The sequence below is a fragment of the Thalassobaculum salexigens DSM 19539 genome (genome assembly GCF_000423805.1).
In the GTDB taxonomy this organism is placed as follows: domain Bacteria; phylum Pseudomonadota; class Alphaproteobacteria; order Thalassobaculales; family Thalassobaculaceae; genus Thalassobaculum; species Thalassobaculum litoreum.
In genome coordinates this window covers 973,052-1,086,258 of the sequence record NZ_KE384093.1, presented here as the reverse complement: position 1 = coordinate 1,086,258, position 113,207 = coordinate 973,052, and the positions used below count along the sequence as shown (strand labels likewise).

106 protein-coding genes, 1 tRNA gene, 1 other RNA gene and 1 pseudogene (1 of these 109 cut by a window edge) are annotated in these 113,207 nt (G+C 68.1%); 53 read left to right on the top strand and 56 right to left on the bottom strand.

What is annotated here, in order from left to right; genetic code table 11:
- Positions 1-65 precede the first annotated feature (65 nt).
- Entirely contained in the window at positions 66-293 is a 228-nt protein-coding gene (locus G578_RS0109410) for a hypothetical protein (protein WP_028794018.1), read from the top strand.
- Positions 294-370: 77 nt separating this feature from the next.
- On the opposite strand, the gene G578_RS0109405 is transcribed toward G578_RS0109410, so the two are convergent.
- The 6 genes from G578_RS0109405 to G578_RS0109380 all read right to left on the bottom strand — a co-directional run bounded on the left by G578_RS0109405 (position 371) and on the right by G578_RS0109380 (position 5,022).
- On the bottom strand, positions 371-748 hold the full coding sequence (locus G578_RS0109405; protein ID WP_156907247.1) for a hypothetical protein: 378 nt from the start codon (positions 746-748) through the stop codon (positions 371-373).
- A 431-nt stretch (positions 749-1,179) separates the two neighbouring features.
- Positions 1,180-1,256 (bottom strand) — tRNA-Met (locus G578_RS0109400).
- Positions 1,247-2,506, bottom strand: coding sequence for a tRNA 2-thiouridine(34) synthase MnmA (gene mnmA / locus G578_RS28315; RefSeq protein WP_051244867.1), 1,260 nt, complete (start codon positions 2,504-2,506; stop codon positions 1,247-1,249). The genes G578_RS0109400 and mnmA overlap by 10 nt, the downstream gene beginning before the upstream one ends.
- Positions 2,507-2,567: 61 nt before the next feature.
- A complete protein-coding gene (gene tenA, locus G578_RS0109390; RefSeq protein ID WP_028794016.1) occupies positions 2,568-3,254 on the bottom strand; it encodes a thiaminase II in 687 nt (228 codons plus the stop codon).
- A gap of 64 nt (positions 3,255-3,318) precedes the next feature.
- Positions 3,319-4,422, bottom strand: a complete 1,104-nt coding sequence (locus tag G578_RS0109385; protein ID WP_028794015.1) for a cysteine desulfurase family protein — start codon at positions 4,420-4,422, stop codon at positions 3,319-3,321.
- 138 nt (positions 4,423-4,560) lie between these two features.
- The gene (locus G578_RS0109380) at positions 4,561-5,022 is read right to left on the bottom strand and encodes an Rrf2 family transcriptional regulator (RefSeq protein WP_028794014.1); all 462 of its coding nucleotides are present in this window, start codon (positions 5,020-5,022) and stop codon (positions 4,561-4,563) included.
- Between the two features lie 362 nt (positions 5,023-5,384).
- Here G578_RS0109380 and G578_RS0109375 point away from each other — a divergent pair, with 362 nt between their 5' ends.
- Positions 5,385-6,044: an alpha/beta hydrolase gene (locus tag G578_RS0109375; RefSeq protein WP_028794013.1), complete on the top strand. Its 660-nt coding sequence runs from the start codon at positions 5,385-5,387 to the stop codon at positions 6,042-6,044.
- On the opposite strand, the gene G578_RS25585 is transcribed toward G578_RS0109375, so the two are convergent.
- Positions 5,999-7,120: an anhydro-N-acetylmuramic acid kinase gene (locus tag G578_RS25585; RefSeq protein ID WP_038013952.1), complete on the bottom strand. Its 1,122-nt coding sequence runs from the start codon at positions 7,118-7,120 to the stop codon at positions 5,999-6,001. The two genes, G578_RS0109375 and G578_RS25585, sit on opposite strands and share 46 nt — an antisense overlap.
- A 121-nt stretch (positions 7,121-7,241) precedes the next feature.
- On the opposite strand from G578_RS25585, the gene tyrS reads away from it, so the two are divergent.
- Positions 7,242-8,495, top strand: a complete 1,254-nt coding sequence (tyrS, locus tag G578_RS0109365; RefSeq protein ID WP_028794012.1) for a tyrosine--tRNA ligase — start codon at positions 7,242-7,244, stop codon at positions 8,493-8,495.
- 21 nt (positions 8,496-8,516) lie between these two features.
- Here the strand turns inward: tyrS and G578_RS0109360 are convergent, their stop codons facing one another.
- Positions 8,517-11,663, bottom strand: coding sequence for a YhdP family protein (locus tag G578_RS0109360; protein WP_156907246.1), 3,147 nt, complete (start codon positions 11,661-11,663; stop codon positions 8,517-8,519).
- 135 nt (positions 11,664-11,798) lie between these two features.
- Between G578_RS0109360 and G578_RS0109355 the strand changes: the two genes are divergently transcribed.
- Positions 11,799-14,753 (top strand): bifunctional [glutamine synthetase] adenylyltransferase/[glutamine synthetase]-adenylyl-L-tyrosine phosphorylase, encoded by a 2,955-nt coding sequence (locus G578_RS0109355; protein WP_038013950.1) that lies wholly within the window; start codon positions 11,799-11,801, stop codon positions 14,751-14,753.
- 37 nt (positions 14,754-14,790) lie between these two features.
- Here G578_RS0109355 and G578_RS0109350 read toward each other — a convergent pair whose 3' ends face one another.
- Positions 14,791-14,991: a hypothetical protein gene (locus tag G578_RS0109350; protein ID WP_028794009.1), complete on the bottom strand. Its 201-nt coding sequence runs from the start codon at positions 14,989-14,991 to the stop codon at positions 14,791-14,793.
- Between the two features lie 230 nt (positions 14,992-15,221).
- Here G578_RS0109350 and G578_RS0109345 point away from each other — a divergent pair, with 230 nt between their 5' ends.
- Entirely contained in the window at positions 15,222-16,286 is a 1,065-nt protein-coding gene (locus tag G578_RS0109345; protein WP_028794008.1) for a TauD/TfdA family dioxygenase, read from the top strand.
- A 167-nt stretch (positions 16,287-16,453) separates the two neighbouring features.
- Here the strand turns inward: G578_RS0109345 and G578_RS0109340 are convergent, their stop codons facing one another.
- The gene (locus G578_RS0109340) at positions 16,454-16,840 is read right to left on the bottom strand and encodes a DUF427 domain-containing protein (RefSeq protein WP_051244449.1); all 387 of its coding nucleotides are present in this window, start codon (positions 16,838-16,840) and stop codon (positions 16,454-16,456) included.
- 164 nt (positions 16,841-17,004) lie between these two features.
- On the opposite strand from G578_RS0109340, the gene G578_RS0109335 reads away from it, so the two are divergent.
- Complete coding sequence (locus tag G578_RS0109335) at positions 17,005-17,928, top strand: dihydrodipicolinate synthase family protein (RefSeq protein WP_028794006.1); 924 nt, start codon at positions 17,005-17,007, stop codon at positions 17,926-17,928.
- On the top strand, positions 17,925-18,629 hold the full coding sequence (locus G578_RS0109330; RefSeq protein WP_028794005.1) for an alpha/beta fold hydrolase: 705 nt from the start codon (positions 17,925-17,927) through the stop codon (positions 18,627-18,629). The genes G578_RS0109335 and G578_RS0109330 overlap by 4 nt, the downstream gene beginning before the upstream one ends.
- A 182-nt stretch (positions 18,630-18,811) precedes the next feature.
- Here the strand turns inward: G578_RS0109330 and bcp are convergent, their stop codons facing one another.
- Complete coding sequence (bcp, locus tag G578_RS0109325; protein WP_028794004.1) at positions 18,812-19,279, bottom strand: thioredoxin-dependent thiol peroxidase; 468 nt, start codon at positions 19,277-19,279, stop codon at positions 18,812-18,814.
- Between the two features lie 135 nt (positions 19,280-19,414).
- Here bcp and G578_RS0109320 point away from each other — a divergent pair, with 135 nt between their 5' ends.
- The 3 genes from G578_RS0109320 to G578_RS0109310 all read left to right on the top strand — a co-directional run bounded on the left by G578_RS0109320 (position 19,415) and on the right by G578_RS0109310 (position 23,573).
- The gene (locus G578_RS0109320) at positions 19,415-21,886 is read left to right on the top strand and encodes a ligase-associated DNA damage response DEXH box helicase (protein WP_028794003.1); all 2,472 of its coding nucleotides are present in this window, start codon (positions 19,415-19,417) and stop codon (positions 21,884-21,886) included.
- Between the two features lie 95 nt (positions 21,887-21,981).
- Positions 21,982-22,431, top strand: coding sequence for a GNAT family N-acetyltransferase (locus tag G578_RS25580; protein WP_038013948.1), 450 nt, complete (start codon positions 21,982-21,984; stop codon positions 22,429-22,431).
- A 98-nt stretch (positions 22,432-22,529) separates the two neighbouring features.
- Positions 22,530-23,573 (top strand): alcohol dehydrogenase family protein, encoded by a 1,044-nt coding sequence (locus tag G578_RS0109310; protein WP_028794002.1) that lies wholly within the window; start codon positions 22,530-22,532, stop codon positions 23,571-23,573.
- Here the strand turns inward: G578_RS0109310 and sugE are convergent.
- From sugE to G578_RS0109285, 5 genes are all read right to left on the bottom strand, one after another.
- Complete coding sequence (gene sugE, locus G578_RS0109305; RefSeq protein WP_028794001.1) at positions 23,570-23,890, bottom strand: quaternary ammonium compound efflux SMR transporter SugE; 321 nt, start codon at positions 23,888-23,890, stop codon at positions 23,570-23,572. The two genes, G578_RS0109310 and sugE, sit on opposite strands and share 4 nt — an antisense overlap.
- A gap of 349 nt (positions 23,891-24,239) precedes the next feature.
- Positions 24,240-25,001, bottom strand: a complete 762-nt coding sequence (locus tag G578_RS0109300; protein WP_028794000.1) for a fumarylacetoacetate hydrolase family protein — start codon at positions 24,999-25,001, stop codon at positions 24,240-24,242.
- Positions 24,998-26,230: a CCA tRNA nucleotidyltransferase gene (locus tag G578_RS0109295; RefSeq protein ID WP_028793999.1), complete on the bottom strand. Its 1,233-nt coding sequence runs from the start codon at positions 26,228-26,230 to the stop codon at positions 24,998-25,000. The genes G578_RS0109300 and G578_RS0109295 overlap by 4 nt, the downstream gene beginning before the upstream one ends.
- Positions 26,231-26,254: 24 nt before the next feature.
- Positions 26,255-26,929: a CoA pyrophosphatase gene (locus tag G578_RS25575; protein ID WP_245565583.1), complete on the bottom strand. Its 675-nt coding sequence runs from the start codon at positions 26,927-26,929 to the stop codon at positions 26,255-26,257.
- Positions 26,926-27,393, bottom strand: coding sequence for a DUF1285 domain-containing protein (locus tag G578_RS0109285; protein WP_281169159.1), 468 nt, complete (start codon positions 27,391-27,393; stop codon positions 26,926-26,928). The genes G578_RS25575 and G578_RS0109285 overlap by 4 nt, the downstream gene beginning before the upstream one ends.
- Before the next feature lie 284 nt (positions 27,394-27,677).
- Between G578_RS0109285 and G578_RS0109280 the strand changes: the two genes are divergently transcribed.
- The 5 genes from G578_RS0109280 (at position 27,678) to G578_RS0109260 (ending at position 34,936) form a co-directional block, all read left to right on the top strand.
- Positions 27,678-28,706 carry an AAA family ATPase gene (locus tag G578_RS0109280; RefSeq protein ID WP_028793996.1) on the top strand — a complete coding sequence of 343 codons (1,029 nt, stop codon included), beginning with the start codon at positions 27,678-27,680 and terminating at the stop codon, positions 28,704-28,706.
- Positions 28,707-28,716: 10 nt separating this feature from the next.
- Positions 28,717-29,574 (top strand): DUF58 domain-containing protein, encoded by an 858-nt coding sequence (locus G578_RS0109275; protein WP_038013945.1) that lies wholly within the window; start codon positions 28,717-28,719, stop codon positions 29,572-29,574.
- 13 nt (positions 29,575-29,587) lie between these two features.
- Positions 29,588-32,362, top strand: coding sequence for a DUF4159 domain-containing protein (locus tag G578_RS0109270; protein ID WP_028793994.1), 2,775 nt, complete (start codon positions 29,588-29,590; stop codon positions 32,360-32,362).
- Positions 32,363-32,372: 10 nt separating this feature from the next.
- On the top strand, positions 32,373-34,451 hold the full coding sequence (locus G578_RS0109265) for a membrane protein (RefSeq protein WP_028793993.1): 2,079 nt from the start codon (positions 32,373-32,375) through the stop codon (positions 34,449-34,451).
- Positions 34,452-34,600: 149 nt separating this feature from the next.
- Entirely contained in the window at positions 34,601-34,936 is a 336-nt protein-coding gene (locus G578_RS0109260) for a hypothetical protein (RefSeq protein ID WP_028793992.1), read from the top strand.
- A 15-nt stretch (positions 34,937-34,951) separates the two neighbouring features.
- On the opposite strand, the gene G578_RS0109255 is transcribed toward G578_RS0109260, so the two are convergent.
- Complete coding sequence (locus G578_RS0109255; protein WP_051244446.1) at positions 34,952-35,863, bottom strand: LysR family transcriptional regulator; 912 nt, start codon at positions 35,861-35,863, stop codon at positions 34,952-34,954.
- A gap of 145 nt (positions 35,864-36,008) precedes the next feature.
- Between G578_RS0109255 and wrbA the strand changes: the two genes are divergently transcribed.
- Together wrbA and G578_RS0109245 are read left to right on the top strand one after the other, a co-directional pair.
- Entirely contained in the window at positions 36,009-36,620 is a 612-nt protein-coding gene (gene wrbA / locus G578_RS0109250; protein ID WP_028793990.1) for an NAD(P)H:quinone oxidoreductase, read from the top strand.
- 196 nt (positions 36,621-36,816) lie between these two features.
- On the top strand, positions 36,817-37,521 hold the full coding sequence (locus G578_RS0109245) for a pirin family protein (protein ID WP_028793989.1): 705 nt from the start codon (positions 36,817-36,819) through the stop codon (positions 37,519-37,521).
- A 63-nt stretch (positions 37,522-37,584) separates the two neighbouring features.
- Here G578_RS0109245 and G578_RS29050 read toward each other — a convergent pair whose 3' ends face one another.
- Positions 37,585-37,950, bottom strand: coding sequence for a PilZ domain-containing protein (locus G578_RS29050; RefSeq protein WP_169400843.1), 366 nt, complete (start codon positions 37,948-37,950; stop codon positions 37,585-37,587).
- A 162-nt stretch (positions 37,951-38,112) separates the two neighbouring features.
- On the opposite strand from G578_RS29050, the gene G578_RS25570 reads away from it, so the two are divergent.
- Genes G578_RS25570 through G578_RS25565 form a run of 3 tightly spaced genes read left to right on the top strand, consistent with a single transcriptional unit; the run spans position 38,113 to position 40,591 of the window.
- Positions 38,113-39,153, top strand: coding sequence for a hypothetical protein (locus G578_RS25570; RefSeq protein WP_051244442.1), 1,041 nt, complete (start codon positions 38,113-38,115; stop codon positions 39,151-39,153).
- Between the two features lie 26 nt (positions 39,154-39,179).
- The gene (locus G578_RS0109230; protein WP_028793987.1) at positions 39,180-39,761 is read left to right on the top strand and encodes a glutathione S-transferase family protein; all 582 of its coding nucleotides are present in this window, start codon (positions 39,180-39,182) and stop codon (positions 39,759-39,761) included.
- Between the two features lie 14 nt (positions 39,762-39,775).
- On the top strand, positions 39,776-40,591 hold the full coding sequence (locus G578_RS25565) for an ABC transporter ATP-binding protein (RefSeq protein ID WP_084618782.1): 816 nt from the start codon (positions 39,776-39,778) through the stop codon (positions 40,589-40,591).
- Here G578_RS25565 and hutI read toward each other — a convergent pair.
- Positions 40,557-41,780: an imidazolonepropionase gene (gene hutI, locus G578_RS0109220; RefSeq protein WP_028793986.1), complete on the bottom strand. Its 1,224-nt coding sequence runs from the start codon at positions 41,778-41,780 to the stop codon at positions 40,557-40,559. The two genes, G578_RS25565 and hutI, sit on opposite strands and share 35 nt — an antisense overlap.
- A 125-nt stretch (positions 41,781-41,905) precedes the next feature.
- On the opposite strand from hutI, the gene G578_RS0109215 reads away from it, so the two are divergent.
- The 6 genes from G578_RS0109215 to G578_RS0109190 all read left to right on the top strand — a co-directional run bounded on the left by G578_RS0109215 (position 41,906) and on the right by G578_RS0109190 (position 48,626).
- On the top strand, positions 41,906-42,232 hold the full coding sequence (locus G578_RS0109215) for a rhodanese-like domain-containing protein (protein ID WP_028793985.1): 327 nt from the start codon (positions 41,906-41,908) through the stop codon (positions 42,230-42,232).
- A gap of 304 nt (positions 42,233-42,536) precedes the next feature.
- Complete coding sequence (locus tag G578_RS0109210; RefSeq protein WP_028793984.1) at positions 42,537-43,289, top strand: TIGR02186 family protein; 753 nt, start codon at positions 42,537-42,539, stop codon at positions 43,287-43,289.
- Between the two features lie 34 nt (positions 43,290-43,323).
- The gene (locus tag G578_RS0109205) at positions 43,324-43,806 is read left to right on the top strand and encodes a universal stress protein (protein WP_028793983.1); all 483 of its coding nucleotides are present in this window, start codon (positions 43,324-43,326) and stop codon (positions 43,804-43,806) included.
- Between the two features lie 166 nt (positions 43,807-43,972).
- Complete coding sequence (locus G578_RS0109200) at positions 43,973-46,867, top strand: molybdopterin oxidoreductase family protein (RefSeq protein WP_028793982.1); 2,895 nt, start codon at positions 43,973-43,975, stop codon at positions 46,865-46,867.
- The gene (locus tag G578_RS0109195) at positions 46,864-47,664 is read left to right on the top strand and encodes a 4Fe-4S dicluster domain-containing protein (protein WP_028793981.1); all 801 of its coding nucleotides are present in this window, start codon (positions 46,864-46,866) and stop codon (positions 47,662-47,664) included. The genes G578_RS0109200 and G578_RS0109195 overlap by 4 nt, the downstream gene beginning before the upstream one ends.
- Positions 47,665-47,678: 14 nt before the next feature.
- Positions 47,679-48,626: a dimethyl sulfoxide reductase anchor subunit family protein gene (locus G578_RS0109190; RefSeq protein ID WP_028793980.1), complete on the top strand. Its 948-nt coding sequence runs from the start codon at positions 47,679-47,681 to the stop codon at positions 48,624-48,626.
- Positions 48,627-48,791: 165 nt separating this feature from the next.
- Here G578_RS0109190 and G578_RS0109185 read toward each other — a convergent pair whose 3' ends face one another.
- Entirely contained in the window at positions 48,792-50,069 is a 1,278-nt protein-coding gene (locus tag G578_RS0109185) for an MFS transporter (RefSeq protein ID WP_028793979.1), read from the bottom strand.
- A gap of 279 nt (positions 50,070-50,348) precedes the next feature.
- Here G578_RS0109185 and G578_RS0109180 point away from each other — a divergent pair, with 279 nt between their 5' ends.
- Together G578_RS0109180 and G578_RS28310 are read left to right on the top strand one after the other, a co-directional pair.
- A complete protein-coding gene (locus G578_RS0109180; RefSeq protein WP_028793978.1) occupies positions 50,349-50,555 on the top strand; it encodes a DUF2842 domain-containing protein in 207 nt (68 codons plus the stop codon).
- Between the two features lie 99 nt (positions 50,556-50,654).
- A complete protein-coding gene (locus tag G578_RS28310; RefSeq protein ID WP_051244436.1) occupies positions 50,655-51,626 on the top strand; it encodes an alpha/beta hydrolase family protein in 972 nt (323 codons plus the stop codon).
- A gap of 86 nt (positions 51,627-51,712) precedes the next feature.
- Here G578_RS28310 and pseB read toward each other — a convergent pair whose 3' ends face one another.
- The 5 genes from pseB to G578_RS0109150 form a co-directional block, all read right to left on the bottom strand.
- Positions 51,713-52,729, bottom strand: coding sequence for a UDP-N-acetylglucosamine 4,6-dehydratase (inverting) (pseB, locus tag G578_RS0109170; protein WP_028793977.1), 1,017 nt, complete (start codon positions 52,727-52,729; stop codon positions 51,713-51,715).
- A 98-nt stretch (positions 52,730-52,827) separates the two neighbouring features.
- Positions 52,828-54,048: a UDP-4-amino-4,6-dideoxy-N-acetyl-beta-L-altrosamine transaminase gene (gene pseC, locus G578_RS0109165; protein WP_028793976.1), complete on the bottom strand. Its 1,221-nt coding sequence runs from the start codon at positions 54,046-54,048 to the stop codon at positions 52,828-52,830.
- A gap of 41 nt (positions 54,049-54,089) precedes the next feature.
- On the bottom strand, positions 54,090-55,448 hold the full coding sequence (locus G578_RS0109160) for an HlyD family type I secretion periplasmic adaptor subunit (RefSeq protein WP_051244434.1): 1,359 nt from the start codon (positions 55,446-55,448) through the stop codon (positions 54,090-54,092).
- Between the two features lie 15 nt (positions 55,449-55,463).
- Entirely contained in the window at positions 55,464-57,491 is a 2,028-nt protein-coding gene (locus G578_RS25555) for a type I secretion system permease/ATPase (protein ID WP_051244431.1), read from the bottom strand.
- Positions 57,492-57,585: 94 nt separating this feature from the next.
- Complete coding sequence (locus G578_RS0109150) at positions 57,586-57,879, bottom strand: hypothetical protein (RefSeq protein WP_038013942.1); 294 nt, start codon at positions 57,877-57,879, stop codon at positions 57,586-57,588.
- 198 nt (positions 57,880-58,077) lie between these two features.
- Between G578_RS0109150 and G578_RS29445 the strand changes: the two genes are divergently transcribed.
- Entirely contained in the window at positions 58,078-61,638 is a 3,561-nt protein-coding gene (locus G578_RS29445) for a glycosyltransferase (protein ID WP_156907245.1), read from the top strand.
- Positions 61,639-61,647: 9 nt separating this feature from the next.
- Here the strand turns inward: G578_RS29445 and gghA are convergent, their stop codons facing one another.
- Entirely contained in the window at positions 61,648-64,026 is a 2,379-nt protein-coding gene (gene gghA / locus G578_RS0109140) for a glucosylglycerol hydrolase (protein WP_028793972.1), read from the bottom strand.
- Positions 64,027-64,231: 205 nt separating this feature from the next.
- Between gghA and G578_RS0109135 the strand changes: the two genes are divergently transcribed.
- Genes G578_RS0109135 through ggpS form a run of 3 tightly spaced genes read left to right on the top strand, consistent with a single transcriptional unit; the run spans position 64,232 to position 67,628 of the window.
- A complete protein-coding gene (locus tag G578_RS0109135; RefSeq protein ID WP_169400842.1) occupies positions 64,232-65,353 on the top strand; it encodes an NAD(P)H-dependent glycerol-3-phosphate dehydrogenase in 1,122 nt (373 codons plus the stop codon).
- Complete coding sequence (locus tag G578_RS0109130) at positions 65,350-66,105, top strand: HAD-IIB family hydrolase (RefSeq protein ID WP_028793970.1); 756 nt, start codon at positions 65,350-65,352, stop codon at positions 66,103-66,105. The genes G578_RS0109135 and G578_RS0109130 overlap by 4 nt, the downstream gene beginning before the upstream one ends.
- On the top strand, positions 66,102-67,628 hold the full coding sequence (gene ggpS / locus G578_RS25550) for a glucosylglycerol-phosphate synthase (RefSeq protein WP_051244429.1): 1,527 nt from the start codon (positions 66,102-66,104) through the stop codon (positions 67,626-67,628). The genes G578_RS0109130 and ggpS overlap by 4 nt, the downstream gene beginning before the upstream one ends.
- Before the next feature lie 28 nt (positions 67,629-67,656).
- Here the strand turns inward: ggpS and thiD are convergent, their stop codons facing one another.
- From thiD to G578_RS0109025, 21 genes and pseudogenes are all read right to left on the bottom strand, one after another.
- Positions 67,657-68,469, bottom strand: a complete 813-nt coding sequence (thiD, locus tag G578_RS0109120) for a bifunctional hydroxymethylpyrimidine kinase/phosphomethylpyrimidine kinase (RefSeq protein ID WP_028793969.1) — start codon at positions 68,467-68,469, stop codon at positions 67,657-67,659.
- A gap of 8 nt (positions 68,470-68,477) precedes the next feature.
- A complete protein-coding gene (glmM, locus tag G578_RS0109115; RefSeq protein WP_028793968.1) occupies positions 68,478-69,839 on the bottom strand; it encodes a phosphoglucosamine mutase in 1,362 nt (453 codons plus the stop codon).
- Between the two features lie 75 nt (positions 69,840-69,914).
- On the bottom strand, positions 69,915-71,018 hold the full coding sequence (folP, locus tag G578_RS0109110; RefSeq protein WP_028793967.1) for a dihydropteroate synthase: 1,104 nt from the start codon (positions 71,016-71,018) through the stop codon (positions 69,915-69,917).
- A 41-nt stretch (positions 71,019-71,059) separates the two neighbouring features.
- Positions 71,060-72,985, bottom strand: a complete 1,926-nt coding sequence (ftsH, locus tag G578_RS0109105; protein WP_028793966.1) for an ATP-dependent zinc metalloprotease FtsH — start codon at positions 72,983-72,985, stop codon at positions 71,060-71,062.
- Positions 72,982-74,475 carry a tRNA lysidine(34) synthetase TilS gene (tilS, locus tag G578_RS25545; RefSeq protein ID WP_084618781.1) on the bottom strand — a complete coding sequence of 498 codons (1,494 nt, stop codon included), beginning with the start codon at positions 74,473-74,475 and terminating at the stop codon, positions 72,982-72,984. The genes ftsH and tilS overlap by 4 nt, the downstream gene beginning before the upstream one ends.
- Entirely contained in the window at positions 74,373-75,365 is a 993-nt protein-coding gene (gene ybgF, locus G578_RS25540) for a tol-pal system protein YbgF (RefSeq protein ID WP_051244420.1), read from the bottom strand. The genes tilS and ybgF overlap by 103 nt, the downstream gene beginning before the upstream one ends.
- Before the next feature lie 144 nt (positions 75,366-75,509).
- Positions 75,510-76,013, bottom strand: a complete 504-nt coding sequence (gene pal / locus G578_RS0109090; RefSeq protein ID WP_028793965.1) for a peptidoglycan-associated lipoprotein Pal — start codon at positions 76,011-76,013, stop codon at positions 75,510-75,512.
- A gap of 157 nt (positions 76,014-76,170) precedes the next feature.
- Positions 76,171-77,514 carry a Tol-Pal system beta propeller repeat protein TolB gene (gene tolB, locus G578_RS0109085; RefSeq protein ID WP_028793964.1) on the bottom strand — a complete coding sequence of 448 codons (1,344 nt, stop codon included), beginning with the start codon at positions 77,512-77,514 and terminating at the stop codon, positions 76,171-76,173.
- Between the two features lie 92 nt (positions 77,515-77,606).
- On the bottom strand, positions 77,607-78,704 hold the full coding sequence (locus G578_RS0109080; RefSeq protein ID WP_028793963.1) for an energy transducer TonB: 1,098 nt from the start codon (positions 78,702-78,704) through the stop codon (positions 77,607-77,609).
- Between the two features lie 79 nt (positions 78,705-78,783).
- Positions 78,784-79,239 (bottom strand): protein TolR, encoded by a 456-nt coding sequence (tolR, locus tag G578_RS0109075; RefSeq protein ID WP_028793962.1) that lies wholly within the window; start codon positions 79,237-79,239, stop codon positions 78,784-78,786.
- Positions 79,240-79,242: 3 nt separating this feature from the next.
- On the bottom strand, positions 79,243-79,914 hold the full coding sequence (gene tolQ, locus G578_RS0109070; protein ID WP_038014659.1) for a protein TolQ: 672 nt from the start codon (positions 79,912-79,914) through the stop codon (positions 79,243-79,245).
- A gap of 156 nt (positions 79,915-80,070) precedes the next feature.
- Positions 80,071-80,487, bottom strand: a complete 417-nt coding sequence (gene ybgC, locus G578_RS25535) for a tol-pal system-associated acyl-CoA thioesterase (RefSeq protein ID WP_038013939.1) — start codon at positions 80,485-80,487, stop codon at positions 80,071-80,073.
- Complete coding sequence (gene ruvB, locus G578_RS0109060) at positions 80,480-81,568, bottom strand: Holliday junction branch migration DNA helicase RuvB (RefSeq protein ID WP_051244416.1); 1,089 nt, start codon at positions 81,566-81,568, stop codon at positions 80,480-80,482. The genes ybgC and ruvB overlap by 8 nt, the downstream gene beginning before the upstream one ends.
- Complete coding sequence (gene ruvA, locus G578_RS0109055) at positions 81,565-82,188, bottom strand: Holliday junction branch migration protein RuvA (RefSeq protein WP_028793959.1); 624 nt, start codon at positions 82,186-82,188, stop codon at positions 81,565-81,567. The genes ruvB and ruvA overlap by 4 nt, the downstream gene beginning before the upstream one ends.
- Before the next feature lie 152 nt (positions 82,189-82,340).
- Positions 82,341-82,799, bottom strand: a pseudogene (ruvC, locus tag G578_RS25530) (crossover junction endodeoxyribonuclease RuvC); the annotation flags it as partial.
- Between the two features lie 42 nt (positions 82,800-82,841).
- Positions 82,842-83,591: a YebC/PmpR family DNA-binding transcriptional regulator gene (locus G578_RS0109045; protein ID WP_028793958.1), complete on the bottom strand. Its 750-nt coding sequence runs from the start codon at positions 83,589-83,591 to the stop codon at positions 82,842-82,844.
- A 314-nt stretch (positions 83,592-83,905) separates the two neighbouring features.
- Entirely contained in the window at positions 83,906-84,721 is an 816-nt protein-coding gene (locus G578_RS0109040; RefSeq protein ID WP_028793957.1) for a TIGR00282 family metallophosphoesterase, read from the bottom strand.
- Between the two features lie 3 nt (positions 84,722-84,724).
- Positions 84,725-85,324: a 5-formyltetrahydrofolate cyclo-ligase gene (locus G578_RS0109035; protein ID WP_028793956.1), complete on the bottom strand. Its 600-nt coding sequence runs from the start codon at positions 85,322-85,324 to the stop codon at positions 84,725-84,727.
- A gap of 94 nt (positions 85,325-85,418) precedes the next feature.
- A non-coding RNA gene (ssrS, locus tag G578_RS29045) (6S RNA) lies at positions 85,419-85,577 on the bottom strand.
- A gap of 106 nt (positions 85,578-85,683) precedes the next feature.
- Positions 85,684-86,013 carry a cell division protein ZapA gene (locus tag G578_RS0109030; protein WP_028793955.1) on the bottom strand — a complete coding sequence of 110 codons (330 nt, stop codon included), beginning with the start codon at positions 86,011-86,013 and terminating at the stop codon, positions 85,684-85,686.
- Positions 86,014-86,016: 3 nt separating this feature from the next.
- Positions 86,017-86,238 (bottom strand): ATP-binding protein, encoded by a 222-nt coding sequence (locus G578_RS0109025; protein ID WP_028793954.1) that lies wholly within the window; start codon positions 86,236-86,238, stop codon positions 86,017-86,019.
- Positions 86,239-86,526: 288 nt separating this feature from the next.
- On the opposite strand from G578_RS0109025, the gene tkt reads away from it, so the two are divergent.
- The 4 genes from tkt to thiE all read left to right on the top strand — a co-directional run bounded on the left by tkt (position 86,527) and on the right by thiE (position 91,204).
- Positions 86,527-88,530 (top strand): transketolase, encoded by a 2,004-nt coding sequence (gene tkt / locus G578_RS0109020; protein WP_028793953.1) that lies wholly within the window; start codon positions 86,527-86,529, stop codon positions 88,528-88,530.
- 77 nt (positions 88,531-88,607) lie between these two features.
- On the top strand, positions 88,608-89,615 hold the full coding sequence (gene gap, locus G578_RS0109015; RefSeq protein ID WP_028793952.1) for a type I glyceraldehyde-3-phosphate dehydrogenase: 1,008 nt from the start codon (positions 88,608-88,610) through the stop codon (positions 89,613-89,615).
- 27 nt (positions 89,616-89,642) lie between these two features.
- On the top strand, positions 89,643-90,569 hold the full coding sequence (locus G578_RS0109010) for a class I fructose-bisphosphate aldolase (protein WP_028793951.1): 927 nt from the start codon (positions 89,643-89,645) through the stop codon (positions 90,567-90,569).
- Between the two features lie 11 nt (positions 90,570-90,580).
- Positions 90,581-91,204 (top strand): thiamine phosphate synthase, encoded by a 624-nt coding sequence (gene thiE, locus G578_RS0109005; protein ID WP_038013938.1) that lies wholly within the window; start codon positions 90,581-90,583, stop codon positions 91,202-91,204.
- 4 nt (positions 91,205-91,208) lie between these two features.
- On the opposite strand, the gene G578_RS0109000 is transcribed toward thiE, so the two are convergent.
- Positions 91,209-91,577, bottom strand: a complete 369-nt coding sequence (locus G578_RS0109000; RefSeq protein WP_028793949.1) for a hypothetical protein — start codon at positions 91,575-91,577, stop codon at positions 91,209-91,211.
- 265 nt (positions 91,578-91,842) lie between these two features.
- Between G578_RS0109000 and efp the strand changes: the two genes are divergently transcribed.
- Both efp and G578_RS0108990 read left to right on the top strand, forming a co-directional pair.
- The gene (efp, locus tag G578_RS0108995; protein WP_028793948.1) at positions 91,843-92,409 is read left to right on the top strand and encodes an elongation factor P; all 567 of its coding nucleotides are present in this window, start codon (positions 91,843-91,845) and stop codon (positions 92,407-92,409) included.
- A gap of 54 nt (positions 92,410-92,463) precedes the next feature.
- Positions 92,464-93,270: an inositol monophosphatase family protein gene (locus tag G578_RS0108990; protein WP_028793947.1), complete on the top strand. Its 807-nt coding sequence runs from the start codon at positions 92,464-92,466 to the stop codon at positions 93,268-93,270.
- A 402-nt stretch (positions 93,271-93,672) separates the two neighbouring features.
- On the opposite strand, the gene G578_RS29440 is transcribed toward G578_RS0108990, so the two are convergent.
- Positions 93,673-94,089: a hypothetical protein gene (locus G578_RS29440; RefSeq protein ID WP_169400840.1), complete on the bottom strand. Its 417-nt coding sequence runs from the start codon at positions 94,087-94,089 to the stop codon at positions 93,673-93,675.
- Here G578_RS29440 and G578_RS29435 point away from each other — a divergent pair.
- The 4 genes from G578_RS29435 to rpmE all read left to right on the top strand — a co-directional run bounded on the left by G578_RS29435 (position 94,082) and on the right by rpmE (position 97,665).
- Positions 94,082-94,444: an OmpA family protein gene (locus G578_RS29435; protein WP_038013937.1), complete on the top strand. Its 363-nt coding sequence runs from the start codon at positions 94,082-94,084 to the stop codon at positions 94,442-94,444. The two genes, G578_RS29440 and G578_RS29435, sit on opposite strands and share 8 nt — an antisense overlap.
- A 64-nt stretch (positions 94,445-94,508) precedes the next feature.
- On the top strand, positions 94,509-95,645 hold the full coding sequence (locus G578_RS0108975; protein WP_028793945.1) for a hypothetical protein: 1,137 nt from the start codon (positions 94,509-94,511) through the stop codon (positions 95,643-95,645).
- Between the two features lie 3 nt (positions 95,646-95,648).
- Positions 95,649-97,334: a peptidoglycan -binding protein gene (locus G578_RS0108970; RefSeq protein WP_028793944.1), complete on the top strand. Its 1,686-nt coding sequence runs from the start codon at positions 95,649-95,651 to the stop codon at positions 97,332-97,334.
- A 112-nt stretch (positions 97,335-97,446) separates the two neighbouring features.
- The gene (gene rpmE / locus G578_RS0108965) at positions 97,447-97,665 is read left to right on the top strand and encodes a 50S ribosomal protein L31 (protein ID WP_028793943.1); all 219 of its coding nucleotides are present in this window, start codon (positions 97,447-97,449) and stop codon (positions 97,663-97,665) included.
- A gap of 65 nt (positions 97,666-97,730) precedes the next feature.
- Here rpmE and G578_RS0108960 read toward each other — a convergent pair whose 3' ends face one another.
- Positions 97,731-98,168 carry a DUF1465 family protein gene (locus G578_RS0108960; protein ID WP_051244412.1) on the bottom strand — a complete coding sequence of 146 codons (438 nt, stop codon included), beginning with the start codon at positions 98,166-98,168 and terminating at the stop codon, positions 97,731-97,733.
- Between the two features lie 182 nt (positions 98,169-98,350).
- On the opposite strand from G578_RS0108960, the gene G578_RS0108955 reads away from it, so the two are divergent.
- Positions 98,351-98,824 carry an Hsp20 family protein gene (locus G578_RS0108955; protein ID WP_028793941.1) on the top strand — a complete coding sequence of 158 codons (474 nt, stop codon included), beginning with the start codon at positions 98,351-98,353 and terminating at the stop codon, positions 98,822-98,824.
- An 88-nt stretch (positions 98,825-98,912) separates the two neighbouring features.
- Here the strand turns inward: G578_RS0108955 and G578_RS25520 are convergent, their stop codons facing one another.
- From G578_RS25520 to G578_RS0108935, 4 genes are read right to left on the bottom strand one after another with little or no spacing between them, the layout of a single operon-like run.
- Positions 98,913-99,512 (bottom strand): hypothetical protein, encoded by a 600-nt coding sequence (locus tag G578_RS25520; RefSeq protein ID WP_051244402.1) that lies wholly within the window; start codon positions 99,510-99,512, stop codon positions 98,913-98,915.
- A 32-nt stretch (positions 99,513-99,544) separates the two neighbouring features.
- A complete protein-coding gene (hslO, locus tag G578_RS0108945) occupies positions 99,545-100,501 on the bottom strand; it encodes an Hsp33 family molecular chaperone HslO (protein WP_051244401.1) in 957 nt (318 codons plus the stop codon).
- Positions 100,498-101,412, bottom strand: a complete 915-nt coding sequence (gene argF, locus G578_RS0108940) for an ornithine carbamoyltransferase (RefSeq protein WP_028793939.1) — start codon at positions 101,410-101,412, stop codon at positions 100,498-100,500. The genes hslO and argF overlap by 4 nt, the downstream gene beginning before the upstream one ends.
- A gap of 16 nt (positions 101,413-101,428) precedes the next feature.
- A complete protein-coding gene (locus G578_RS0108935; protein WP_028793938.1) occupies positions 101,429-102,598 on the bottom strand; it encodes an aspartate aminotransferase family protein in 1,170 nt (389 codons plus the stop codon).
- Positions 102,599-102,968: 370 nt separating this feature from the next.
- Between G578_RS0108935 and G578_RS0108930 the strand changes: the two genes are divergently transcribed.
- From G578_RS0108930 to G578_RS0108910, 5 genes are all read left to right on the top strand, one after another.
- The gene (locus tag G578_RS0108930) at positions 102,969-103,547 is read left to right on the top strand and encodes a regulatory protein RecX (protein WP_028793937.1); all 579 of its coding nucleotides are present in this window, start codon (positions 102,969-102,971) and stop codon (positions 103,545-103,547) included.
- Between the two features lie 181 nt (positions 103,548-103,728).
- On the top strand, positions 103,729-105,669 hold the full coding sequence (gene acs / locus G578_RS0108925) for an acetate--CoA ligase (protein ID WP_028793936.1): 1,941 nt from the start codon (positions 103,729-103,731) through the stop codon (positions 105,667-105,669).
- 39 nt (positions 105,670-105,708) lie between these two features.
- Entirely contained in the window at positions 105,709-106,269 is a 561-nt protein-coding gene (locus tag G578_RS0108920) for a PAS domain-containing protein (RefSeq protein WP_028793935.1), read from the top strand.
- A 52-nt stretch (positions 106,270-106,321) separates the two neighbouring features.
- Positions 106,322-106,852, top strand: a complete 531-nt coding sequence (locus G578_RS0108915) for a PAS domain-containing protein (RefSeq protein ID WP_028793934.1) — start codon at positions 106,322-106,324, stop codon at positions 106,850-106,852.
- A 126-nt stretch (positions 106,853-106,978) separates the two neighbouring features.
- Positions 106,979-107,914 (top strand): sulfite exporter TauE/SafE family protein, encoded by a 936-nt coding sequence (locus G578_RS0108910; RefSeq protein WP_028793933.1) that lies wholly within the window; start codon positions 106,979-106,981, stop codon positions 107,912-107,914.
- Positions 107,915-107,926: 12 nt separating this feature from the next.
- On the opposite strand, the gene G578_RS28305 is transcribed toward G578_RS0108910, so the two are convergent.
- A complete protein-coding gene (locus G578_RS28305) occupies positions 107,927-108,625 on the bottom strand; it encodes a putative 2OG-Fe(II) oxygenase (RefSeq protein ID WP_028793932.1) in 699 nt (232 codons plus the stop codon).
- Between the two features lie 132 nt (positions 108,626-108,757).
- Here G578_RS28305 and G578_RS25510 point away from each other — a divergent pair, with 132 nt between their 5' ends.
- Together G578_RS25510 and G578_RS0108895 are read left to right on the top strand one after the other, a co-directional pair.
- On the top strand, positions 108,758-109,405 hold the full coding sequence (locus tag G578_RS25510) for a TetR/AcrR family transcriptional regulator (RefSeq protein ID WP_038013936.1): 648 nt from the start codon (positions 108,758-108,760) through the stop codon (positions 109,403-109,405).
- A 112-nt stretch (positions 109,406-109,517) separates the two neighbouring features.
- Positions 109,518-109,892 carry a DUF2852 domain-containing protein gene (locus G578_RS0108895; protein WP_028793931.1) on the top strand — a complete coding sequence of 125 codons (375 nt, stop codon included), beginning with the start codon at positions 109,518-109,520 and terminating at the stop codon, positions 109,890-109,892.
- A gap of 548 nt (positions 109,893-110,440) precedes the next feature.
- On the opposite strand, the gene G578_RS0108890 is transcribed toward G578_RS0108895, so the two are convergent.
- A complete protein-coding gene (locus G578_RS0108890) occupies positions 110,441-110,845 on the bottom strand; it encodes a nuclear transport factor 2 family protein (RefSeq protein WP_028793930.1) in 405 nt (134 codons plus the stop codon).
- 217 nt (positions 110,846-111,062) lie between these two features.
- Here G578_RS0108890 and G578_RS0108885 point away from each other — a divergent pair, with 217 nt between their 5' ends.
- The 3 genes from G578_RS0108885 to pdeM all read left to right on the top strand — a co-directional run.
- Positions 111,063-111,851: a class I SAM-dependent methyltransferase gene (locus G578_RS0108885; protein WP_028793929.1), complete on the top strand. Its 789-nt coding sequence runs from the start codon at positions 111,063-111,065 to the stop codon at positions 111,849-111,851.
- Positions 111,852-111,932: 81 nt separating this feature from the next.
- Positions 111,933-112,781: an oxygen-dependent coproporphyrinogen oxidase gene (hemF, locus tag G578_RS0108880; RefSeq protein WP_028793928.1), complete on the top strand. Its 849-nt coding sequence runs from the start codon at positions 111,933-111,935 to the stop codon at positions 112,779-112,781.
- Between the two features lie 64 nt (positions 112,782-112,845).
- On the top strand, positions 112,846-113,207 hold the start of the coding sequence (gene pdeM / locus G578_RS25505) for a ligase-associated DNA damage response endonuclease PdeM (RefSeq protein ID WP_051244397.1). It continues 370 nt past the right edge of the window; only the first 362 of its 732 coding nucleotides appear in the window; it begins with the start codon at positions 112,846-112,848; the stop codon falls past the right edge of the window.

The following is a 113,207-nucleotide window of genomic DNA, read 5'->3' as shown; positions in this document are numbered from 1 at the left end:
CTGTGGCCGCGCCGCGTCCATTCGCGTCACCTGACACCCACAGACAGCCGGAGAGAGGCAGCCCGATGGCGCGCACCAAGTCCCGGAAGGCCGCGGCCTTCACGACCTTCGCCGTCACCTACGAGGACGATTCGATCTCCTCGAACCGGCGCGTCGACAATGACCGTCTCGACCAGTCCTTCGGCGACTCCCTGCTCGACCTGGCGCGCATAGCGCTGGAGGAGCAGGATGCCGAGATCGCCCGGCGCTCCAACCGGCCTCGCCCGAAGATCAAGACCGTCAGCGTGACATAGCCGCCGGGACAATGTCGGGCACGGAACGCCGAGGCCGACTGCCCGCCGTCCGACGCACCCCTACCCGCAAGCCGATCCTATTCGGTGTCTCTGTCGCCAAGGCCCTTGAAGAATTCGTCCGAGAGGCTCTGATTGATGTCGGCTCGGTCCTGTCGCGACGGCACCGGCTCCGGTTCCGCGGGCGTGCTGGCCTGGCCCGGGCTCTCCGGCGTGCCCCGACGCTTGGCGGTCGCCGCGGAAGCGCCGGAGGTATGTTTCCCCGCATCCGTCATCGCGGCTTCGCCGATCACCCCCCGGTCCTTCGCCGCCGCGCCGAATTCCTGAAGCTCGATCAGCAGTTCAAGCAGATCCGCTCGGGTTTCCGTGCTGGAGATCGCCTTGCGCGCCTGGCGTGCCATGCCGACGAACGTCGTGGGTTTGATCTGGTATCGGAGCAGGAGCTCGCGGAGATCCATCTGGATCTCGAACAGACGCGCCAGGAGAACGTCGTCGTCGAGATCCGCGGCCGACTGGAGTTGGCCGGCATGCTGCTTCGGTCTGTCGATCATGAGTCCCATATGGCGATCACTTGGCGACTGTGCGCCGACTGACGGCAACTGTTACAGGATTGTTCTCGCACCCGATACCTGCTGCGCGTCTCGCACCGGCGGTCGGCGACGGAAATGGACCACCGACTGGCGACCCCCGATCCCGGTCGGCGGGTCGATGGCAGGCCCCCGCCCCCAAGCGCATTCGGCGGCAAAGCAATGCGCTCCGACAGCGGTTTGGAACGCCGCGTCGGGCACGGAACACGCAGCGTCAAAGACACCGTCACACGAGCGAACGAGCGCGGTACGCCCTTTACGCGGCACAACGTTTCGCAACGCATCGAAATGGTAGGGGAAGTTGGTAGCGGAGGAGGGACTTGAACCCCCGACACGTGGATTATGATTCCACTGCTCTAACCAGCTGAGCTACTCCGCCACGGAGACCGGCGATATACGGGGGGGCATCGCCGGTGTCAAGCGCGGGGACGTTGTGTTTTTTCCGGCGTCGCCCGTTCGGTCTCCCGTCCCCAGGATCCAGCCGCCGCCGAGCACGCGGGTACCGGCCTCCGGGTCGTAGAAAACCGCGGCCTGGCCGGCGGAAATACCGAACTGCGGGTCGTCGAGGACCAGCCGGGCCGCCGCGCCGTCCCGATACAGCGTACCGGTCGCCGGGGCCTGGGCCGAACGCAGCTTCGCCGCCACGCGGATGCCGTCGCCGCCGCTGCCCCCCGCCGGAGTCGCATCGCCGAGCCAGTTGAGCCGGCCGACGCGCACCTCGTAGGCCCCCAGCGCCTCGCGGGGGCCTACGACGACACGGCGGGTCTCCGGCTCCAGGCGGATCACGTAGAGCGGATCGGTGTCCGGCGCGCCGTCCTCGCCCTTGCGTCCGCCGATGCCGAGGCCGCGGCGCTGGCCGATGGTGTAGTGCACGATGCCGTCATGCCGTCCCATCACCGTGCCGTCCATGTGCACGATCTCGCCGGGATCGGCCGCGCCAGGGCGCAGCTTCTTGACGATCTCGGCGTAGTTGCCGTTGGGCACGAAACAGATGTCCTGGCTGTCCGGCTTGTCCTGGACCTCCAGGCCGAGACGCCGCGCCTGGTCGCGGGTCTGCTCCTTGGTAAGCCCGCCCAGCGGGAAGCGCAGGAAATCGAGCTGCTCGGCCGTGGTGGCGAACAGGAAATAGCTCTGGTCCTTGCCCGGATCGACCGCCCGGTGCAGCTCCGGGCCGGCCTCCCCGACCACCCGGCGCACATAGTGTCCGGTCGCCAGCGCGTCGGCGCCCAGATCGCGGGCCGTCGCCAGCAGGTCGCGGAACTTGACGGTCTGATTGCAGCGCACGCACGGGATCGGCGTCTCGCCGCGCAGATAGCTGTCGGCGAAATCGTCGATCACGCTCTCGCGGAACCGGCTTTCGTAGTCGAGGACGTAATGCGGGATGCCAGCCCGCTCGGCGACCACGCTGGCGTCGTAGATGTCTTGGCCGGCGCAGCAGGCGCCCTTGCGGCCGACGGCGCTGCCATGGTCGTAGAGCTGCAGGGTGATGCCGACCACATCGTAGCCGGCTTCCTTCAGCAGGGCCGCCGTCACCGAGCTGTCGACGCCGCCGGACATGGCGACGACGACGCGCCGCGCGCTGCGCGGGCCGGGCAGGCCGAGATCCAGATCGGGGAAAGCGTCGCTCATGGGGCAGAGATATGCAGGCGAGCGGCCCGAATCGCAAGCCCGGCGGCCGCTCGGGCGGCCGTCAGACCGCGTTCAGTCCCATCTGCCAGAAATCGACCTCCAGCTCGGTGGCGGCGGTGAAGGTCCGGGCCAGCGACGCGAACCGGGCGGCGGCGCCCCGCTTTTCCGCCAGCCGGTCGATGTGGGCGACCGAGGCGCGGACAATGTCCAGATAGTCCTCGCCGGAATACATGGCGATCCAGGCCTCGTAGGGATTGGACTCTCCGCGCAGTGTCGCCGGATCGGCCGCCAGCCGGGCGCCGATCACGCCGTAGCCGACCACGCAGGGCGCCAGCGCGGCCTGCAGGTCGAGCAGGTCTCCCGCCATGCCCCGGTCCAGCACGTAGCGGGTATAGGCCACGCAGGCCGGATCCTCGGGGATGGCGGCCATCTCCGCCTCGGTCAGCCCCCAGCCGGCGCAGTACTGGACATGCAGGCTCATCTCGGTGTCCAGCAGGCCGTTGACCGTGGCCGCCGCCGCCCGCATGTCGGCCAGGTCGTCCGCCTTGTACACCGCCAGGGCGTAGGCCCGGGCGAAGTGGATGAGGAAGAGATAATCCTGGGCGAGATAATGACGGAACGCCGCCTCGGGCAGGGTGCCGTCGGCCATGCCGCGCACGAAGGGGTGGTCGGTGTAGCGCGACCAGGCATCGGGGCAGGCGTCGATCAGGCGGCCAAGGAAGCTGCCGGCGGGCACGATCTCGGTCATCGGGCGGGTCTTTCGTCAGGTGTCATCGGGCGTCGGGTGTCATCGGACGTCGGGTGGTCGGGTGTCAGCGGACCGCGGGAGACAGACGGTCGCGCATCGCCCCCCAGGCATGCAAGAAGCGATCGGCATCCTCGTCCGTGCTGGCCCAGCCGAGGCTGACGCGGATCGCCTGGCCGGCGATCGGATCGTCCGGGAACATGGCATCCAGGACGTGGGAGCGCTTCACCTTGCCGGAGGAACAGGCCGAGCCGGCACTGACGGCGACGCCGGCGAGGTCGAGGGCCATGACCTGGGTCTCCGCCGCGACACCGGGCAGCGCAAGCGAAAGCGTGTTGCACAGCCGCTCGGCCGCCCCAGCCATGATGCGGGCCTCCGACGCGCGCGCGCGTGCGCCCTGCACGATCCGGTCGCGCAGGGCACGGAGGCGCGTCGCCTCGGCGTCCCGTTCCTCGGCGGCGGCTGCAGCGGCCACGGCGAAGCCGGCGATGCCGACATCGTTCTCGGTGCCCGAGCGCCGGCCCCGCTCCTGACCGCCCCCGGCGATCATCGGGGTCACCGCGAGCCCCTCGCGGATCAGCAGGGCACCCACGCCCGGCGGGCCGCCGATCTTATGGGCCGACAGGGCGATGGAATCGGCCTCGGCCAGATCCGCCGGGTCGAGCCGCCCCGCCCCCTGGACGGCATCCACATGCAGCAGCCAGCCCGCGGCATGGGCAAGCCGCGCGATCTCGGCGACCGGCTGTACCGCCCCGGTCTCGTTGTTGGCCCACATGACACAGAGCAGGCCGGACTGCGTGTCCTCGAGCATGTCCTGAAGGGCGTGGAGATCGACGATTCCGTCACCGGTGACCGGCACGCGGGCGGCCGACGGCGCGGCGGCGAGCACGGCGTCATGCTCGATGGCGGAGACCAGGATCGTCTCGCGCCCGAGCCCGCGGACCGCCAGGGCATCGGCTTCCGTCCCGCCGGAGGTGAAGATGACGTCGACGTCTTCGCGGCCGACCAGGGCGGCAACGGCGCGCCGCGCGGCCTCGATGCGGTGACGGGCGGCCCGGCCCATGGCATGGACCGAGGACGGGTTGCCGTGGCAGCGCGCCGCCTCCGTCATCGCCTCGATCACCGGCGGCCGGATCGGCGCGGTGGCATTGTAATCGAGATAGGTCGTCATCTCGCCATCGCTGTTCAGCGGCAAGCGAGAGGCTTAAGCGTCCCGGCCGGCGCGGTCAACGCAGGCCGTAAGCGCTGGACGGTCGGTTCGGCCGGTCGGGATCGGGTCAGCCGGCGACCCGAACGACCGGCGTCCGCCTCAATCCGCCGCGGCCTGAGCCTTGGGATCTTTCGTCGTGGTGGCGCCGGGCACCCGACCGGCCAGCACGTCCTCGACGGTGACCCGGTTCAGGAACCACAGCATCTGCTTGCCAAGCTGTTCCCACAGATCGTGGGTCTGGCAGGTGGCGCCTTTGCCGGAACAGCAATGGGGCGCGCCCGGGGTGCAACTGCCCCGTGGCGTATCGATGTCGACGGCCTGGACGATCTCGGCGATCCGCATGTCGCCCAGGGACTTGCCCGGGAGATACCCGCCGCCGGGGCCGCGCACGCTGCTGACCAGACCGGCGCGACGCAGGCGCGCAAAGAGTTGCTCCAGATAAGACAGGGAAATGTCCTGGCGCAGGGCGATTTCGGCGAGCGAGATGGGCCGGCCCTGGGCACTGGACGCCAAATCACACATCGCCATCACGGCGTACCGGCTCTTCGTGCTGAGTTTCACGATCAGACCTCTCCACTTGGCAACCGCAAATACTCGCGGTTGTCACCCCAAGATTGATATTGGCGAGAGGAGGTCCCGTTCCTGTCGCCTTACCGAGCCGAGAAAAAACTAATTTGGTTAGTACGGGTATTCAAGGATAAATCAGACATGCTGGACGATTTCACAATGATATCGTGCGAAATCGCAAAGATCCCTCGTCGCGTCACCGCACTCGTTCGAAGCGGATAGCAATGGCCCGGGCTTGATCCGGAGCGGGGGCGATCCGATCTCGGCTTGAGGCGAGACGCAGCAGCGCATTAGACAAGCAGCGCTGGCCGCGCTATTTGGTCTGGTTCAATGCCGATCCGGAGGACTCCACCAGAATGCCCGAGGTCATGATCAACGGCCCCGAAGGCCGCATCGAAGCGCGTTACCTACACGCCCAGGACCCCGGCGCGCCGATCGCCCTGATGCTGCACCCCCATCCGCAGCACGGCGGCACCATGAACAACAAGGTGGTGTACTCGCTGTATCAGACGTTCGTCGCCCGCGGCTTCTCGACCCTGCGGTTCAACTTCCGCGGCGTCGGGCGCTCCCAGGGCGTCTATTCCGGCGGCGAGGGCGAGTTGTCCGACGCCGCCTCCGCCCTGGACTGGGTGCAGACCTACAACCCCAACGCCCGGTTCTGCTGGATCGCCGGCTTCTCCTTCGGCGCCTGGATCGGCATGCAGCTGCTGATGCGCCGCCCGGAGATCAGCGGCTTCGTGTCCATCGCCCCGCCGGCCAACCTGTTCGACTTCACCTTCCTCGCCCCCTGCCCGGCTTCCGGGCTGGTGATCAACGGCGACAAGGACGAGATCGTCCCGGCCGATTCCGTGAAGAAGCTGGTCGACAAGCTGTCGACCCAGAAGGGCATCACGATCACCCACAACGTGATCAAGGGCGCCAACCACTTCTTCGGCCCGCAGATCGACGATCTGAGCCGGATGGTCGGCGGCTATCTCGACGCCAACGTCCCGGCGGCCGAGACCGAAGAGAAATAGCGTTTGCCGCCGGTCCGGGGTTCGGCCACGCCGGTCGTCCCCGGGAAGGTGATGTCGAGCCCCAGGATCGAGCGGACGGCGAGATAGGCGAAGGCCTGCGCCTCCAGCGCGTCGCCGTCCCAGCCCAGAGCGTCGGCATCGACGACCTCGCCCTGCACCGCCTCGGCGATCGCCGCCATCAGCGCCGGATTGTGCCGGCCGCCGCCGGTGGCGATCCAGCGGATCGGCGGTGCCGGAAACCAGCGGGCCGAGCCGGCGATGGTCTCCGCACTGAACGCCACCAGCGTGGCCGCGCCATCCTCCGGCGACAGCCCGTCGACCGCCTCTGCGACCCGTTCATGGAAGGCATCGCGGTCCAGGGATTTCGGCGGCTTTCGGTCGAAATACGGATCCGCCAGCATTCGGGCCAGCCGAGCCTGATCCACCGTTCCCGCCTTGGCCAGTGCGCCGTCGGCGTCATACATCCGCCCAACCATGCGCCAGCACCAGTCGTCGATCGGTGCGTTGCCGGGCCCGGTGTCGAAGCCGAGCAGGTCTGCCTCGCCGGGGCCGAGCCAGGTGACGTTGGCCACCCCGCCCATGTTCAGCACGACGACCGGCCGCCCCTCCGGCCCCGCCAGAGCGCGGTGGAACACCGGGGCGACCGGGGCACCCTGCCCGCCGGCGGCCATGTCGGCCAGCCGCAGGTCGCCGACCACGTCGATACCGAGATGATCGGCCAGCCGCTGGCTCAGCCCGATCTGCCGGGTGCGGCCGACCTCCGGCTCGTGCAGGACGGTATGGCCGTGGAAGCCGACGATATCGACCTGATCCGCCGACAGACCGGCCCGCTCCATCAGGACCCGGACGGCATCGCGGTGCAGGTCGGTGATCTCCACCTCGACCGCATCCATGTCGCCGGTCCCGGCGATTGCAGCGCGCAGCCGGGCGCGGAAGGCGTCGTCATAGGGGATGGTCAGCGCCGGCCCCTGCTCCACCCGGTCGCGCCCGTCGGTGACTAGGACCGCGGCATCGACGCCGTCCATGGAGGTGCCGCTCATCAGGCCGATGGCGGTGTAGGTGTCATTCGTGTCCATGGCGGCAGTTTTGGGTGAGTCGGGGCGAGATGTCACCCGGCCCGTGCCCACACCCTTCATCCCTCCCCCCCGCTGTGCTACATCGCCTCGCCCGCAACCCACGCAATCGGCGGATCCAGCCATGTCGACGCCCAAATCGGATTTCCTGAACGCGCTCATCGAGCGCGGCTTCTTCCACCAGTGCACCGACCTGGAAGCGCTGGACCGCGATCTGACCGAGGGCATGGTCACCGCCTATATCGGCTTCGACTGCACCGCCGACAGCCTGCATGTGGGGTCGCTGCTGCAGATCATGATGCTGCGCTGGCTGCAGAAGACCGGCCAAAAGCCGATCGTGCTGATGGGCGGCGGCACCTCCAAGGTCGGCGATCCGTCGTTCAAGGACGAGGCGCGCAAGCTGCTGAGCGAAGAGGACATCGCCCGCAACAAGGCCGGCATCCAGACCATCTTCGACAAGTACCTGAGCTTCGGCGACGGCCCCACCGACGCGGTGATGGTCGACAACGCCGACTGGCTCGACAAGCTCGAGTACATCAAGTTCCTGCGCGACTACGGCGCCCATTTCTCCGTGAACCGGATGCTCAGCTTCGACTCGGTCAAGCTGCGGCTGGACCGCGAGCAGTCGCTGAGCTTCCTCGAGTTCAACTACATGATCCTGCAGGCTTACGATTTCCTGGAGCTGCGCCGGCGCTACGGCTGCCTGCTGCAGATGGGCGGCTCGGACCAGTGGGGCAACATCGTCAACGGTGTGGAGCTGACCCGCCGGGTCGACCAGCAGACGATCTACGGCCTGACCTCACCGCTGATCACCACCGCGTCGGGCGCGAAGATGGGCAAGACCGCCCAGGGAGCCATCTGGCTGAACGCCGACCGGCTCAGCGTCTATGATTTCTGGCAGTACTGGCGCAACACCGAGGACGGCGATGTCGGCCGGTTCCTGAAGCTGTTCACCGAGCTGCCGCTGGACGAGATCGCCCGGCTGGAGGCGCTGGGCGGGGCCGAGATCAACGAGGCCAAGAAGATCCTGGCCACCGAGATCACCAAACTGTGCCACGGCGCCGAGGCGGCCGAGACGGCGGCGCAGACCGCCCAGCAGACTTTCGAGGCCGGCGCGGCCAGCGAGGGACTGCCGACGGTGGAAATCGCCCGCGGCGAGATCGAGGCCGGTCTCGCCATGGTGGACGCGCTGGTCCAGGCCGGGCTGGCGGCGTCGAAGGGCGAGGCCCGGCGGCTGATCCGCGGCGGCGGTGCCCGGGTGAACGACGCGGCGGTGTCCGACGAGGCGGCCACGATCGGCGGCGACGCGCTCAGCGATGACGGTGTGATCAAGCTCTCCGCCGGCAAGAAGCGCCACGCCCTGCTGCGGGCCGTCTGACCGACAGTCGACGGTCCGAGCCTACCGGGTTCGGCTCTCGTCCACCTCGGTGCCGGGCGGCGGCGTCCAGGTGGCCGGGCCGTCGGACGGATGCCTGGCCGAGTCGAGGATGTCGCGCAGGAAGCCCGGCGCCAGCGCCGTGAGCGGATTGACCCTGATCTCCGGGTTCTCGAGCGAGCCGGAGACGGCGAAGGAGGTCGCCAGCAACCCCTCGCCCTCGCCGCCGGTCAGCAGTTCGCCGATCACCGGCACCACGTCGATCAGCCGGGACAGGGAATAGGCCGGCGCGATCAGGCCCTCGACGTCGACCACCTCGGACTTGCGCCCCAGGGTGCCGTTGATCTTCAACCCGAGGCCGGGCCCGTAGGCGACGCCGTTGTCGATGCGGATGGTCTCCCGCGTCAGGGCGATATGGGCCGTCGCCCGGGCGAACCGGATACCGTCGCCGGACAGGGTGTCGAACAGGCCGGTGAAGGACGCGACCGACAGCAGCTGGGCGAAGACCGGGGCGTCCGCGATGCGGAAGTCGTCGATCCGCACGGCCAGATCCATGGCGTCGTCGAGTCCGTCGCCGATCAGTTCCCCGTCCACCCGCAGCCGACCGCCCTGGATGGAGTCGGCGATGCCGAAGGCCCGCAGGAAACTGCCCGCGTTGTTGGTGGCGACGGTGACGAGACGGCGGTTCTGGGCCGGCTGAACCATCAGGCGCATCGGCTCGCCGTTCAGAGTGCCGGTCACGCTGAGGTCCTCGATCCGCGCTCCGGTCTGACGCACCGCGAGGGTGCCGGATGTCAGGCTGATATCTTCCAGCAGGTGCAGCTCGTTTGCGACGAAACGCGCCTCCACCTTCCGGGCGTCGCCCGACGGCCCGCCCGTGCCGCCCTCCTCTTCGGCGTCGAGAAGGGGCACGAGGTCGATGACCGGTCCCTCCATGGCGATCCGCAGGCTCCCATCCGCTTCGCTCTCGACCCGGCCGGCGGCTTCCGTGCGGCCCAGGCGGAAGGTGGAGAGCGAGGTGATCGACCCGCCACCGACGGGGAAATCCACCGCCCCGGCGGCGTAGAGGGTTCCGGCGCGAAACTCGAAGCCGGGGATGGCCAGCACGTCCTCGTTGCTGCGGGTCACCTCAAGCCGGGCGACCCCGGCGGTATTGGCCGGCTTGGACCAGGCGAGATCGGGCACCGTCACCGAGGTTGCCTGCAGATCGCCTTCGATGACCGCCGTCAGATTGCCGGAGACGTCCGTGGTCACCGACGCCACCAGCGCCACCGGGCCGGCCGCGTAGGCACTGAGATCGAGACCGAAGGTGGCGAATCTCGAGACATCGGCGGTCGCCGTCAGGTTCGAGCGGGACTGGAACGGCCCGTCCGGTCGGAACCGCTCCTCATGGGTCAGCTGCACCGGCACGCCGCCGAGCTGCGCGTTGCCGGAGAGCGACATGCCGGCGGCGGTGAGATCGAGCTCCAGATCCCCGTCGGTCAGCGGCTCGCCCCGCAGGACGTCGGGTATCACCGCCTTCTTCAGGTTGGCGGAGACGGTGATGCCGATATCCTCCACATCCAGGGTCCGCAGCAGCGGGATCTCCAGCTTGAGCCGGGCGCCGAACGTACCGGCGGTCTTCTTCGCCTCCAGGCCGATCTCGCTGGGATAGCCGAGCGGCTTGCGGTCGATCAGCTCCAGCGCCTCGCGTGCCGGCCCCCGCACCATGACCTCGACATGCGCCGTCTCGCCGGTGTCCTGGTCCAGATTGACCAGGGCGATGTCCGACGGTTGAACCTGGAGATTGCCGAGATGCCCGCCCTGCACGGTGATTTGCATGCTCGTCGCGTCGAAGGTGGCGGTGCCGTGGGTATCCAGAACCGGCGGCAACGGCCGAAAGTAGTGGGTTTCCACACCTTCGAAGTCGATCGAACCGGTCAGGGTGTCCAGTTCGTGGATGCTCGGATCGGTGCTGTCGACCCAGCCCTCGGCCCGCAAGGTGGCACTGGTGACCTGGCCCTCCAGGAGGTTTTCAGTCACCCATTCGCGGGCTCCGTCGGAGATGTCGGCCGGCCAGAAGTCGCCGATCGAGTTGACGGCGAAGTTGGTCACCGCCGCATCGACGATCAGCGCATAGCCGGCACGGTCGCGGCTCGCCCGCGCCTTCAGTGCCAGCAGCGCCTTCTCGATCTCCAGCGAGCCGTCCATGGAGATCCATTCCGCGTCCGGCGCCACGTTCACCGTGAGGCTGCCGCCGGCGACCGTCAGCGGCTCGGGATTGACCTCGGGAACGCGCACCCGACCGGCACCGAGCGTGAGCCTGGCCTTGCCCCCCAGCCCACTGCCGTCCAGGGCCGAGTCCAGCTCCACCGTGCCGGACAGCGGCAGATCGAGGCCGGACAGCCGGCCGAGCCGGGGCTCCAGCGCCGCCACCGCCGCCGGCTGCAAGGCCTCGAAGCGGATCTCCGCGCTCACACGGTCGGTCTCCGGCCGGTAGTCGCCGGACAGGGAAATCGGCGTCGGCTCCGCGTCGGGCCATTCCGCTCGGCCGCTCATGCGGAAGCTCATCCCGCTGGAGACCAGTTCGATCCCGCCGGACACGTTTGTCAGGGTCTGGGTCCGGGCGCGTGCGTCGTCGACCAGCCGGACCCGGGCGCCGCGCACCTCCGCAGCCCGCAGGTACCGAAGCGTCCCGGCCCCCGACCGATCGTCCAGCATGGCACGCAGCACCGCTCCCAGATCGACCGGATCGCGCGCCTCGCCGGTATCCGGGTCGTTCGGCGTCAGCGTCCAGTTGCCGTCCGCCCCCTTGACCACGGTCACGGTCGGGTTGAGCAGGTCGATCCGCTTGGGCGCGAGGCGGCCCGCCAGCAGCGCTTCCGGGCTCAGGGCCACGGAGATGGCACCGATCCGCGCCCGCACCGCCCCGTCTCGGCCGAGCACGACCACATCCTCGGCCACCACATCGAAGGCCCGGTCCCAGGTGCTCACCTGCAGACTGGCGCTGCCGATGCGGGTCGTGATGCCGGACGCGGGGTCGCTCAACGCCTCCGACAGGTGCGGGCGCGCCCAGTCGATCTCGATCGGGCCCTCGGACAGCCGCCAGGCGAACGCACCGATCCCTACGACCGCCACGATCACCAGGGCGATGAGTACTTCCAGGAAAAGGACCGTCGTGCGTCTTATCAAAAGCCGGCCGTCCGGATCGCGTGAACCAATGAATTTCCTATCATGAACGCTGGAACTGTTCGACCGGGCGACTTGACCGCAGGCGCGTGATCTCCGCACTCTCACGATGTTTCCATGATTTGACCAGAGTCCGGTGTGTCGTATTCCCTCATTCCTCGGATCGTCCCGATCGCCATTGATTCCGAGGCCGCCGGCATCGGGCTCGAGCGCTGCCACGAACGGCTTGCCGACCTGACCGACAGCGCCGAGGCCGACAGGGCCGCGGGCATGCTGGACGATGCCGGCTGCCGATCCCTGATCGAGGGGATCGCCGTCCATTCCCCCTATCTGACCCGCGAGATCGTCCGCGAGCTCGCCTTCACCGGCGCGATCTTCGCCGACGGGGTCGACGCGGCGATGGCGCGGATCTGGAGCGACCTGGACGCCGTCGACCCGCGCGGCGATACCGCGCAGATCATGAAGTCCCTGCGGGTGGCCAAGCGCCGCGCCGCCCTGACCATCGCGCTGGCCGACATCGCCGGGCTGTGGAACCTGATCGAGGTGACCGGCGCGATCTCCGAGGTCGCGGAACGCACCCTGGCCGTCTCCTGGCGCCACGCCCTCGCCGAGGCGATCCGGCGCAAGAAGCTGCCGCTCATCGACGAGGGAGATCTGATCGAGGGCTCCGGTCTGGTCTGTCTCGCCATGGGCAAGCTCGGCGCGCGGGAGCTGAATTACTCCAGCGACATCGACCTGATCGTGCTGTTCGACGACACGCTGCCGGTCTATGCCGACCACTGGGAGCTGCGCCACGCCTTCGTGCAGGCGACCCAGACCATGGTCAAGCTGATGGAGGAGCGCACCGCCGACGGCTACGTGTTCCGCACCGACCTGCGCCTGCGCCCCGATCCGTCCTCCACGCCCCCGGCGATCTCACTGACGGCGGCGGAGACCTATTACGAGAGCATGGGCCAGAACTGGGAGCGCGCCGCCATGATAAAGGCGCGGGCCGTAGCCTCGGACGGGCCGTCGGCCGCGGACTTCGCGTCGGCCATGACGCCGTTCATCTGGCGCCGCCATCTCGATTTCGCGGCGATCCAGGACGTGCATTCGATCAAGCGGCAGATCGCCGTCCATCGCAAGGCGGCGGTGGTGAAGGCGGAAGGGCAGAACGTGAAGCTCGGCCGCGGCGGCATTCGGGAGATCGAGTTTTTCGCCCAGACCCAGCAGCTGATCTGGGGCGGCCGCGACGCCCGGCTACGGGTGCGCGGCACCGAGGACGCGCTGAAGGCCCTGGTCGAGGCAGGCCGGGTCCGCGAGGAGGTCGCCAGCGACCTGAAGCTGTCCTACCGCTTCCTGCGCAAGGTCGAGCACCGCCTGCAGATGATCGAGGACAAGCAGACCCAGGAACTGCCGCAGGATCCCGCCGCCCTGGACCGGTTTGCCGCCTTTCTCGGCTACGAGAACCCCAAGGGGTTCCGCGGCGACCTCGCCCACCATCTCCACACCGTGGCCTATCATTACGGCCGCCTGTTCGAGGAGGCCCCGGCCTTGTCCGTTCCGACCCGCGAGGCGGGCAGCCTCGTCTTCACCGGGAGCGAGGACGACCCCGATACCCTGAAGACCCTGAAACAGCTCGGCTTCACCGATCCCTCGGCGGTGGCCGAGACGGTGCGCGGCTGGCACCGTGGCCGCACCCGGGCCACCCGCAGCGAACGGGCGCGACAGATCCTGACCGAAATCACCCCTTCCCTGCTGGAGGCCGTCGGCCGCATGCCGCAGCCGGATCAGGCGTTCCGCCGGCTCGACCGGTTCCTCGACGCCCTGCCGTCCGGCGTGCAGATCTTCAGCCTGTTCCACGCCAACCCGAACCTGATCCAGGTGGTCGCCGAGATCCTGGGCATGGCGCCGTCGCTCGCCGGCCAGCTCGGCCGCGAGCCCGCCCTGTTCGAGGGCATCCTGACCCATGACGTGCTGCAGCCGCTGCCCGATGCGGCGACGATGACCAAGGAGCTGGTGCGGCACCTGGAGGCGACCGACGATTACGAGCTGGCGCTGGACGTCACCCGCCGCTGGACCGGCGACCGGCGGTTCCAGGTCGGCGTGCAGATCATCCGTTCGCACCTGGACGCCGACCGGGCCGGCACGACCTATTCCGATGTCGCCGACGCGACCATCAACGCGCTTCTGCCCTGGGTGGAAAAGGATTTCGCCCGCCGCCACGGCCGGCTGCCCGATGTCGAGACGCCGGCCCTGGCCGTGATCGCACTCGGCAAGTACGGCGGGCGGGAGTTGAGCTACGGCTCGGACCTCGATCTGGTGTTTCTGTACGACGCCCCGCTGGATACCGAGTCGGACGGCGACAAGCCGCTCTACACCTCGGCCTACATGATCCGCCTCGGCCAGCGGTTGATCTCCGCACTGAGCGCCAAGACGGCGGAAGGCGCGCTGTACGAGGTCGACATGCGGCTGCGCCCGACCGGGAACAAGGGCCCGGTCGCCATCAGCATGGAGGCCTTCCAGAAATATCACGACGAGGATGCCTGGACCTGGGAGCGCATGGCCCTGACTCGCGCCCGGGTCGTCGCCGCGCCCGAGGGCTTCAAGGGCCGGATCGAGGACTGCATCCGCCACATCCTCACCCAGAAGCGCGACCCGAAGACGCTGGCCGGCGAGGTCGCCGACATGCGCGAGCGCACCGCCAAGGAGCACAAGGCCGACAGTCCCTGGACCGTGAAGCACTGGCGCGGCGGGCTGCTGGACCTGGAGTTCATCGCCCAGTTCCTGCAGCTACGGCATGCCCACGAGCATCCCAACGTGCTCGACGGCAATACCGCCAACGCCTTCCTCAAGCTGGGCGCGGCCGGGATCCTGCCCGAGGACGAGGCCGCCTTCCTGTCGAACTCCGTGCATATCTGGCGCAACATCCAGGGCCTGCTGCGCCTGACCGTCGGCAACGAGTTCGACCCTGAGACCGCGCCGGAAGCGCTGAAGGCCCGGCTCGCCAAGACCAGCCGGGCGATCGATTTCAACACCCTGGAACGGGTGATCGAGAAGATGAGCGCGGTGGTGATGCGGACCTACGACCGCTACGTGGTATCGCGCCGCTGACCCTTACCGCGCCGGGCCCGACCGCACCGCGGCCGGATCAGTCGCCGTTATGGGTGCGCTTGGCCGCGAGGTTCTTGCGTTCCAGCAGGGTCGCGTAATCCTCGGGCTCGGCCGGGTCGGCCGACGCCTTCTTGGAGCCGCCCGGAAACAGCCCGGAGATCCCCCAGGAGGCAAGACCGGCGGCAAGAACGGCCGCGACCAGGAACACGACGGCCAAGGTGATTTGCAGACTGGACACGCGGACTCCTGGGATGACGGTTCCGGACGGACTTGCGCGACCGGCGGGGGCATTTTCTGAATCTCCAGCTTCAGTATCCCGCAAGACGATTAAGAAAAGATTTTCCCATACCGCGACGATCGTCCCCTCCCACGGCGACCGGCAGGCGGCACCGTCATTCGACCGCAGAACCTGCGGTGACCTGGGCGCCGATTGCTCCTAAAGTTCGCCGATATTCGAAGGAGGACATCATGCAGGCTGAACCGATCAAAGGCCGGTGCGTATGGACCGGCCCCGAACTGGAAGCCACCGGCGACTGGCTGCGGACCTGGCCGCAGGACGCGTTTCCCGCCATCGACGCCGCCCTGGCCCGGGCCAAGGCGAGCGGCAAAGGACTGACCGAGGTAACCGCCGGCGACTTCCCGTTGCCGGGACTGAAGGGTTTCTTCGCCGACGTGCTCGACGAGTTGGAGGACGGGCGCGGTGCGGTGCGCATCACCGGCTTCCCGGTCGAGCGTTACGAGGAGGACGAGCTGCGGCTGATCTTCTGGGGCATCGGCCAGCATCTGGGCACGCCGGTGAACCAGACGGCGTTCGGCGAGATTCTGGGTGAGGTGCGCGACGAGTCGCATGACGACGGGCGCGTCACCCAGCAGCTCGCCGAGCACCGCACCGGCTCCGACAAGGTGCTCGCCTCGCGCGCCCGGGCCCGTTCCACCGGCCCGCTGCGCTTCCACACCGATCGCTGCGACGTGATCACCCTGTTCTGCATCGCCAACGGCATCGACGGCGGGGTGAGCAAGCTCGCCAGCATCCCGCATATCCACAACACGATCCTGGCCCGCCGTCCGGATCTGCACGCGCTGCTGATGCAGGACTACTGGCGCTCGCGCCCGGCCGACGAGGATGGCGAGACCGAGGACAACGTCTTCGCCCTGCCGGTCTTCGGCGTGCGCGACGGCAAGATCACCAGCCAGTATTCCCGCACCTATGTGGAGCAGGCCCAGGAGACCCCGTCGGTGCCGCGCCTGACCGAGGCCCAGAACGAGGCCTTGGACATGCTGGCCGAGGTGGCGGAGGAGAGCTGCCTGCACTCGGCCTTCGCGCCGGGCGATATCCAGCTCCTGAACAACCACGTGGTCTATCACGGCCGCACGGCCTATGCGGACGACCGGACCTCGGGCCAGGTGCGCTGCCTGCTGCGGCTCTGGCTCAGCGTGGCCAACAGCCGGGCGCTGCCGGAGGGTTTCGACGTGCTCTGGGGCTCGACCCGGCCGGGCGCGCTGCGCGGCGGGGTGGGTCAGGCGGCTGGGTAGGCCCGCGACCGCCCCGTCCCCCTCCCGTCTTCCCGGCCTCGCCCCGGGATCCAGGAAAGGAGCCGCCGGAACGCCGGAAACCTCGCCCGAACGCTCCGGCAAGCGTCACCCTCGGTCCCGGCGCGGGGCCGGGAAGGCGACCTAAGGGAGACGGGAACGGGGCGCGGTCACGCCTCCCGCACCTCCACCTTGTCGCCGTAGAACGCCACGTGCTTGGCCAGGGCGGCGCATTCGTCATAGGGCAGGTCGTAGGACCAGGCCGCGTTCTCCGCCTTCGTTCCGCCGGCGCCGATCGACCAGTAGCTCGCCGTGCCCTTGTACGGGCAGTAGGTCGAGCGCGAGGTCGGCGTAAAGGCGTCGGCCCGGGTGTCGACCATCGGCACATAGTAGACCGGGTCGTGCCCGGTCTCCTCGCACAGCAGCGCGGCGGTGCTGTCGGCCACGGTCTCGCCGCCCAGGATCACCATCACCCGCTTGTCCGCCGGGGTCAGGCGCACCTGATGCTCGGGCTTCTTCACGAACCCCGGGGCGGGGTTGGTTCCGGCGTCGGGCATGGGTTCCTCCTCAACTGATCCCAGCAAGGTTGGCCATCGGAAGCCCTCCGGCAAGGGCCAAGCGCCGCCATTGCCAGCACAGGCCGGCCCCGTGCATCCTGCATCGCAAGGCGCCCGCCGCAGGCGAAGAGCGCCGCCCGCAAGGAAAATGCAGGAGGAGACCCATGGCCGACCCGCAAGGACAGGGCCCGTTCCGCGGCATCTATCCCATGCTCTATGCCCTGTTCGCCGCCGACGGTTCGCTCGACCGGGGCGCCAACGACGCCCAGGTGGAGGCCTGCATCGCCGGCGGCGTCCATGGGCTCGCGGTCGGCGGTCTCGCCAGCGAGTGCAACAAGCTCACGGAGGAGGAACGGCGGGACCACGCGCGCTGGACCCTGGAGGCGGCGGCAAAGGTGGCTTCCGGCCGGGTGCCGGTCAGCGTCACCGTCTCCGACAACACGGTCGGCGGCCAGATCGAGAGCGTCAAACGCGCCGCCGAGGCCGGGGCCGCCTGGGCGGTGCTGCAGCCGCCGCCGGTGAAATCGGCGAGCGAGGAGGAGCTGATCCGCTTCTTCGGCGCGGTCGCCGACGCCTCGCCGATCCCGATCGGCATCCAGAACGCGCCGGAGTATATCGGCATCGGCCTGTCCAATGCCGGGCTGATCGAACTGAACCGCCGACACCCTACAATCTCCATCCTCAAGGCCGAGGGCACCGGCCTGTATATCGGCCGGCTGGCGGAGGAGTCCGGCGGCGCCTTCACCCTGTTCAACGGCCGCAACGGCATCGAGCTGCTGGACAGCCTGCGCCACGGCTGCGCCGGGCTGATCCCCGGGGTGGAGGCCTGCGACGTGGAGAGCCGGATCTACGATCTCCACATGGCCGGCCGCGCCGACGATGCCGACCGGGCGTTCCGCGAGATTCTGCCGCTGCTGCATTTCCTGATGCATACGATCGACCATCTGCTGTGCTACGGAAAGCGCCTGGCCGCGCGGCGCATCGGGCTCTCCGAGGTGCATGACCGCGGCCCGGCCCAGGCCCCGCACCCGGTGGGGATGGCCATTCTGGATCACTGGTCCCGCGACCTCGGGAGGCTTGGACAATGACCACCTTCGTTCTCGTTCACGGCGCATGGCATGGCGGCTGGTGCTGGGTCCGCGTCGCCGAGCGGCTGCGCGCCGCCGGCCACACGGTGTTCACGCCGACGCTGACCGGCCTCGCCGACCGCTCCCACCTGATGAGCCCGACGCTCAGCCTGATGACCCACATCAAGGACGTGGTCGGGCTGCTGGAGTGGGAGGAGCTATCCGACGTGGTGCTGGTCGGCCATTCCTATGGCGGGGTGGTGATCACCGGCGCCGCCGACCGGGCCGTCGGCCGGGTGAAGTCCCTGATCTATCTCGACGCCCTGGTGCCGGCCCACGGCCAGAACGCGATGGACGTCCGCCGCCCCGAGCAGGTCGAGGCCGCCTATGCCGCCGCCAAGGCCAAGGGCAACGGCTGGCGCATCCCGCCGACCACGGCCGCGACCTTCATGGTGAACGAGGCGGACCAGGCCTGGGTCGACAGCAAGTGCACCGACCTGCCGCTCGCCTGCTTCACCGAGCCGCTCTACCTGTCCGGCGCGATCGACGCGATCACGACCCGGGTCTACATCCGCGCGGCGGGATATCCGGCGCCGCAGTTCGACGCGACGCTGGAGGCGTTCCGCGACGACGACTACGACACCTATGCGGTCGATTGCGGCCACGACGTCATGGTCGACGCGCCGGAGGAACTGACCGAGATTCTTGTTAAATATGCGTAACGCCGGGAGCCCTTTGGCGTAACGTTTTCGTATCTAAATCTCCGCTCGTCATCCCGGCCGGTCCAGGACTTGATCCGGGGACGGGCCGGGACCGAGAGACGGTGAGATGCTGGGTCCCGGGCCACCACCGGATCAAGTCCGGTGCTGCCCGGGATGACGGGTGAAAGCGATGAAATGAGCGGCTAGAGGTCCTTCGCCGCCGCCAGCACCTCGTCCACATGGCCCGGCACCTTGACCTTGCGCCAGATGCCGCGGATCACGCCGTCGCCGTCGATCAGGAAGGTCGCGCGCTCGATCCCCATGGATTTCCGGCCGTACATGGACTTCTCGACCCAGACCCCATAGGCCTCGGTGACCGCCCCGGTCTCGTCGGCGCCCAGGGTGAAGGGTAGGTCGTACTTGGCCTTGAACTTGTCGTGCTTGGCCACCGTGTCGCGGCTGACGCCGATGATCTCGACCCCGCCGGCACCGGAGAAGTCGGGCAGCGCATCGCGGAAGCCGCAGGCCTCCTTGGTGCAGCCCGGCGTGTCGTCGCGCGGGTAGAAATAAAGCACCACCGGCTTGCCCTTCAGCTTGGCCAGCGACACCTCGCCGCCGCCATCGGTGGGCATGGTGAAGTCCGGGGCCTTGTCGCCGACTTCGAGGCTCATGATCGGGTCTCCTGCTGGTTAAGCGGTCACAGATGTCGGTCGGTGGGGGCATCGTGTCAATTGTCGTGAGGTCGGCCCCGGCGGAGGCGCTATCCCTGTTTGCCCCCACGTCACCCCGCCCCACATACTCCTGCCATGAACCACACCCCACCCCTGCCAACCCTGCCGCCCGCCTTCCAGGCGTGGTTCGCGGCCAAGGGATGGGCGCCCCATCCGCATCAGCTTGAGATGCTCGCAGCCGCCCGGGCCGGGCGGTCGGCGTTGCTGATCGCGCCGACCGGCGGCGGCAAGACGCTGGCGGGGTTTCTCGCCTCGCTGGTCGAGCTGGCGGAGGATCCGCGGGCGGGGCTGCACACGCTGTACATCTCGCCGCTGAAGGCGCTGGCGGTCGATATCCACCGCAACCTCACCGCCCCGATCGAGGAGATGGGCCTCGCCGTCACCGCGGAGACCCGCACCGGCGACACCCCCGCCTCCAAACGCCAGCGCCAGCGCCGCAAGCCGCCGCATATCCTGCTCACCACGCCGGAGAGCCTCGCCCTGCTGCTGTCCTATCCGGATGCGGGGGAGATCTTCGCCGGCCTGCGCTGCGTCGTGGTGGACGAGCTGCACGCGCTGGCCGGCACCAAGCGGGGCGAGCTGCTGGCCCTGGCCCTGGCCCGGCTCGGCACGCTGGCGCCCGAGGCCCGGCGGGTCGGGCTGTCGGCGACCGTCGCCCATCCGGCAGCATTGGAGGCGTATCTGTCGAAGACCGGCCGCGCCCCCGCTGAGGACGTCACCGTCGTGCGCGGCGGCGAAGCGGCTCAAGCCGAGGTCAAAATCCTGCTGCCGGGCGGCGAAAAGGACGAGGACCGCCTGCCCTGGTCCGGCCATATGGGGCTCTACGCCATCGACCGGATCTACGCCGCGATCCAGGCGCACAGGACCACCCTGGTCTTCGTGAACACCCGCGCCCAGGCGGAGCTGATCTTCCAGGCCCTGTGGCATGCCAACGAGGATCACCTGCCCATCGCCCTACACCACGGCAGCCTGGCCGCCGAGCAGCGGCGCAAGGTGGAGGCGGTTATGGCCAAAGGAGGCCTGCGCGCCGTGGTCGCCACCTCCTCGCTGGATCTCGGCATCGACTGGGCCGCGGTCGACCTGGTGCTGCAGGTGGGCGCCCCCAAGGGCACCTCGCGGCTGCTGCAGCGGATCGGCCGGGCCAACCACCGGCTGGACGAGCCCTCGCGCGCCCTGCTGGTCCCCGCCAACCGGTTCGAGGTGCTGGAATGCAAGGCCGCGCTCGACGCCATGCGGGCGGGCGAGTTGGACGGCGATCCGCCGCGTCCGGGCGGGCTCGACGTGCTGGCCCAGCACGTGCTCGGCACCGCCTGCGCGGCCCCGTTCGATCCGGCCGACCTCTATGCCGAGGTGATCACCGCCGCGCCTTACGCCGATCTCGACCGCGAGAGTTTCGATGCGGTGGTGGAGTTCGTGCGCACCGGCGGCTACGCGCTGAAGGTCTATGACCGGTTCCAGCGCATCCGCCCGAACGCCGACGGACGGCTGGAGGTGGCGGACAAGCGGGTCGCCCAGTCCTACCGCATGAACGTGGGCACCATCGTCGAGGCGGTGACCGTCAAGGTGCGGATGGGGCGCGGCCGCATCCTGGGGGAGATCGAGGAGTATTTCGTCCAGTGGCTTCGGCCGGGCGACACCTTCCTGTTCGCCGGCCGGCTGCTGACCTTCCAGGCGATGCGCGAGAACTTTGTCGACTGCACCCCCGGCGGCGAGGGCGAGCCCGCCGTGCCGGCCTATATGGGCGGCAAGCTGCCGCTGACCACGCAGCTCGCCCACCGGGTGCGGGGCATGCTGGAGGACAGCGCGTCCTGGCCGACCCTGCCGGGACCGGTAGAGGAATGGCTGGAACTGCAACGCTGGCGCTCGGTCCTGCCCAAGGCCGACAGCCTGCTGGTGGAGACCTTCCCGCGAGCCGACCGGGAGTACCTGGTCGCCTATACCTTCGCCGGGCGCAACGCCCACCAGACCCTGGGCATGCTGCTGACAAGGCGGATGGAGCGCATGGGGCTGGGGCCGCTCGGATTCGTCGCCACCGACTATGTCATCGCGGTGTGGTCGGTGAAGGCCTGCGAGGACGTGGACGCGCTGTTCGACCAGGACATGCTGGGCGACGACCTGGAGGAATGGATGGCGGAATCCTCCCTGCTGAAGCGCACCTTCCGCAACGTCGCGGTCATCGCCGGACTGATCGAGCGCAAGCTGCCGGGGCACGAGAAGACCGGGCGTCAGGTGACGTTCAATGCCGACCTGATTTACGATGTCCTGCGCAAGCACCAGCCGGATCACATCCTGCTGCAGGCGACCCGGGAGGATGCGGCGCGCGGGCTGACCGACATCCGTCGGCTGTCCGACCTGCTGGTCGGCGTGCAGGGCAAGATCGTCCACCGCCGGCTCGACCGGGTGTCGCCGCTGGCGGTGCCGATCCTGCTGGAGGTCGGCAAGGAACAGGTCGCCGGGGGGGCGATCGAGGCGCTGATGGACGACCTCGCGGAGACCCTCATCGAGGAGGCGATCGGCGGCGACATGCAGGGGAGCCTGCAGATCTAGAGCAAATCACGATCTGATGGAAACATCTGCTCGTGTGAATGTGCTCTATCTTTAATGGGTTAGAGCGCGATCGGGGGGAGTTGGACGTGTCCATCATGAAGCTGCGCCCGGCCGGCGAAGGCGACCTGCAGACGCTCGCCGTGCTCAACCGCCAGCTGCTCGACGACGAGGGCCACCCCTCCCCGGTCACCCTGCCGGACCTGGTCGACCGGCACCGGGACTGGCTCGGTACCGGCGAATGGACCCAGGACATCCTGGAGGTCGATGGCGTGGTGGTGGGTTACATCGTGCACGGCCTCAACCCCTACCCGCTGGATCCGCAGGTCCCCGAGCGGTTCATCCGCCAGTTCTGCATCGACCGCGCCTATCGCCGCCACGGTCTCGGCCGCGACGCCTTCGAGCTGTTCATGGAGATGCGGCTGGAGCCGGGCGGCCGGGTGACCCTGGACGTGCTGGAGAGCAACCCGGCCGGACAGGCGTTCTGGCAGGCCGTGGGGTGCCGGCCGTTCTTCCACCGGCTGGAGGCGTTCCGGCCTTTGGCATAGCCGGGCGCGGCACGCCCGCCCCTTCGGGAGGCCGTTTGACCCCGGGCCGGAACACCCTACCTGAAGATCCGCAATTGCCATCGACCGAGGCGAAGCCGATGCCCCTGCCCGACCAGATGAACGGCGTCGTCCTGACGGGGCATGGCGGTCCGGAGATGCTGCAGTGGCGCGAGGACCTGCCGGTCCCCGTCCCGGGCCCGGGCGACGTCGTCGTCGAGGTCGCCGCCGCCGGGGTCAACAACACCGACATCAACACCCGGGTCGGCTGGTACTCGAAGAGCGGCTCGCCGGAAGAGGACGCAGGCTGGAGCGGCTCGGCGATCGCCTTTCCGCTGATCCAGGGGATCGATGTCTGCGGCCGGATCGCCGCGGTCGGCGACGGCGTTGATGCGGCCCGAATCGGCGAACGCGTGCTGATCGAGCCCTGCCTGCGCGAAGCCGGGGGCCGGACCCTGGACATGCCGAAGTTTCTCGGCTCCGACTGCCCCGGCGGTTTCGCTCAATACACCCGCGTCGCCGCACGGCATGCCTATCCGGTGCGCAGCACGATGAGCGATGCCGAGCTGGCGTCCTTCCCCTGCTCCTATTCGACGGCCGAGAACATGCTGACCCGCGCCGGTGTGACCAGCGGCGAGACCGTGCTGGTCACCGGCGCCTCCGGCGGCGTGGGATCGGCCGCGGTGCAGCTCGCCAGAGCGCGCGGTGCCCGTGTCGTGGCGGTCACCAGCGCCGCGAAGGCCTCGTCCATCGCCGAACTGGGCGGCGAACGGATACTGAGCCGCGACGACGATTTCGTGAAAACCCTCGGCCGGAACAGCGTCGATGCGGTGGTCGACCTGGTTGGCGGTCCGAAATGGCCGTCCCTGCTCGACGTGCTGCGTCCGGGCGGCCGATTTGCCGTCTCCGGCGCGGTCGGCGGACCGCTGGTCGAGCTCGACCTGCGCACGCTGTATCTCAAGGATCTCAGCTTCTTCGGCTGTACGGCGCTGGAGCCGGAAGTCTTCGCCAACCTGGTCGGCCGGATCGAGCGGGGCGAGATCCGCCCGCTGGTGGCCGAAACCTATCCGCTGGCGGAGATCCAGGCGGCGCAGCGGGCGTTCGGTGAGAAGGGCTATATCGGTAAGATCGTGCTGACCCTCTAGGCCGGGCTCGACAGCTTCATCAGCACCAGGCCGCAGACGATCAGCAGGGCCGCGACCAGGCGCAGCGGGCTCACCGCCTCTCCCAGGAACACGATGCCGACGACGAAGGCGCCGACCGCGCCGATCCCGGTCCAGACCATGTAGGACGTCCCGAGCGGCAGCGACCGCATGGCCCAGGCCAGCAGGCCGAAGCTCACCAGCATGGCCGCCAGGGTGACGATCGACGGGCCGAGCCGGGTGAACCCGGCCGACTGCTTCATCGAAAAGGCCCAGACGATTTCGAACAGGCCGGCGACGGTGAGAATGATCCAGGGCATGGCAGCCTCCTCGCGGTGGACTGCCGGGCCGTCCCGGACTTCTACCCGTGCCCGGACTTCGACCCGAGGCGGGGGAGGACGTGGCCTCGCGACGGCGCGATATACCGCCGTCGTCGCGGAATTCAAGAGGGTTGGCGGCGGGGCAGTCGCGAACGGCGAGCCGTCGGAAGCTCTCCCCGCTCCTTAGTCTCCGTTTACACACTCCCCGGCCTTGTGCCGGGGTGATCCCGTCCGCGCGACGGGGCGTCGTCGGTCGCGCCTGTCCCTGCGGATTGCCCCGGCACAAGGCCGGGGAGTGTTTGAAAAGAGCGGTTGCGGGTGTCGGAGAGGAGGGGGCCGCGAGGAGATCCTACCCCGCCGCCACCTCCACGCTGACCGAGCCGATGCCGGGAACGGTGACCGTCGCGGTCTCGCCCGGCTCGGCCGGGATGACGCCGACCCAGGAGCCGGTGATGATCACGTCGCCCTTCTTCAGGCCGCGCGCCGCCATCTCCGGGCCCCAGCCGGCCATGTGGTTGACCAGCCAGGTCGGCAGCCGGTTCATGTCCTGCCCCGGATAGTTCTTGCCCGGCACCTCCACATGGACCGTGCCCATCTCGAAGATCACCTTGAGGTCTTCCACAGCGACCCCGGTCGCCGACCGGCCGACGGTGGAAACCACGGTGCCGCCATTCGCCTGGAAGTCGGCCATGGCGGCGAGCGGCGGGATGTTCGGCCATTCGATGATGCGCGGTTCGACGATCTCGATGGCGGCGGCCAGGCCTTCCATGGCGTCCAGCACCTCCTCCTGGGTGGTGCCGTGGTCGCAGGGCAGGTCTCGGCCGACCACCATGGCCACCTCCGCCTCCAGCCAGAGCGGACGGGTGCCGGTGGACACGATGCGGGTGTGGTCGCGGAACACCGTGTCGGTGGCCAGCGGAGCGGCCGTCGGCTCACCGGTGCGGCCGGAGGCGCCGACCTTGAAACCGGCGACGCCGAGACCCAGGCCACCCAGCGTCTCCACCTGGGCGGCGAAGGCGGCGGCACGGTCCGCCGGGACATCCTGCGGCAGGGTGATCCGCGACCCGGCACTGCGGGCCTCGATCATCGCGGCGGCGAACGGGCTGGTCATGTTCTCATTCCTCCCTCTGACGCCAGACGGCGCAATTCCGACCGGCAGGCCTCCGCGTCTGCGGCGAAGTCCCCCATGATCCACCATGCTTCCACACGGCGCAGCAAATCTCCGACAATCGGCCCCGGCGGGATGCCGAGCGCTGTCACGTCGCCGCCGCCGAGCGGGAAGACGGGACGCGTCCAGGTCCGGGCGGTGTCGAGATCGTCGGCGACATCCTCGCCGGTTTCGGCAGCGCGCAGCAATCGGGCATCGGTGAAGGCCTCCGCGCCGACGCGATAGACCGCGGCCCGGCGCGCCCGTGCATCCGCCGGCGCGTCGGGCGGCGTGGCCAGAGCGGCGGCCAGGCGCTTGGCCTCGGCATTCGACAGTTTCAGCCGCGCGGCCACCGTCTCCGCCCCGTCCGGCTCGGCCACCAGGGCGGCCAGGCGGCGCAGCGGATCGCCGGCCAGACCCAGGGCCCGCTCCAGATTCGTCAGCGCCACCGCCCGGCCGGCATCGACCGGTCCGTCCCACAGATGCCGCGCCACGCCGGCCTCGGTCATGGCGACCAGCACCTCCGCCGCCCGCTCGGCAACCAGCAGGCGGGACAGCTCCTTCCAGATCCGTTCTCCGGACAGCCGCGCCATGCTCGGCGCCAGGGCGGAACAGGCGGCCAGACCGGCGGTGTCCAGCCCGTCGCGGCCATAGGCGGCATGGAAACGGAAGAACCGCAGGATCCGCAGCACGTCTTCGCGGATCCGGGTCTCGGGCTCGCCGACGAAGCGGATCCGGCGGGCGCGGGCATCGGCAATCCCGGCCCCGGTCGGGTCGTACAGCGTGCCGTCGGCGTCGAGATACAGCGCGTTCAGGGTGAAGTCCCGGCGGGCCGCGTCCTCCGCCCAGTCGTCGGTGAAGGCGACCACGGCACGGCGGCCGTCGGTCTCCACGTCCCGGCGCAGGGTGGTGACCTCCACCGGCTCGCGGTCGACCACGACGGTGACGGTGCCGTGCTCGATGCCCGTGGGGATCGCCTTGAGCCCGGCCGCCGCGCAGAGGTCCAGCGTGCGTTCGGGCTTGGCGTCGGTGGCGATGTCGAAATCGGTGACCGGCAGGCCGAGCAGATGGTTGCGCACAGCACCGCCGACGAAGCGTCCGCGATGACCGCCCTGCGCCAGGACCGACAGAACGGCGGTCGCCGCCGGATGGCGCATCCACGCGGCGACGGCGATGGTCTCGGCCGGTTTCATGGACCCGTTATCATAGATTTGCGCTCAGCGCTGCGAGGCGGCGTGCATGACGTCGGACAGGTTCACCAGCATGCCCGCCGTGGCGCCCCAGATGTAGTAGTGCTCGTAGGGCAGCACGAAAAAGTGCCGTGTCGTCCCCTGCCAGGTGCGGCTGTGCCGCTCCTGATTGGCGGGATCGAGCAGGAAGGACAGCGGCACCTCGAAGATTTCCGCCACCTCCACCGGGCAGGGCGTGAGGGCCAGCGGCGGGCGCAGGAAGCCGACGATCGGCGTCACGGAATAGCCGGTGCGGGTCACGTAGGTGTCCAGCCGGCCGACGATCTCGACCTCGCGGCGGTCCAGGCCGATCTCCTCCTCGCTCTCGCGCAGGGCCGTGTCGATATGGCTGCCGTCCTCCTCCTCGACGCGGCCGCCGGGGAAGCTGATCTGGCCCTTGTGTACCGGCAGGTTGTCGGAGCGGCGGGTCAGCAGCACGGTCAGGTGTCCGTCGCGCTGCACGATCGGCACCAGCACCGCCGCCTGACGCGGATCGGCGGGCACCGCCATGCCCGGGTTCAGGTCATGGTCGCCGCGGTAATGGACGATGGGGGAGACCGCGTGGGGCAGTCCGTCGGTCAAGCGACCCTCGGCGGCGCCCAGGAACTGTCGGCGGAAGCCTTCGTGGCTGTCCGGAATGTCCAATTGTGCTGCGTCGCTCACTCGGCCCTGCCCAGAGGAAAGAACACCCCACCACTCCATACACCGAGAACACCCGAGCCGTCCGCGCTCTCGACCGCCATCTCGGCGAGCCGGTAGTAGGTCGCCCGGTTGATCAGCGCTTCCAGCCGGTCGCGCACCATCACGTACGGGGCGGGCTCGCCGGTTTCCCGGTCCACGTCGAGCCGAATCGGATGATCCGGACCGGCGACCACGGTTTCGTCAAGATTGGTCCGGAAAGTCAGGGTCGCGTCGGGTCCGGCGGCATCTTCCGGCGGATCGATATCCACGTCGACCGCCACGAAGGGCGCGTCGTCCACATGGATGATCCCGCGCTCCACCGGGGTGACGAGCCAGAACCGGCCCTCGTCGTCCCGGCGCAGGACCGTGGCGAACAGTTTGACGAGAGGCATGCGTTGGATCGGCGAATTCAGATAGTACCAGGTGCCGTCCCGGCCGATCCGCAATCCGAACTCTCGGGGCGCGTCGGAAACCGTGTCCGCCGCGCTACACGTTTCGTTGTGATCGTCGGATGGCCCCTTGTGCGAAGCCCCGGTCACGCTACGCTCAATGTCATGGATGGACCGAACGCTGTCTTGCCCCATGTCTCTCATGTCCGCTTCTGGCGTGCATCGACCCGGCCGCGTTCCTCGTTGATCGTTCCTGAAGGTGCGATCGTTCCAGACGCCGTCGGCCGGTTCGGGTCGGACGCGACCGGAAGCCGCGCCCCTGTAAAGGAAATATAGCCGCGATGAGCGATACCACCACCCTTGACCCCCGAGCGAACGGTATTCCGAAGGACGGTGCCGCCTTCATCAAGGAGATCGAGACGCTCGCCGACACGCTCACCACCGTGCGCAGCGGAGTGGGGAAGATCATCTTCGGCCAGCAGGAAGTGGTCGACCAGACCCTGGTCACAGTGCTGGCCGGCGGTCATGCCCTGCTGATCGGCGTTCCCGGTCTGGCCAAGACCCGGCTGGTCGAGACCCTGGGCATCGTCCTCGGCCTCGACGACAAGCGCATCCAGTGCACGCCCGACCTGATGCCGTCCGACATCCTGGGCTCGGAGATCCTGGACGAGGATGCCGAGGGCAGACGCAGCTTCCGCTTCGTCGAAGGCCCGGTCTTCGCCCAGTTGCTGATGGCGGACGAGATCAACCGCGCCAGCCCGCGCACCCAATCCGCGCTGCTGCAGGCAATGCAGGAGCACAGCATCTCCGTCGCCGGCCACACCCACGCGCTGCCCAGCCCGTTCCATGTGCTGGCCACCCAGAACCCGCTCGAGCAGGAGGGTACCTATCCTCTGCCCGAGGCCCAGCTCGACCGCTTCCTGCTGCAGGTCAGCGTCGGCTATCCCGACATGGACGCCGAGCGGGCGATGCTGCTGGCCACCACCGGGTCCGACGAGGCGAAGCCCAAACAGGTGCTGAGCGCTGCCGACCTGCTGTTTGCCCAGAAACTCCTGCGTTACCTGCCGGTGGGCGAGAGCCTGGTCGAGGCGATCCTCGGCATCGTGCGTTCGGGCCGTCCGGACAGCAGCGAGATCGAGGCGGTGCGCCGTCACGTCTCCTGGGGCCCTGGTCCCCGCGCCAGCCAGGCGCTGATGCTGGCGATCCGTGCCCGCGCCGTGCTGGACGGTAGGCTCGCGCCGTCGATCGACGACGTGCTGGAGCTGGCCTATCCGGTGCTGCGCCATCGCATGGCCCTGAATTTCGCCGCCCGGGCCGAGGGCGTGTCCCTGGACTCGGTCATCGACAGCCTCTGCGCCCCTTACCGCTGACGGAGCCTTGATGCGCCAACAGGCCCAGGACCTCGCTGCGACCCTGCCCCCGCTTCTGGTGGCGGCGCAGCGCGTGGCCCATACCGTGGCGCCCGGCGCCCATGGCCGCCGTCGGGCGGGGCTCGGCGACGATTTCTGGCAGTTCCGTCCCTATCAGTCGTTCGACTCCGTGCGCAGCATCGACTGGCGCCGCTCCGCCATGGGGCAGACCACCTTCGTGCGGGAACGCGAGCAGGCGACGGCGCAGACCGTCTACCTCTGGCGCGACGCCTCGCCGTCGATGCGCTGGCGCTCCGACCGCAACCTTCCGGAAAAGCGCGAGCGCGCGGCCCTGCTCACGATGGCGCTGGCCGTCCTGCTGATCGAGGCGGGCGAGCGGGTCGGGCTGGTGGGCGAGCAGATCTCGCCGCGTACCGGCCGGCCGGCACTGGAGCCCCTGGCCGCCCTGCTCACCATGACGTCCGACGCGGCCGGGTCTCTACCGGTCTACGAGCCGCTGCCCCGCCATGGCACCGCCGTGCTGATGGGCGACCTGTTCGATCCCCTGAGCGAGGTCGACGCCCTGGTGAAGCGTTGGTCCGCCGAAGGCATCCGCGGCCACATTCTGCAGGTGACGGACCCGGCGGAGGAGAGCTTCCCGTTCCACGGACGCGTGCGGTTCGAGGGGCTGGAGCACGAGCTGCCGCAACTGCTCGGCCGGGCCGAGCGGGTGGCCGACGACTATGCGAGCCGGTTCGCCGCCCACCGCGCCGGTCTGGAGGAGATCGCCCGGCGCGCCGGCTGGAGCTTCGCCCATCACACCACGGACCGGCCGGCCGAGGCGGCGCTGCTCGCGCTGTACACCGTGATCGCCCAACGGCCGGATTGAGGGGAGTGCCGCGATGCTGACCCTCGGTCCCCTCGCCTTCGCCGTTCCCTGGGCGCTCGCCGCCCTGGCCGTCCTGCCCGTCCTGTGGTGGCTGCTGCGGGTGATCCCGCCGGCGCCCAAGCGCATCAGCTTTCCGGCGATCCGGCTGCTGGAAGGGCTGCGGCCGGAGGAGGACACGCCCCATTCCACACCCTGGTGGCTGCTGCTGCTGCGGCTGCTTATCGCCGCCCTGGTGATCCTGGCGATCGCCCGGCCGCTGATCCCCTCGGGCACGGCGATCCCGGCCGGCGGCCCGATCCTGCTGGTGTTCGACGACGGCTGGTCCTCGGCCCGCGATTTCGAGGCCCGGCGCGACCGCGCCCTGCGCATCCTCGACCAGGCCGAGCGCGAGAACCGTGCCGTCGCCCTGCTGACCACCGCCGATCCGATGCCGGGCCAGCGCCGCGAGGTCGACCTGTCTCCGGCCGGCGCCCTGCGCTCGACCCTCGGCGCCCTGCAGCCCAAGCCCTGGGGCCGCAATCTGGCGGCGGTGGGCGAGGTGCTCGATGGCGCCACCCTTGCACCGGACACCACCGTGGTCTGGCTGCGCGAGGCGATCGAGGCGCCGGGTGCCGACGCCTTCGGCGACCGGCTTTCGCAGATCGGTCCGGTGGTGGTGATCGACAACACCGACAGCGGCCCGGTCTGGCTCGACGATCCGGATCCGGCCGAACTGGCCCTGACGGCGGAACTGCGGCGCGGCACCGGCGTCGGCGACCGGGTGGTCGGCGTGCGCGCCATCGCCGAGGACGGCCGCGTGCTGACCCGGCAGAGCGCCGCCTTCGAGGCCGACACGGATCGGCTCACCGTCGCCATCGACCTGCCGACCGAGCTGCGCAACGACGTCGCCCGGCTGGAAGTGGAGGACGAGAACACCGCGGCGTCCGTCTTCCTGATGGACGAGCGCTACAAGCGCCGGCCGGTCGGGTTGGTCTCGGCCCGGGATTTCGAGGGGTCGCAGCCGCTGCTGGACGATCTGTACTACCTCGACCGGGCGCTCGATCCGTTCACCGAGGTGCGGCGCGGCGACATCAATTCCCTGCTGGAGCGAGACCTCGCGGTGATCGTCCTGGCCGATGCCGGGGGCATCACCTTCGAGCAGCGCCAGACGCTGGAGGGCTTTCTGGAGGCCGGCGGCGTGGTGCTGCGTTTCGCCGGCGAGCGGCTGGCGGCCTCCGGGGCCGATGAGGGTACCGACACCCTGCTGCCGGTGCGCGTCCGCCGGGGCGACCGCACCCTGGGCGGGGCCCTGTCCTGGTCGCGGCCGGAGCCACTGGCGCCGTTCGACGCCGACAGCCCCTTCGCCGGGCTCGAGGTCCCGGACGACGTGACGGTGTCGCGCCAGGTGCTGGCCGAGCCGTCGATCGACCTAGGCGAGAAGACCTGGGCCCGGCTGCTCGACGGCACGCCGATCGTGACGGCGGAACGCCGGGGCGAGGGCTGGCTGGTGCTGGTCCACACCACCGCCAACGCGGACTGGAGCAACCTGCCGCTCTCCGGCCTGTTCGTGGCCATGCTGCGCCGGATCGTGGCGCTGAGCCAGGGCATCGGAGGGTCGAACGAGCGGGCGATGCCGCCCTACGCCCTGCTGGACGGATTCGGCACGCTCGGCGGCCCGGTCTCCGGCACCGAGCCCCTGCCCTCGGCGGCGGCCCGGGCGGAGCTTGGCATGCCGGCGATCGGCCCGCGCCATCCGCCGGGCTTCTACGGCGACGAGAGCGCACGCGAGGCGCTGAACCTGGGGCCGTCGCTGGACGGCGCGGCGCTCGCCTCGGGAACGCCGGACGGCGCGGCGCGCCAACCGCTGGAGGCCGGGCGCGACACCGAACTGCAGGGCTGGGCCCTGGCGCTCGCGCTGCTTCTGGCGATCATCGACACCCTGATCGGCCTCGCCCTGCGCGGATTGCTGACCAGGCGGTTCCTGACGGCCGGCGGCCGGGGGGCCGCCGCGATCCTGCTGGCCGCCGCCTTGCTGGCGCCGGGCAGCGGACAGGCCCAGCAGGCGCAGCAGCCGACCGATCCGGAGGCCTTCGCCCTGCAGGCCGCCGCGGAGATGCGCCTGGCCTATGTGCTGACCGGCGACACCTGGATCGACGGCATCAGCTATGACGGGCTGGCCGGTCTCAGCGATGAGCTGACCCGGCGCACGGCGGTGGAGCCCGCCCCGCCCTTCGGCGTCGATATCGAGAGCGACGAGCTCGCCTTCTTCCCGCTGCTGTACTGGCCGATCACCCGCGAACAGCCGGAACTGTCCGGAACCGCGGTGGCGCGGGTGAACGACTACATGCGGAACGGCGGGATCATCATCTTCGACACCCGCGACCAGTACGAGGTCACCGTGCCGGGCGCGGCCGGCGGCTCCGGCCTGCGCCGGCTGGCCCAGCTCAGCCAGAGCCTCGACATCCCGCCGCTCGCCCCCGCCTCGCCGGACCACGTGCTGACCCGCGCCTTCTATCTGCTCGACACGTTTCCCGGCCGCTATGTCGGTGGAACGGTGTGGCTGGAGGACGAACGGGTGCGCTCGTCCGACACCGAGGTCTCGCCGGTGATGGTCGGCAGCCACGACTGGGCCGGCGCCTGGGCCCGCGACCAGCAGGGACGCCCGCGTTTCCCGGTGGTGCCCGGCGGCGAGCTGCAGCGCGAGATGGCGACCCGGTTCGGCATCAACCTCGTGATGTACGCCCTGACCGGCAACTACAAGGCGGATCAGGTCCACGTGCCGTCCATCCTCGAACGGCTCGGTCAGTGAGGCGGATACGATGATCGCGGATTCCCTCTCCGTCAGTTTCGCCCCCCTGGTTCCCTGGGCCCTGGTGATCGGGCTCGGCATCCTGGCGCTGCTCGTGCTGGCGCTGGGCTGGATCCGGGGCGCCAACGGCATCGTCTGGCGCACCGCCGCGCTCGCCGTGCTGACCCTGGCCCTGGCCAACCCGACCCTGATCGCCGAACGCCGCGAGCCGCGCGAGGACGTGGTCGTGCTCGCCGTCGACCGCACCACCAGCCAGTCCATCGGCGAGCGCACCGAGCGCACCGACGCGGCGGTGAGCGCCCTGGAGGAACGGCTGGCCCGTCTTATGGGACTGCGGGTGAAGCAGGTCACCGTCCGCGACGGTGGCATCGGCGAGACGACGGAAGGTACCCGTCTGGGCGCCGCCGTCCGCGAGGCGCTGAGCGACGTGCCGGAGGCGCGGGTCGCCGGCGTGATCGCCGTCACCGACGGCCAGGTCCACGATTCCGAGCGGCTGACCGGCCTGACCGACGCGCCCCTGCATGTGCTGCTGACCGGCGATCAGGGGGAACAGGACCGCCGCCTGCGGGTCGTGCAGGCGCCGAGCTTCGGCATGGTCGGCAAGACGGTGACCCTGACCGTCGAGGTCGTCGATCCGGCCACGCCCCAGGGCGAGCCTGTCACCCTGCGGCTCTCCATCGATGGCGAGCCCGGACCGGACCTGCCGATACCGGCCAATACCCGCCACGAGATCGAGCTGCCGATCGACCATGCCGGCCAGACGGTGGTGGAGCTGTCCGTGGAGCCCGGCCCGGCGGAACTGACCCTGGAGAACAACCGTGCCGTGGTCGGCGTCGGTGGCGTGCGCGACCGGCTGCGGGTGCTGCTGGTCTCCGGCGCGCCCCATGCCGGCGAGCGCACCTGGCGCGACATCTTGAAATCCGACCCGTCCGTCGACCTCGTCCACTTCACCATCCTGCGGCCGCCGGAGAAGCAGGACGGTACGCCGATCCGCGAGCTGTCGCTGATCGCCTTCCCGTTCCGCGAGCTGTTCGAGCTGAAGCTGAACGAGTTCGACCTGATCATCTTCGACCGCTACCGGCGGCGGGGCGTGTTGCCGCGCCTCTACCTGAAGAACATCGCCGATTATGTCCGCGACGGCGGCGCGCTGCTGGAAGCCTCCGGCCCCACCTTCGCCGGCCGGCTCAGCCTCGCCCGCACGCCGCTGGGCGAGGTGCTGCCGGTCAACCCGACCGGCGGGGTGATCGAACAGGGCTTCAGACCGAAGGTCACCGATATCGGCCAGCGCCATCCGGTCACCAGCGCGCTGGCCGGCGCCAATGCCGGCCCAACGACCGAGCCGGTCTGGGGCCGCTGGTTCCGCCAGATCGACGGCCAGGGCACCAACGGCAACGCGGTCATGAGCGGTGTCGGCGGCCGGCCTCTGCTGGTGCTCGACCGGGTCGGCGAGGGCCGGGTCGCCCATCTGCTCTCCGACCAGATCTGGCTGTGGAGCCGTGGCTTCGAGGGCGGCGGGCCGCAGGCCGAGGTGCTCCGCCGCACCGCCCATTGGCTGATGGAGGAGCCGGACCTGGAGGAGGACGACCTGCGGGCGATCTCCCGGGGCCGGTCGATCGAAATCGAGCGCCGGACCCTGGGCGACACCGTGCCGCCGGTCCGCGTGACCGGACCGGACGGCAGCGAAGTATCGGTCGAATTGGAGGTCACCCAGCCGGGGCGGGCCCGCGCCACCCTCGACGTGGACCGCCCGGGTCTGTACCGCCTGAGCGACGGGGAGCAGGACGCGCTGGTGGCGGTCGGCGCCCTCAACCCGGTCGAGTTCACCGATGTCGCGACCACCGACGCCCATCTCGGCCCAATGGCCGAGGCGACGGGCGGCTCGGTCACCTGGGTCTCCGAGGCCGGCACGCCCTCGCTGCGGCGCGTGTCGCCCGGCCGCACGGCCTCCGGACGCGGTTGGATCGGGCTGCGGGAGAACGGCGACTACGTGGTCGCCGGCGTGTCGCTCCTGCCCGCGCTGCCGGCCGGTCTGGCGCTGGTCCTGGTGCTGGGCACCCTGGTTCTGGCGTGGCGCCGCGAGGGCGACTGACCGAAGCGGTGCCTAATGCATCACCACACACAATCAAATAAGTGAATACTCATTCAGAACAATTCGCACAATTCCGATCAGAATTTTGACGTGACGCGTGCATACGTGCGTTGCAATAGTCCCGCATGGTCCGAGGGAGGGAGCATGCAATGGACGGAATCTTTGACCATTGGATCGATCAATCCGGCAGAACACTGTCTCTGAGTAACATCATACGCGATAAGTCTGGCGAGCAGGCGATCTGGTATGCCCTGAAAGATCTGGGCTATGCGGCCGTCGCCTGGGACGACGGCGGCGTGCGGGTGCGGCTGGCGGCCGACGGCGTCGATCCGGGCACCGTGGACGGGCTGATGATGGCCCTGAAGGCGGTCCGGCGTCCGGTCGTGCTTGAGGTCTGGGACGGTGCCGACTGGCAGCGCAAGGACTATGCCGACGGCGCGGAGTTCGCCAATGAAGTCTTCCTGGCGATCGATATCCCCGAGTGACGACCTTGCCGGCGCCTATCGGCCGGCCCCAATGGTTGCCCCGTCGCCGAACACCGACACCGAGAAGTCGATGAAGGCGCGCACCTTGGCCGCCAGCGGCCGGCCCGCGGGATAGATCGCGTAGATCCCCACATCCGGCTTGCGGAACTCGACCAGGATCTCCTCCAGCCGTCCCGCGCGCACGGCATCCCCGATGATGAACGCCGGCATCTGCACCACCCCGAGGCCCTGTTCGGCCGCCGCGGCAAGGGCGGTGCCGTTGTTGGACATCAGGCGCGGCTTGAACTTGTGGCGGATCTGGCCGGGCGGTCCCTCGAACGCCCAGAGGCCGCCGCCGTTCAGGTAGCTGTAACCGAGACAGTCGTGGGCCGACAGGTCGGCCGGTGTCTGCGGTCGGCCGCGCCGCGCGAGATAGGACGGGGCGGCGGCGGTCAGGCTGCGCACCGAGCCCAGGCGGCGGGCCATCATGCTGGAATCCTCCAGCTCGCCGATCCGCAGGGCGACGTCGTACCCCTCTTCCACCAGGTCGACCCGGCGGTCGTTCAGCACCAGGTCGATGGACAGGTCGGGACAGCCGTCGAGGAACCGGGCGAGTTCCGGGGCCAGTTCGGTCTGACCGAAGGAGACGCCGGCGCTCACCCGCAGCAGCCCGGAGGGGGTGTCCCGCTGGGCGCCGACCTCCGCCTCGGCCGCCTCGAACTCGGCGATCGCCCGGCGGCTGTGCTCCAGCACCCGTTCACCGGCCTCCGTCAGGCTGATCCGCCGGGTGGTCCGGTTGAGCAACCGGGTGCCGAACCGGTCCTCCAGGCGGGAGACCTGTTTGGAAACTGCGGATTTCGAGATGCCCAGACTCTCCGCCGCCCGCGAGAAGCCTCCGGATTCCGCCACGCGGGCGAAAACCGCCATGGCCGTCAGATGATCGATCATGAATGCCTCATTATCCCCAGCAGGAAACAATACGTTGCCATATATCCTGTTTTATATCTCTCCGGAGAACACCAGATATGACGTCAACGGATCAACAAGCGCCGGCCGTGCCACAGAGATGGCAGGCGGTGCGAAGGAGAGATGAATGACCAAGGTTCTGGTGCTGTATTATTCGAGCTACGGCCATATCGAGACCATGGCCGGCGCCGTCGCCAAGGGTGCAGGCAGCGTGCCCGGCGTCGAGGTGACGGTGAAGCGCGTGCCGGAACTGATGCCCGAGGACGTGGCCAAGAAGGCCGGCGTCAAGCTCGACCAGGATGCGCCGATCGCCACGCCGGACGAGCTCGCCGACTACGACGCCATCATCTTCGGCACGCCGACCCGATTCGGCAACATGGCGGCGCAGATGCGCAACTTCCTCGATCAGACCGGAGGCCTGTGGGCCAACGGCAAGCTGATCGGCAAGGTCGGCAGCGTGTTCGTCTCCACCGCCACCGGCGGCGGCAACGAGACCACCGCCACCACCTTCCACACCACCCTGCTGCACCACGGCATGGTGATCGTCGGTCTGCCCTACTCCGCCAAGGAGCTGCTGAATATCGAGGAGTTCCGGGGCGGATCGCCCTATGGTGCCGGCACAATCGCCGGTTCGGACGGCAGCCGCCAGCCGTCGGCCAACGAGTTGGCCCTGGCGGAATTCCAGGGCGCCCATGTCGCGAAGATCGCGGCGGGCGTCAGCGCCGGGCTGAAGAGCTAGAGAACGATCGGTTCAGATCGAATCGATCTGAACCGTGAATCGTCCTCTAACCTATTTAAAATAGAGCAAATTCACACGATCAGATGTTTCCATCTGATCGTGATTTGCTCTAGGCGTAATCCCGCGCCGCGCTGGAGACAGGCGGCGCATCACCCGCGCCGTGCTGTCTCAGGCGGCGTGACGTCAGGAGGCGACCATGATCGACTTGCGTCCATTCGATTCCCTCGGCAAGTTCCGGATCGACTGGCTGAATGCCAGCCATCACTTCAGTTTCGGCCATTACGTCGACCCCAAGCGCATGGGCTTCGGCGCCCTGCGCGTGTGGAACGACGACACGATCGAGCCGGGCACCGGGTTCGATCCGCACCCGCACCGAGACATGGAGATCATCACCTATGTCCGCAAAGGGGCGATCACCCACCAGGACCGCCTGGGCAACCAGGGTCGGACCGAGGCCGGCGACGTGCAGGTGATGTCGGCCGGAACCGGCATCGTCCACGCCGAGTACAACGAGGAGCCGGACCAGACCCAGATCTTCCAGATCTGGATCGAGCCCTCGGGGCGCGGCTTCGAGCCGCGCTGGGATGCCCGCCAGTTCCCGAAGGGCGACCGGTCGGGCGATCTGGTGGTGCTGGCCTCGGGCCGCGCCCAGGACGCCGGGAACGACGCGCTCAGCATCAACCAGGATGCCGCCGTGCTCGGCGCGACGGTCAAGGCCGGGCAGAGCGTGACCCATACGCTGGCCAAGGGCCGCAAGGCCTATCTGGTTGCCGCGGCGGGCGCCATCGAGGTGAACGGGGTGGCGGCCCAGGCCCGCGACGGTGTCGCCATCGCCGACGTGGAGACCGTGGAGATCGCGGCTACCGAGGATGCCGAGATTGTTCTGGTGGACGTGCCCTGAGCCTTGCCTGCCACTGACCTGACGACGACGGGGCGGCTGTGCCGCCCCGTTTGCGTTGCGCCGTCAGCCCGGCGTTGGGCGCGGACCGTCCTCGGCGGCCATCCGCATCCAGGTGGAGACGATGATCCCGGCATCCTCGGAGGCGAAGCGCAGGCGCGTCCCCCCGCCCTCGTGACCGAGGACTTCGCCATCGAGGCTCATGCCGGTGGCCGGGTCGCGCACGGTGACCACTGCCCCCAGCGGCGCGGCCACCGCCGGCAGCACCCGCACCCCGCCGGCGGACACGTTGTCGACCCGGCAGTCCGACGCCACCCCGTCGACGATGATTTCAAGGCCCGAACTGACCGGATAGCGCTCGTTTCGACGGCGATCGCCCTCGCCAGGCGTTGATTTCGAAAGCTTTCCACGTATCCATGTGACAATCGACATCTTACCCTCCAACATCACATGGTACCGTCGGACCGCGTTGCGCGCGATGCGTGATCCGTGGATTACGCGGTGCACCATTGTTGTTCGTCCACCGACGGTTCTGATAAGTGTTCGAATGATAAGCCGGTTTGGCGATATTTTACCGGCATTTTAGGGGGCTTGATGTCGACGGAGGCGATCGACACAGAGGGATATAGCGCCGAGGACAAGGATGCGCTGCACATCCTCCCCCTCGCGATCATCCCTCTTCACACCCCGGGCATGCGCCGCACCCGGCTTGTGAAGAACGCCCGGCTGGACACGGTGGTGGAGCTGTTCAAGGACAACCGGGCCGGCTCCGGGCAGATCGACATCCGCGCGCTCGGCGATTATTTCGACACCTCCGCGCCGAGTTTCGAGGAAGACCGCACCATCGTCGAGGTGCTGTCCCAGGAACCCAGCTTCGACGTCTATTCCCTGCGCCTGGCTCTGCGGTCCCACAACATCAAGGTCGACGAGGCCCAGCACCTGCGTCTGTCGCCGCAGACCCAGGAGAAGCTGACCGAATACATGCGGGTCTTCACCCGGCCGCTGATCCAGAAGGTTTTCGGCAGCGATACCAAGGACGTATCCTCGGCCACGGAGATCTTCGAGATGTTCCGCGGCGTCGACCGGGACGTGGCGCTGAAGCGGATCCGGTCGATCTCCGACGCCCTCGGCATCGAGGTCGACCAGATCCCCGGCTTCCTGGAGGATTACGGCGACATCTTCCTGTCGCTCTCCTACTTCAAGCGCACCCTGGAAGAGATCCGGCCGACCTTCGAGCGGTTCAAGGCCTGGACCGACGAGGGCATCCGCAACTCCCATCTGCGGCACAACAAGGACGCGATGCGCTATACCGAGATCGTCGATGCCCAGATGGAGGAGGCGATCGCTTTCACCATGCTGCGCTTCAAGGCCTTCGACGAGGCCAGCGCGGAGTTCTGGAAGGATCTGTCGGAATACCGCTACGCCCACCTTCGCAGACTCGTCACCAGCAACCACCGCACCATCGGCGGCATCCTCTGCGCCCTGTCGGTCAAGATGATCCGCTGGCAGGAGGACTTCCCCGGCGAGAGCGGCAGCCCGAACAAACGCGCCGACTGGCTGCTAGCCGAAATGGTCCCCGGCCTCGACAAGATCCGCCACATCCAGCGCACCGCCCCCACAGTCACCCCAATCTGACCCTCCCCTCCGCCGGAGCCCCGACCATGCGCATTCTCGGTGACACCGCCTCGGGCAACTGCCTGAAGGTCAAATACGCGGCTGACCATCTCGGGCTCCCCTACGCCTGGAGCGATATCGACATCCTGAAGGGCGAAAGCCGGACGCCGGAGTTCCTAGCCCTCCACCCCATGGGCCAGGTACCGGTGATCGTGCTCGACGACGGCCGTGCGCTCGGCCAGTCCAACGCCATCCTGCAGTACCTCGCCGAGGGCACCGCGCTGCTGCCGTCCGACGCCTATGACCGCGCGAGGGTCGCGGAATGGCTGTTCTGGGAGCAGTACAGCCATGAGCCCTACATCGCCGTCTGCCGCTTCCACATGGTCTACAGGGGCCAGCCGAAGGAGACCCGCGAGGCCTGGCGGGTCGAGCGCGGCGAGGCCGCCCTGGATGCCATGGACAGGGTGCTGACCGGCCGCGACTTCCTGGTCGGCGCGGACCTGACCATCGCCGACATCGCGCTGCTGGCCTATACGCGGCTTGCCGGGGAGGGTGGGTTCGACCTCGGCACCAGACCGGCGGTTGGAAACTGGATCGCGCGGTGCGAGGGTGTGCTGAAACTCGATTGACCGGACACTGCCAGATGCCTGCATCGCCCCTTGCCGCCGTCGACCTGCGCGACGTCTCGCATAGTTTCGGCCCGCTCGGTGTGCTCGGTCCGCTCGGGCTGAGCGTGGCGCGCGGCGAGTTCGTCGCCCTGGTGGGGCCGTCCGGCTGCGGCAAGTCAACGCTGCTCCGTCTGGTCGCCGGGCTGGTCGCCCCGACCGGCGGCGGCATCGTCGTCGACGGGACGCCGGTGACCGGCCCCGATCCCAAGCGCGGCATGGTGTTCCAGCAGCCGGCGCTGTTCCCCTGGCTCGATATCGCCGACAATGTCCGCTTCGGCCTGGACGAGCAGGGCGTGCCGAAGGCCGAGGGCAACCGGCGGGTGGCCGATTGGCTGGCCGCCGTCGACATCGCCGATTTCGCCAGGGCCCTGCCGGCCACCCTGTCCGGCGGCATGGCCCAGCGCGCCGCCCTGGCCCGTGCGCTGGCGCCGGAGCCGGACCTGCTGCTGCTGGACGAGCCGTTCGGTGCGCTCGACAGCCTGACCCGGCGCGACATGCAGGCCCTGCTGGAGCGGGTGCGGCAGCGCACCTCGGCGACGGTGATCCTGGTGACCCACGACGTGGAGGAGGCGCTGTTCCTGGCCGACCGGGTGGTGGTGCTGTCGCCGCGTCCGGGCCGGGTGGTGGCCGAGGTGGCCGTGCCCTTCGACCACCCGCGCGACGACGCCCTGCGTCTGTCGCCCGCCTTCATGGAGGCGCGCGGCGCGGTGGAGGCGGCCCTGGCGGCGAGCCGGCCGTCCGCGTCCCAGACGGATGTCAGCCGACGAGAGTCGGAACTCCTGCCCGGATGACGTCCACGCAGGGATTGAAGCCGACCCGGTAGGCCAGCTCGGCCGGTTCCTCGATGTCCCAGATCACGAAATCGGCGGCCTTGCCCACCTCCAGGGTACCCCGCCGGTCGCCGAGACCGAGGGCCCGGGCCGCGTTGCGGGTCACCCCGGCCAGCGCCTCGACCGGCGTCAGCCCGAACAGCACGCAGCCCATGTTCATGGTCGTCAGCAGCGACGTCACCGGCGATGAGCCGGGATTGCTGTCGGTGGCCAGCGCGATCGGCACCCCGGCATCGCGCAGCCGAGCCACCGGCGGCGCCTGGGTCTCGCCCAGCATGTAGAACGCACCCGGCAGCAGCACCGCGACGGTTCCGGCCCCGGCCATCGCCCGCACGCCGGCCGGCGACAGGTACTCCAGATGGTCGGCCGAGAGCGCGCCGTATGCCGCGGCCAGTCCGGCGCCGCCCGTGTCGCTGAGCTGCTCGGCATGCAGCTTGACCGGCAGGTTGAACAGCTTCGCCGCCTCGTAGACCCGCTCAACCTGCTCGGGCGAGAAGGCGATCGTCTCGCAGAAGGCGTCGACCTGGTCGACCAGCCCCTGCTCCACCGCGCCGGGCAGCACCTCGTCGCAGACGAAGTCGATATAGCCGTCGGCATCGCCCTCGAACTCGGGCGGCACCGCATGGGCCCCGAGGAAGGTGGTGATCACCTCGACCGGCGCCTCGCGCTCGATGGCCCGGGCGACGCGCAGCATCTTCAGCTCGGTGTCGAGGTCGAGACCGTATCCCGACTTGATCTCGACCACGGTCACCCCCTCGGCGATCAGCGGCGCCAGCCGCCGCAGGGCCGAGCGCAGGAGCTCCGCCTCGCTGGCCGCACGGGTCGAGGCGACCGTGGCGCGGATGCCGCCGCCGGCACGGGAGATATCGGCGTAGCTGACGCCCGAGAGCCGCTTCTCGAACTCGCCGGCCCGCTGGCCGCCATAGACCAGGTGCGTGTGGCAGTCGATCAGCGCCGGCGTGACCCAGTTCTGTTCGCCCTGGTGCAGCACGGCGGCGAGCTTCTCCACCGGTCCCGGCAGCTCGCCGCGCGGACCGATCCAGGCGATGCGCCCGTCCTTGACGCCGATCGCCGCGTCCTCGATCCGCCCGTACGCACCCGGCGTCGCGCAGGTGGCGATATCAATGTCGATCCAGAGCGCGTCCCACATCTTCCAGCCCCCACCGTCGACAGTCCGGTGAGCCTAAGTCGCCCGCCATCGGCCTGCCAAGGCTTGTGATGACGGCATGTCGGCGCCAGGATGCGCCCGGTTCCCTCCGCAACAAGGAATACCCCATGGCGACGCCCGAATTCATCGATGCCGACACCCTGGCCGCCTGGCTGGCCGACGGCTCCGTCGACCTGATCGACGTGCGCGAAGAGGCGGAGTTCGCCCAGGCGCGCATCCCCGGCTCCCGGCTGATTCCCCTGTCCGGATTCGATCCGGACGCGGTCGAGCTGCCTGCCGACAAGAAGGTCGTGTTCCACTGCAAGAGCGGCGTGCGCTGCGGCCATGCGGCCGACCGGATGATCGCCAACGGCAGCGACCGCCAGTTCTACCGGCTGCAGGGCGGCATCCTGGGCTGGGTCCAGTCCGGCCATACGGTCGAGCCCGGCGCCTGACCGAAAACACCCGAGCTAAGGCCCTCAAATAAATAAACCTTTCAAGACCGGGCGTATGGGTGTAGGGATATTTCGTCGCCCCCCGTCATTCACGGTGGGGCGCGATCTCGTTTGAGCCGGCGGAAACCATCGCCAGAAACGGTCGTCGGCCCAGTCGGACTTCAGTCCTCCACGGATCGGGCGCCTGATGCATCATCTTTCTGCCCCTCGCCGAGCTGTCGGTGATCGAGTTCCCGGTACCGGGGGCGGGCGGATCGATGGGGCCGCGACGGAGCACCCCCGATACAGATGGCGGGTCCGGGCGATGACCGGGCGTATCCTCCTGTTTCTGGCGCTTGCCGCCGGACTGCTCGGCGACATGCCCGCCCGCGCGCAGCAGGATCTGGTCGCCGATCTCAGCGATCACCTGGTCGCCATCACCACCGGCTTCACCGGAGCCGACGTCCTGCTGTTCGGCGCGGTGGAGGGCGAGGGCGAGATCGTCGTCACGGTCACCGGCCCGCGCACCGACGTCACCGTGCGCCGCCAGGAGCGTGTCGCCGGGGTCTGGGCCAACGTGGAAGCGGTGACCTTCGCCAATACGCCCTCCTTCTACGCGGTCGCGTCCACCGAGCCGCTGGAGAACGTCGCGAGCGCCGACATCCGCCAGCGCCAGGAAATCGGGATCGAGAACCTGTTTCTTCGGCCCGAGGATCCGGAGATCGATCCGGGCACGGCGGCGATCTTCCGGGCCGGCCTGATCCGCAACAAGCAGGCCGTCGGCCTGTACGCCGGCGAGGTCCTGCCGATCACCGTGCTGTCCAACCGGCTGTTCCGCACCCGCATCCATCTGCCGGCGAATGTGGTGACCGGCACCTATACGGTCGCCGTCTATTTCCTGCGCGACGGTTCCGCCGTCCACGCCCAGACCACACCGCTGGTGGTCTCCAAGACCGGCATCGGGGCCGATATTTTCCTGTTCGCCCACGGCAACTCCGCCGCCTATGGTGTCCTGGCGATCATCATCGCCATTGCTGCGGGTTGGCTCGCGGCATGGATCGGTCGTAAGGTCGGGTGAGCGATCAGGCTCGTGGGGTCAGGGTCGAGCGGACATGAGCGAGACGTCGGACGACAGTCAACGTGTATTCCTCGTCGTCGTTGACGACAGCGAGGAGCTGAATGTGGCGCTGCGCTTCGCGTGCCAGCGCGCCCGTCACACCGGCGGCCGTCTGGCGCTGTTCCGCAGCGTCGAGCCCGTGGAGTTCCAGCACTGGATGGGCGTGGGCGAACTGATGCGCGAGGAGGCGCGGCAGGAGGCCGAGACGCTGCTCGAGCGGGTCAGCCAGCAGGTCATCGACCTCTCCGGATCGATCCCGGTCGTCTATATCCGCGAGGGGACGGCCCGCGACGAACTGCTGAAGCTGATCGAGGAGGAGCCGACGATCTCCATTCTCGTGCTGGCGGCGGCTCCGAAATCCGACAATCCCGGCCCCCTGGTCAGTCACCTGATGACCAAGGCGGCCTCACGCCTGCGGATACCGATCACGATCGTTCCGGGCTCCCTCACCGACGCCGAGATCGACGCGCTGACCTGAGCGGCGGGCGGCACCGTCCACAGCCGCGGGCAGGCCCGTCGGGATATACATCGGATGCGGGCAGGGCCGGCCGGCGGCAGGCATTTGGGCGCCGGGCCACAGCTTGACCGGCCGTGCCGCGGACTGCGATGCTCCGGTGCCATGCTTTCCCAGCCCGGATGAGGCAATGTTTTCAAATCCCCTGGAGACCGTGAGCGAGGTCGTAGAAACCTCGCCGGCCGTCTCCGATTCAGTCGCCTACACGACCTGCTACATGTGCGCCTGCCGGTGCGGGATCAAGGTTCACCTCAAGGACGGCAAGATCCGTTACATCGAGGGCAACCGAAACCACCCGGTGAACAAGGGCGTGCTCTGCGCCAAGGGGTCCGCCGGGATCATGCAGCACTACTCGCCGGCGCGGCTGACCAAGCCGCTGAAGCGGGTCGGCCCGCGCGGATCGGGCGAGTTCCAGGAGATCGAATGGGAGGAAGCGCTGTCCACCGCCGCCCAATGGCTGGGCGATGTGCGCAAAACCGATCCGCGGAAACTCGCCTTCTTCACCGGGCGCGACCAGTCGCAGTCGCTGACCGGTTGGTGGGCGAGCCAGTTCGGCACTCCGAACCACGCCGCCCATGGCGGGTTCTGTTCGGTCAACATGGCGGCGGCCGGGTTATATACGATCGGCGGCTCGTTCTGGGAGTTCGGCGAGCCGGACTGGGAGCACACCGAATACTTCATGATGTTCGGCGTCGCCGAGGACCATGACAGCAACCCGATCAAGATGGGCCTCGGCACGATCAAGACCCGGGGCGCCAAGTTCGTCTCGGTCAATCCGGTCAAGACCGGCTATTCCGCCATCGCCGACGAGTGGGTCGGCATCCGGCCGGGCACCGACGGCCTGTTCGTCATGGCGCTGATGCACGAGCTGCTGAAGGCACGCCGCGTCGATCTCGACTATCTGGTGCGCTACACCAACGCGCCCTGGCTGGTGATCCAGGATCCGGGTGCCGCCGATCACGGCCTGTTCGCCCGCGATGCCGAGGGCGCGCCACTGTGCTTCGACAAGAAGGCCGGCGCGCTGGCCAACGCCATGACCGCCGAGGTCGCCCCGGCCCTGGTCGGGGAGCACACCCTGGCCGACGGCCGCAAGGCGGTGCCGGCGTTCCAGCTTCTCTACGACCGCTACACCGCCGACGAGTACGCCCCCGACGCGGTGGCCGAGCGCTGCGGCCTCGACGCCGACCGCATCCGGCGCATCGCCGCCGAGCTGGCCCACGCCGCCTTCGAGAAGGAGGTGGTGATCGACCAGCCCTGGACCGACTGGGCCGGACGGCGCCACGAGAAGATGATCGGCCGCCCCGTGGCGATGCACGCCATGCGCGGCATCTCCGCCCATTCCAACGGCTTCCACACCTGCCGCGCGCTGCACCTGCTGCAGTTGCTGCTCGGCTCGATCGATGCGCCGGGCGGCTTCCGCTACAAGCCGCCCTTCCCGCGTCCGGTGCCGCCGCCGCTGAAGCCCGCGGGCAAGGCAGGCCAGATCGAACCCGGCAAACCGATGGCAGGCCCGCCGCTCGGCTTCCCGACCTCGCCGGAAGATCTGCTGGTGGAGGCCGACGGCACGCCGCGCCGCATCGACAAGGCCTATTCCTGGGACGCGCCGGTCGCCGCCCATGGCATGATGCACATGGTGATCCAGAACGCCTGGGCCGGTGATCCGTACCCGATCGACGTGCTGTTCATGTACATGGCGAACATGAGCTGGAACTCGTCGATGAATTCGTCGGGCACCATGAAGATGCTGACGGACAAGGATCCGCAGACCGGCGAATACAAGATCCCGAAGATCATCTACTCCGACGCCTATGCCTCGGAGATGGTGTCCTATGCCGACCTGATCCTGCCGGACACCACGTATCTGGAGCGCTGGGACTGCATCTCCCTGCTCGATCGGCCGATCTGCGATGCCGACGGGGCGGCGGACTCGATCCGCCAGCCGGTGGTGCAGCCGGATCGCGACGTGCGACCGTTCCAGGACGCGCTGATCGAGATCGGCGTGCGCCTCGGCCTGCCCGGCCTGACCAAGGATGACGGCACGGCGAAATATCCCGGCGGCTATCCGGACTACCTGGCCAACCACGAGCGCGCGCCCGGCGTCGGCCCGCTCGCCGGCTTCCGCGGGGTCGACGGCACCAAGGAAGGCAAGGGCGAGCCGAACCCGGACCAGCTCCAGCGCTATGTCGACAATCAGTGCTTCTGGCGCCACGAGTTCGCGCCGTCGGAGCGCTACTTCAAGCACGCCAACAAGGAGTATCTGGAGAAGGCGGTGTCGCTCGGCCTGATCGGGGCGGCCAACCCGATCATCCACCAGATCTATTCCGAGCCGCTGCAGACCTTCCGCCTCGCCGCCGAGGGCCATGGCCCCGTGGTGCCGCCGGAACACCACCGCGAGCGGGTGAAGACCTATTTCGATCCCCTGCCGTTCTGGTACGCGCCGTTCGAGGGCGAGATGCTTGACGAACAGGACAGCTTCCCGATGCACGCCATCACCCAGCGCCCGGCCGCCATGTATCACTCCTGGGGCTCGATGAACGCCTGGCTGCGGCAGATCCACGGCCTGAACCGGCTGTACATGAGCCGGCAGCGGGCCACCGAGATGGGCATCGGCGAGGACGACTGGGTCCATGTGACCTCCCACCACGGCCGCATCAAGGCGCAGGTTCAGCTCATGGAAGGCGTGAACCCGGACACCGTTTGGACCTGGAACGCCATCGGCAAGCGCAAGGGTGCCTGGGGCCTCGACCCCAAGGCACCGGAGGCCAACAAGGGTTTCCTGCTAAACCATCTGATCTCCGAGCTGCTGCCGCCCAAGGGGGGAGGATACCGCTACGCCAATGCCGACCCGGTCACCGGCCAGGCCGCCTGGTACGACCTGCGGGTCCGTATCGAGCGGGCCGAGGCCGACGCGCCGGGTAGCGAGGCCGAGCCGCGCTTCGCCCCGCTGCCCAAACCGCCGGGCGGCAAAGCGGGTCCCGGCACCCTGCGCTACGGCGCCAAGATCAAAGGGGAGGCCGCGGAATGACCTCGCTTCCCACCAAAGCGCCGACGAAGAAGCTCGGCCTCGTCATCGACCTGGACATCTGTGTGGGCTGTCATGCCTGCGCGGTGAACTGCAAGGAATGGAACTCGGGCGGACACTCCGCGCCGATGACCGACTGGAACGCCTATTCCGGCACCGAGAGCGAGGACGGCGACGATGCCGGCGCCTGGGGCGTGTGGTTCAACCGGGTCCACACCTACGAGGTCGGCGACGCGCCGGAGAGCCGCACCGTCCACTTCCCGCGCTCCTGCCTGCACTGCGAGGAGCCGGCCTGCGTCACCGTCTGCCCGACGGGGGCGAGCTACAAGCGCGAGGAGGACGGCATCGTCCTCGTCAACCCGGACACCTGCATCGGCTGCAAGCTGTGCTCCTGGGCCTGTCCGTACGGCGCGCGCGAGTACGACTACACCGACGGGGTGATGAAGAAATGCACCCTGTGCATCGACAAGATCTACAACGAGAATCTGGAAGAGGTTGATCGGGTGCCGGCCTGTGTCTCGACCTGCCCTGCCAGCGCGCGTCATTTCGGCGATCTCGGCGATCCCGGCAGTGCGGTCTCCAAGCTCGTGTCCGAGCGCGGCGGCTACGACCTGATGCCGGAGATGGGCTACAAGCCGACCAACAAGTACCTGCCGCCGCGTCCGCGCAAGACCAACGCCGGCGACACCGGCGCGCCGACGAAGCTGGAAGCGCTGGCCGCCGAGGCCGCCGACGCCGTGCCGTCCAACGCCGGAGGCAACGGCTTCCTGGCGTGGGTCGACGCCATGCTGTCGCGCTGAGGGAGGGACCAGAGATGCATCCCGCTTCCTCCGTCATCTTCTTCACCACCGCGTCCGGTGCCGGCTACGGCCTGCTGTTCCTGATGGGCCTCGCCGGTGCCGCCGGTCTGATGCCCGCCGGGCTGTGGTCCGGGCTGGTCGGCTTCGCCCTCGCCTTCGGACTGATCACCGCCGGCCTGCTCGCCTCCACCTTCCATCTCGGCCACCCCGAGCGGGCCTGGCGGGCGATGTCCCAGTGGCGCTCCTCCTGGCTGTCGCGCGAGGGCATGGCTGCGATCGTGACCTACCTGCCGGCCGGCATCTACGCGCTCGGCTGGATCTTCGCCGGCGAGGCCCGCGGGTTCTGGGGTGTGTTCGGCATCCTGGCCAGCGCCGGCGCGGTCGTCACCGTGGTGTGCACCGGCATGATCTACGCCTCGCTGCGGACGATCCGCCAGTGGCACCACCCGCTGGTGCTGCCCGGCTACCTGCTGTTCTCGCTCTATACCGGCGGGCTGTGGATGGCGGTACTGGTCTGTGCCTTCGGCGGCGACGTCACGTTTCTGATCTGGACGACCATCGTCGCCGGCGCGGCCGCGGCGGCAGTAAAATGGACCTACTGGTCGAAGATCGACACCGATGCCCCGGTCACCACGGCGGGCACGGCCACCGGTCTCGGTCATCTCGGGAAAGTCCGGATGCTGGACGGCCCCTCCACCTCGAAGAATTTCGTCATGCGCGAGATGGGCTACCGGGTCGCCCGCAAGCACGTCCACAAGCTGCGGATGATCGCCGCCGTCGCAGGCCTGGTGGTTCCCTTCGCCCTGCTGATGGTGGCGGGGATCATGGGGACGGCCGGCGGCTGGATACCGGCCCTGCTGGCCGCCCTGTGCGGCTCGCTCGGGGTGGTCGTGGAACGCTGGCTGTTCTTCGCCCAGGCGACCCACGTGGTGACGACCTACTACGGCGCGGAAGCGGCTTAGGGCACCTCCTTCCACAAACATCCTCACGTCTTCCCGGCCTTGCGCCGGGACCGAGGGCGCCGTCTGCTGGAGCGCCGAAGAACGATCGCCGGCGCTCCTACGCCCGGATGGCTGGGTCCCGGCGCGAGGCCGGGAAGACGCTCATTTGCGTTCAGGGCGTATCCCTCACCCCGCGGCCGGGGTCGGCTTCGGATCGTCCCCGCCGGTCTCCTCCTCCGGCTCCCAGCGCGGATCGAGCTCGGCGGCCATCGGCGTGGTCCGGGAGACCGAGACCCACGGCCCCTGCTCCTCCACCGGCAGGGCGGTGCGCTGCACCATCCGCCAGACGGTGAACAGGGCGAGCAACCCGGCGGTCAGCGCGCCGAAGCCATAATAGCCCCAGTTGCCGACCCACTGCATCGCCGAGGTGGCGGCGATCGGCCCGGCGACCGCGCCGATGCCGAAGGCCAGCAGCAACCCGGCGCTCGCCGCCACCAGGTCGGTCGACTCCACGTAGTCGTTGGTATGGGCGATGGCGAGCGAATACACGGTCATGCACAGTCCGCCATAGAGCCCGGCCATGGTCACAAAGACCCAGAAGCCGGGGAACGGCAGGAAGGCAAGCAGCAGCCCGAGCACCGCGGACAGCATCAGGGTTCCCGCGATCACCGTGCGCCGGTCCATCAGGTCGGACATCTTGCCCACCGGCCACTGCATGACCAACCCGCCCCCCAGCACGGCGGAGACGAAGATCGCCACCTCCGGCACCGAGAAGCCGATCGCCGTGGCATAGACCGAGGACGCGCCGAACAGCGCACCGCTCAGGATGCCGCTGCCGAAGCTGGCGACCATGCCCAGCGGCGAGATCCGGTAGAGCTGGCGGAAGCTCAACGCCGAGCGGGTGACCGAGGACGACGCCGCCGAGCGCGACAGGGTCAGCGGCACCAGGGCCAGGCTGAACAGGATCGACACCAGCGCATAGAGGATGAAGCTCGACGGCGGCGCCAGGTTCAGCAGGAACTGGGCACCGGTCATCGCCAGGTACTGGGCCACCATGTATATCGAGAGCAGCGAGCCGCGCTGGTTGTTGCTGGCGGCCCCGTTGAGCCAGGATTCCGCGACCATGTAGGCACCGGCCACGCAGACCCCGTAGATCACCCGCAGGATGAACCAGTACCAGGGGTCAACATAGAAGGCGTGGGAGATGGACGCCGCCGACATGATCGACACCAGGGCGGCGAAGGTGCGCACATGCCCGACCTGCTCGATGATCCGCGGCACGGCGAGACAGCCCAGCACCATGCCGACGAAATACCCGGACATGACGAGACCGGCGACCTGGGAGTTGATCTCCGGCTCCATCCCGAGCCGCACGCCCAGCAATGATGAGAACATCCCGTTGGCCATCTGCAGCAGGACCACGCTGAGCAGCAGGGCGACCACGGCGGGGGAGAGGGCGGGCATGGGCGTGGCCTTTCCGGGATGGACCGCGCCGTAAGTCGGGGCGCGGGTCGGGTCTGGCAGGGCGGCCGAGCTCGACCGGCAGTGGGGCGCCTGTGTTCCAGACGTCTGAGGAGGTCTCTCAGCCGCGCGTCAGAGTCAATGCTCCGGTAGAGTCAATGCTCCGGTGCGGGTAGCATGGGATTATGACAGACGCTCTCTCAGGAGCGACAGATCCGGCGAAATCGGGAGGGTTTAGGAGCAACGCTTGCCGTCTCCCGTCCGCCGCGCTATGTCGCGGCCATGCGCTGGAGATCCCCCCTTGCCGGCCTGGCGATCATCGCCGGGCTCGTGCTTTACGTCGTCGCCGTGGTCACGCTCGCCGAATTGGTGCCGGACCATGTGCTGGCCGAGACGCTCTACTACGTCGTGACCGGAATCGTCTGGATCTGGCCTGCGGTCTCCGTCATCGGCTGGGCACGTAAGGATGACGGCTCCCAGCAAGGCTGAGAATTTCTTCTTGTCCCCTACCGACACTCGCATACAACGAAAAAATCGGGAACAATCCCCGAACCGCCATCGCCGCATGGCCTCCGGAGGACCCCGCCGATGCCGCGCCTCTTCTGCCTTCTGTGGGCCGTGCTGTCCCTGGCCGGCTGCGTCACGCCGGTCATGCGCAATGCCGACACGATGGAGCCGCAGCGCATGCTGTCCGGCAGCGTGATGGACCGGGAAGCCTGCACCGCCGCCGACGAGGCCTGGGCCGGCGCCGGGACGGTCTGGGTTGCCCTCGATCCCGACTGGGACCCGCAGGATGGGACCTGTATCCGCTATGTCCTGGCCGGGCTCGACAGCGCCGCCAATCCGATCGTGTCGGTACATTTCCACGGCGATGTGATGTGGCAGTACCTGGATGGCCGCAGCGGCTGGTTCAGCGGCTATGAAACCCTCACGCCCGGGACCCTGAAGGCCTTCGCAATACGCGAGAACCAGACGTATGGCCTGCCCTATCTCCGGGTCTCCCGCCCCGGGACCTATGGGTCCTCCGGCTTTCACAAGCAGCGTCGGCGGCCGCGAGAAGCCGACATCCTCGACGCCGCCCTGGATATCCTGAAGGCCCGTTACCGGATCGACCGGTTGGCCGTCAGCGGCCAGTCGGGCGGCGGGCATGTGGTCGCCTCCCTGCTGACCCGGCGCGACGATATCGACTGCGCGGTGATCACCTCGGGCGTCGTGTCCGTCGCCCAGCGCGCGCGCCATCACGGTTGGGATCGGGACATCACCGGATACCGGGACTACTTCGACCCAATCGAGCACGTGTCCGAGATCCTGCCCGACCCGCGCCGCCGCATCGTCGTGGTCGGCGATCCGCGCGACCGCAACACGCCGTTCTTCACCCAGCAGGACTATGCACAGGCGGTGGCGGCCGCCGGCCATGAGGTGGCCCTGATCCGTGCCGAGGGCGCGGGCAAATCATTCCACGGCCTCGGTCTGACCGGGTTCAAGGTGGTGCAGTGGTGCGTGGACGGGGTGTCGTCGACCGAGATCCAGGCGCGGTTGCCGATCCCGCCGGAGGATTGAGGGCGGATTTCCGCTCCTTCCTGCCACTCCACGCACTCCCCGGATTAAATACAGGGAGAGCGGAGGGCGGTCAGAGGAGTACGCCCCTAGACCACCTCGACCATACCCTCAAGATCGCTTGCCGACAGCCATTCGTCGTTGCTGTCGCTGGCATAGCGGAACTCCGGGTCGACGGGCTTCGCGCCCGCCCTGGTCCAGATCGCGCGCGGGCCGTCGGTGAAGGCCGGCAGGATGATGTAGCGGTCGTCGATCTCCACCGTGGTGCGGGCGTCGTCCTCCGGCACCATGACCTCGTGCAGCTTCTCGCCGGGGCGGATGCCGACCACCTTGTGCGGGAGGCCCGGGCCGAGGCAGGAGGCGACGTCGACGATCTTCATCGACGCGATCTTCGGCACGAAGATCTCCCCGCCCTTCATCATCTCCAGGCTGCTGAGCACGAAGTTCACGCCCTGCTGCAGGGTGATCCAGAACCGGGTCATCCGGTCGTCGGTGATCGGCAGATGGTCCTTCTTGTCGGCGATGAGCTGCTTGAAGAACGGGATCACGCTGCCGCGCGAGCCGATCACGTTGCCATAGCGCACCACCGAGAAGATGCAGCCTCCGGCCCCCGACAGATTGTTGGCGGCGATGAAGATCTTGTCCGAGGCGAGCTTGGTGGCGCCATACAGGTTGATCGGGTTGGCCGCCTTGTCGGTGGAGAGCGCGATCACCCGCTTCACGTTGCTGCGGATCGCCGCTTTGACGATGTTCTCAGCACCGTGGATGTTGGTCATCACGCATTCGAACGGGTTGTACTCGGCCGTCGGCACGTGCTTGATCGCGGCGGCGTGGATCACGTAGTCGACGTCGCGCATGGCCATCTCCAGCCGGTCCACGTCGCGCACATCGCCGAGGAAGTAGCGCATCTCCGGATGCTTCTCGACCGGGATCTCGAGGCCCATCTCGTACTGCTTCTGCTCGTCGCGGGAGAAGACGATGCAGCGCCGCGTCTTGAAGTTCGCCAGCACGGTCCGGATGAACTGCTTGCCGAACGACCCGGTGCCGCCGGTGACCAGCACCGTCTTGCCGTTCAAATCGATGAAGTTCTGATCGAACTGCCGCATGCGGCCCTCCCGCCTCGATCCCGCACCCTATCCCCTTCAGGGGAAGCGCGAATCACCCCGTATTGTCCCGCTCAGCGGCCCCGGCGGCAAGTTGGGCGTCACACGGCGCCATCGCCGATGTCGCCGCCGTTTCCGACGGCGCGCCTCAGCGCCGAGACGACATGCTCCACATCCGCGTCCGCCATCGCCGGGAACAGCGGCAGGGACAGGCAGCGGGCGTAGTAGCGGTCGGCGCCCGGTAGCTCCGGGCTCGGGGCGGTCTTGCGGTAATAGGGCTGGCGGTGGACCGGGTGGTAATGGACCTGGGTTCCCACCCCGTCGTCGCGCAGCCGGCGCATGACGGTGCCGCGCTCCACCTCCAGGGCTGCGAAGTCGATCAGCGCCACCGACAGGTGCCAGGACGGATCGCAGCCCGGCGCCACCGGCAGGGCCCGGACATGCGGTCCGCACCGCGCCAGGGCCGCCTGGTAGAGACCGCGCAGATGACGGCGGCGCTCGACAAAGCCGGCCAGCCGGCCGACCTGGGACAGGCCGAGGGCGGCATGGATGTCGGAGAGCCGGTAGTTGTATCCCGGCTCCGGCATCTCGTAGTACCAGGGGTTCGGCTCTCCCGACGCGTCGAATCCGGCCTCGCGGTCGGCGAACCGGGCCGGGTCGCGGACCATGCCGTGGTTGCGGTAGCGGCGCATGCGTTCGTCCAGTACCGGGTCGCGGGTGCAGAGCACCCCGCCCTCGCCGCTCGCCACGGTCTTGACCGGGTGGGTGGAGAACATGGCGATGGCGGACCGGGTGCAGGCCCCGACCGTCTCCCCGCCATTCGTCGCCCCGAGTGCGTGGCAGGCATCCTCGACGATCGGGATCTCCGGAAACGCCTTCGCCAGGCCCGCCACGTCGACGCAGTGGCCGTTCAGGTGGACGGCGACGATCGCCTTCACCCGCTCCCGGCCGGCCCGCGCCACCGCCTCGGCGATCGCCTCGAGCGTGGTCAGCCCGGTCTCCGGGTCCACATCGGCGAAGACAGGCTGCGCCCCGACATAGACCGCGCAGTTGGCGCTGGCGAGGAAGGTCACCGTCGGGACCACCACCGCGTCGCCCGGGCCGACCCCCAGCGCCATCATCGCGAGGTGCAGGCCGGCGGTCCCGCTGGAACAGGCGACGGCGAAGGGCGCGGCGACGGCGGCGGCGAAGGCCGTCTCGAAGGCGTCGACCGTCGGGCCGGTGGTCAGAAAGTCGCCGCGCAGCACCTCCGCCACCGCCGCGATATCGGCCTCGTCGATGCACTGGCGGCCGTAGGGCAGGAAGGGCGGCGGAACGCTCATCGGGTTATTGCTCCCGCAGGGGGGTCATTGCTCTGAGGGGGTCATTGCTCGCGCAGGGCGGTCTCCAGCGACCGGGTCAGCGGCGAGATCAGGTATTCCAGCAGCGTCTGGTCGCCGGTGGAGATGATCACCATCGCCTGCATGCCCGGGACCAGCTCCACGCCGTGCTGGCGCATCATCTCTTTGCTCAGCCGGACGCGGGCCTCGTAATAGGGCTGGCCACCCTCCTGGGCCTGCATCACATCGGGGGAGATGTCGATCACCCGGCCGTCGATCGGCTTGGCGGTACGCTGGCTGTACGCGGTCAGGCGGACGGTGGCGGGAGCGCCGACCTGAACCACGTCGATATCCGTTGGCTGAAGCTGGGCACGGACGATCAACTCGTCGTTCTCCGGCGCGATGTTCATCAGCGGTTCGGCCGGCCCGATCACCCCGCCCTCGGTATGGAAGCGCAGCCCGTAGACCTTGCCGCCGATCGGCGCGCGCACCGTGTTGCGGGCGATCGAATCGTCGGCCGAAACGAGTTGCTCGCGCAAATCGCGCAGCTGGGTCTGCGTCTCTCGCAGATCGGTTTCGATGTCCGAGCGGTTCTGCTCCCGCAGGGTCAGCCGCTGGTATTCCGTCTCGGCAATGGTCTGTTCCGCGCGGGCCATCAGAGCTTCGCGGTTATCGATCGACCCCTGCAGGGCGGCCTGCTCGCGTTGTAGGGCCAACAGGCGCGGCTTGCGCTCCAGCCCCTTCTCGAACAGCTCGCGCACGCCCGAGATCTCTTCCTCGATGATGGCGAGCTGGCGGATATCCGAGCGTTGCTGCGCCTTGAGGGCAACAATCTCCTCGCGACTCTTGGCCACCCGCTTGTCGAGCAGCCCCTGCTGCCCTTCGAACGCGGCACCGCGCCCCTCGAACAGGCGGCGTTCGCCTTCCAGGATGGACTGGACATACGGGTCGTCGGATTTGCTCGTGAGCGCGTCGGGGAAGTCGACCGTCGGCAGATCGTCCCGTTCGGCGATCAGGCGGGCCTCCTCGCCCATCAGCGCAAACATGCGCTGGACCAGCCGGCCCTGATTGACCGTGGCCTGGGTGCCCTGGAGGACCATCAGGACATCGCCCTCCCGGACCGTGTCGCCCTCCCGGACACGGATCTCCTTGATGATCCCGCCTTCCAGATGCTGCACGACCTTCTGGCTGCCCGCGACCTGGACCTGACCGGTGGCGATGGCGCCCGATCCCAACGGCGCGAAGGCCGCCCAGACGCCGAACACCCCGAAGAACAGGAACAGGATCGCGTACCCGACCCACAGGACGAAGCGCCAGGACATGGGGTTGCGCTCGGTATCGTGGCCCAGCGGGTCGTCCCACCGGGTCAGGTCCCTCGACTCCTCGCTACGCACCATCGCCATGACGTCGCTCCTCGCTCAGTCCTTGGTCGGATCGGCCGAAATGGCTCGAACGCTCTGCACCTGCAAGGAGGTCGCCCGGGCCTTGTAGGACGACGGCGGACGGACCACGGCGCCGCGGCCCCGCGGGCCCTTCGGCGCGTCGGGGGCGTCGTCCTCGGGGGTCGGCGGCTCCTGGATTTCCGTCGGTCCTTCAGCGTTCTGGGATGTCGCCCGGGGCGTCTCCTCCAGACGCTCGACGTCGGGCTCGGCCGCGACGGTGGGACCCGACTCGGAAGGCCGCCGCTCCGGCTCGGACGGACGCGGGCGCTGCTCTCGCCCGTCGGTAATCTGCGAGGCCGGTCCCTCCAGCGCCGGACGTCGGCCCTGCTGCAGGAAGGACAGGGTCTCGTCGCGCGGGCCGAAGCGCTGCACCGTACCGCCGTTCAGCACCAGGATCTTGTCCATCAGCGCCAGGGTCGACGGCCGGTGGGTGATCAGGATCACCGTGACCTTCGCCGCCTTCATCGCCTTGAGGGCCTGAACCAGCGCGTCGTCGCCCTGGCTGTCGAGATTGGCGTTGGGCTCGTCGAGTACGACCACCTTCGGCCCACCGAACAGGGCGCGGGCCAGGGCCACGCGCTGACGCTGTCCCCCAGACAGGAGCTGGCCGCCCCAGCCGATCTCGGTGTCGTAGCCGTCCGGCAGGCGCAGGATCAGGTCGTGCAAGCCGGCGAGCTTCGCCGCCTTGACGACCTCTTCGGGGTCGGGGTTCTCCTGCAGCCGGCCGATGTTCTGCGCCACCGTGCCAGAGAACAGCTCCACGTCCTGGGGCATGTAGCCGATATGTGCGCCCAGCGCCTCGTTGTCCCAGGAATAGATATCCGCGCCGTCGAGCCGCACCGAGCCGACGGTCGGCTGCTGCACGCCAACAAGCAGCCGCGCCAGGGTCGACTTGCCGGCGGCCGACGGGCCGACGATACCGAGCGTCTCCCCCGGTTCGACCTCGAACTGGATACGCTGCAGGATCGGTTTGGCCAGGCCCTGGGGCTGATAGAACAGGTTCTCCGCCGTGATCCGGCCTTCCGGATCCGGCAGCCGCATGCGTTCCGGCTGGTCCTGGGCGGTAAGCAGGGTCTGCTCGATCTGCCGGTAGGCGGTGAAGGCCTCGACCATGCCGCGGGCCTGGGCCACGCCCTGCTCGATCGGCTGCAGCGCGCGTCCGAGGATCAGCACGCTGGCGATCATCATGCCGCCGGTCATCGGCGTATGCGGATCGATGATCTGGGTCGCCGCCACCGTCATGATCAGCATCTGGATCAGCATGCGGGTCGACTTGGAGATCGCCAGGAAGATCGCGGCGCGGTCGCTCGCCCGGCTCTGCAGCGCCAACACGGCCTCGTTCTCAGTGAGGAAGCGCCGGATGACCGACTGGCGCATGCCCATGCTCTCGACCACCGAGGCGTTGCGTACCGCGGCGTCGGCGGCGGCATAGGCCCGGTTGGAATAGGCCTGGGCCTCGTTCAGGGCCGGGCGCGTCAGGTGATCGTTGGTCAGGCCGAGCGCCAGCATCACGAGCGCCCCACCGACCGCGGCCAACCCCATCGGCAGGTTCAGGTAGAGGATCAGCAGCAGGAAGATCGGCACCCAGGGAACGTCGAGCACCGTCAGCATCGCCGGTCCGGTCAGGAAGTTCCGCAGGACGGAGAGCTGGCGCAGGGCATTGCTGTTGGCCGTCTTCGAGCGGTCCAGGGCCTCGGCCACGGCGGACGACAGCAACAGAGGCGCGATCCGTCGGTCGATCCAACGCGAGATCCGCACGAAGGCGAAGGATCGCACGCTGTCGAGTGCCGCCTGAACGGCCAGCGCGCAGGCGGCGATCATCAGCAGCAGGAAGAGCGTCGACTCGCTTCGGCTGGCCAGCACCCGGTCGAAGACCTGGAACATGAACAGCGGCATGGTCAGCATCAGGAGATTGACGAAGAAGCTGAAAATGCCACAGGCGAAGAAGGCCGTGTAACAGGCCTTCAGCAGATTGTGGACGGATACTGGTTCTTGCTTCTTCATCGCGGCACCGACGTTTCCGGCCTCGTTGAGGCGGGGGCTTTAGCGCCCGAAAGAGTACCGCCGGCCGACCCCGCCAGCAGGGGTCTCCCTATATTCAATCTTCCGTAAACTTCGCGAGATCGATATCGCCATGCCGGAAGGGGATCCAGTACTTCGTCTCGCTGTTGTACTGAATGCCGTAGATGTTCGTGCAGAACACCTTGACCGGCGGCTTGGTCTCGCCGGATTCAGTCTCGGTTCGGGCGGCGTCGACCAGGTCCGAGCCTTTGAACTTCTCCCAAGCGGCAGCAACATCGCTCCGGTCCGCCTCGGGAAGGTCGTTGATCTCCATGGCGAGATCCCAGGTCTTCTCCAGGTCGTTCCAAAGATCGTCGAGATATTTACCCATTGTGTCGTCCGCAATCGCTATGGTGGCCGCATCATGGATGGGGGCCGATTTGGCTGTCTTGGCTTATAGCCAAACCAGCACATCCATTAAAAGGGAATTGTCATCCCCACGCCCGCTCCGGAGTGTGTTACGAAACGGGAATTGTTGCAAATCCTCAGTCGCCCGACGGAGACTGGAAGCCAATTGTCCGGATCGCCGATGCCTTCAACACCCCACACGCCCGCCGCCGATGAGGAGAGCGGGAATACTCCCCGACATGACAAGGTCGCTTCAACCGCCCTGCTGGTTCTCGGCATGCACCGCAGCGGCACCTCCGCCCTGACGCGTGTGGTCAATCTCCTCGGCGTCGAGCTGGGCACCGACCTCATGGAGGCGGCCGAAGGCAACAACGAACGCGGATTCTGGGAACATCAGGGCGTCGTCACCCGCCACGACCGGCTGCTGGCCGATCTGGAAATGCGATGGGACGACCCGCGCGCCATGCCTCGGGACTGGCTGACGCATCCGGCGACCCTGGCCGCCCGCACCGACCTGGAAGCGATTCTGGACGCCGAGTTCTCCGGTGCGGCGCTGTGGGGGGTGAAGGATCCCCGCATGTGCCGCCTGCTGCCTCTCTGGCGCGAGATGCTGGCGGCGCGAGGGGTGCGGATGACCGTGCTGCACATGCTGCGGCACCCGCTGGAAATCGCCCGCTCCCTGGAGCGCCGCGACGCCATGCCCCGCGGCCGGGCGCTGATGCTGTGGCTGCGCCATCAGATCGAGGCCCTGACCGCCAGCGACGGCGCGCGCCAGTCCTGGGCCAGCTTCGACCGGCTGATGGCCGGCTGGCGCGACGAGATGAACCGGGTGGACGGCGACCTGCACCTGGGCTTCGCCGGGCGAATGGACGGCGTCGGCGCCGAGATCGACGGGTTCCTCGATGTCGGGCTGCGTCATCATGCGCTGGACGACGATGTTCTGAAGACCGAGCCGGCACTCGCCGCCTGGGTCGGCCGGGTCTACGACGCGGTGCGCCTGGCCGATGACGGCGACCGGGAGACCGCCCTGGCGGCGGCCCGGGAGGTTCAGGACGAGATCGACCGCGCCTCGTACTATTTCGACGACACCTTCGCCGACTGGGCGGGGCGCGAACTGCGCCTGCGCGAAGAGATCGAGACCCGCGACGGCCGCATCCGACTGCTCGACGACAGCGTGCAGGAACGCGACGGCCGGGTGGCCGAACGCGATTTCAGGATCGCCGAGCGCGAACGCCAGATCGCCGAGCGCGACCGGACGATCATCGACCGCAACGATGTGATCGAGAGCCTCAACGGAACGATCGACGAACTGCGCGACGACATCGACGACCTTCAGCAGGAGGTGAAGACCCGCGACGGCCACATCCACAATCTGGCGGCCGCCCGCACTGAGCTTCAGGACCATATCGCCGCCCTGGAAGGCTCCACGTCCTGGCGCATCACCGCGCCGATGCGCAAGGTCGGCAACTGGGTGCGACGTCTGCGCCGTGTGACCCACACGCTCACCCCCGGCGAGCTGTTTCGCATGGACCATGTCGAGGGCGATGTCTGGGAAGCGACCGACACGTTCTCGATCATGGTGCTGCGCTCCAGCCGCGGCCGGATGCCGAGCGGGTGGGTCGAACTCACTTACTGCATCAAGGCCGACAAGATCGCCGCCCCGTCCCTGTTCGCGGATCTCGGAGCCGGCACCTCGGAGATCGACCGCAAGCGGCTGCCGGTGACCAAGGGCGAGACGGTCACCTGCTTCGTGCGGCTGCCCGACGACGTGAAGGGCCTGCGCCTCGACCCGATCAGCTGGAAGGGCCGGTTCGAGATGGGGCCGATCCGGGCGCGGGAGATCAGCCGCCTGGAACTGCTGCGGGTGCTGATCGCCAACGCCTATTCCCAGGAGGGCATCCGCCCGATCTTCGGCAACCTGCGCCGCGGCGGCGTCCAGGGACTCAAGGAATTCCTGATCAAGAAGCTGCCCAAGCCGATCGAGACCTATGACGACTGGCGCGACATGTTCTACGCGCTCACCGACAGCGACCTGGCGGCGATCCGGGCCCATGTCGCGCGTATGGCGACCAGGCCGGTCTTCTCCGTGGTCATGCCGACCTACGAGACGCCGCCGGCCCTGCTGGAGAAGGCGATCGAAAGCGTGAAGGCGCAGCTCTACGACGCCTGGGAGCTGTGCATCGCCGATGACGGTTCGAAGAGCCCGGAAACCCGGGCAATGCTGGAGCGCTATGCCGCGCAGGACCCGCGCATCAAGGTCGTCTTCCGCGAGACCAACGGCCATATCTCGGCCGCCAGCAACTCCGCCCTGGAGGTCGCCACCGGCGAATGGATCGCCCTGCTCGACCATGACGACGAGCTGACCGAGGACGCGCTGTACTGGATGGCCGCGAGCCTGGAGGCCGATCCCGACGCCGACATCCTGTACTCCGACGAGGACAAGATCGACGAGGAAGGACGGGTCTCCGATCCCTACTTCAAGCCCGACTGGTCGCCGGAACTGTTCCTGTCGCAGAACATGCTCAACCATCTCGGGGTCTACCGCCGCACGCTGGTCGAGAAGGCCGGCCGCTTCCGCGAAGGCTTCGAGGGCAGCCAGGACTACGATCTGGCCCTGCGGGTGCTGGAGCAGACCAGTCCGGAGCGGGTGCGCCATGTTCCGGCGGTGCTGTACCACTGGCGCATGGTTGCCGGCAGCGTGGCGCTGGGCACCGGCGAGAAGACCTATCCCTACGAGCGGGCCCGCAAGGCGATCGCCGAACATCTGGAGCGCAGCGGCGTGAAGGCCGAGGTCGTCGCCGGCCGCGACGGGCTGAGCCACCGGGTGCGCCCGGCCCTGCCGACCCGCAAGCCCCACGTCACCGTCATCGTGCCGACCCGCGACCGGGTCGACATGATGCGGATGGTCGTCACCGGGCTGCTGGAGAAGACCGGCTATCCGAACTGGGACCTGATCGTCGTCGACAACGGCTCGCAGAAGGCGGAGACGCTGGAATACTTCGCCGAGATTCAGAAGGACGACCGGATCACCGTCCTGCGCGACGACGAGCCGTTCAACTTCTCCCGGCTGAACAACCGCGCCGCCGAGCAGGCCAAGGGCCCGCTGCTGCTGCTGCTGAACAACGACATCGAGCCGATCGACGACGGCTGGCTGGAGGAGATGGTGCGCCAGATCCAACGGCCGGGCGTCGGCGCGGTCGGCGCGAAGCTCTACTATCCCAACGACACCGTCCAGCATATGGGCGTGACCACCGGCATCGGCGGCGTCGCCGGGCATTTCGACAAGCACCTGCCGCGCGAGGCCCCCGGCTATTTCAGCCGCGCCCAGCTGATCCACAACGTCACCGCCGCCACGGCCGCCTGCCTACTGACCACCAAGAAGATCTACAGGCAGATCGGTGGCATGAACGAGAACGAGCTGAAGGTGGCGTTCAACGACGTGGACTTCTGCCTGAAGATCCGCGCCGCCGGGCATCGCATCGTGCTCACCCCCTATGCCGAGCTGTACCACCACGAGTCGGTGTCGCGCGGCCTGGAGGACACCGCCGAGAAGCGCGACCGCTTCCGCGGCGAGATGATGTGGATGCGGAACAAATGGGGCGACGCGCTCGACGCCGACCCCTATTTCAATCCGAACCTCAGCCTGGATCAGGAGACCCCGACCTTCGCCATCCCGCCGCGGGTGCCCAAGCCCTGGGAGCCCGGCGACGAGGACAGCGAAGACCGGTCGGAATCCGCCTGATCGCCTCCGTCAGCGCCGGTCGGCGCTGCGGGTATAGAGCACGCCCATGCTGTCCGACAGGGTGATCGGCCCGCCGATGTAGTCCCCGCCGATCGGCGGGGTGCGCAGGGCGACGTTCCAACCGTCTCCCTCCAGACCTTTGATCGGCAGGGTGAGCGGGTCGAAATCCTCCATCGCCCCGCCTTCCAGATGGGCGATGGCGAAGACCTGCTCGCCGTCCGGGCCATGGCGCAGCGTGCCGAACAGCACCCGGCCGTCCACCGGTTCGCGATACTCGTAGACATCCTCGGGCCGCAGATTGTCGCGCAGCCACGGGCGGGCATGACGGAACGCCCGAAGACCCAGGTTGAACGCGGTCTGGCTCTCGCTCAGCGCCGCCTCGTAGCCCGACACGTTGCAGTAGTCGTGCATGTCGTCCATCCAGGCCCGGGCGATCTCCTTCAGGATCGGCACGGTGAACGGCGCCGGGCCGGCGAGCGGCGGGTCGACCTGGTTCAGCAGCGTGGCGATGACGTCCAGGTCGTAGCCGGTGACCTCGACCAGGGCGGGCAGGAACTCCATGAAGCGCACCAGGCTGTCCCGGTCCTCGAAGCCCATGGCCTTCAGCCGGCGGAACGCCATCGGCACCGAGTAGGAGTAGTTGTCGACCTGCCATTTCAGCGAGATCGCCTCCTCGGCCACCACCTTGACCCCGTACTGGTCGTCCTGGTTGCGGATGAAGCCCCAGCTCGCCCGCGCCGACGCGTTGAGAAAGTCCATCGGCACGCCGGGGAACACGCCGTAGGTGATCAGCGAGACGGCCGGATTGTCATAGGCCTTGTCGAGGATCTCCATCCGCGTGTCGCCCAGGCGGGTATTGACGTTGAGCTTGGGGTTGATCTGGGTGCCGCGGCGCAGGGTGTCGTGGTTGGCGCACCCCGAGATCCAGTGCGCGCCATGCTCCATGATCTCGCGGATCCGCCACCACTTGGACAGCCAGAACGTGTACAGGAACGGCGTGTTGTGGGCGAAGGTCAGCGGCCCCCACTGGAACACGTCGTCGTCGCGCTGGGCGTCGATCACCGCGCGGTAGGTCGAGGACAGCTCCCAGTCCTCCTGCGGCCAGGGACGACCATCCTCGAACACGAACCAGGGCCGGTAGCGGCGCCCCGCCACCTCCTGCACCACGTCGGACATGGACTGCAGGTACTCGTCGTCATGCACGACCTGCTCGGTATTGCTGTCCCAGTAGGTGAAGTCCTGGGCGCCGTCGACCCGGATGCCGTCGGCGCCGAAATTCGCCTTGCGCCGCTGCATCTCCAGCAGCACGGCGCGCACGATGCCGTTGCGGTAGTTGAGATTCTGCCCGTACATGTTCGGGCCGGCGAAATAGTGGTGGTTCAGCGCCTTCAGACCCTGGTTGTCGCTGTGGCCGAAGACCACGTCGAAGACCAGCTTCTTCGGCCCGCCCGGGAAGGTGTGCAGCACGGCGGCGAGGTCGACCAGTTCGTCCGGCCGTCCGGTCTCCAGGATCGCCGGGTTCACCGCTCCCATGCCGGCGATGACGATGTCGTAGCCCCAGTTGGTGGTGTTCGGACGGTGCAGCTCGACGGTGACGCTGTCGTCGTCGGGATCCGCGTCCGCGATCTCCTCCCAGAAGTCCGGACCGGTCTCGAACACCGTGGTCGGCTCCACCGGGAGCAGCTGAACCCCATCATAGCCGAGGAAGATCCGGTCCGCCGGTTCCACCGGCAGCTTCATGCGCACGCGCTCGGCGAGATGTTCGTACCGACGGGTCAGGCTGGCCAGGGTGCCACCGGCCGTCGCCGTGGCCACGTGGATCTGCAGGATGTTCACCGGAGGCCCGAGCTTGACCGGGTCGCCCTCCGGCAGGCTTTCGAAATAGGCCCGGTCGCCGCGCTGCGCCTGCATCGCCTCGATGTCATAGTACTCGGCCGGCGCAAAGACGCCGAACGGCAGCGAGGCGGCCAGCGGGTCGAGGATGCGGTGCCAGCCGTCGTCGTCGCGCCAGGCGAGCGCGTAGAACGAGCCGATCTCGTCGCGCGTGCCGGCCCGCATGCCCTCCACCGCGGCGAAACAGAACGCCTCGCAGCGGCCGATCGGAACGAGCTGGCGCTGCATCCTCAGGGTCTGGCGCGAGACGGTCAGGTCGACCGGCTCCTCCGGCTCCAGCACCTCCAGGAAGATGTCGCCGTCCGGAACCCGGCGGTCGAGCAGCTCCGGCGCCCAGAATCCGACTTCGCAGAGGCCGTCGCGTTTGTGGGCGCCGAGACCGCGGGCGATCTGAAGACCGGCATCGAAATGGGTGGCCGAGGTGTCGAGCGCGTTGCGGCACCACGCCACCAGCTCCCGTGTCCGTTCTTCGTTCTGAGTGACCGCGGTCGTCATCGCGATTCCTTCCTCTTCAAAGTGGTAAGGATGCCCCGCTGGACCAGCATAGTGCTAACCGGGAGAGTGCCGGGGGATCAACCCGGACAGTGCTGCACCGCAGCAACTGGGGAGCCGAAACCAGGCGTCAACCCTTGATCATTCCGCGCTGCGGTGCATGTTAGAAGGGTTGAATGATATCCTTGGAGATGCCCCCATACCCGATATGAACGCGTTCCCCTCCGACAAGAACGACGCCCTGGCGATCAAGAAATTCGCCGTGATCGGCGCCGGTGCCTGGGGCACCGCGCTTGCCATCACCGCCGCCCGCGCCGGCGCCGAGGTCACTCTCTGGGCCCGCGATCCGGCCCTGTCCGCCGCCATCAACCGCGACCGTATCAACGCCCAGCTGCTGCCGGGCTACGACATCCCCGACGCGGTGAGCGCGACCTCCGACATGGCCGAGGCCGTGGCCGGTGCCGACGCGATCCTGCTGGTCGTTCCCTCCCAGGCCATTCGCGATATCGGCGAGCGCGTGCATGCCGTTGCCGCCCCGGGCGTCCCCGTGGTCCTGGCCAGCAAGGGCGTGGAACGCGAGAGCGGCAAGCTGATGACCACCGTGGTGGCCGAGGCCATGCCCGGCCGGCCGATCGCCGTGCTCTCCGGTCCCAGTTTCGCCTCCGAGGTCGCCGGCGGCCATCCGACGGCGGTGACCATCGCCTCGGCCGATGCCGCGGAGAACCCGCAGGACGGTCTCGCCACACGGCTGTCCCTGGCCCTGGCCACCCCCTCCTTCCGCCCCTACATCTCCGACGACCTGATCGGCGTCGAGGTCGGCGGCGCGGTGAAGAACGTGATCGCCATCGCCTGCGGCATCGCCAGCGGGTCGGGCTTCGGTGCCAATACCTGGGCCGCGCTGATCACCCGCGGCCTGGACGAGATGAAGACCCTGGCCCAGGCCCTGGGCGGCCGGCGGGAGACCGTCACCGGCCTGTCCGGCATGGGCGACCTCGCGCTGACCTGCTCTTCGGAACAGTCGCGCAACATGTCCTTCGGCAAGGCGCTCGGCGAGCGCCAGCGTCAGGAGGATCTGCTCAGCAACCGCCGCAGCGTGGTGGAAGGCGTGGTCAACGCCGTGTCCGTCACCGACCTCGCCCGCAAGCTGGGCGTGGAGATGCCGATCTGCGAGGCGGTGCGCTCCATCGTCGCCGACGGCGTGGAGATTTCCGAGGCCATCGGCCGCCTGATGGAACGTCCGCTCAAGGCCGAGCCGGCGGCGATGAACATCACCATCCCGCACGGGAACGAAGACGACGTCGAGGACTACGTATCGGAGATGCTGCCATGACCCGGACCGACCCCAGCAAGGCGGACGTCGTCCTGGCGACAGATCTGGACGGCACCTTCCTCGGCGGCACCGACGAGGAGCGGTCCAGGCTCTACGCCACGATCGACGCGAACCGCGATCGGGTGTCCCTGGTCTTCGTCACCGGCCGCGACATCCCCTTCATCCGCGAACTGACCGGCGACGGCTGGGTGCCGAAGCCGGACTTCGTGATCGGCGATGTGGGCACCACCATCGTCCAGGGTGCGGATTTCGATACCGTGCCCGAACTGGAGGCCGATATCGCCCGGCGCTGGGGCGATGCCGGCGACCGGGTCCGCGAGATGCTGGCCGATGTGGACTGGCTGGACCTGCAGCCGACACCGTTCCGCTACCGCGTCAGCTACTACTACGATCCGGACCGGTACGACCCGGCGGTGGCCGAGCGCATCGAGGCGGCGGGCTTCGACTGCCTGACCTCGGCCGGCACCTATCTGGACGTGCTGCCCAAGGGCGTGAGCAAGGGTCCGACCCTGCTGCGGCTGGTGGATCATCTGAACATCGATCCGGACCGCGTGCTGGTCGCCGGCGACACCATGAACGACCTGTCGCTGTTCGAGACCGGGCTGCGCGGCGTCGCGGTCGCGAACAGCGAACCGGACCTCGTCTCGCGCGTTAGGTCCTTGGAGAACACCACAATCAGCCGCGGCAATGGCGCCGCCGGTATTCATGAGGTGATCGAAACACTGACAAGCCTTCGGGGGGCAGCGGCATGAAATCCGATCTGGTCATCGTCTACCATCGTCAGCCTTACGAGGAAGTCGAGGTCGACGGAAAGATCGAACTCCGGCCGAACAAGAGCCCGAACGGGATCGTGCCGACCCTGAAGAGCTTCTTCGGCGAGGTCTCTCATGGGTCCTGGATCGCCTGGAAGCTCCGCGAATACGGCGAGATGGCGGATTGGGAGCAGGTGGTCACCATCAGCGACGATTTCGGCGACTACAGCGTCTCGCGCCTCGCCCTGACCGCGGATCAGGTGAACAGCTTCTACGCCGTCACCTCCAAGGAGGCGCTCTGGCCGATTCTGCACTCCTTCGTCGACGCCTACGATTACGGCCCGGTGGACTGGCCGACCTTCCAGGAGGTGAACTTCCTGTTCGCCCAGGCCGCCGCCGAGCAGGCCGCCGACGACGCCATCATCTGGATTCACGACTACAATCTGTGGCTCGTCCCGGTCTACCTGCGGCAGATGAAGCCGAACGCGCGGATCTCGTTCTTCCACCACACGCCGTTCCCCTCGCCCGACGTGTTCAACATCCTGCCCTGGCGCAACGAGATCATGGACAGCCTGCTGCATTGCGATCAGGTGGGCTTCCACATACCGCGCTATGCGGTGAACTTCGCCAATGCCGCCCGCACCCTGTTCGAGGTCTCCGTCGAGGAGGAGATCGAGGTGGAGGACGGGATGTCGCCCCGCGGCATGGCCCTGTCCGAGCCGACGATCATCACGCGCCTCAAGTATCACGACCAGCACGTGAACATCGACGCCTTCCCGGTCGGCACCAACGTCAACTACATCGAGGAGGTCGCCCGCTCGGAGGCGACCGAGACCAAGCTGGCGGAGATCAAGGAAGAACTCGCCGGCAAGCGCCTGATCGTCTCCGTGGCCCGCACCGACTACACCAAGGGCACCAAGGAGATGCTGGAGTCCTTCGAGCGGTTGCTGGAGCGCCGCGAGGATCTGCACGGCGAGATCCGCCTGATGTGCGTCTCTGTGCTGGCGAACCAGAACATGGCCGTCTATCGCCGGGTGCAGGAGGAGATCGAGGGCCTGGTGGGCCGCATCAACGGCCGCTTCGGCACCTTCGAATGGACGCCGATCATGCTGTTCACCGGTGCGGTACCGCTGGAGGACCTGATCGCCTATTTCCGCGCCGCCGACGTGTGCTGGCTGACGCCGCTGCGCGACGGGCTGAACCTGGTCTGCAAGGAGTACTGCGCCGCCCGGATCGACGAGCAGGGCTGCCTGGTGATCTCCGAGTTCATGGGCGCCGCCGTGCAGCTCCCCTACGCGGTGATGACCAATCCCTATTCCGAGCGTTTCATGGATGCCGCCATCGACCAGGCGCTGGACATGAAACCGGAGGAGCAGCGCGCCCGCATGCAGATGATGCGCCGCAACGTGAGCCACTACGACATCGTGCAGTGGTCACAGCATACGATGCAACGCTTCGAAGAACTGGCGGAGAGCCGCGCCGGACGGCCGGTCAGCCACAAGAAGTCCGCCGCCGCCGAATAGATACGTCGGCGCCGGGCTTCCGACCGGCTCAGGCGCTTTCCTTGACCGTATGGACGTGGTTCAGCGGACCGTGCCCCGCGCCGTAGCCCGGTGCCGTGGCGATCGCCGTGGTCACGTATTTGCGCGCCCGTTCCACCGCCTTCTCCACCGCCAGACCCTGCGCCAGGCCGGTGGCGATGGCCGAGGCCAGGGTGCAGCCGGTGCCATGGGTGCTGGTGCCGGCGATACGCGGGCTCTTGAACGCGCGCACGCCGTCTTCCGTCGCCAGCAGGTCGACCACCGTATCCGACGACAGATGCCCGCCCTTGAGCAGGACCGCCGGCGGGCCGAGCGACAGCAGCATCTCGGCGGCGTGGTGCATGTCGTCCACGTCCTTGATCGTCATGCCGGTCAGCAGCTCCGCCTCCGGCAGGTTCGGCGTCAGGAGATGGGCGCGCAGGATGAGCCGAGCCTTCAGTACCTGCATGGCATCCGGATCGAGCAGCGAATGGCCGCCCTTGGCGACCATCACCGGGTCGACCACCAGCGGGACATGCATGGCCTTCTCTTCGATCACGTCAACGATCGTGTCGATCACCGGCCCGGAATGCAGCATCCCGGTCTTGATCACATCGGCGCCGAGGTCGTCGAACAGCAGGTCGAGCTGCTGACGCAGGAACGGGATCGGCACCGGATGGACACCGAAGACACCCTTCGTGTTCTGCGCGGTCAGCGCCGTGACGGCGGTCATCGCGTAACCGCCGAGCGCGGTCACCGCCTTGATATCCGCCTGAATACCCGCCCCACCGCCGGAATCGGACCCGGCGGCAATCAGAACACGCCCTCGCATCGACCTTGGCATGACCGCTGTCACTCCGCCGCTCTGGTTCCAGTTTGCTCGATTGCGTCCACGACCCGATCGACCGCGGCCACCACTTCACCTTCGTCGTCGCCCTGGGCCATGACCCGGATAAGCGGCTCCGTACCCGACTTGCGGATCACCAGACGTCCGGCATCGCCCAGCTTCGTCTTGCTCGCCTCGATCGCCGCCTTCACCGGATCGGTGGCCAGCGGATCGCCGCCGGCGAAACGCACGTTGCGCAGGATCTGCGGCATCGGCTCGAACACGCGGGCGACCTGGGACAGCGGCTTGTCCGCGCGCTTCATGGCGGCCAGCACCTGCAGCGCCGCCGCGAGGCCGTCGCCGGTGGTGCCGTGGTCCGACAGGATCATATGCCCGGACTGCTCGCCGCCGACGTTGTAGCCGCCCTCGCGCATCGCCTCGAGCACGTAGCGGTCGCCGACCTTAGCGCGCACCAGCTCCAGCCCGATGCCGTTCAGATAGCGCTCCAGCCCGAGATTGGACATCACCGTGGCGACCACGCCGCCGCCGCTGAGACGTCCGTCCACCAGCCACGAGCCGCCGATCAGGCCGAGGATCTGGTCGCCGTCCAGCTTGTGGCCGGTCTCGTCGGCCAGGATCAGCCGGTCGGCGTCGCCGTCCAGGGCGATGCCCACATCGGCGCCCTCGGCCTCGACCCGGGCCATCATCGCTTCCGGCGCGGTGGCGCCGCAGCCGTCGTTGATGTTGAAGCCGTCCGGCGACACTCCCATGGGGATGACCTCGGCGCCGAGTTCGAACAGCACGCGGGGGGCCGCCCGGTAGGCAGCACCGTTGGCGCAGTCGATCACAACCTTCACGCCGTCCAGGCGCAGATCGCGGGGGAAGGTCGACTTCACCACCTCGATGTAGCGGCCCTGCTCGTCTTCCAGGCGCCGGGCCCGGCCGAGCGCGTCGGAACCGGCCAGCGGCAGGGTCTGCCAGCGGGCCACCATCTCCTCGATCTCGGCCTCGACCGCATCGGACAGCTTGTAGCCGTCGGGGCCGAACAGCTTGATGCCGTTGTCGTAGTACGGATTGTGCGAGGCGGAGATCATGACGCCGAGATCCGCCCGCATGGACTGGACCAGCATCGCCACCGCCGGGGTCGGCATCGGGCCGACCAGCACCACGTCCATACCGATGGAGGTAAAGCCCGCCACCATCGCCGGCTCGATCATGTAGCCCGACAGCCGGGTGTCCTTGCCGATGAGAACCAGGTTGCGGCGGCCGTGGTCGGATCGGAACCGGGCGCCGGCGGCCATGGCTACGGCCATGGCGGTCGCCGGTGTCATCGGCTCGGCATTGGCGCGGCCGCGGATGCCATCTGTTCCAAAGAGTGTACGGGCCATGGGCGCTTCAGAATCTTTCGATCGTTTCGACATTTATAACGTATTGCATCTTTAAAGGGGATTAACGCGTCGGGCTCAACATTCCCGCAGGATCGCCCGCCGCAGAGCGAAGGCCTGTGCCGTCTCCGCCGCATCGTGTACCCGCACCGTCTGGGCGCCCAGGTCGGCGCCCGCCAGGGCCAGGGCCAGCGACCCGGGCAAGCGGTCATCGGCCGGCTCGCCGCGGGACAGGACCGCGATGGAGCTCTTGCGCGATCCACCGAACAATACGGGCCTCCCGATCCCGTGCAGCAGGGCCAGCCAGGCCGTCACCTGTATGTTGTGGATCGCGGTCTTGGCGAACCCGAAGCCCGGATCGACGACAAGCCGCTCCCGGGCGATCCCCGCCGCCTCCGCCGCCGCCAGACGGGCGCGGAGCTCGTCATAGACCTCCAGCGGCGCGCACTCGTAACGCGGGTCGGCCTGCATCGTTCCCGGCTCGCCGCGCATATGCATCAGAATGACCGGACAGTTCCGGGCGGCCAGCAGCGCCGGAGCGTCGGGATCGTGGGTCAGCGCGGAGACGTCGTTGACGATCGAGGCTCCGGCGTCCAGTGCCGCCCGCATCACCGGCGCCTTTCGGGTATCGACGGACACGCAATGCCCCTCGCCCGCCAGCACCTCGATCACCGGCACGACCCGGTCGATCTCCTGGTCGATCGACACCTCGGCCGCGCCCGGACGGGTGGACTCCCCGCCGATGTCGAGGATCCGCGCCCCTTCTTCGGCGAGCCGGCGGCCCTGGCCGATGGCGGCGTCCCGCGAGGCGAAGCGGCCACCGTCGGAGAAGCTGTCCGGGGTGACGTTGACGATCCCCATGATCGCCGGCCCGTCCGTGCTCCAGACGGGGTCACGCGGCGCGGTCAGGCGGTCAAGCAGTCCGGACGGCAGGATATCCGGATCGAGATCGGCCACCGGCACGGTCTGCAGCCGCACCGCGTCGACATCCCGCCGGATCAGATCGAGCGACCGGAAGGCAATGGGTCCGCCCGCCAAGGGCAGGCCGTCGCCGGCCGCCACCGCAGCCTCGGCGGAAGCGCCGTAGACCAGGTCCGCGGGGCGGGCATATCCAGGCTGTGGAAGGGCAGATACCGAGAGCCCGCGCCTGGGCGCGGGCTCGAAAATGATGGGCAGTGTCATGGGAGAGACCCTCTCCGGTGGGCAGACCCTAGCCGGGCAGGTCAGTCGCCGGGTTGCGGATCGGGCTCCATGCCGCCACCGGGCGCGGTGCCGCCGGTCGGCACCGAGGCGCGCCGGCCGGGGCCGCTCGGCTTGGACGGCTCGTCGCGGCCGCCGCGATCGATCGTCCCGCTGGCCAGCAGTTCCTGAATGTCGTCGCCCGACAGGCTTTCGTATTCCAGCAGGCCCTTCGCCAGGGTGTGCAGGTCGTCCATGTTCTCTTCCAGGATCCGGCGGGCGTCGTCATACGCCTCGTCGGTCACCCGGCGGATCTCCTCGTCGATCACATTGGCGGTCGCGTCGGAGACGTTCTTCTGCTGGGTCACCGAATGGCCCAGGAACACCTCCTGCTGATCGGCGGAGTAGGCCAGGAAGCCGAGCTTGTCGCTCATGCCCCATTCCGTGATCATCCGGCGCGACATTTCCGTCACCATGCGGATATCGGAGGAGGCACCGGTGGTGATCCGCTCCGCACCGAAGATCAGATCCTCGGCAATCCGGCCGCCACAACCGACCCGCAGGTCGGCTTCCAGCTTCGCCTTGGAGAGCGAGATCCGGTCGCCTTCCGGCAGGCGCATGACCATGCCCAGGGCACGGCCGCGCGGGATGATGGTCGCCTTGTGGATCGGGTCGCTGTCCGGGCAGTGCAGCGCGACGATGGCGTGACCGGCCTCGTGATAGGCGGTCAGCTTCTTCTCCTCGTCGGTCATGACCATGGAGCGGCGCTCCGAGCCCATCATGACCTTGTCCTTGGCTTCCTCGAACTCGGCCATGCCGACCACGCGCTTGCCCTTGCGGGCGGCGAGCAGCGCGGCCTCGTTGACTAGGTTGGCGAGGTCGGCGCCGGAGAAACCGGGGGTGCCGCGGCCGATGGTGCGCGCGTCCACGTCGGGGCCGAGCGGCACCTTGCGCATATGCACCTTCAGGATCTTCTCGCGGCCCAGGATATCCGGGTTCGGCACGACGATCTGGCGGTCGAAGCGGCCCGGACGCAGCAGCGCCGGGTCGAGCACGTCCGGACGGTTGGTCGCGGCGATCAGGATCACGCCCTCGTTCGCCTCGAAACCGTCCATCTCGACCAGGAGCTGGTTCAGGGTCTGCTCGCGCTCGTCGTTGCCGCCGCCGAGGCCGGCGCCGCGATGGCGGCCGACCGCATCGATCTCGTCGATGAAGATGATGCAGGGGGCGTTCTTCTTGCCCTGCTCGAACATGTCGCGGACACGACTGGCGCCGACGCCGACGAACATCTCGACGAAATCGGAGCCCGAGATGGTGAAGAACGGCACATTGGCTTCGCCGGCGATGGCGCGGGCCAGCAGCGTCTTACCGGTACCCGGAGGGCCCACCAGCAGACAGCCCTTGGGGATCTTGCCACCCAGACGCTGGAAGCGCTGCGGGTCCTTCAGGAACTCGACGATCTCTTCCAGCTCGGATTTCGCCTCGTCGATGCCGGCAACGTCGTCGAAGGTGACTCGCCCGGTCTTCTCGGTCAGCAGCCGGGCGCGGCTCTTGCCGAAACCCATGGCCTTGCCGCCGCCGCCCTGCATCTGGCGCATGAAGAAGATCCACACCGCGATGAACAGCAGCATGGGGAACCAGCTCAGCAGGATCTGGAACAGCCCGGAGGTGCCCTCTTCCGGCGGGGCCGCGGAGATGCGTACGCCGGAGGTGTTCAGTTTCGGGACCAGTTCGGCATCCTGCGGCGCATAGGTCTGGAAGGTGCTGCCGTCGGAGAAGCGGCCGGAGATCTGCTGGCCCTGGATGGTGACCTGGTTCACGCGCCCGCTCTCGACTTCGGACAGGAAGTCCGAATAGGCGAGACTGCGCAGGCCGGTACGCGGGGAGGATCCCTGGAACAGATTGAACAGCGCCACGAGCAGGACGCCGATAATGATCCAGAGAGCAAGATTCTTGCCGAAATTGTTCACGTCTTCAGCCTTCCATTGGCCATCGGCCCATCGATCCGTCGCTCACGCGTCGCCAGCAGGTGGATCACCACCCCAAATTGATGCGAGTCGGGCGCCCTCCGTTCGCCAAGCACAAGGTGGGGGAGCGCAACCACCCCGTCAAGGTCAGTCACAATCGGCCAGGCGAGTCTGGCCGGGTGCGGGAGGGCGCGCGCGGCGTCCGGAAGCCGCGCGTCCAGACCTAAACGCTTGATCCGCCGCCAGCCCTCCGCCCCGCAGGGTCCGACATTTATCGGCGCCGCCGTTTTGTTGCGTATGAGGAAGCGACCGTCCCAACAGGCCGTCTGTCCGCCCGGTATGCACAGCGGCGGCGCGCAGGCCACTTCCTCGCGCATCACGGTGAGGGTGTCGCCGTCGATCTGGAGCAGGCATCCCCGCAGGGTCCGACGCCGGGCGGCTGCCCCGTCCGCCAGCCAGTCCATGAGCCCGGCCATCGCCGCCGTGCCGGGCGGATACCCCGCCGCGCCCGCTATCCGCAGCACGGCGCGCAGTATCGCAGCGGTGAAGTCCGGCGGCGCCGCGTCCAGGGCAGCGCGGTCGAGCCTGCAGGTGCCACAGGGATGGATCACGGCATGGCGCACGAGCCAGCCTCGCACCTCCCGGTCCATGGCCCGGCGCGCACAGCCCATGGCCTCCGCCAGACGGGCCAGCCGGTCCGCCGTCAGGCCGACCGCGTCCAGGGCCGGCCGCAGCCGCCGCAGGTCGGCCCGCGTGAACCGAGGGTCGGCATTGGAGGGGTCCTCGGCATAGGCGAGGCCGGCGACGCGGCAGGTCGCGACCAGACGTTCCTTCGGCAGCGTCAGGAACGGGCGGACGAGCCTGATCCCTCCCCGCCACGTCACCGGCGCCATGCCGGCCAGCCCCTCGGGACCGGTATCGCGGTCTATGCGGTGCAGCACGGTCTCGGCCTGGTCGTCGCGATGATGGGCCAGCAGCAGGGTCGCCGCACCGGCGCCGTGGCAGGCCTCCGTCAGCAGCGCCAGCCGCGCCTCCCGGGCCGCGGCCTGAAGGCCCGCCCTGGGCTTGCGGCCGTTCCAGGCGAGTATCCGATGGGAATGCCCCAGCTCGGCCGCCCGTCGGGCAACCTCGGCGGCCTCCGCCGTCGCCTCGGGGCGCAGGCCATGGTCCACGGTCAGGACCAGCAGCGGCCGCTGCCGGAGCCGCGACCACCGATCGGCGAAATACAGCAAGGCGGTGCTGTCGGGCCCGCCGGATACGGCCAGCGCGACCGGTCCATGGCGGTCCGAGGCATCCGGCTGCTCGTGCAGGACGGCGTCCAGCAGGGCTATCCCGTCCCGCTCATCCAGCGGGGCGTCGGCCCGGTCCGTCTCCTCCCCGGCGGCCGAGACTATCCGCCGCAGTTCAGCGCCTTGGTCTCGTTGATCATGCGGCGCTTGATGTTGGTGGGCGCCTTGGGGAAGTCCTCGTTGAGCTTGGCGAAGGTCGTGCACGCCTCCTCCTTGCGGTCGATCCGGGCCAAGGCCATGCCGAGCTTCAGAAGATTATCGGCCGCCTTTGGGCTTTTCGGATAGCTCTGGTAGCCCCCCAGAAACGCGACGGCCGCCTCTTCGTAGCGTTCGCGCGCGTAGTACGTCTCGCCGAGCCAGTACTGGGCGTTCCCGGCAAGGGGATCGTCCGGATGGGCCTCAAGGAACGCCTTGAAGGCCGCTTCGGCGGTCGGCAGATCGTGTTTCACGAGATGGTCGAAGGCGGCCTTGTACTGGTCCTCGACGGACGCGTCCGCCGGCAGCAGCGCCGTCTGGGTGGCCGCCGTGTCGCTCGGCGGCGGCGTGGTCGCCTTCAGGGTGGAGAGATCGTTGCCCGTGAGCGTTCCGAGATCCTGCGGCTTCGCACCGGTGGTCGGCCCCGTCGTCGATCCGCCGGTAGTGGCGGGCGGCGTCGCCTCGGTGCGCGGGCCAGTCTGGCCGGTGGCGTCCTGCTGACCGGATGCCGCACCGGCATCGCCGCTCAACTCGCGGAAGCGGATGTCGGTGTCGGTCTGCATTCGGTCCATGCGGTCGGAGACGTTCTGAACCTGATAGCCCAGTTCCTCGACCCGGCCGGTGACCCGGCGCAGATCGGCCTCGATCTGCTGCAGCCGAATCTCGATCCGCGCCAGCGGCGAGCCGCCGACACCGTCGGGCTGGGAGAGCTGGGTGGTCTGGTTCGCCGTGACCGAGGCGGGCGGCTGGCCGCCGGCATAGACCGACCGCTGGAGATCGGCCAGTTCCCGCTCAAGCCGTGCCATCCGGTTGAGCAGGCCGCTGACGTCCTGCTGCGCGGAGGCGACCGTCGGAACGGCGGCGGACAAGAGGAGGATCAACACTACGAAGCGCATCATGGTCCCAGTCTCCAGGATGCTCGCGGCGGAATTATGGCGCGGTGGCCAGAATGCCGCCGCAACCGCTCCGCCAAAACGAACCGGTCAAAAAAGAACGGCGGCGCCCTGTCTGGGCACCGCCGTCCATTACGCGATCGCGAACCGTCAGTTGAGGACGGTGACGCCGCGGCGGTTCTCGGCCCAGGCCTGCTCGGTCGACGCCGGGTTCACCGGACGCTCCTTGCCGTAGGAGATGGTGTTCAGACGGCTCGGGTCGATGCCGAGGGAAACCATGTAATCCTTGACGGCGGAGGCGCGACGCTCGCCAAGCGCCAGGTTGTACTCGCGGGTGCCACGCTCGTCGCAATGGCCCTCGATGGTGACCGACGTGCTCGGATACTTGCGCAGGAAGAACGCCTGACGCTCAAGCGTCGTGCGGGCCTCGCCGTCAAGAGCGGAGCTGTCGAAGTCGAAGAAGACGCGATCGCCAACATTGACGACAAAATCTTCGGCGCTACCCGGAGCCGGACCGGTCGGGGCCGTCGCCGTGGTGGAACTGGTCGGCTGCACGTTGCCGCCCGAACCGGTATTTGCCGACTCGTCGGGTGCGGTCTCGCAAGCGGCGAGCAGCGCGACGGCAGCAAATACGCTGAGAAACTTGATGCGCATGATAGGTGTGTCCCTCTGGAGAATTCTGTGGTGCCGGGCGCCCCGCCCCCCTCGTGGTCCAAATGACCCGGCCTGTCCGGGCCCGGACTCGTCGAGCCGGACTGCACAGTTTCCCGACAGCCGACCACGAGCGTTTTTCCTTATAGCTTCTAATTGATTAGCGAAGCAAGGGGCTCCACGCCGGATCGGATGCATCCAGGGGGGTGATCACCTCCCGTTCGTTATAGCCGGTAAGGTCGATCGTGTACAACTTTGAGGTGCCACCGCGGCCGCTCCGGTCGGACGGCGTCTGCTTGAAATACACCAGAACGCGCCCGTTCGGCGACCAGCTCGGCGCCTCCACGAGGAAGCCCTGGCTGAGCAGACGCTCGCCGGACCCGTCGGGCCGCATCACACCGATGTGAAAGGTGCCGCCGGTGATCTTGGTGAACGCGATCAGATCGCCACGCGGCGACCAGACCGGGGTGGCATAGCGGCCGTCGCCGAAGCTGATCCGCTTCACGTTCGAGCCGTCGGCCGCCATCGTGTAGAGCTGCTGCGAGCCGCCGCGGTCGGAGTTGAACACGATCTGGCTGGCGTCCGGCGCGTAGGTCGGCGACGTGTCGATCGAGCGGGTGTTGGTGAGCTGCGCCACCCGTCGGGTGCGCAGGTCCATGGTGTGGATGTCGGTCACGCCGTCCTTGGCCAGGCTCATGATCACCCGGTTTCCGTCCGGCGAGAAGCGCGGCGCGAAGGTCATGCCCGGGAAGTCGCCCAGGACCTCCTGCTGTCCGGAATCCAGGTTGAAGATGTAGACCCGCGGCCGGTTCTGGTAATAGGCGAGATAGGTGATCTCCTGCACCGTCGGCGAGAAGCGCGGGGTCAGCACCAGGGTGTTGCCATCGGTCAGGAACTTATGGTTCGCCCCGTCCTGATCCATGATGGCGAGCTGCTTCTTGCGCCGGTTCTGCGGGCCGCTCTCGGCGATGTAGACGAAGCGGGTGTCGAAATAGCCGTCCTCGCCGGTGATCCGCTTGTAGATCATGTCCGACACGATGTGCGCCGCCCGGCGCAGGGATTCCTCGATCGCCGTCAGCGAAGTGCCGGTCATGTATTGTTCGGCGAACACATCCCATAGGCGAAATTCTATCCTATATTGTCCCGGAGAGGGGATCGTCACCCGGCCGTGAACCAGGGCCTGTGCGCTGATCTGACGCCAGTCGCCAAATCGCGGCGGCGTGTCGAAATCGAGATCGCTCTGGATGAACGCCTTGGGGTTGATCGGCTTGAACAGGCCCGAGCGCTCCAGATTCGAGGAGATGATCTCGGTCATGGTCCGGCCGACCCGGGTGGCCTCCACGCCCTCGCCCTTGAAGTCGGCGATGGCGACGGGCAGCGGGTCGACCCGGCCCTGTGTGATGTCGATCCGCAGCTCGCTGCGCGCCGGAGCGGCGAACCCGCCGACGCCGGCCGCGCCGACCAGACCGGCCAGCGACAGGCGGGCCAGATCGCGCCGTGACATGGAGACGTCGACGGTCGGGCGCGGCGGACGCGGCGCGGTCACCGGTTCGGACGACAGGGGAGCCGCGGCCAGGGCGGCGTCGGAGCTGTCGGTCATGACAGCATGTCCTTCGGATCGAAGGTGATCGTGAAGTTTTTCCATGTGTCGTACTTCTCCGGCGGAAGTTGCAGCGGGGAACAGTTCGGCGATTTCAGTGCCCGCAGGGCGGACTCGGCGGCGGACCGGTAGAACGGATCGTTCTGCATCCGCGACGTATCCACCACCTTGGAGGACCGCACGGTGCGGTCCGGATTCATCGTGACTTCGATCTCGACCACCAGGTTGGCGGCGTTCTTGGCGCCGGCCGGCACCAGCCAGCAGCTGCTGATCTGCTGGCGGATCGCGTCCATCTCCGAGACCGAGAGCTTCTGGTTCGGATCGAAGCTGGAATTGCGTGCGGTCGTCTTCGAGTCGGGCATCGGCGACGGCGGCGACTCGGCCGCCGGCTTCGGCGCGTCCTTCTTCAGGTTCTGAACCGTCTTCAACACGTTGAGGAAGTTGTCCGCCTTCTTCTCCGGCTCCTCCTTCTCAGGAGTCTTCGGCGCTTCCTTCTCGGCGACCTGCTTCGGGCGCTCCGGCGGGGTCGGCCGGGTGACCGGGACCGGTGCCGGCGCCTGGTCCTCGACGCGCTCGACCTTCGCGACTTCGGGCTGCTCGGGCTTCGGCACCTCCGGCTTGGGCACGTCCGGCTCGGGCTTCTCCACGGGGATGGGTTCCGGCTTTTCCGGCTCGGGCTTCGGCGGCTCCGGCTTGGTCGACGGTACGGGCACGGGTTCGGCCTTCACCGCCGGGGCCGGCTCGGGCGGCGGCGCGGCCTTGGCGGCCTGGGTCGGCGCCGGGGCAGGTGCGGGCTTCGCGGTCTCCTTCGGGGCCGGCGGCGGCGGCGGTGTCGGCTTGGCCGCCGGCGGGGGTGGCGGCGGCGGGGTGCGATCCGGCTGGGACGCGGAGTCCGGCGGCGGCGGCGGCGTCTTGTCCGGCGTGGTCTTCTCCACCGGCGGCGGCGCGTTCGTGACCTCAGCGACGGTCACCACGTCGACGACCACCAGACGGTTCTCGATCAGCTCCTCGCGGGCAAGCTTCGGCAGGCCGAAGACGGCCAGCGCCAGCACTCCGGCGTGCAGCAGGATCGAAAAGATCAGAGCCACGTTCATGTTCGCTCGTCACGCTCCTCGTTGGGCCGTCACCGGTCCGGCACGACAAGGTCCATCCGCGGACCCTGCGATCCGGCCGTCAATTGGCGCCCGCCGACTCCTCCGGAAGCTCCGCCAGAAGAGCGACCCGGGAGAACCCGGCAGAACTGATCTGGCCCATGACCTCCATGACGGATCCGTAGGCAATAGACTTGTCGCCACGGACAAAAATTCTGAGATCGGGATTCGCACCCGACACCGCCATCAGCTTCGGGACCAGCTCGTCGCGGGAAATGGCGGTCTCCTGCAGGTACAGGCTGCCATCGGCCCGGACGGTCACCACCAGCGGCTCGACCTCGTCGGTCAGCTGGGCCGCTTTGGTCTTGGGCAGGTCCACCGGCACGCCGACGGTCAGCAGCGGTGCCGTCACCATGAACACGATCAGCAGAACCAGCATCACGTCGACGAACGGCGTGACGTTGATCTCGCTCAGCGGCGGGTTCCGGCGACGGCGGGAGCCGTGCCCGGTTCCCCGTTTGATGAGTCCGCCGGCCACGTCCTACCGTCCCTCGTCCAGCTGCCGCGACAGGATCGAGCCGAACTCGGTGGCGAATCCCTCCAGCCGGCCGGAATACCGGGCCAGATCGCTGGACAGCTTGTTGTAGGCGACGACCGCCGGGATGGCCGCGACCAGGCCGAGGGCGGTGGCGAACAGCGCTTCCGCGATGCCCGGTGCTACGACCGCGAGGCTGGTGTTCTTGGAGGCGGCGATCGCCTGGAAACTGTTCATGATGCCCCAGACCGTGCCGAACAGACCGACGAACGGCGCCGTGGACCCGACCGAGGCGAGGAAGGTCATGCGCTTCTCCAGCGCCTCCATCTCCCGGTTTATGGTCAGATTCATGATCTGGTCGAGCCGGTCGCGCAAGCTGGCGCGCAGGTCGTTGGACCGCTGGGTCAGGCCCTTGGCCGCCGAGCGGCGCCACTCGCGCATGGCCGAGGAGAAGATCGACGACATCGGGTCGGCCGGGTGGCTGCCCATGCGGTCGTACAGGTCCTCCAGCGAACCGCCGGACCAGAATGCGTCCTCGAACTCATGGGCGCGGCGGCGCATGCGGCGCATCTTCAGGATCTTCTCGAAGATGATCGCCCAGCTCCAGATCGACGCCACGACAAGGAGCAGCATCACCACCTTGACCACAGGGTCGGCCTGCATGAACAGGCCCCACATGCTCATCTCGTGGGACAGGGCCACGGCGGGCGCCGCAAGTCCCGGCGTCGCCAGACCCGAGGCCGCGTTCTGGGTCGTATCGACCACCGCTTGTGCAAGTTGCTCCATCGACTTCCTCTTCCTCGCTGCCGATGCCCGGCCGTCAAGTCCGTAACCTCAGGCCGGGGCACCGCCGCCGACCAGATCCCGTATTCTCTGGGGCAGCCGTACCGGCCGCCCCCGCTTGTTCACCCCGGCGATCACCAGGTCCAGCACCACCAGGGGCTCGGACTCGCCCTGGCGGACCACTTCCTGCACCGCCTCCAGCGCCGCGCCGCGCACCCCGGTGATCCGGGTGACGACTTCCAGGGCATCGTCGAGCACCGCCGGTGCGCGGTAGTCGACGGTGCAGCGCCGCACCACGAAGGCGAAATCCTCCTGCTCGCGCATCTCACGCTGTTCGACCCCGCCGGCGCGGAGGAATTCCGTCCGCGCCCGCTCGGCATACCGCAGATAATTGGCGTGGTAGACCACCCCGCCCGCATCCGTATCCTCGTAATAGACACGCACGGGGAACCGGAAGGGATCAGACATCGTCCTCCCCTCGGCCGAGCAGGTCGAGTTGCGGCTCGATCGCCTTCGGCGGCGTGAGGCCGAGATAGCGCCAGCCCGCCGCCGACAGGATACGACCGCGCGGCGTGCGCTGGATCAGCCCCTGCTGCATCAGATACGGCTCGATGACCTCCTCGATCACGTCGCGCTGTTCGCCCAGCGCCGCCCCCAGGGTCTCCGCCCCCACCGGGCCGCCGCCGTAGTTCTCGGCGATGCAGCCCATGTAGCGCCGGTCCATGGCGTCGAGACCGCGCTTGTCGATGTCGAGCCGGGTCAGAGCGGCATCGGCCAGGACCGCGTCGACGACCTTCTTGCCGGCGACAGCGGCGAAGTCCCGCACCCGGCGCAGCAGCCGGCCGGCCACGCGCGGCGTACCACGGGCGCGCCGGGCGATCTCGCCGGCTCCGTCCTCGGTCAGGCCGAAGGACAGCAGATCGGCCCCGCGCTTGACGATCCGGGTCAGTTCTTCCGGCTCGTAGAACTGCAGGCGCAGGGGAATGCCGAAGCGCTCGCGCAGGGGCGTGGTGATCAGGCCCGACCGGGTCGTCGCGGCGACGAGCGTGAACGGCGCCAGATCGATGCGGATCGATCGCGCGGCTGGCCCTTCGCCAATGATGAGGTCGAGCTGAAAATCCTCCATGGCGGGATACAGCACTTCCTCTACGGCAGGATTAAGGCGATGTATTTCGTCAATAAACAGGACATCGCGCGGCTGCAGGTTGGTCAGAAGGGCCGCGAGATCGCCGGCCTTGGCGATCACCGGGCCGGAGGTTGCGCGGAAGTTCACGCCGAGCTCGCGCGCCACGATCTGCGCCAGGGTGGTCTTGCCCAGCCCCGGCGGGCCGAACAGCAGGACATGGTCCAGCGCCTCGCTGCGCCCCCGCGCGGCATCGATGAAGACCTTGAGGTTCTCGCGCAGCTTTTTCTGGCCGGTGAAGTCGTCGAGGGTCTGCGGGCGCAGCGTAGTCTCCGCCATATCCTCCGGCAGCCGGTCGCCGTCGATCAGGCGGTCGCCATCCTCAAGCGCGGCGTCCTCCGCTTCCTCGTCCCAGTCGCCGCTCATCCGGCCAGTTCCTTCAGCCCGCCGGTGATCAGCCGGTCGAGGGCCGCGTCGGCGCCGAGCGCCGCCTGGGCCACCTGCACCGCGCCATAGGCCTCGGCCCGGCCGTAACCGAGATTGACCAGGGCGGAGACGGCGTCGTTCAGGGTGTCGCCGCCGGCGGCCTTGACCGCCGCGTTGCGGGCCGCGGCCGGCGCATCGGCGGCGATCCCCAGCGCCACGTTGACGGTCTTGTCCTTGAGCTCGTTGACGATGCGCGTCGCCAGCTTCGGGCCGACCCCGTCGGCGCGGGTCAGCAGGGTGCGGTCCTGGGCGGCGATAGCGGTGAACAACTCGTCCGGCGACAGCACGGTCAGGATCGACAGCGCATGCTTGGCGCCCACCCCCTGCACCGTCTGCAGCATACGGAACGACGCCTTCTCCGAGCCGCTGGAGAAGCCGTAGAGGTGGATGTGGTCCTCGCGGACATGGGTCTCCACCTCGACCTTCACCGCCTCGCCCACATTTCCGAGCGCACTCAGCGTGCGGCCGGAGCAGAAGATCAGGTAGCCGACGCCGTTGACATCGATCACCGCCTGACCGTCGCCGGAGCCGTCGAGAATGCCCTTCAGGCGCGCGATCATGAGCCGCCTCCTCCCACCGGTTCCTTGGCGGCCGCTTCCTTGGCCAGCGCCGCCGCGATCGCCCGCTCCAGCCCCGGCGCCATGTCGGTGACCGCCCCGGTCTTGCGCGCCGCCACCCCGGCCGACTGACCGAAGGAGGCGCGCGACTGGACGTAATGGGCGTGGCAGACCGCCACGGCGAGGGCATCGGCGGCGTCCGGGCTCTTGATGGCGGCACCGGGCAGCAGGGTGGCGATCATCGCCTGCACCTGTTCCTTGGCCGCGTTGCCGGTGCCGACCACCGCCTTCTTGACCCGCTTGGGCGCGTATTCGGCGACCCGCAGCCCGGCCTTGGCCGGGGCGAGCAGCACGACGCCCCGGGCCAGCCCGAGCTTCAAGGTGCTCTCCGGGTTACGGTTGACGAAGGTCTCCTCGACCGCCGCCTCGTCCGGCTTGAAGCGGTCGATCAGGTCCAGGATGCCGTCATAGAGCTGCACCAGGCGGGTGGCGATATCGGCGCTGCCGTCGGAATGCACGGTGCCGTCGGCGACGTGACGCAGGCGCACGCCGTCGGTCTCGATCACCCCCCACCCGGTATTCCTGAGGCCGGGGTCGAGCCCGATCAGCCGCATGCGCGTCTCCGTGATGCCGCCTCCTGCAACCCGATTCCGGGATCAGGCGGACAGTTTCGCCATGACGTCGTCGGCGATGTCGAAATTCGCCGAGACCTGCTGCACGTCGTCATTGTCTTCCAGGGTGTCGAACAGCTTGATCAGCGTGCCGGCCTGGTCCTCGTCCACCGCGACGGTGTTCAGCGGCTTCCAGGTCAGACCGGCCGATTGCGGCTCGCCCAGCGTGGCTTCCAGCGCCTCGCGCACGGTGTTGAAGTCCTCCACCGGGCAGGTGATCTCGTGCTCCGCCTCGGTGCTCTCGGCGTTTTCGGCGCCGGCTTCGATCGCCGCCTCCAGCACGTCGTCGGCGCTGCCGACCTCGGCCGGGTAGATGATCTGGCCGACCCGGTTGAACATGAAGGACACCGAGTTGGTCTCCCCCAGGTTGCCGCCGAACTTGGAGAAGGCGGCGCGGACTTCCGAGGCGGTGCGGTTGCGGTTGTCGGTCAGCGCGTCGACGATCATGGCCACGCCGCCGGGGCCGTAGCCCTCGTAGCGCACGTCCTCCCAGTTGGTGTCGTCGCCGCCGCCCGAGCCCTTCTTGATCGCGCGCTCGATATTGTCCTTGGGCATATTCTCCTTGCGCGCGGCCGCGATCGCGGTGCGCAGCGCCGGGTTCGATGCCGGATCGTCGCCGCCGGTCTTCGCCGCGACCTGAATCTCGCGGGTCAGGCGGGTGAAGATCTTGGCGCGCTTCTTATCCTGCGCGCCCTTGCGGTACATGATGTTCTTGAACTGGGAATGACCGGCCATTTCCAAACGCTCCCGTCCGCGACCGTTCGTGGCGCGAATCGCTTCTCTATACCAGATGTAGGGGTTCGACGCACGGCTTCAGCCCTGTCGCCCCGGCACCGACGCGGCGCCGCGCGGGGGTGTAGCACAGGCGGGGGTGTGGGGTGAACTGCCTCGCGTTTTTCTCACGTCCGTCATCCCGGTTTGGCCCGGATTTGATCCGGGGCAAGGCCGGGACCGAGCACTCGACCGGACGGGCTGGGTCCCGGCCCGAGCCCGGATCATGTCCGGTCTCGTCCGGGATGACGTGGTAGTTGGATAGAGGACGTGCCCCCTCACCCCACCGGCATCGTCTCCGCCAGCAGCCCGCCGACCCGCACCGGTTCGGCGCTGATCGCCAGGCCGGTGCGGTCGTCGGTCACCACGAAAATCCCGCAGACCGTCGCCTCGCCGTCCGCCGCCTCGAGCCGCGGGGTCGGCAGCTTGGTGGTGAAGCGTTTGACCGGGTATTCCTTCTTCATCCCGATCACGCTGTCGTAGTCGCCGCACATGCCGGCGTCGCTCTGATACGCCGTGCCGTTGGCCAGCACCATGACGTCGGCCGTCGGCACATGGGTGTGGGTGCCGACCACCAGCGACACCCGGCCGTCGAAGGCGTGGCCGAAGGCCATCTTCTCGCTGGTCGCCTCGCCGTGGATGTCGAGCAGGATGAAATCCACGTCGCCGCCCAGCGCGGTGCCGTCGATCGCCTTCTCAACCGCGGCGAAGGGGTCGTCGAGCGGATCCATGAACAGCCGGCACATGGCGTTGATCACCAGCACCCGGCGGCCGTCGCGGGTCTCGTGCACCACCGCGCCCTTGCCCGGCGTGCCCGGCGGGAAGTTGATCGGGCGCACCAGACGGTCGTCGTCGGCGATGGCGTCGAGGATCTCGCGCTGGTCCCAGACGTGGTTTCCGGTGGTGATCACGTCGACGCCGACGTCGTAGAGCTCGCCGCAGATCTTGGCGGTGATGCCGAAACCGTGGGCCGAGTTCTCGCCGTTGACCACCACGAAGTCGGTCTTGAGGTCCCGCATCAGCGCGGGGAGATGATGGATGACCGCCTCGCGGCCGGACCGTCCGACGATGTCGCCGAGGAACAACAGGCGCACGTTCTACTCCGAAATATCGATGAAGCCGGCCTCGGTCACGAAGCCGTTCAGCAAGGCGTCATGCGCCCCGGCGGGCACCGCGTCGACCTCCTGGCCGGCGAAGGCGACGCCGATCGCCTGGATCGTCTGCCATTCGCGCAGGGCCGCGAGCGTGCGGTCGTAATAGCCGCCGCCATAGCCCAGGCGCCGTCCCCTTCGGTCGAAGGCCAGCAGCGGCACCAGCAGCAGGGTCGGGTAGACCACTTCGGCCTCGGGCCCCGGCTCCGAGGTGCCGTAGGGGCCGGGCACCAGCTCCTCGTCCGGCTCCCAGGCGCGGAAGATCAGCGCCTGCTTGTCGTCCGGCACGACAGGCAGGGCGATGCGGCAGCCGGCCGACCAGAGCGCGGTCAGGCAGGGCCGCGGGTCGATCTCGTCGCGCATCGGCCAGTAGCCGGAGACCACGGTCCCGGAAGACGGCGCAACCGCACCGGAAAGATGCATCGCCAGCCGGTTGGCCGCGTCGGCCGTGTCGGCGGCCAGCGCCTCGCGCTGGCGGGCCATGCGCTGACGCAGCTCGGCTTTGGCGCGGCTGAGTTCTTCGGGGTCGAGAATGGGATCGGTCATCACGGCTCTAGGGTCAGGTCGAAAGGATTCCCGCAGCCGCACGGCCTCTGAAGACACGCGGCCCGCTGGGCACATGCCCTAGGAAGTTCAGTGCGACGGAGCCGCCTCGGCCGTTGGCATTTGCATACCCTCTGTGGCCTGCATAGCAGGTGGGCGCCGCGATTCCGAGACCACGGTCCCGAAAGAGGCAGCTCCCTCAGAGAGATTATAGCCCCAGGGGTAAAGTGCGGCCTGACAAACCGCGCCGCCCCGTCGCTGATCCCAACGTAAACCCGGACCCGGCAAATTCAAGCGAAGATGTAGCTGTCAGTGCGGTCGGCATCGAAGACGGCACCGGGGGAAGGCCACGAAACGGCGGTTCAGGCGCCTTCCAGGCGGCCGGCGATCCGCTCGATCCGCTCGGCCAGACCCTCGATGGCGAGCGACATGTCCTCCAGCTCGTTGGGCGAGAACTCCTCGTCCCCCTCGTCGACCTCGTTGGCGGCATCGCGCAGGTCCATGAGCTCGTCGGCCACCAGCAGGCTGGCCATCACCAGCAGGCGGGTGTCGCCGACCTGGCCGACCTGTTCCACCATGTCGGCCACATGGGCGTCGACCATCTGGGCCAGCTCGCCGAGCCGCTTCTCCTGGCCGTCCTCGCAGGCGATGCGGTAGGACTTGCCGTTGATGCTGATATCGACCTGGGCCAAGGATCAGGGCTCCAACACGAGTTTGAGCTGACCGATCGCCTTGTCGAGCCGCTGCTCGACCTGATCGGCCGCCTTGGAGAGTTTGGCGTAATCCCGACGCACTTCGGACAACTCGCCCGTCACCGCGGAGCCGTCTCCACCGGATTCGTCGAGTCCTTCGAGCGCCTTTTCAAGACGGGAGACCGCCTTGTCCAGCCGTTCACGTGCCGCATTCAGCCGAGACATTCCCGCCGTCCTGGTCCGCCAATCCCGTCCACCGCCGGCGATTCGTCGCCCGAAACCCGCGATGTACCCCCTGAAACGAAGGAGTTAAGTCCCGTCCTTGAGGTGCCGTATGATATCCGCCGGTCCCACCTACCGTCAATCGAACCGGCATGTGGGGTTCCGCACCCCGCATATATTGCGCCTCGGAGCCCCCGGCCCGCTTGACGGAGCGTCGATGCCTCGGCATGTTCCGCGCCACCGAGGCGCCGGCGGTCGCTGGACGCCCGCCAAAAGCCCGCGAACCGTACCATGACCGCTTCCGCACCGATTTCCGGCGCCGCCCTCTCGGACGGTGACCACGCCAGCCTCGCCAGCGCCATCCGCGCGCTTTCCATGGATGCCGTCGAACAGGCGAAGTCGGGGCACCCGGGCATGCCGATGGGCATGGCCGACGCCGCCGTCGTCCTGTTCTCGCAGTTCCTGCGCTTCGATCCCCGCCATCCGGACTGGGCCGACCGCGACCGGTTCGTCCTGTCGGCCGGCCACGGCTCGATGCTGCTGTACTCGCTGCTGCACCTGACCGGCTATGGCGACATGCCGCTGGAGGAGCTGAAGAAATTCCGCCAGCTCGGCTCCAAGACCGCGGGCCACCCGGAATACGGCGCCGCCGCCGGCATCGAGACCACGACCGGCCCGCTCGGCCAGGGCTTTGCCAACGCCGTCGGCATGGCGGTCGCCGAGCGCCACCTGAACGCCCGCTTCGGCGACGACCTGATCGACCACCGGGTCTGGGTCATCGCCGGCGACGGCTGCCTGATGGAGGGCGTGAGCCACGAGGCCGCCTCGCTGGCCGGCCATCTGGGCCTCGGCCGCATGAACGTCCTGTGGGACGACAACAAGATCTCCATCGACGGTCCGACCGACCTGACCCTGTCCGACGACGTGCCGGCGCGGTTCGTGTCCTACGGCTGGCACGTGGTGTCCTGCGACGGTCATGATCCGAAGGCGCTGGCCGCCGCCATGGCCGAGGCCGCGGCCGATCCGCGCCCGTCGCTGATCGCCTGCCGCACCACCATCGGCTTCGGCGCCCCGACCAAGGCCGGCAAGTCCTCCTCCCACGGCTCGCCCCTGGGTGCGGAGGAGATCGCCGGCACCCGCGCCGCCATCAACTGGCCGCACGGCCCCTTCGAGATACCCGACGCGGTCACCGAGCTCGGCCTGTCGCTGGGCGACCGCGGTGCGGACGCCTACGATTCCTGGACCGCTCACCTCGCCAAGTCGGGCAAGAAGGACGATTTCGAGCGCGCCCTGTCCGGCGCCCTGCCGAAGGAACTGGCCGAGGCGATCAACGCCCACAAGAAAAGCCTGAGCGCCGAGCAGCCGAAGCTGGCCACCCGCGTGTCGTCGCAGAAGGCGCTGGAAGTGATCGCCGAGGTGGTGCCGGAGCTGCTGGGCGGCTCGGCCGACCTGTCGGGCTCGAACAACACCAAGGTCGGCTCCCAGGAGATCCTGGACAAGTCGAACTACGGCGGCCGCTACCTGCATTACGGGGTGCGCGAGCACGCCATGGCCGCGGCGATGAACGGCATGGCGCTGCATGGCGGCGTCATCCCCTATGGCGGCACCTTCCTGGTGTTCACCGACTATTGCCGCCCGTCGATCCGGCTGGCCGCCCTGATGGGCATCCGCTGCATCTTCGTCATGACCCACGACAGCATCGGCCTGGGCGAGGACGGCCCGACCCACCAACCGGTGGAGCATCTGGCCGCCCTGCGCGCGATCCCGAACCTGGCGGTGTTCCGTCCGGCCGACGCGGTGGAGACCGCCGAGGCCTGGCAGCTTGCCCTGCAACGGGTCTCCGGCCCGAGCGTCCTGGCGCTGACCCGTCAGAACGTGCCGACGGTGCGCTCCGAGCATTCCGAGGCCAACCTGTCGGCCAAGGGCGGCTACGTGCTGGCCGAGGCCGAGGGCGCCCGCAAGGCGACCCTGATCGCCACCGGCAGCGAAATCGAGATCGCCATGGCCGCCAAGGCCCAGCTCGACGCCGAGGGCGTGCCGACCGCGGTGGTTTCGATGCCGTCGCTTGAACTTTTTGCCGCTCAGGATCCGTCCTATACCAAGGAGGTGCTCGGCTCCGGCGTACGCGTGGTGGTGGAAGCCGGTGTGCGGCAGTGCTGGGACCGCCTGCTCGGCGAGAACGGCGTCTTCATCGGCATGTCCGGTTTCGGCGAGTCCGGCCCCTATCAGGAGCTGTACGCGCACTTCCGGATCACGGCCGGCGACGTCGCCGGTGCGGTAAAGGCACGGATCTAGTGGTGTTATTGGCGTCGATCTGACCCATATCCCCACCTGACAATCAGTTATGTGACGACACTCGGAGGAGAGAGACGATGGCCACGAAGGTTGCGATCAACGGGTTTGGACGGATCGGCCGCCTCGTGTTGCGCGCGCTGTACGAATCGAAGCGCGACGATATCGAGGTTGTTCTGGTGAACGATCTGGGCCCGGTGGAGAGCAACGCCCACCTGTTCCGCTACGACACCGTGCACGGCCGCTTCCCGGGCAAGGTGACCACCGGCGAGGACTGGATGGATATCGGCCTCGGCAAGATCAAGGTGACCGCCGAGCGCGACCCGGCCAACCTGCCGCACAAGGATCTCGGCGTCGACATCGCGCTGGACTGCACCGGCATCTTCACCAAGCGCGAGCAGGCCGCCAAGCACCTCGAGGCGGGCGCCAAGAAGGTCGTCATCTCCGCCCCGGCGACCGGCGCCGACCTGACCGTCGTCTATGGCGTGAACCACGACCAGCTCACCGCCGAGCACGAGGTCATCTCCAACGCGTCGTGCACCACCAACTGCCTCGCCCCGGTGGCCTTCGTGCTGAACAACGCCATCGGCATCGAGCGTGGCTACATGACCACGATCCACGCCTATACCGGCGACCAGCCGACCCTGGACACGCTGCACAAGGACCTGCACCGCGCCCGCGCCGCGGCCCAGTCGATGATCCCGACCTCCACCGGTGCGGCCAAGGCCGTCGGCCTGGTGCTGCCAGAGCTGGCCGGCAAGCTGGACGGTACCTCGGTGCGCGTCCCGACCGCGAATGTCAGCCTGATCGACTTCAAGTTCGTGCCGAAGCGCGACACCAGCATCGAAGAGGTCAACAAGGCGATCTCCGATGCTGCCAACGGTCCGCTGAAGGGGATCCTCGGCATCAATGACGAGCCGCTGGTGTCCACCGACTTCAACCACGACAGCCACTCCTCGACCTTCGATCTGGGCCAGACCCAGGTGATCGAGGGCAAGATGGTCCGCGTGCTGTCCTGGTACGACAACGAGTGGGGCTTCTCCAACCGCATGCTGGACACCACCGCTGCGCTGGCGAAAACCCTCTAAGACACGAGCGATCCGAGGAGAGCACCCATGAAGATCACCCAGAAGGTCAAGAAGATCCTGGATTGCTACGAGAGCGACAATCCCGGGACCAAGGCCAACCTCGCCCGCATCCTGATGCAGGGTAAGCTCGGCGGCACCGGCAAGGTCGTGATCCTGCCGGTCGACCAGGGCTTCGAGCACGGCCCGGCGCGCAGCTTCGCGCCGAACCCGGAAGGCTACGACCCGCACTACCACTACAAGCTGGCGATCGACGCGGGCCTGAACGCCTACGCCGCGCCGCTGGGCATGCTGGAGGCCGGAGCCGACAGCTTCGCCGGGGCGATCCCGACCATCCTGAAGGTCAACTCCTCCAACAGCCTCGCCCGCGACAAGGAAGGCCCGTCCCAGGCCATCACCGGCTCGGTCGGCGACGCCCTGCGTCTGGGCTGCTCGGCCATCGGCTTCACGATCTACCCGGGCTCGGACTCCCAGTTCGAGATGATGGGCCAGATCCGCGAGATGGCCGAAGAGGCGAAGGCTTTCGGCCTCGCCGTCGTCATGTGGTCCTACCCGCGCGGCGGCGACCTCTCGAAGGAAGCCGAGACCTCGGTCGATGTCTGCGCCTATGCCGCCCACATGGCGGCACTGATGGGCGCGCACATCATCAAGGTCAAGCCGCCGAAGGATGGCATTGGCCTGGAGGCCGCCCGCAAGGCCTATGAGAGCAACGGCATCCCGACCTCGACCCTGGCCGAGCGGATCAAGCACGTCATGCAGGCGAGCTTCAACGGCCGCCGCATCGTGGTGTTCTCCGGCGGCGACGCCAAGGGCCTGGACGGCCTGATGGAAGAGGTCCGCGGCCTGTACGAGGGCGGCGCCAACGGCTCGATCATCGGCCGCAACACCTTCCAGCGCCCGCGCGACGAGGCCCTGGCGATGCTCGACCAGATCATCGACATCTACAAAGGCAAGTGAGCCAAGCCTCAATGGCATCCGAACTGTACCTGATCACGCCGCCGCGTCTTCCCGACGTGGCGGCGTTTTGCGAGGACCTGGCGGCCGCACTCGACGCCGGCCCGGTCGCCTGCCTGCAGCTCCGTCTGAAGGACGTGGAGGACGACGCCATCCTGCGCGCCGCCGACGCGATCCTGCCGGTCTGCCACCAGCGCGGCGTGCCGCTGCTGATGAACGACCGCCCGGATCTGGCGATCACGTCGGGCTGCGACGGCTGCCATGTGGGCCAGTCGGACACGCCCTATGCCCAGGCGCGCAAGCTGATGGGCCCGGGCGCGCAGATCGGCGTGACCTGCAAGAACAGCCGGCACCTGGCCATGGAAGCCGGCGAGGCCGGGGCCGACTACGTCGCCTTCGGCGCCTTCTTCCCCTCCTCCTCCAAGGACGAGACCACCATGGCCTCGGTTGAGGTTCTGGAGTGGTGGGCGGAGATGATGACCGTGCCCTGCGTCGCCATCGGCGGCATCACCCAGCAGAACTGCGCCCCGCTGGTCGAGGCCGGAGCGGATTTCCTGGCGGTGATCAATGCGGTCTGGGGATACCCGGACGGTCCGGCCGCCGGGGTGAGAGCGTTCGAGGCGGTGCTGAAGGGCTGAGGCCCTACTTCTCGCCCTTATCTCCGTCCAGGCCCTCGGACAATTTAGGGAAGTTGCCCATCATCTGCTTGGCCCAGTCGAGCTGTTCCGGCTCCTCGGCCTTGGCCGGCGCATCCTTGTCCTGGTGCTTCTCGCTGCCTTCGAGCGTCTCGATCGCCTGGGAGCGGATGCGCGCCCGGTCGTCCACATTCATGTGGTCGAACTTGTCGCGGGCCGTCTCATAGTCGCCGCCCCCGCCTTCCTCGGCGACCTTGGCGATCGCCTCGTAGACGTCGTTGCGGCCGACCACCTCCGCGGTGGCGTCGGCCAGCACGGTCAGGCTGCGGCGGGTACTGTTGTCGAGCCTATCGGTCTTACCGGGCGCACGGGCCATGGGTGGGAGCCTCCCAAATCACCGGGTCGAGTTGATATCAAGTGTACACCTACAACCGAGTATTCGCAGCAAACATCTGAGACTCCACACTTTGTCGGCCCGACACGTATTTGTGATCCATGCCCGGTCAACCCGAAGGTCGACCGGCGATCCCTTCCTGGTTCCGGGAGACGCCCGCGGCGGGGGGCAAAGCGTGGACACCGCGCGCCCCGCCTGATACAAGCCGCCGCGATTTCCGGCACTTCTTTTCGCGGACGGGACTTCAATGAAGATCAACGGCAACGCGGTGCGTATCGGCAATGTGGTCGAGCACCAGAACCGGCTCTGGGTCGTCACCAAGACGCAGGCGGTGAAGCCCGGCAAGGGCGGCGCCTTCAACCAGGTCGAGATGAAGGACATTCGCAGCGGCACCAAGCTGAACGAGCGCTTCCGCGCCGACGAGCAGGTCGAGCGCGTGCGCCTCGAACAGCGTCAGGCGACCTTCCTGTATGCCGATGACGACAACCTGCATTTCATGGACGGCGAGACCTACGAGCAGATCATGGTCAAGACCGAGATGGTCGGCGAGCAGAAGGCCTTCCTGCAGGACGGCATGGCCGTGACCATCGAGTCCTACGAGGAAGAGCCGCTCTCGGTGACCCTGCCCGACACCGTCGTGATGCAGATCGTCGAGGCCGACGCCGTGGTGAAGGGGCAGACCGCCTCCTCCTCCTACAAGCCGGCCGTTCTGGAGAACGGCGTGCGGGTCATGGTGCCGCCGCACATCGAGTCCGGCACCCGGATCGTGGTGAAGCCGGAAGACTCCACCTACGTCGAGCGCGCGAAAGACTGAGTATCGGCGGCCCGGCCGGACCGGGTCCCGCATCCAACCATCGAGGATCTGCCCATGGCCGTCCGCTCGGCCCTGTACAACGTCGTCTTCAAGGCCTGCCAGAAGGCAGCCCGCAGCCTGCGCCGCGACTTCGGCGAGGTCGAGAACCTGCAGGTCTCCAAGAAGGGACCGGCCGACTTCGTGTCGACCGCCGACAAGCAGGCCGAGAAGCTGCTGTACGAGGAGCTGAAGCACGCCCGGCCGAAATACGGCTTCCTGATGGAGGAGTCCGGCACCGTCGAGGGCACCGATCCCAACAAGCAGCGCTGGATCATCGACCCGCTGGACGGAACCCTGAACTTCCTGCACGGCATTCCGCATTTCGCCATCTCGGTCGCCCTGGAGGAAAAGGGCGAGATCATCGCCGGCGCCGTCTACCAACCGCTGACCGACGAGTTCTACTGGGCCGAGAAGGGCGCCGGCGCCTATCTCAACGACCGCCGCCTGCGGGTCTCCGGACGCCGCAACATGCAGGAATCCGTGATGGCCACCGGCATTCCGGTCACCGGGCTCGGCGGCGACCACAATACCTTCATCGCCCAGCAGCTTGCGGTGATGGGAGCGACCGCCGGCGTGCGCCGGTTCGGGGCCGCCGCCCTGGACCTGGCCTGGGTCGCCTCGGGCCGCTTCGACGGGTACTGGGAACACAAGCTGAATCCGTGGGACATCGCCGCCGGCATCCTCCTGGTGAAGGAGGCTGGCGGATACGTCAGCGACTTCGCCGGCCGCACCGAAGTCCTCGAATCGGGCGATGTTGTTGCCGCCAACGACGCGCTGCACGCGCCTCTGTTGAAGCTTCTGCGCGGCGCGAAGTCCGCATAAAGCGCGTCCCCCTGCCATTTATAGTGATTTAGCCGCCGCTGCGACTCGGCGGCGCTGTTGTCGGACTCCCCACCTCTGGTATAACCGGCGGGCAATCGCTGGTTCGGGAGGAACGATGCGGGGACATCGCGCGCACGTCGCACTGACGCTTATCGCCGCCGCCATCGCCGCCACGGGCGGGTCCGCTCCGCTGCGGGCGCAGACGGTCACGAGCCCATACATAGAGACCAATCCGAACGTTACGGTCGATCTGAGCGTACTCGACGGCTATGGCGGGTCCGCCGGAACCATGCCGGGCTACGCGCCGCCGATGCCGTCTCCGGGCGCCTATCCGACGCCGGGCGTGACGACCGGGGCGCCGAACAACGTCCCCACATTCCTGGTGCGGCCGGATGCGCCGCGCTACGCGGCCCCGCCCCCGGCGGTCCAGGCGCTGATCCAGGGCCGCAGCGGCAGCGCACCGTCGCGCTCGGTCGCCGCCGTGCCGCGGGCCTCCGCCTCTACCCCGGCGCCCACCCAGGCGCCGGAGCTGCGCCAGCCCACGCCGCGCCCGTCCAGTTCCTCGACCGCCGCGTCGAACACCGCCGTGCCGAAACCGGTCACGCCGAAGCCGCAACCGCAGCAGAGCGCATCGGCCGCGCCGACACCGCCGCCGCCGCCGGCGGCGCCCTCGGCTAGCAGCAGCGCCGGCGCCACGCCGCCACCCCCGCCGCCGAGCGAGCCGAAGCCGACCCGTAGCGCCTCCGCGGCCCCACCGCCTCCGCCACCGGCCGTGCCGAAGCGGCAGGAGGCAACGCCCGCCTCGGCCCCGGTGGCCACGACCTCGAGCCCGGCGCCGCAGCCGTCGTCGCAGAGCGCCAGCGGCGACACCACCCGCATCGCCTTCCCCGGCGGCCAGTCCCAGCTTCCCGGCGACGCCGCGGCCAAGCTCGATCCGGTCATCGCCAAGCTGAAAGAGGACAGCGGGCTGCGCCTGCAGCTCATGGCTTATGCCAACGGCGATCAGGACGGCGCCAACAAGGCCCGCCGTCTGTCCCTGTCCAGGGCTCTGGCCGTCCGCGCGTATCTCATCGACAACGACATCGCCAGCACGCGCATGGATGTCCGCGCCCTCGGCAATCGGGCCGATGACGGTCCGGCCGACCGGGTCGATCTCGTCGTCATAAACCGCTGATCGATGGCCTGACCGCCACCGGCTCCGTCCCCGGGGGCCGACGAAGAAAAGGACGTACCGCCTCGTGACCGATCCGCGTCGCTATCTGGTCCGCATGATCATCTTCCTCGTCGCGGTTCTGGTCGTGGCGGGCGTGCTGTTCGGAGCGCTGATCGACGCCTTCATGGCCAACCCGGCCCTGAACGGCGTGATCCTGGGTGTGGCGCTGATCGGCATCCTCTTCGTCTTTCAGCAGGTCTTCCTGCTGGCCCCGGAAGCCTCCTGGATCGACAGCTTCCGCAACAACATGTCGATGCAGCGCGATCCGGTGCTGCTGGCGCCGGTGGCGACCCTGCTGAACGAGCGCCAGTCGAGCGGCCGGCAGAGCACACTCTCGGCCATGTCGCTGCGCTCCCTGCTGGACAGCATCAGCGTGCGTCTGGAGGAGTCGCGGGACATCTCGCGCTATCTGATCGGCCTGCTGATCTTTCTCGGCCTGCTCGGCACGTTCTGGGGCCTGCTGCGCACGGTGGGCGCGGTGAGCGAGGTGATCAACGGCCTGTCGATCGAAAGCGGCGATCTCGGCACGGTGTTCTCGGACATGAAGGCCGGCCTGCAGTCGCCGCTGTCCGGCATGGGCACCGCCTTCGCCTCCTCCCTGTTCGGCCTCGCCGGCTCGCTGGTACTGGGCTTCCTCGACCTGCAGCTCGGCAAGGCGCAGAACCGGTTCTACAACGAGCTGGAGGAGTGGCTGTCGAGCTTCACCCGCCTGGGCGGCTCCTCGATCATCGGCGACGGCGAGCATTCCGCCACCGCCTACCAGCAGGCGCTGATGGAGCAGACGGCGGAGTCCCTCGACAAGCTGCAGCGCATCATGTCGCGCGGCGAGGACGACCGGCGCAGCAACAACGCCATCATGGTCGCCCTGGTCGAACAGCTCCGCGAGTTGACCGACAAGCTGGACACCGACCGGGACATGCTGCACCGGATGGTCTCCGCCCAGGACGACCTGCGGCCGGTGCTGTCACGGCTGGCCGATGCCAGCGGCGGCGGACGCGACGAGATCGTGCGCAGCCACCTGCGCAACATCGAGGCCTATATGGCGCGGATGCTGGAGGACAGCGGCAACGGCCGGGCGCAGATGACCGAGGAACTGCGGGGAGAGATCCGGCTCGTGGCGCGTACCATCGCGGCACTGGCCGAGGAAGAACGGCGGGACTGATCCATGTCCGCGCTGTCCCGCCGACGCAATCGGGATACCAACACGTGGCCCGGCTTCGTCGACGCGCTCGCGTCGCTGCTGATGGTGATCATCTTCGTCCTGATGATCTTCATCGTCGCCCAGTTCTACCTCACTCAGATCCTGTCCGGTAAGGACGAGACCCTGGCGCGGCTGAACCAGCAGATCTCCGAGCTGTCCGACCTGCTGTCGCTGGAGCGCGAGGCCAACGCGGAACTGCGCGTGACCGTCGCCCAACTCTCCGCCGAATTGCAGACCTCACTGTCCACCCGCGACCGGCTCAGCGCCCAGGTCGATCGCCTGACCGCGGCCCAGTCGACCCTGGAGAGCCGGCTGGCGGAGCTTACCCGCGAGCGGGCCGTCCTGCAGGGCCGCATCGACAGCCTGGAGGCGGGACGCACCGGCGTCGACGCGCGGCTGCTGGAGGTGCTGAAGGAGCGCGACGCCCTGCTGGGCAAGCTGGCCGAGACCGAGCAGAAGGAGCGTATCGCCACCTCCGAGCGCGACGCCATCGCCACCGATCTCGACCGGGCGCTGGAGGTGGTTCAGGCCAACCGCGAGACCATAGAGCTGCAGCTCAAGGACCTGGAGCGCCTGCGCCGGGATCTGGCCGCCCTGCGCAAGACCCGCGACGACCTGGAGAATCAGGTCTCCAGCCTCGCCGCCCTGCGCGAGCGGCTGCAAGCCGATCTCGACACCGCCGAGCAGTCGGTCGAGGCCCTGCAATCGGATCTGGAGGTGGAGCAGAAGACCGCGGAGGAGCTGCGCGCCGAGCGCGCGGCACTGGAGGCCACCCGCCAGGCCCTGCGCGAGGAGCTTGCCGCCGCCGCCAACAGGATCGCCGAGCTCGACCAGAACCTCGGCGCCGAGCGCGACAGGACCAAGGCCCTGGAGGCGAAGCTCGCCGACCAGACCGAGCGCACCCTGCTCGCCCAGCGCGAGATCGAGCAGCGCGATATCCGTCTGGAGGAGCTGTTCAGCGAGCTGAGCGCGACCCAGGAGACCCTGGTCCAGACCCGCAGCGCGCTGAGTGCCGAGGAGGAGGTCTCGAGCGAGGCCCAGCAGCAGGTCGAACTCCTGAACGCCCAGATCGCCGCCCTGCGCCAGCAGCTCGCCCGGATCGAGAAGGCGCTGGAGATCTCCGAACAGGAGAACGAGGAGAAGCGGTCGCGCATCGTCGACCTCGGCAAGCGCCTGAACGCCGCGCTGGCCACGAAGGTGCAGGAGCTGGCGCGGTTCCGCAGCGAGTTCTTCGGCCGCCTGCGCGAGGTGCTGTCCGGCCGTCAGGACATCCGCATCGTCGGCGACCGCTTCGTCTTCCAGTCGGAGGTGCTGTTCGAGTCCGGCTCGGCCGAGATCGGCGAGAACGGCCGCGAGTCCCTCGCCCAGCTCGCCAGCACCCTGCAGGAGATCGCCGGGCGGATTCCCGACGACATCAACTGGATCCTGCAGATCGAGGGTCATACGGACACCGTGCCGATCTACAACGAGCAGTTCGCCAACAACTGGGAGCTGTCCGCCGCCCGGGCGATCTCGGTGGTCGAGTTCCTGATCGAACAGGGCATTCCGGCGAGCCGTCTGTCGGCCACCGGATACGGCGAGTTCCAGCCGATCGACACCGAGAACATCAACCGCAACCGGCGCATCGAGCTGAAACTGACCCAACGTTAGAAGAAATTGCCGACTGCCCCTTGCGCAAACCCACCCTCTCGGGTAATTACCCGCGTTCTGAAATGCACCGGCGACCGTTGGGGCGCCTCGACGACGTGACGGGAGAGACCCGATGAAAGCCGATATCCATCCGGACTACCACGAGATCAAGGTCGTCATGACCGACGGCACCGAGTACATGACCCGCTCCACCTACGGGAAGCCGGGCGACGTGCTGAAGCTGGAAATCGACTCCAAGTCGCATCCGGCCTGGACCGGCCAGCACCGCATCGTCGACAGCGGCGGTCAGGTCGCGCGCTTCAACAAGCGCTTCGCCGGCCTCGGCATCTGATCCATACGGAACGACGGTTTACGGACGGCGGCCTTCGGGCCGCCGTTTTCGTTTTCAGGACTTGATCATGATCGGCGGCCGCCGCCGATGCGGTCGTCCAGGCGCGACACCCGCTCGAACAGGCGGCGGCTGCGGGTCAGCAGGCTGCGCAGCTCGTCCGAGATCTCGGGGTCCTGCTCGGCATCCGTCACGGAGCAGACGTCATGCCCGTCGAGCCGGTTGCCCGGGTCGCGGGCGGCCTCCGGCGGCAGCTCGCCGGCATGGATCGCCTTCTGCACCATCAGCCAGGCCAGACATTGCGACAACCGGGTGGTGACCCGCAGCGCCTCGCAACTCGCCCGCGTGCGGCCGCGCGAGGGCGGCATCCGACGGGGATAACCGGTTCTGCGGCTGCGCTCGGCGTGGCTTCGGGCCTGCTCCAAAAGGTCCATGACCTCCCGATACGGGCCGTCGAGGACCACGACCGCAGCAACCGCGGTCCTTTGGTTAATTTGTTGCGTCATCAAAACAAGTATGGGGCAGGCCGAGTGGATGTCCAACCCGAGATACCCCTCTTGAACTGAAATTATGCTGTGCCTATCTGGATAGTCGCCGGGGCGCCGATGATCGGGTCCCGGCAGTGAACCGCCCGGCCAGTATGGCGGGCATGGGTCTGAAACCACTTCGCTTCTGAGGAGGATGTGGCATGCGTACGATTGATTTTACCCCCGTTTTCCGGTCCACGGTCGGCTTCGACCGCATGGCGCGGCTCATGGATGACATGATGCGTGCCGGCGATGCCGCCAACGTTCCGGCCTACCCGCCCTACAACATCGAAAAGCTCGGTGAGGACGACTACCGCATCACCATGGCGGTCGCCGGCTTCGGTGAGGGCGACCTCGACATCACCGTGGAAGACACCACGCTGGTGATCTCCGGCAAGGTGGAGAAGACCGAGGAGGAGGCCAACCGCAGCTTCCTGCATCGCGGTATCGCCACCCGCGCGTTCGAGCGCCGCTTCCAGCTCGCCGAGACCATCAAGGTGGTCGGCGCCAGTGTCGAGAACGGCCTCCTGCACGTCGACCTCGTCCACGAGGTTCCGGAGGAGAAGAAGCCGCGCAAGGTCGAGATCGCCAGCGGCGTGTCGACCAAGCGCCTGGAGGGCACGCAGGCCGCCTGACCGGCGCCCCGCCTCTGACGAACGAGGCCGGCTCCCGAGGGAGCCGGCCTTTTTCATGCCCGGAACTGCCGCTGGATCAAATACGGCCTTAATAGACGTAGGCGGCGAGCTCGCGCTTGATCGCGCGTTCCATGGCGGTGGCGAAATCGCGTGCGGTCGCCTCGACAAGATCGTACCAGAGCCGCTCGCGGTCGTTCAGCGACGCGTTCTCGGCGATGGTCTTGGAGCGTTCCGCTTCGGCCAGCGCCTGACCCAGGCGGATGCCCGCCCCGTCGAACAGGTCGAGCTTGCCCGCCATCGCCACGGTATAGCGCTCGGACTGATCGGTGGTGAAAGCGCCCTTCAGACCGGTGGTGGTCTTCAGCCGCTCCTCCACGATGCTGCCCTGGCGGATCGCCATGACCGCCCGGCCGGCGCTGCCGCCGGCCTGGAGCACGTCACGCGCCCACCGCTCCATCGCGGCGGCCGGGGCGACGGGGGCCAGATGTTCGACATTCGGCGCCGTCATCGGCGGCACCACCTCGTCGACGATCTGCAGGGTGCCCACATTCAGCCGGATCGGCTGCCGGTTCACGAAGGTCAGGTCCGGATAGACCGGGGTCGGGTTCGGCGTGGTGCAGGCCGGCAGCGAGCCGACGCCGGCGGCGGCCAGGGCGGAAATCATCAGAGTACGGCGGTCGAGGCGCATGGGGGCGTGTCCTCTTCTCGATCGGTGGAATATCAGAAACCCGGAGACGCGGCCGATTTGCGCAACGCCTCGAGCGCCTCGTCATCATAGCGCCATTCGCGCTTGCAGAATTCACAGTTAACGATCAGCGCGCCGTCGACCTTCATGTCCTCGATCTCGTCCCGATTCAAGGACAGCAGGACGCGCTCCACCCGCTCCCGCGAGCAGCGGCAGGAATCAGTCATCGGCTGGGCCTCGTAGGCCCGCACGCCCTCCTGGTGGAACAGCCGGTAGAGCAACTGGTCCGGCGCGAGGTCGGCGGCGAGAAGTTCCTGGGCGCGGGCGCTGCTCATCAGGGTGACCGCCGTGCGCCACAGGTCGTCGTACTCGTCCTCGCTGGGCCGCCCGGGCAGGTCGCGGGAATAGGGCAGGCGCTGAACCATGATGCCGCCCGCGCGCCAGCCGTCGTCGCGGCGGCCCGCGGCGATCAGGACGCCGGCATCGAGCTGCTCCGACTGCTGGAAATAGGCATGGGTGCATTCCGACAGCGTCCGGCCGGACAGCTCCACGATGCCCTGATAGCGGTCGGTGTTGGCGCCCTGGTCGACGGTGAAGGCGATGTAGCCGCCGCCGAGCAGGCGCGGCACGGACCGCGCCGCCACGTCGGCGGGGTCGAGCTGCGCCACCCGATCGGCGTCGAAGGTCGCATAGGCGCGCACCGCGCCGGCCGTGGTCACGTCGGCCATCAGCACGCCGATGGGGCCGTCGCCCTTGGTCTGCAGGGTGAACACGCCCTCGTACTTCAGCGACCCGGCGAGACAGGCGGCCAGCGCCGCCGTCTCCCCAAGCATCACCGACACCGCTTCCGGATAGGCGTGGCGGCCCAGAATCCCGTCAATGACCGACCCGAGTCGGACCACGCGGCCGCGCAGTCCGTAGGGGTCGATCTGGAAAGGCAGGATGATGTCGTCGCGACCGGTGTTCTCGAACAGCGCTTCGCGTTCTCTCATCTCGTCTCCGATAGGCACCAGTGCAGGATGGCCATCTGACTGTGCATGCGGTTCTCGGCCTCGTCGAACACGATGGACTGAGGGCCGTCGATCACCTCCGCCGTGACCTCCTCGCCGCGATGGGCCGGCAGGCAGTGCATGAACACCGCCTCCGGCCTGGCCTTCGCCATCAGCGCGCTGTCCACCCGATAGGGTGCCAGGAGGTTGTGACGGTTGGAATCCGCGTCGCCCATGGAGACCCAGGTGTCGGTCACCACAGCGTCGGCACCGGACACCGCCGCCTGCGGGTCGTGGGTGATCTCCACCCGGCCGCCCTGGGCCCGGGCCCAGTCGACCACGTCCTGCGGCGGCATGAGTTCCGGCGGACAGGCGATGCGCAGCACGAAGTCGAACTGCACCGCCGCCTGGATCCAGGAGGCCGCCATGTTGTTGCCGTCACCGGACCAGGCGATCACCCGATCCTTGATCGGCCCGCGATGCTCCTCGAACGCCATCACGTCGGCCATGAGCTGGCAAGGGTGGGTGCGGTCGGTCAGCCCGTTGATCACCGGCACCGTGGCGTTCTCCGCCAGCTCGATCAGCGTGGTCTCCGCGAAGGTCCGGATCATGATGCAGTCGACATAGCGCGACAGCACACGGGCGGTATCGGCCACGGACTCCCCGCGGCCAAGCTGGAGATCCGCCCCGTTCAGCACCACCACCTCACCGCCGAGGCGCTTCATGCCGGCCTCGAAGGAGACGCGCGTGCGGGTCGAGGGCTTCTCGAAGATCAGGGCCAGCACCTTGCCGTCCAGCGGACGCTCGGCCAACCCGTCGCCGCGCTTGAAGTCCTTCGCCTGCTCGATCATCCCACGCAGGGTCGAGGCATCGACCTGATCGAGATCGAGGAAGTGCTTCACCCCCCCGGTCATCGGTTCGCCTGCCCGGTCAAGCGGCATGACGGGCCAGCCCGGCGCAGGCCGCGTCGATCAGTCCGACCGCCTCAGACACATGGCTCTCCTCGATGGTCAGCGGCGGCAGGACCCGCAGCACGTTCTCGCCGGCACCCACGGTCAGCAGGCCCTTCTCGCGCAGCGCGGTCTGCAGATCGCCGGCAGGGACGACGCATTTCAGGCCCATCAGGAAGCCGGAGCCGCGCACCTCCTCGATCACGCCGGGATGCTTCGCCACCAGCTTCTTCAGCTGATCGCGCAGCGACTCCGACGTCTTGACCACGTGCTCCAGGAAGGACGGCTCGGAGACGATGTCGACCACCGTCTTGGCCGCGACCATGGCCAGCGGGTTGCCGCCATAGGTCGAACCGTGCAGCCCCGGCTTCATGCCGGAGGCCGCCTTCTCGCTGGCCATCACCGCGCCGACCGGGAAGCCGCCGCCGAGACCCTTGGCCGTCGCCATGATGTCGGGAACGATGCCCGACCACTCATGGGCCCACAGCTTGCCGGTCCGGCCCATGCCGCACTGGACCTCGTCGAACACCAGCATCAGGCCGAACTCGTCGGCGATCTCGCGCAGCGCCTGCAGGTATTCCGGCGGGGCGACGAAGATACCGCCCTCGCCCTGCACCGGCTCCACCAGGATGGCGGCCGCATCGTCGGCAGCGGCGGCGTCGCGCATCTCGTTCAGATTGCCGAAGGCGACATGGGTGAAGCCCTGCACCCGCGGGCCGAAGCCCTCGCGATAGGCTTCCTTGTCGGTCGCCGACAGGGTGCCCAGGGTCCGGCCGTGGAAGGCGTGGTTGCAGCAGATCACCTTGGTCCGATGCGGCTGGCCCACATGGAACTGGTAGCGGCGCGCCACCTTGATCGAGCCTTCCAGGGCCTCGGCACCGGAGTTGCAGAAGAACACGGTGTCGGCGAAGGACGTCGCCACCAGCTTGTCGGCCAGCGCCTCCTGCTCCGGAATCCGGTACAGGTTGGACACGTGCATCAGCTTGGCGGCCTGATCGGCGATCGCCTTGGCCAGCTTCGGATGGGCATGGCCCAGGGAGTTGGTGGCGATGCCGGTCGCGAAGTCGAGGAATCGTCGGCCGTCGGTGCTATACAAGTAGGGTCCCTCGCCCCGCTCGAAGGCGATGTCGATCCGGCCATAGGTCGGCATCACGCTAGTCACCACGACACTTACTCCTCACTTGTTGCCGCCGGGTCTGCGCGAATCGCCCCCGGACCGGCGAAAACGGCGATACTCAGTATGCGTCCGGCGCTTGTCAACGTGAACCGCGTGATCGTTCGATTAATATTTACAGGTGTATTCACGGCACCCGATCCTCGAGTTCCTCTCGAGCGAGTTCGAGCCCCTGTTAAAGACATGCGGTCATCCCGGCGAACCCGAGCGCCACCACCGGGTCCCGGCCCGCCCCCGGATCGGGTCCGGAGGCGTCCGGGATGACGGGATTTTCGAATGGGAGAGCCCCCTCGCCCTACGCGCCCCCAGGGGCGTATCGAAGGGCCAGGCGTGCTAGTCTCGCCCCATGAGACAGCCCCCTCGTGGAAAGAAGCGCGGCCCGCTGACCAAGGCCTATCTGGAGCGCGCCGCCCTGCACTATCTGGAACGCTATGCCAGCTCCGTGGAAGGCCTGCGCCGCGTCCTGATGCGCCGTGTCGACAAGGCGGCGTGGGAGGAACGCTGCGATCCGGCCGAGGCGACGCCCTGGGTCGAGGACGTCGTCGCGCGCTACGCCGCCTCGGGCCTGGTCGACGACCGCAGCTTCGCCGAAGGCAAGGCCGCCAGCCTGCGCCGCCGCGGCGACTCCGCCCGCCGGATCGCGCTCAAGCTGCGCGAGAAGGGTGTCGACGGCGAGCTGATCGACACGGTGCTGGAGGAGCAGGACGGCGAGGACAGCGAGGCAGCCGAGATCGCCGCCGCCTGCCGCTTCGCTCGACGGCGCCGGCTCGGGCCGCTGCGCGCTCCGGAGGAACGGGAGGACCGCCGGGACCGGGACATGGCCGCGCTGGCCCGCGCCGGCTTCTCCCTCGATATCGCCCGGCGGGTCCTGGACCTGGAAGACGCGGACGCGCTGGAGGAGGCGATGCGCGGCGATACGCTGTAAACCGTGTTGTAAATCCTTTGACAGAACCGGCCGCAAGGTTTCGCGTTCCTTGACATAATCCGTCCTGTCGTCGGGAAACTTCGGACCCGCATCTTGTTAACCACGCGCCCGATGCAGATACTGCGGTCTGAAAACCTCCCCGGACAGGGGTAGAAAAGCAGAGGGCAGAGGGAGCGATCGCATGTCCACAGACATCCTTGAGGTACCAGCGGAGTTCGCCGCCAACGCCCTGGTCGATACCGCCAAGTACCAGGAGATGTACAAGCGCTCGATCGAGGACCCCGAAGGGTTCTGGGGCGAGCACGGCAAGCGGATCGACTGGATCAAGCCGTATACCAAGGTGAAGGACGTCTCCTACGACGCCAGCGACCTGCACATCCGCTGGTACGAGGACGGCACGCTGAACGTGGCAGCGAACTGCATCGACCGCCATCTCGCCGACAAGGCCGACCAGGCCGCCATCATCTGGGAAGGCGACGAGCCGAACGTCAGCAAGACGATCACCTATCGCGAACTCCACGAGCAGGTCTGCCGCCTGGCCAACGCGATGAAGGATCTGGGCGTCAAGAAGGGCGACCGGGTCACCATCTACATGCCGATGATCCCCGAGGCCGCCTACGCGATGCTGGCCTGCGCGCGGATCGGCGCGATTCACTCCGTGGTGTTCGGCGGCTTCTCGCCGGAGAGTCTGCACGGCCGCATCGAGGATTGCGACAGCACGGTGCTGATCACCTCCGATGCCGGCATGCGCGGCGGCCGTCACATCCCGCTGAAGAAGAACGCCGACGAGGCGCTCGAGCACTGCCCGAACTGCAAGACCGTGATCGTCGTCCAGCACACCGGCGACGACGTCACCATGGTCGAGGGTCGCGACCACTGGTACCACGACGTCACCGCCGCGGCCTCGCCGGACTGCCCGCCGGAGGAGATCGGCGCGGAAGACCCGCTGTTCATCCTCTACACCTCGGGCTCGACCGGTAAGCCCAAGGGCGTCCTGCACACCTCGGGCGGCTATTTGGTCTATGCGTCGATGACCCACGAATACGTCTTCGACTACAAGCCGGGCGAGGTCTACTGGTGCACCGCCGATGTCGGCTGGGTTACCGGCCACAGCTACATCCTCTACGGCCCGCTGGCCAACGGGGCGACGACGCTGATGTTCGAAGGTGTGCCGAACTATCCCAACACCAGCCGGTTCTGGGACGTGGTCGACAAGCACAAGGTGAACACCTTCTACACCGCCCCGACCGCCATCCGCGCGCTGATGCGCGAGGGCGAGGACCCGGTAAAGAAGACCGACCGTTCGTCGCTGCGCCTGCTCGGCTCCGTGGGCGAGCCGATCAACCCGGAAGCCTGGCTGTGGTATCACCGCGTGGTCGGCGACGAGCGCTGCCCGGTGGTCGACACCTGGTGGCAGACCGAGACCGGCGGCATCCTGATTTCGCCGCTGCCCGGCGCCACCTCACTGAAGCCCGGCTCCGCCACCCTGCCGTTCTTCGGCATCAAGCCGGTCGTGGTCGACAACGAGCACAACGACCTGGAGGGGGCGACCGAGGGCAACCTCTGCATCGAGGACAGTTGGCCGGGTCAGATGCGCACGGTCTACGGCGACCACGAGCGCTTCATCCAGACCTATTTCACAACCTTCCCGGGCCGCTATTTCTCCGGCGACGGCTGCCGGCGCGATGCCGACGGCTATTACTGGATCACCGGCCGCGTCGACGACGTGATCAACGTCTCGGGCCACCGGATGGGGACCGCCGAGGTCGAGAGTGCGCTGGTCGCCCATTCCAAGGTCGCGGAATCCGCCGTGGTCGGCTATCCGCACGACCTCAAGGGTCAGGGCATCTACGCCTATGTCACCCTTAACGCCGGCGAGGAGCCGAGCGAGGAGCTGCGCAAGGAACTGGTCCAGTGGGTGCGCAAGGAAATCGGACCCATCGCCTCGCCGGACCTCATCCAATGGGCACCGGGGTTGCCAAAGACCCGATCGGGCAAGATCATGCGACGGATCCTGCGGAAAATCGCCGCAAACGAGCATGATCAGCTCGGCGATACCTCCACCCTGGCAGATCCGGCCGTGGTCGATGACCTGGTCGAAAACCGGATGAACAGGGGATAGGCGTCAGGCATCTGGCCCATCCTCGAAAGGGGAGCGGGCATGTCGCGAGACGACCAGATCATGGCCAACCTAGAGAACGCGACGGAATTGTCCGTCGCGTTCGCCCGCTACTGGCTGTCCCTGCCGTCCGTCGACCTGATCCCCAGCCGCCGGCATTTCGAGCCGGAACGCATCCCCGGGCTGCTGGCCAACTTGGTGATTCACGAACTGGTCTCGCCCGAGCACCTGAAGCTGCGGCTGGTCGGCACGGCGGTGGTCGACGATTACGGCCAGGAGATCACCGGCCGGAACTATCTCGATTTCGTCGACGAGGCCCGGCGGGAAAAGGCCTCGCGGGCGATTTTCCTGGTCTGCGAACAGCCGGCCGCCATGCTGGTGCACCTGTGCTCGACCGCCGCCAACGGCACCGTTCTCACCCGGGAGTCCATCGCCTTTCCCATGCGCGACGACCACGGCACGGCGAAGCTCGTCTATTTCTGCTCCAACCCGGCGGTGGAGCGGAAGACCTATGTCGACGCCCGCGACGCGTTGAAGGTGATGAACGTTCTCGATCGGCGCTATATCGACATCGGGGCAGGCGTGCCGGAGTTCAACGATTGAACGGTGCCCACGTCCCGCGGCGCGCGCCATTGCGCGTCGAGGAGGTTACGGCGTGACGGATCTCGGCCTCAATCCCACCCTGCAGACGTTCGCCGACCACTGGGCCGCCCTGCCGAAGACCGGCCTCGTCCCCCATCGGCGCGACTTCCACCCCGAGCGGCTTGGCCGTGCGCTGGCCCATATGGTGGTGCACGAGCTGATCTCGCCCACAGACATCCGCCTGCGGATCGTGGGCACGGTGATCGGGCGCGCCTATGACGAGGAGATCACCGGCCGCAACTATCTCGACATGGTGCCCGCGGAGCGCCGCAAGGCCGCCGCCCGGCCGTTCTTCGCTGCCTGCGCGACGCCCTGCGGCATGTACACGCGCATGCGCTCGGTCGCCTGGCGCGGGCTGACCATGGAGCGGATCTCGCTCGGCTTTCCGGTGCGCGACGACACCGGCGTGCGCTGGTTCTACTCCTGTTCGACGACCGAGCCGTCGCAGGAGCCGGATTTCGATTTCGGCAATGACGGGGTGGCGACGGTCACCGAGGTGCTCGACCGACGGTTTCTCGATATCGGCGCCGGCATCCCCGACTGAGACCCACCGGTCTCTGCGACCTGAAAATCTTTGCCAGAGTCGCGGCGAATGACGTCGGGTCATTGACAGGCCCCACGGGAACGGGCGCATAAGATACGATCCGCTTCTCAAACCGGGCAGCACGCCATGCACGTCTACCTGCCGATCGCCGAGGTTTCCGTGAACCTTCTGGTGATCCTTGGGCTGGGTGGCGCGATCGGCATCCTCTCCGGACTGTTCGGCGTCGGCGGCGGCTTCCTGATGACCCCGCTGCTGATCTTCATCGGCATTCCGCCGGCGGTGGCGGTGGCGACCAGCGCCAACCAGATCGTCGGCGCCTCGGTATCCGGCGTGCTCGCCCACTGGCGGCGCGGCAATGTCGACCTGCGCATGGGCACGGTCCTGCTGCTGGGCGGCATTCTCGGCTCGACGATCGGCGTCGTGCTGTTCAACGCGCTGCGCTCGATCGGCCAGATCGATCTGGTCATCCGGCTCAGCTACGTGATCCTGCTGGGCAGCATCGGCGGGCTGATGCTGAACGAGAGCATTCGCTCGATCCGGCGCACCCGCTCGGCCACGCCGCGGCGACGCAAGATCCATCAGCACACCTGGCTGCACGGCCTGCCGTTCAAGATGCGGTTCCGCAAGTCGAAGCTGTATATCAGCGTGCTGCTGCCGCTGGGCGTGGGCGTGGTGATCGGCACGCTGACGGCGATGATGGGCGTGGGCGGCGGCTTCATCCTGGTGCCGGCGATGATCTACCTGCTCGGCATGCCGACCAGCGTGGTCGTCGGCACCTCGCTGTTCCAGATCATCTTCGTGACCGCCAACGTCGTCTTCCTGCAGGCGATCAATACACAGACCGTGGACGTGGTTCTGGCCATCGTGCTGCTGATCGGCGGCGTGGTCGGCGCCCAGATCGGCACCCGGCTCGGCGCCAACCTGCGCGGCGAACAGCTCCGCGGCCTGCTGGCCCTGATGGTGCTGGCGGTCAGCCTCAAGCTCGCCGTCGATCTCACCGCCACGCCGACGGAACTGTTCAGCGTCGAGTCCCTGCATCCCGAGGTCCTCAACAGTCACTGAGGCCGGGACGGATCACACGTCCTGGGATTTCCGCCACTTCTCCGCCGGCGGCATCAGGTATTCCACGCCGCCGCTGTCCTTCAGGGTGATCACCACGTCGATGGCGATGGAGATCCGGGTGCCCGGCGTGTTGTTGGGCTCGGTGCCGTGATAGGTCTTCGACGGGAAGATGACGATGTCGTCCTCCTCCACCGGCAGGTCGACCATCTCGGAATTCAGGATGTTGCTCTCGGTGATCAACCCCATGTCGCGGGAATGCTGCTCGAACAGGCCGGGGGAGAATTCGTTCAGCGGGTCCGGCAGGTGGAACACCAGGTTGCCGGTGCCGGCATCCTTGACCGGGTAGTACACCACCGAGATGTGGCTCTGGTTGTGGCGGTGACGACGGATCGACTGGCCCGGCTCGCTCACCGTGCCCCAGGACCGGGTGTAGTGCAGGTCGAGCTTCGACGGGTCGATCTTCAGCGCCCGCAGATAGTCCACCATCCGGGCATGCACTCCCTTGAACATCGGCGCCATCGCCGGTTCCAAGTGCAGGAACTCGCGGCCGTTGCGGTCGCCGGTCCAGGCGCTGGTCTTGGACACCCCCGCCTTGGAGCCGGTGCGGTAGGCGTTGATCACCGCGTCGCCGATCTGGCGGCGATAGGCCTGGTCGAGGCCCAGCCGGTCCTTGTACACGGTCAGCGGAAAGCAGTTCAGGATGGTGGCCATCGCGCCCTCGGCAGCGGATCAGTCGATGGCACAGCAATGCTATCGCCCCGCTCCCGCGTCAACCGCCCCCGTCAACCATCCGGGCGACGATTGCGGCTGCATTCCCCCGGACGATGGCCTAATTAGGCGTTCATGAGCTGGTCGAGAGACGGATCCGGTGGCCCGCGGCGCGGCTATCACCACGGCAATCTGAAGGAGGCCCTGATACAGGCCGCCCTGAACCTGATTGCCGAAAAGGGCGCCGGTGGCTTCAGCTTCGCCGATGCGGCCCGCTCCGCCGGGGTCAGCCCGGCCGCCCCCTACCGGCATTTCCGCGACCGCGACGCCCTGCTCGCCGATGTGGCCGAGCGCGGCTTCACCCTGTTCGCCGACAAGCTCGCGGCGGCCTGGGACGACGGCAAGCCCGATCCCTTCGCCGCCTTCGAACGCGCCGGTCAGGCCTATCTCGCCTTCGCCCGCGAGGAGCCGTCCCACTATTCGGCGATGTTCGAGGCCGGGATCGACCGCAACGCCACGCCGGAGCTGCGCCGCGCCTCGGACGAGGCCTTCTCGGTCTTGCGCCGGGCCGCCGACACCCTATGTGCACTGGCGCCGGAGGGCGAACGACCGCCGGCCCTGATGGTCGCCCTGCATGTCTGGAGCCTGGCCCACGGGGTCGCCTCCCTGTTCACCCGCAACGCCGGCGGTTCACGGTCCCTGCCGATGACGCCGGAAGAGCTGCTGGAGGCCGGCGTGCTGGTCTATCTGCAGGGCCTGGGACTGCCGGTCCACCAGCGCTGACGACGCGCCGACGATTGCGGGATTTCTCACACGAATTTTTCCGCTCGTCCTTCTTGATACGCCCGGCGCGATCTCTTATGTAAATGTTATAAACATTAACATTGGAGGTTCTATGGAGCTGGTTCACAAGCTCGATGAATACGGCAAACCGGCCTGGATCGGGCTGATGGTCGCCGGCTTCGTCGTTTTCTGGCCGATCGGCCTCGCGATCCTGGGTTACATGATGTGGAGTGGACGGATGGGTTGTTTCAAGCGTAGCCGCGGTCAGTGGTGGAAGTCAGAGTCCCGCGCCAGCGGATCGAGCGGCAATGCCGCCTTCGACGACTACAAGGCCGAGACCCTGCGCCGGCTCGAGGAAGAGCAGCAGGAGTTCCAGGATTTCCTGGAGCAGCTCCGCCGGGCCAAGGACAAGGCCGAGTTCGACCAGTTCATGTCCCAGCGCCGGTCCCGCCCAGACGGCCCGTCGCCGGACGCAACCCCGGCCTGACACGCCCCGGGTCCGATGCGGCAGACATGACCGAAAGAGAGAAGGCCCGCCTGGAGCGGGCCTTCGTCGTCTTCGGGCCCCGCCAGCAGGACGTCACAACTAGAAAAAGTTTCGGTCAACGAGCCAGTTCACACGGCGCCGTGATGGATGCAACCTCTGCATTTAGAGCATTAATAAATTGAAAAACAAAAAGCATCCCGCAGAAGCATCGGCAGGTAGAAACATCGGCAGAACGTGGGGAGTCGGTCTCTAAGGGGAACTTTCCCTAAGGCTGGATGCGCTACCCGGCCGGCGAGTTTCCCCCGCTCTCAACCGTCTTCCCGGCCTCGCGCCGGGACCGAGGATCGGAACCGCTGGAACGGCAAGGGAACAGTCTCCGGCGCTCCATCACGCCGATGTCTCGGTCCCGGGGCAGGCCCGGGAAGACGGGAAGGTCGAGGAAAGCGACACTTCCCTCAACCGCCCGAGACCTTCACCCCGGTGTCTTACACCCCGAGACTTTCACCCCAAATCCTTCACCGCTGCCACGGTGACGGCCGTCACCGCGCCTATTCGGCAGCCTGAGCGCTCACGGTGGCCTGATCCATCAGGTCGTAGGTGAAGACCTTGGAGATGATCTTCCACTCGCCGCCGATCCGAATGCAGTTCAGGTAGTCCGTGAACAGCTTCTGGCCGATGGCGATCTGCACCTTGGCCAGGGCCAGTTCAGGGTTGGCGAGGTCGATCGACAGGATACGGTCGCGATTGGTCTCGCCGTTGGCGGCCGGGGCCGCACGACCGGCGACCCGCGCGTAGACCGCGTCCATGTCGTCATCGGTGAGCGAGCCGTCGCGGGCCGACAGCAGATGGCAGCTCGGATGGAACACCGTCTTCAGGAGTTCCACGTCGCCGTTGTAGAAGCCGTCGAAGTAGCGCTGCATCAGCTCGGTGATTTCTGCATAGGCCTTGGTCATGGAGTCCTCCTGCATCGATGGATTGTCACCCCGATCACATGGATCGGTTGGCGCCAGAGTACAGGGGGCCCTGGGTACGCCCAAGGGGCAATGGGGCACGCCCAAGGGGCAATGACGGAACCGGTGCCCGCGCGGGCGACGGTCGATCCGCACCTCGATCCGTCATGCGGATCGGGTATGCTCGCGGTTCCCTCACCATCCTACGGCCCGCCCCGTCATGGTCGACACCACCACTCTCTTCGACAGCGCCGTCGATCACTACGTCCGCCACCGCCTCGCCTATCCGCCGGAGATGATCGCCGACATCGTCAGGCGCTTCACCCTGGAGGACGGCATCGGCCGGGTCCTCGACATCGGCTGCGGTCCCGGGTCCCTGACCTTCGGGCTGCATGATCTGGGGGTGACGGTGACCGGGATCGAGCCGAACAGCGCCATGCTGGCCGCCGCCCAACGCAAGGCGGCGGAACTCGGCGCCGACATCCTCTTCGCCAACAAGACCGCCGAGGCGGTCGGGCCGGAGGACGGCCCGGCGCGGGTCGCCCTGTTCGGCCGGTCGTTCCACTGGACCGACCGGGCGCTGGTCCTGGCACGCCTGGAGCGGGTGCTCGAGCCCGGCGGCGGCGTGGTAATCGTGCATGAGGATACCAGGACCCGATCGGAGACGCGGATCGGACAGGTGGTCGAGGCCCTGAAGCGGGACTGGTGCCCGGACGGCATCCCCGGCGCGGCCAGCCGCGGCCATCATGAAGAGTTCCTGCACGCCTCCACCTTCAGCGAGGTCGAGCGGGTACTGTATCCGGTGGCGCGGCGGTGGACCGTGGACGACGCGATCGGTCACATGTTCTCCACCTCGTATTTCAATCCCAAGCGTCTCGGAACGCGGGTCGACAGCTTCGCGATAGATGCCCGCTCCCGCCTGCTTGCCCTGGAGCCCACCGGACTGTTCGAGGAGCGCCTCGCCTTCTCCGCCCTCTACGCCACCCGGCCCCGGCACAAGGGACACTGACCGGCGGCGCGCAGGTGCTTGCCCTGTGCGGTCGGCGGTGCTTCTCTCTGCTCAGTCCCGAAGCCCGGCAGGAGCGGCGCCATGTACCTCTCGTCCGACGATCAGCGCACCACCGCCCAGAGCTGGTTCGAGGAACTGCGCGACAGGATCTGCGCCGCATTCGAAGCGCTGGAGGACAGCTACGACGGCCCGCTGAGGGACCGCGCGCCGGGCCGGTTCGAACGCAAGCCCTGGGAGCGGGACGGCGGTGGCGGCGGGGTGATGTCCGTGATGAAGGGCCGGGTCTTCGAGAAGGTCGGGGTCAACATCTCCACGGTCCACGGCGAGTTCTCCGAGGAGTTCCGCAAGCAGATCCCCGGCGCCGACGAGGACCCGCGGTTCTTCGCCACCGGCATCTCCCTGGTCGCCCATATGCAGTCGCCCAAGGTGCCGGCCGTGCATATGAACACCCGGCACATCGCCACCACCAAGAGCTGGTTCGGCGGCGGCGCCGACCTGACGCCGATGGTGCCGGAGCAGGTCGATACCGACGCCTTCCATGCCGGCCTCAAGGCCGCCTGCGACAAGCACGACCCGGCGTACTATCCGAGGTTCAAGGAATGGTGCGACGAGTACTTTCACCTGAAGCACCGCGACGAGCCGCGCGGCATCGGCGGCATCTTCTACGACTACCTGGACCAGGATTTCGACAGCGCCTTCGCCTTCACCAAGGATGTCGGGCTGGCCTTCCTGGAGACCTACCCGAAGATCGCCGCCCGGCGGATGAACGAGGACTGGACGCCAGCCGAGCGCGAGCACCAGCTCGTGCGGCGCGGCCGCTACGTGGAGTTCAACCTGCTCTACGACCGCGGCACGATCTTCGGGCTAAAGACCGGCGGCAACGTGGAGGCGATTCTGATGAGCCTGCCGCCGGAAGTGCGCTGGCCCTGAGACCGGCGTCCAGGGGCGGCCACGTGGCGCTTGACCGGCCGCATCCCGCCGCTACCGTCAACGGATGACCAAACCCGTCTCCCTGATCCTGAACGGTGTCGAACTGCTGGCCGATCCCGGCGGCGTGCTGATCTGGCCGGCGCGCGAAACGCTGATCGTGGCCGACCTGCATCTGGAGAAGGGCTCGAGCCTGGCGCGCAAGGGCACGCTGCTGCCGCCCTACGACACCCGGGCGACCGTCGCCCGGCTGGCCGCCGCCATCGAAACCCATCGGCCGCGCCGGGTGATCTGCGTCGGCGACAGCTTTCACGACGCGGCCGGATCCGCCCGGCTCGACGACATGGACCGCGCCGCGCTGGACCGCCTGGTCGAGACGGTGGCGTGGATCTGGATCACCGGCAATCATGACCCGGGCCCGCCGAGCGG

Bases quoted from the DNA above. Each gene is read 5' to 3' on its own strand.
- G578_RS0109410 (WP_028794018.1), top strand. From the start codon at position 66: ATGGCGCGCACCAAGTCCCGGAAGGCCGCGGCCTTCACGACCTTCGCC.
- G578_RS0109405 (WP_156907247.1), bottom strand. From the start codon at position 748: ATGGATCTCCGCGAGCTCCTGCTCCGATACCAGATCAAACCCACGACG.
- mnmA (WP_051244867.1), bottom strand. From the start codon at position 2,506: ATGAGCGACGCTTTCCCCGATCTGGATCTCGGCCTGCCCGGCCCGCGC.
- tenA (WP_028794016.1), bottom strand. From the start codon at position 3,254: ATGACCGAGATCGTGCCCGCCGGCAGCTTCCTTGGCCGCCTGATCGAC.
- G578_RS0109385 (WP_028794015.1), bottom strand. From the start codon at position 4,422: ATGACGACCTATCTCGATTACAATGCCACCGCGCCGATCCGGCCGCCG.
- G578_RS0109375 (WP_028794013.1), top strand. From the start codon at position 5,385: ATGCCCGAGGTCATGATCAACGGCCCCGAAGGCCGCATCGAAGCGCGT.
- G578_RS25585 (WP_038013952.1), bottom strand. From the start codon at position 7,120: ATGGACACGAATGACACCTACACCGCCATCGGCCTGATGAGCGGCACC.
- tyrS (WP_028794012.1), top strand. From the start codon at position 7,242: ATGTCGACGCCCAAATCGGATTTCCTGAACGCGCTCATCGAGCGCGGC.
- G578_RS0109345 (WP_028794008.1), top strand. From the start codon at position 15,222: ATGCAGGCTGAACCGATCAAAGGCCGGTGCGTATGGACCGGCCCCGAA.
- G578_RS0109340 (WP_051244449.1), bottom strand. From the start codon at position 16,840: ATGCCCGACGCCGGAACCAACCCCGCCCCGGGGTTCGTGAAGAAGCCC.
- G578_RS0109335 (WP_028794006.1), top strand. From the start codon at position 17,005: ATGGCCGACCCGCAAGGACAGGGCCCGTTCCGCGGCATCTATCCCATG.
- G578_RS0109330 (WP_028794005.1), top strand. From the start codon at position 17,925: ATGACCACCTTCGTTCTCGTTCACGGCGCATGGCATGGCGGCTGGTGC.
- bcp (WP_028794004.1), bottom strand. From the start codon at position 19,279: ATGAGCCTCGAAGTCGGCGACAAGGCCCCGGACTTCACCATGCCCACC.
- G578_RS0109320 (WP_028794003.1), top strand. From the start codon at position 19,415: ATGAACCACACCCCACCCCTGCCAACCCTGCCGCCCGCCTTCCAGGCG.
- G578_RS25580 (WP_038013948.1), top strand. From the start codon at position 21,982: ATGAAGCTGCGCCCGGCCGGCGAAGGCGACCTGCAGACGCTCGCCGTG.
- G578_RS0109310 (WP_028794002.1), top strand. From the start codon at position 22,530: ATGCCCCTGCCCGACCAGATGAACGGCGTCGTCCTGACGGGGCATGGC.
- sugE (WP_028794001.1), bottom strand. From the start codon at position 23,890: ATGCCCTGGATCATTCTCACCGTCGCCGGCCTGTTCGAAATCGTCTGG.
- G578_RS0109300 (WP_028794000.1), bottom strand. From the start codon at position 25,001: ATGACCAGCCCGTTCGCCGCCGCGATGATCGAGGCCCGCAGTGCCGGG.
- G578_RS0109295 (WP_028793999.1), bottom strand. From the start codon at position 26,230: ATGAAACCGGCCGAGACCATCGCCGTCGCCGCGTGGATGCGCCATCCG.
- G578_RS0109280 (WP_028793996.1), top strand. From the start codon at position 27,678: ATGAGCGATACCACCACCCTTGACCCCCGAGCGAACGGTATTCCGAAG.
- G578_RS0109275 (WP_038013945.1), top strand. From the start codon at position 28,717: ATGCGCCAACAGGCCCAGGACCTCGCTGCGACCCTGCCCCCGCTTCTG.
- G578_RS0109270 (WP_028793994.1), top strand. From the start codon at position 29,588: ATGCTGACCCTCGGTCCCCTCGCCTTCGCCGTTCCCTGGGCGCTCGCC.
- G578_RS0109265 (WP_028793993.1), top strand. From the start codon at position 32,373: ATGATCGCGGATTCCCTCTCCGTCAGTTTCGCCCCCCTGGTTCCCTGG.
- G578_RS0109260 (WP_028793992.1), top strand. From the start codon at position 34,601: ATGGACGGAATCTTTGACCATTGGATCGATCAATCCGGCAGAACACTG.
- G578_RS0109255 (WP_051244446.1), bottom strand. From the start codon at position 35,863: ATGATCGATCATCTGACGGCCATGGCGGTTTTCGCCCGCGTGGCGGAA.
- wrbA (WP_028793990.1), top strand. From the start codon at position 36,009: ATGACCAAGGTTCTGGTGCTGTATTATTCGAGCTACGGCCATATCGAG.
- G578_RS0109245 (WP_028793989.1), top strand. From the start codon at position 36,817: ATGATCGACTTGCGTCCATTCGATTCCCTCGGCAAGTTCCGGATCGAC.
- G578_RS29050 (WP_169400843.1), bottom strand. From the start codon at position 37,950: ATGTCGATTGTCACATGGATACGTGGAAAGCTTTCGAAATCAACGCCT.
- G578_RS25570 (WP_051244442.1), top strand. From the start codon at position 38,113: ATGTCGACGGAGGCGATCGACACAGAGGGATATAGCGCCGAGGACAAG.
- G578_RS0109230 (WP_028793987.1), top strand. From the start codon at position 39,180: ATGCGCATTCTCGGTGACACCGCCTCGGGCAACTGCCTGAAGGTCAAA.
- G578_RS25565 (WP_084618782.1), top strand. From the start codon at position 39,776: ATGCCTGCATCGCCCCTTGCCGCCGTCGACCTGCGCGACGTCTCGCAT.
- hutI (WP_028793986.1), bottom strand. From the start codon at position 41,780: ATGTGGGACGCGCTCTGGATCGACATTGATATCGCCACCTGCGCGACG.
- G578_RS0109215 (WP_028793985.1), top strand. From the start codon at position 41,906: ATGGCGACGCCCGAATTCATCGATGCCGACACCCTGGCCGCCTGGCTG.
- G578_RS0109210 (WP_028793984.1), top strand. From the start codon at position 42,537: ATGACCGGGCGTATCCTCCTGTTTCTGGCGCTTGCCGCCGGACTGCTC.
- G578_RS0109205 (WP_028793983.1), top strand. From the start codon at position 43,324: ATGAGCGAGACGTCGGACGACAGTCAACGTGTATTCCTCGTCGTCGTT.
- G578_RS0109200 (WP_028793982.1), top strand. From the start codon at position 43,973: ATGTTTTCAAATCCCCTGGAGACCGTGAGCGAGGTCGTAGAAACCTCG.
- G578_RS0109195 (WP_028793981.1), top strand. From the start codon at position 46,864: ATGACCTCGCTTCCCACCAAAGCGCCGACGAAGAAGCTCGGCCTCGTC.
- G578_RS0109190 (WP_028793980.1), top strand. From the start codon at position 47,679: ATGCATCCCGCTTCCTCCGTCATCTTCTTCACCACCGCGTCCGGTGCC.
- G578_RS0109185 (WP_028793979.1), bottom strand. From the start codon at position 50,069: ATGCCCGCCCTCTCCCCCGCCGTGGTCGCCCTGCTGCTCAGCGTGGTC.
- G578_RS0109180 (WP_028793978.1), top strand. From the start codon at position 50,349: ATGCGCTGGAGATCCCCCCTTGCCGGCCTGGCGATCATCGCCGGGCTC.
- G578_RS28310 (WP_051244436.1), top strand. From the start codon at position 50,655: ATGCCGCGCCTCTTCTGCCTTCTGTGGGCCGTGCTGTCCCTGGCCGGC.
- pseB (WP_028793977.1), bottom strand. From the start codon at position 52,729: ATGCGGCAGTTCGATCAGAACTTCATCGATTTGAACGGCAAGACGGTG.
- pseC (WP_028793976.1), bottom strand. From the start codon at position 54,048: ATGAGCGTTCCGCCGCCCTTCCTGCCCTACGGCCGCCAGTGCATCGAC.
- G578_RS0109160 (WP_051244434.1), bottom strand. From the start codon at position 55,448: ATGGCGATGGTGCGTAGCGAGGAGTCGAGGGACCTGACCCGGTGGGAC.
- G578_RS25555 (WP_051244431.1), bottom strand. From the start codon at position 57,491: ATGAAGAAGCAAGAACCAGTATCCGTCCACAATCTGCTGAAGGCCTGT.
- G578_RS0109150 (WP_038013942.1), bottom strand. From the start codon at position 57,879: ATGGGTAAATATCTCGACGATCTTTGGAACGACCTGGAGAAGACCTGG.
- G578_RS29445 (WP_156907245.1), top strand. From the start codon at position 58,078: ATGCCTTCAACACCCCACACGCCCGCCGCCGATGAGGAGAGCGGGAAT.
- gghA (WP_028793972.1), bottom strand. From the start codon at position 64,026: ATGACGACCGCGGTCACTCAGAACGAAGAACGGACACGGGAGCTGGTG.
- G578_RS0109135 (WP_169400842.1), top strand. From the start codon at position 64,232: ATGAACGCGTTCCCCTCCGACAAGAACGACGCCCTGGCGATCAAGAAA.
- G578_RS0109130 (WP_028793970.1), top strand. From the start codon at position 65,350: ATGACCCGGACCGACCCCAGCAAGGCGGACGTCGTCCTGGCGACAGAT.
- ggpS (WP_051244429.1), top strand. From the start codon at position 66,102: ATGAAATCCGATCTGGTCATCGTCTACCATCGTCAGCCTTACGAGGAA.
- thiD (WP_028793969.1), bottom strand. From the start codon at position 68,469: ATGCCAAGGTCGATGCGAGGGCGTGTTCTGATTGCCGCCGGGTCCGAT.
- glmM (WP_028793968.1), bottom strand. From the start codon at position 69,839: ATGGCCCGTACACTCTTTGGAACAGATGGCATCCGCGGCCGCGCCAAT.
- folP (WP_028793967.1), bottom strand. From the start codon at position 71,018: ATGACACTGCCCATCATTTTCGAGCCCGCGCCCAGGCGCGGGCTCTCG.
- ybgF (WP_051244420.1), bottom strand. From the start codon at position 75,365: ATGATGCGCTTCGTAGTGTTGATCCTCCTCTTGTCCGCCGCCGTTCCG.
- pal (WP_028793965.1), bottom strand. From the start codon at position 76,013: ATGCGCATCAAGTTTCTCAGCGTATTTGCTGCCGTCGCGCTGCTCGCC.
- tolB (WP_028793964.1), bottom strand. From the start codon at position 77,514: ATGTCACGGCGCGATCTGGCCCGCCTGTCGCTGGCCGGTCTGGTCGGC.
- G578_RS0109080 (WP_028793963.1), bottom strand. From the start codon at position 78,704: ATGAACGTGGCTCTGATCTTTTCGATCCTGCTGCACGCCGGAGTGCTG.
- tolQ (WP_038014659.1), bottom strand. From the start codon at position 79,914: ATGTGGGGCCTGTTCATGCAGGCCGACCCTGTGGTCAAGGTGGTGATG.
- ybgC (WP_038013939.1), bottom strand. From the start codon at position 80,487: ATGTCTGATCCCTTCCGGTTCCCCGTGCGTGTCTATTACGAGGATACG.
- ruvB (WP_051244416.1), bottom strand. From the start codon at position 81,568: ATGAGCGGCGACTGGGACGAGGAAGCGGAGGACGCCGCGCTTGAGGAT.
- ruvA (WP_028793959.1), bottom strand. From the start codon at position 82,188: ATGATCGCGCGCCTGAAGGGCATTCTCGACGGCTCCGGCGACGGTCAG.
- G578_RS0109045 (WP_028793958.1), bottom strand. From the start codon at position 83,591: ATGGCCGGTCATTCCCAGTTCAAGAACATCATGTACCGCAAGGGCGCG.
- G578_RS0109035 (WP_028793956.1), bottom strand. From the start codon at position 85,324: ATGACCGATCCCATTCTCGACCCCGAAGAACTCAGCCGCGCCAAAGCC.
- G578_RS0109025 (WP_028793954.1), bottom strand. From the start codon at position 86,238: ATGTCTCGGCTGAATGCGGCACGTGAACGGCTGGACAAGGCGGTCTCC.
- tkt (WP_028793953.1), top strand. From the start codon at position 86,527: ATGACCGCTTCCGCACCGATTTCCGGCGCCGCCCTCTCGGACGGTGAC.
- gap (WP_028793952.1), top strand. From the start codon at position 88,608: ATGGCCACGAAGGTTGCGATCAACGGGTTTGGACGGATCGGCCGCCTC.
- G578_RS0109010 (WP_028793951.1), top strand. From the start codon at position 89,643: ATGAAGATCACCCAGAAGGTCAAGAAGATCCTGGATTGCTACGAGAGC.
- thiE (WP_038013938.1), top strand. From the start codon at position 90,581: ATGGCATCCGAACTGTACCTGATCACGCCGCCGCGTCTTCCCGACGTG.
- G578_RS0109000 (WP_028793949.1), bottom strand. From the start codon at position 91,577: ATGGCCCGTGCGCCCGGTAAGACCGATAGGCTCGACAACAGTACCCGC.
- efp (WP_028793948.1), top strand. From the start codon at position 91,843: ATGAAGATCAACGGCAACGCGGTGCGTATCGGCAATGTGGTCGAGCAC.
- G578_RS0108990 (WP_028793947.1), top strand. From the start codon at position 92,464: ATGGCCGTCCGCTCGGCCCTGTACAACGTCGTCTTCAAGGCCTGCCAG.
- G578_RS0108970 (WP_028793944.1), top strand. From the start codon at position 95,649: ATGTCCGCGCTGTCCCGCCGACGCAATCGGGATACCAACACGTGGCCC.
- rpmE (WP_028793943.1), top strand. From the start codon at position 97,447: ATGAAAGCCGATATCCATCCGGACTACCACGAGATCAAGGTCGTCATG.
- G578_RS0108960 (WP_051244412.1), bottom strand. From the start codon at position 98,168: ATGACGCAACAAATTAACCAAAGGACCGCGGTTGCTGCGGTCGTGGTC.
- G578_RS0108955 (WP_028793941.1), top strand. From the start codon at position 98,351: ATGCGTACGATTGATTTTACCCCCGTTTTCCGGTCCACGGTCGGCTTC.
- G578_RS25520 (WP_051244402.1), bottom strand. From the start codon at position 99,512: ATGCGCCTCGACCGCCGTACTCTGATGATTTCCGCCCTGGCCGCCGCC.
- hslO (WP_051244401.1), bottom strand. From the start codon at position 100,501: ATGAGAGAACGCGAAGCGCTGTTCGAGAACACCGGTCGCGACGACATC.
- argF (WP_028793939.1), bottom strand. From the start codon at position 101,412: ATGACCGGGGGGGTGAAGCACTTCCTCGATCTCGATCAGGTCGATGCC.
- G578_RS0108935 (WP_028793938.1), bottom strand. From the start codon at position 102,598: ATGCCGACCTATGGCCGGATCGACATCGCCTTCGAGCGGGGCGAGGGA.
- G578_RS0108930 (WP_028793937.1), top strand. From the start codon at position 102,969: ATGAGACAGCCCCCTCGTGGAAAGAAGCGCGGCCCGCTGACCAAGGCC.
- acs (WP_028793936.1), top strand. From the start codon at position 103,729: ATGTCCACAGACATCCTTGAGGTACCAGCGGAGTTCGCCGCCAACGCC.
- G578_RS0108920 (WP_028793935.1), top strand. From the start codon at position 105,709: ATGTCGCGAGACGACCAGATCATGGCCAACCTAGAGAACGCGACGGAA.
- G578_RS0108910 (WP_028793933.1), top strand. From the start codon at position 106,979: ATGCACGTCTACCTGCCGATCGCCGAGGTTTCCGTGAACCTTCTGGTG.
- G578_RS28305 (WP_028793932.1), bottom strand. From the start codon at position 108,625: ATGGCCACCATCCTGAACTGCTTTCCGCTGACCGTGTACAAGGACCGG.
- G578_RS25510 (WP_038013936.1), top strand. From the start codon at position 108,758: ATGAGCTGGTCGAGAGACGGATCCGGTGGCCCGCGGCGCGGCTATCAC.
- G578_RS0108895 (WP_028793931.1), top strand. From the start codon at position 109,518: ATGGAGCTGGTTCACAAGCTCGATGAATACGGCAAACCGGCCTGGATC.
- G578_RS0108890 (WP_028793930.1), bottom strand. From the start codon at position 110,845: ATGACCAAGGCCTATGCAGAAATCACCGAGCTGATGCAGCGCTACTTC.
- G578_RS0108885 (WP_028793929.1), top strand. From the start codon at position 111,063: ATGGTCGACACCACCACTCTCTTCGACAGCGCCGTCGATCACTACGTC.
- hemF (WP_028793928.1), top strand. From the start codon at position 111,933: ATGTACCTCTCGTCCGACGATCAGCGCACCACCGCCCAGAGCTGGTTC.